General features: G+C 64.3%; 107 protein-coding genes, 1 tRNA gene and 1 pseudogene (1 of these 109 only partly in view). 60 read left to right on the top strand and 49 right to left on the bottom strand.

All coding sequences use genetic code 11. The annotated features are described in order from the left end of the window. Nucleotides 1-808, top strand: partial view of a DMT family transporter gene (locus tag C0Z18_RS15875; RefSeq protein ID WP_102646439.1) — the 3' portion only. Its footprint begins 125 nt before the window's first position; the window shows 808 of its 933 coding nt (coding positions 126-933); its start codon lies beyond the left edge, outside the window; it ends in the stop codon at nt 806-808. A gap of 56 nt (nt 809-864) precedes the next feature. On the opposite strand, the gene nth is transcribed toward C0Z18_RS15875, so the two are convergent. Further along, on the bottom strand, nt 865-1,509 hold the full coding sequence (gene nth, locus C0Z18_RS15870; protein WP_102646360.1) for an endonuclease III: 645 nt from the start codon (nt 1,507-1,509) through the stop codon (nt 865-867). A gap of 33 nt (nt 1,510-1,542) precedes the next feature. After that, nucleotides 1,543-2,418 carry an electron transport complex subunit RsxB gene (rsxB, locus tag C0Z18_RS15865; RefSeq protein WP_102646359.1) on the bottom strand — a complete coding sequence of 292 codons (876 nt, stop codon included), beginning with the start codon at nt 2,416-2,418 and terminating at the stop codon, nt 1,543-1,545. Nucleotides 2,419-2,710: 292 nt separating this feature from the next. Here rsxB and C0Z18_RS15860 point away from each other — a divergent pair, with 292 nt between their 5' ends. Beyond that, nucleotides 2,711-3,343, top strand: coding sequence for a TetR/AcrR family transcriptional regulator (locus C0Z18_RS15860; protein WP_102646358.1), 633 nt, complete (start codon nt 2,711-2,713; stop codon nt 3,341-3,343). Nucleotides 3,344-3,450: 107 nt separating this feature from the next. Here the strand turns inward: C0Z18_RS15860 and C0Z18_RS15855 are convergent, their stop codons facing one another. Continuing rightward, nucleotides 3,451-4,728 carry a polyhydroxyalkanoate depolymerase gene (locus C0Z18_RS15855; protein ID WP_102646357.1) on the bottom strand — a complete coding sequence of 426 codons (1,278 nt, stop codon included), beginning with the start codon at nt 4,726-4,728 and terminating at the stop codon, nt 3,451-3,453. 258 nt (nt 4,729-4,986) lie between these two features. Beyond that, nucleotides 4,987-6,852 carry a glycoside hydrolase family 15 protein gene (locus C0Z18_RS15850; protein ID WP_102646356.1) on the bottom strand — a complete coding sequence of 622 codons (1,866 nt, stop codon included), beginning with the start codon at nt 6,850-6,852 and terminating at the stop codon, nt 4,987-4,989. Nucleotides 6,853-7,137: 285 nt separating this feature from the next. On the opposite strand from C0Z18_RS15850, the gene C0Z18_RS15840 reads away from it, so the two are divergent. Further along, entirely contained in the window at nt 7,138-7,383 is a 246-nt protein-coding gene (locus C0Z18_RS15840; protein WP_102646354.1) for a hypothetical protein, read from the top strand. 26 nt (nt 7,384-7,409) lie between these two features. Here C0Z18_RS15840 and C0Z18_RS15835 read toward each other — a convergent pair whose 3' ends face one another. Beyond that, the gene (locus tag C0Z18_RS15835) at nt 7,410-7,568 is read right to left on the bottom strand and encodes a DUF3096 domain-containing protein (protein ID WP_102646353.1); all 159 of its coding nucleotides are present in this window, start codon (nt 7,566-7,568) and stop codon (nt 7,410-7,412) included. 204 nt (nt 7,569-7,772) lie between these two features. Here C0Z18_RS15835 and C0Z18_RS15830 point away from each other — a divergent pair, with 204 nt between their 5' ends. Together C0Z18_RS15830 and C0Z18_RS15825 are read left to right on the top strand one after the other, a co-directional pair. Then, nucleotides 7,773-9,008 carry a lactonase family protein gene (locus tag C0Z18_RS15830; RefSeq protein ID WP_408647009.1) on the top strand — a complete coding sequence of 412 codons (1,236 nt, stop codon included), beginning with the start codon at nt 7,773-7,775 and terminating at the stop codon, nt 9,006-9,008. Nucleotides 9,009-9,387: 379 nt separating this feature from the next. Further along, nucleotides 9,388-10,041, top strand: a complete 654-nt coding sequence (locus C0Z18_RS15825) for an antimicrobial peptide resistance and lipid A acylation PagP (RefSeq protein WP_102646438.1) — start codon at nt 9,388-9,390, stop codon at nt 10,039-10,041. 21 nt (nt 10,042-10,062) lie between these two features. Here C0Z18_RS15825 and C0Z18_RS15820 read toward each other — a convergent pair. Together C0Z18_RS15820 and C0Z18_RS15815 are read right to left on the bottom strand one after the other, a co-directional pair. Further along, nucleotides 10,063-11,682 (bottom strand): annotated as a pseudogene (locus tag C0Z18_RS15820) (DNA translocase FtsK); the annotation flags it as partial. 1,639 nt (nt 11,683-13,321) lie between these two features. Further along, nucleotides 13,322-13,861 (bottom strand): META domain-containing protein, encoded by a 540-nt coding sequence (locus C0Z18_RS15815; protein ID WP_102646350.1) that lies wholly within the window; start codon nt 13,859-13,861, stop codon nt 13,322-13,324. A 195-nt stretch (nt 13,862-14,056) separates the two neighbouring features. Between C0Z18_RS15815 and purT the strand changes: the two genes are divergently transcribed. Both purT and C0Z18_RS15805 read left to right on the top strand, forming a co-directional pair. Then, on the top strand, nt 14,057-15,271 hold the full coding sequence (gene purT / locus C0Z18_RS15810) for a formate-dependent phosphoribosylglycinamide formyltransferase (RefSeq protein WP_102646349.1): 1,215 nt from the start codon (nt 14,057-14,059) through the stop codon (nt 15,269-15,271). A gap of 283 nt (nt 15,272-15,554) precedes the next feature. After that, the gene (locus tag C0Z18_RS15805) at nt 15,555-16,994 is read left to right on the top strand and encodes a DEAD/DEAH box helicase (RefSeq protein WP_102646348.1); all 1,440 of its coding nucleotides are present in this window, start codon (nt 15,555-15,557) and stop codon (nt 16,992-16,994) included. Between the two features lie 70 nt (nt 16,995-17,064). Here the strand turns inward: C0Z18_RS15805 and C0Z18_RS15800 are convergent, their stop codons facing one another. Beyond that, nucleotides 17,065-17,595, bottom strand: a complete 531-nt coding sequence (locus C0Z18_RS15800) for an Lrp/AsnC family transcriptional regulator (protein ID WP_233217325.1) — start codon at nt 17,593-17,595, stop codon at nt 17,065-17,067. A 223-nt stretch (nt 17,596-17,818) separates the two neighbouring features. Here C0Z18_RS15800 and C0Z18_RS15795 point away from each other — a divergent pair, with 223 nt between their 5' ends. Continuing rightward, nucleotides 17,819-18,835: a 1-aminocyclopropane-1-carboxylate deaminase gene (locus C0Z18_RS15795; RefSeq protein WP_102646347.1), complete on the top strand. Its 1,017-nt coding sequence runs from the start codon at nt 17,819-17,821 to the stop codon at nt 18,833-18,835. A 28-nt stretch (nt 18,836-18,863) separates the two neighbouring features. On the opposite strand, the gene gluQRS is transcribed toward C0Z18_RS15795, so the two are convergent. Both gluQRS and C0Z18_RS15785 read right to left on the bottom strand, forming a co-directional pair. Further along, a complete protein-coding gene (gluQRS, locus tag C0Z18_RS15790; RefSeq protein ID WP_102646436.1) occupies nt 18,864-19,766 on the bottom strand; it encodes a tRNA glutamyl-Q(34) synthetase GluQRS in 903 nt (300 codons plus the stop codon). A gap of 23 nt (nt 19,767-19,789) precedes the next feature. Next, nucleotides 19,790-20,653: a sulfurtransferase gene (locus C0Z18_RS15785; protein WP_102646346.1), complete on the bottom strand. Its 864-nt coding sequence runs from the start codon at nt 20,651-20,653 to the stop codon at nt 19,790-19,792. A 178-nt stretch (nt 20,654-20,831) separates the two neighbouring features. Between C0Z18_RS15785 and dnaE the strand changes: the two genes are divergently transcribed. The 5 genes from dnaE to C0Z18_RS15760 all read left to right on the top strand — a co-directional run bounded on the left by dnaE (nt 20,832) and on the right by C0Z18_RS15760 (nt 28,555). Continuing rightward, nucleotides 20,832-24,398 (top strand): DNA polymerase III subunit alpha, encoded by a 3,567-nt coding sequence (dnaE, locus tag C0Z18_RS15780; RefSeq protein ID WP_102646435.1) that lies wholly within the window; start codon nt 20,832-20,834, stop codon nt 24,396-24,398. A gap of 10 nt (nt 24,399-24,408) precedes the next feature. Then, nucleotides 24,409-25,419 (top strand): glycosyltransferase family 2 protein, encoded by a 1,011-nt coding sequence (locus C0Z18_RS15775; RefSeq protein ID WP_102646345.1) that lies wholly within the window; start codon nt 24,409-24,411, stop codon nt 25,417-25,419. Then, nucleotides 25,416-25,814, top strand: coding sequence for a GtrA family protein (locus C0Z18_RS32960; protein WP_269845315.1), 399 nt, complete (start codon nt 25,416-25,418; stop codon nt 25,812-25,814). The genes C0Z18_RS15775 and C0Z18_RS32960 overlap by 4 nt, the downstream gene beginning before the upstream one ends. Nucleotides 25,815-25,883: 69 nt before the next feature. Beyond that, complete coding sequence (locus tag C0Z18_RS15765; protein WP_102646343.1) at nt 25,884-27,305, top strand: ArnT family glycosyltransferase; 1,422 nt, start codon at nt 25,884-25,886, stop codon at nt 27,303-27,305. 44 nt (nt 27,306-27,349) lie between these two features. Beyond that, nucleotides 27,350-28,555: a glycosyltransferase family 9 protein gene (locus C0Z18_RS15760; RefSeq protein WP_102646434.1), complete on the top strand. Its 1,206-nt coding sequence runs from the start codon at nt 27,350-27,352 to the stop codon at nt 28,553-28,555. 21 nt (nt 28,556-28,576) lie between these two features. On the opposite strand, the gene C0Z18_RS15755 is transcribed toward C0Z18_RS15760, so the two are convergent. From C0Z18_RS15755 to C0Z18_RS15745, 3 genes are all read right to left on the bottom strand, one after another. Continuing rightward, complete coding sequence (locus tag C0Z18_RS15755) at nt 28,577-29,875, bottom strand: O-antigen ligase family protein (protein ID WP_233217324.1); 1,299 nt, start codon at nt 29,873-29,875, stop codon at nt 28,577-28,579. 101 nt (nt 29,876-29,976) lie between these two features. Further along, nucleotides 29,977-30,810, bottom strand: a complete 834-nt coding sequence (locus C0Z18_RS15750; protein ID WP_102646342.1) for a glycosyltransferase family 2 protein — start codon at nt 30,808-30,810, stop codon at nt 29,977-29,979. Between the two features lie 13 nt (nt 30,811-30,823). Beyond that, a complete protein-coding gene (locus C0Z18_RS15745) occupies nt 30,824-31,633 on the bottom strand; it encodes a glycosyltransferase family 2 protein (RefSeq protein WP_102646341.1) in 810 nt (269 codons plus the stop codon). Nucleotides 31,634-31,955: 322 nt separating this feature from the next. Here C0Z18_RS15745 and msbA point away from each other — a divergent pair, with 322 nt between their 5' ends. Both msbA and C0Z18_RS15735 read left to right on the top strand, forming a co-directional pair. Continuing rightward, entirely contained in the window at nt 31,956-33,737 is a 1,782-nt protein-coding gene (msbA, locus tag C0Z18_RS15740; protein WP_102646340.1) for a lipid A export permease/ATP-binding protein MsbA, read from the top strand. Between the two features lie 55 nt (nt 33,738-33,792). Further along, nucleotides 33,793-35,181 (top strand): pyridoxal phosphate-dependent decarboxylase family protein, encoded by a 1,389-nt coding sequence (locus C0Z18_RS15735; RefSeq protein ID WP_102646339.1) that lies wholly within the window; start codon nt 33,793-33,795, stop codon nt 35,179-35,181. Nucleotides 35,182-35,201: 20 nt separating this feature from the next. Here C0Z18_RS15735 and C0Z18_RS15730 read toward each other — a convergent pair whose 3' ends face one another. Beyond that, entirely contained in the window at nt 35,202-35,519 is a 318-nt protein-coding gene (locus C0Z18_RS15730) for a hypothetical protein (protein WP_102646338.1), read from the bottom strand. 77 nt (nt 35,520-35,596) lie between these two features. Continuing rightward, nucleotides 35,597-35,755, bottom strand: a complete 159-nt coding sequence (locus tag C0Z18_RS33195; RefSeq protein WP_199189459.1) for a hypothetical protein — start codon at nt 35,753-35,755, stop codon at nt 35,597-35,599. 216 nt (nt 35,756-35,971) lie between these two features. Here C0Z18_RS33195 and C0Z18_RS15725 point away from each other — a divergent pair, with 216 nt between their 5' ends. After that, the gene (locus C0Z18_RS15725; RefSeq protein WP_233217323.1) at nt 35,972-36,244 is read left to right on the top strand and encodes a hypothetical protein; all 273 of its coding nucleotides are present in this window, start codon (nt 35,972-35,974) and stop codon (nt 36,242-36,244) included. 79 nt (nt 36,245-36,323) lie between these two features. Here C0Z18_RS15725 and rng read toward each other — a convergent pair whose 3' ends face one another. The 10 genes from rng to upp all read right to left on the bottom strand — a co-directional run bounded on the left by rng (nt 36,324) and on the right by upp (nt 46,616). Then, the gene (gene rng / locus C0Z18_RS15720; RefSeq protein WP_102646336.1) at nt 36,324-37,787 is read right to left on the bottom strand and encodes a ribonuclease G; all 1,464 of its coding nucleotides are present in this window, start codon (nt 37,785-37,787) and stop codon (nt 36,324-36,326) included. Nucleotides 37,788-37,797: 10 nt separating this feature from the next. Then, nucleotides 37,798-38,433 (bottom strand): Maf family protein, encoded by a 636-nt coding sequence (locus tag C0Z18_RS15715; RefSeq protein WP_102646335.1) that lies wholly within the window; start codon nt 38,431-38,433, stop codon nt 37,798-37,800. A gap of 52 nt (nt 38,434-38,485) precedes the next feature. Beyond that, nucleotides 38,486-38,956 carry a 23S rRNA (pseudouridine(1915)-N(3))-methyltransferase RlmH gene (gene rlmH / locus C0Z18_RS15710; RefSeq protein ID WP_102646432.1) on the bottom strand — a complete coding sequence of 157 codons (471 nt, stop codon included), beginning with the start codon at nt 38,954-38,956 and terminating at the stop codon, nt 38,486-38,488. Nucleotides 38,957-39,010: 54 nt separating this feature from the next. After that, on the bottom strand, nt 39,011-39,514 hold the full coding sequence (gene rsfS, locus C0Z18_RS15705) for a ribosome silencing factor (RefSeq protein WP_102646334.1): 504 nt from the start codon (nt 39,512-39,514) through the stop codon (nt 39,011-39,013). Between the two features lie 2 nt (nt 39,515-39,516). Beyond that, nucleotides 39,517-40,197, bottom strand: a complete 681-nt coding sequence (locus C0Z18_RS15700) for a nicotinate-nucleotide adenylyltransferase (protein WP_102646333.1) — start codon at nt 40,195-40,197, stop codon at nt 39,517-39,519. Nucleotides 40,198-40,276: 79 nt separating this feature from the next. Next, nucleotides 40,277-41,203: an oxygen-dependent coproporphyrinogen oxidase gene (hemF, locus tag C0Z18_RS15695; protein WP_102646332.1), complete on the bottom strand. Its 927-nt coding sequence runs from the start codon at nt 41,201-41,203 to the stop codon at nt 40,277-40,279. Between the two features lie 74 nt (nt 41,204-41,277). Beyond that, nucleotides 41,278-42,552: a phosphoribosylamine--glycine ligase gene (gene purD / locus C0Z18_RS15690; protein WP_102646431.1), complete on the bottom strand. Its 1,275-nt coding sequence runs from the start codon at nt 42,550-42,552 to the stop codon at nt 41,278-41,280. A gap of 125 nt (nt 42,553-42,677) precedes the next feature. Next, nucleotides 42,678-43,406, bottom strand: coding sequence for a YebC/PmpR family DNA-binding transcriptional regulator (locus tag C0Z18_RS15685; RefSeq protein WP_102646430.1), 729 nt, complete (start codon nt 43,404-43,406; stop codon nt 42,678-42,680). Nucleotides 43,407-43,672: 266 nt separating this feature from the next. Further along, nucleotides 43,673-45,766, bottom strand: a complete 2,094-nt coding sequence (locus C0Z18_RS15680) for a putative bifunctional diguanylate cyclase/phosphodiesterase (protein WP_102646331.1) — start codon at nt 45,764-45,766, stop codon at nt 43,673-43,675. A gap of 199 nt (nt 45,767-45,965) precedes the next feature. Further along, the gene (upp, locus tag C0Z18_RS15675; RefSeq protein ID WP_102646330.1) at nt 45,966-46,616 is read right to left on the bottom strand and encodes a uracil phosphoribosyltransferase; all 651 of its coding nucleotides are present in this window, start codon (nt 46,614-46,616) and stop codon (nt 45,966-45,968) included. Between the two features lie 206 nt (nt 46,617-46,822). On the opposite strand from upp, the gene C0Z18_RS15670 reads away from it, so the two are divergent. The 8 genes from C0Z18_RS15670 (at nt 46,823) to C0Z18_RS15635 (ending at nt 54,533) form a co-directional block, all read left to right on the top strand. Further along, entirely contained in the window at nt 46,823-47,602 is a 780-nt protein-coding gene (locus C0Z18_RS15670) for an SDR family oxidoreductase (RefSeq protein WP_102646329.1), read from the top strand. A 75-nt stretch (nt 47,603-47,677) separates the two neighbouring features. After that, complete coding sequence (locus C0Z18_RS15665; RefSeq protein ID WP_102646328.1) at nt 47,678-48,064, top strand: methylglyoxal synthase; 387 nt, start codon at nt 47,678-47,680, stop codon at nt 48,062-48,064. A 115-nt stretch (nt 48,065-48,179) separates the two neighbouring features. After that, nucleotides 48,180-49,154, top strand: a complete 975-nt coding sequence (locus tag C0Z18_RS15660) for a quinone oxidoreductase family protein (protein WP_102646429.1) — start codon at nt 48,180-48,182, stop codon at nt 49,152-49,154. A gap of 34 nt (nt 49,155-49,188) precedes the next feature. After that, entirely contained in the window at nt 49,189-49,887 is a 699-nt protein-coding gene (gene kdpE / locus C0Z18_RS15655) for a two-component system response regulator KdpE (RefSeq protein ID WP_102646327.1), read from the top strand. 115 nt (nt 49,888-50,002) lie between these two features. Then, nucleotides 50,003-50,620 carry a DUF4126 domain-containing protein gene (locus C0Z18_RS15650; protein WP_102646326.1) on the top strand — a complete coding sequence of 206 codons (618 nt, stop codon included), beginning with the start codon at nt 50,003-50,005 and terminating at the stop codon, nt 50,618-50,620. Between the two features lie 71 nt (nt 50,621-50,691). Beyond that, on the top strand, nt 50,692-53,232 hold the full coding sequence (locus C0Z18_RS15645; RefSeq protein WP_102646428.1) for an ABC transporter permease: 2,541 nt from the start codon (nt 50,692-50,694) through the stop codon (nt 53,230-53,232). 90 nt (nt 53,233-53,322) lie between these two features. Further along, the gene (locus C0Z18_RS15640) at nt 53,323-53,742 is read left to right on the top strand and encodes a group II truncated hemoglobin (RefSeq protein WP_102646325.1); all 420 of its coding nucleotides are present in this window, start codon (nt 53,323-53,325) and stop codon (nt 53,740-53,742) included. Between the two features lie 164 nt (nt 53,743-53,906). After that, on the top strand, nt 53,907-54,533 hold the full coding sequence (locus tag C0Z18_RS15635) for a DUF924 family protein (RefSeq protein ID WP_102646427.1): 627 nt from the start codon (nt 53,907-53,909) through the stop codon (nt 54,531-54,533). Between the two features lie 9 nt (nt 54,534-54,542). On the opposite strand, the gene C0Z18_RS15630 is transcribed toward C0Z18_RS15635, so the two are convergent. The 11 genes from C0Z18_RS15630 to C0Z18_RS15580 form a co-directional block, all read right to left on the bottom strand. Next, nucleotides 54,543-56,492, bottom strand: a complete 1,950-nt coding sequence (locus tag C0Z18_RS15630; RefSeq protein WP_233217322.1) for an ArnT family glycosyltransferase — start codon at nt 56,490-56,492, stop codon at nt 54,543-54,545. A 280-nt stretch (nt 56,493-56,772) separates the two neighbouring features. Then, entirely contained in the window at nt 56,773-57,528 is a 756-nt protein-coding gene (locus C0Z18_RS15625) for an SDR family oxidoreductase (RefSeq protein WP_102646324.1), read from the bottom strand. 60 nt (nt 57,529-57,588) lie between these two features. After that, nucleotides 57,589-58,173, bottom strand: coding sequence for an LOG family protein (locus C0Z18_RS15620; RefSeq protein ID WP_102646323.1), 585 nt, complete (start codon nt 58,171-58,173; stop codon nt 57,589-57,591). Then, a complete protein-coding gene (locus C0Z18_RS15615; RefSeq protein ID WP_102646322.1) occupies nt 58,170-58,892 on the bottom strand; it encodes a TetR/AcrR family transcriptional regulator in 723 nt (240 codons plus the stop codon). The genes C0Z18_RS15620 and C0Z18_RS15615 overlap by 4 nt, the downstream gene beginning before the upstream one ends. A gap of 155 nt (nt 58,893-59,047) precedes the next feature. Beyond that, nucleotides 59,048-59,557 (bottom strand): diacylglycerol kinase, encoded by a 510-nt coding sequence (locus tag C0Z18_RS15610; RefSeq protein WP_408647007.1) that lies wholly within the window; start codon nt 59,555-59,557, stop codon nt 59,048-59,050. Then, nucleotides 59,554-60,585 carry a glycosyltransferase family 4 protein gene (locus tag C0Z18_RS15605; RefSeq protein ID WP_102646321.1) on the bottom strand — a complete coding sequence of 344 codons (1,032 nt, stop codon included), beginning with the start codon at nt 60,583-60,585 and terminating at the stop codon, nt 59,554-59,556. Before C0Z18_RS15605 ends, C0Z18_RS15610 begins: the two co-directional genes overlap by 4 nt. A gap of 26 nt (nt 60,586-60,611) precedes the next feature. Next, complete coding sequence (locus tag C0Z18_RS15600) at nt 60,612-61,550, bottom strand: UDP-2,3-diacylglucosamine diphosphatase (protein ID WP_102646425.1); 939 nt, start codon at nt 61,548-61,550, stop codon at nt 60,612-60,614. A gap of 114 nt (nt 61,551-61,664) precedes the next feature. Then, nucleotides 61,665-62,189, bottom strand: coding sequence for an RDD family protein (locus C0Z18_RS15595; protein WP_102646320.1), 525 nt, complete (start codon nt 62,187-62,189; stop codon nt 61,665-61,667). A 5-nt stretch (nt 62,190-62,194) separates the two neighbouring features. Next, complete coding sequence (locus C0Z18_RS15590) at nt 62,195-62,944, bottom strand: DUF3106 domain-containing protein (RefSeq protein WP_102646424.1); 750 nt, start codon at nt 62,942-62,944, stop codon at nt 62,195-62,197. A 20-nt stretch (nt 62,945-62,964) separates the two neighbouring features. Then, nucleotides 62,965-63,402, bottom strand: a complete 438-nt coding sequence (locus tag C0Z18_RS15585; protein ID WP_102646319.1) for a DUF3619 family protein — start codon at nt 63,400-63,402, stop codon at nt 62,965-62,967. Continuing rightward, nucleotides 63,399-63,962, bottom strand: coding sequence for an RNA polymerase sigma factor (locus tag C0Z18_RS15580; RefSeq protein ID WP_102646318.1), 564 nt, complete (start codon nt 63,960-63,962; stop codon nt 63,399-63,401). Before C0Z18_RS15580 ends, C0Z18_RS15585 begins: the two co-directional genes overlap by 4 nt. Before the next feature lie 376 nt (nt 63,963-64,338). Here C0Z18_RS15580 and C0Z18_RS15575 point away from each other — a divergent pair, with 376 nt between their 5' ends. The 6 genes from C0Z18_RS15575 (at nt 64,339) to C0Z18_RS15550 (ending at nt 71,384) form a co-directional block, all read left to right on the top strand. Beyond that, a complete protein-coding gene (locus C0Z18_RS15575; RefSeq protein ID WP_102646317.1) occupies nt 64,339-66,102 on the top strand; it encodes an acetolactate synthase 3 catalytic subunit in 1,764 nt (587 codons plus the stop codon). Between the two features lie 125 nt (nt 66,103-66,227). Beyond that, entirely contained in the window at nt 66,228-66,719 is a 492-nt protein-coding gene (ilvN, locus tag C0Z18_RS15570; RefSeq protein WP_102646316.1) for an acetolactate synthase small subunit, read from the top strand. Between the two features lie 79 nt (nt 66,720-66,798). Next, entirely contained in the window at nt 66,799-67,815 is a 1,017-nt protein-coding gene (gene ilvC, locus C0Z18_RS15565; protein ID WP_102646315.1) for a ketol-acid reductoisomerase, read from the top strand. A gap of 131 nt (nt 67,816-67,946) precedes the next feature. Further along, nucleotides 67,947-68,585, top strand: a complete 639-nt coding sequence (locus C0Z18_RS15560; protein WP_102646314.1) for a phosphatidylserine decarboxylase — start codon at nt 67,947-67,949, stop codon at nt 68,583-68,585. Between the two features lie 20 nt (nt 68,586-68,605). After that, nucleotides 68,606-69,493 carry a CDP-diacylglycerol--serine O-phosphatidyltransferase gene (gene pssA / locus C0Z18_RS15555; protein WP_102646313.1) on the top strand — a complete coding sequence of 296 codons (888 nt, stop codon included), beginning with the start codon at nt 68,606-68,608 and terminating at the stop codon, nt 69,491-69,493. 346 nt (nt 69,494-69,839) lie between these two features. Next, entirely contained in the window at nt 69,840-71,384 is a 1,545-nt protein-coding gene (locus C0Z18_RS15550) for a 2-isopropylmalate synthase (protein WP_102646312.1), read from the top strand. Nucleotides 71,385-71,563: 179 nt separating this feature from the next. On the opposite strand, the gene C0Z18_RS15545 is transcribed toward C0Z18_RS15550, so the two are convergent. Then, a complete protein-coding gene (locus C0Z18_RS15545; RefSeq protein WP_102646311.1) occupies nt 71,564-72,067 on the bottom strand; it encodes a hypothetical protein in 504 nt (167 codons plus the stop codon). 159 nt (nt 72,068-72,226) lie between these two features. Between C0Z18_RS15545 and C0Z18_RS15540 the strand changes: the two genes are divergently transcribed. The 27 genes from C0Z18_RS15540 to C0Z18_RS15410 all read left to right on the top strand — a co-directional run bounded on the left by C0Z18_RS15540 (nt 72,227) and on the right by C0Z18_RS15410 (nt 97,979). Next, nucleotides 72,227-73,537, top strand: a complete 1,311-nt coding sequence (locus C0Z18_RS15540; RefSeq protein WP_102646423.1) for a branched-chain amino acid ABC transporter substrate-binding protein — start codon at nt 72,227-72,229, stop codon at nt 73,535-73,537. 116 nt (nt 73,538-73,653) lie between these two features. Further along, entirely contained in the window at nt 73,654-73,923 is a 270-nt protein-coding gene (rpsO, locus tag C0Z18_RS15535) for a 30S ribosomal protein S15 (protein WP_102646310.1), read from the top strand. 389 nt (nt 73,924-74,312) lie between these two features. Then, nucleotides 74,313-76,463 carry a polyribonucleotide nucleotidyltransferase gene (gene pnp / locus C0Z18_RS15530; RefSeq protein WP_102646309.1) on the top strand — a complete coding sequence of 717 codons (2,151 nt, stop codon included), beginning with the start codon at nt 74,313-74,315 and terminating at the stop codon, nt 76,461-76,463. 119 nt (nt 76,464-76,582) lie between these two features. Further along, nucleotides 76,583-77,602: an NAD(P)H-quinone oxidoreductase gene (locus tag C0Z18_RS15525; protein WP_102646308.1), complete on the top strand. Its 1,020-nt coding sequence runs from the start codon at nt 76,583-76,585 to the stop codon at nt 77,600-77,602. A gap of 173 nt (nt 77,603-77,775) precedes the next feature. Continuing rightward, nucleotides 77,776-78,555 (top strand): triose-phosphate isomerase, encoded by a 780-nt coding sequence (gene tpiA, locus C0Z18_RS15520; RefSeq protein ID WP_102646307.1) that lies wholly within the window; start codon nt 77,776-77,778, stop codon nt 78,553-78,555. A gap of 79 nt (nt 78,556-78,634) precedes the next feature. Further along, a complete protein-coding gene (gene secG, locus C0Z18_RS15515) occupies nt 78,635-79,003 on the top strand; it encodes a preprotein translocase subunit SecG (protein WP_102646306.1) in 369 nt (122 codons plus the stop codon). A gap of 115 nt (nt 79,004-79,118) precedes the next feature. Next, nucleotides 79,119-79,203 (top strand) — tRNA-Leu (locus C0Z18_RS15510). Nucleotides 79,204-79,375: 172 nt separating this feature from the next. After that, the gene (locus C0Z18_RS15505; RefSeq protein WP_102646305.1) at nt 79,376-79,735 is read left to right on the top strand and encodes an NADH-quinone oxidoreductase subunit A; all 360 of its coding nucleotides are present in this window, start codon (nt 79,376-79,378) and stop codon (nt 79,733-79,735) included. Nucleotides 79,736-79,802: 67 nt separating this feature from the next. Continuing rightward, nucleotides 79,803-80,282, top strand: a complete 480-nt coding sequence (locus tag C0Z18_RS15500; protein ID WP_006052903.1) for a NuoB/complex I 20 kDa subunit family protein — start codon at nt 79,803-79,805, stop codon at nt 80,280-80,282. 19 nt (nt 80,283-80,301) lie between these two features. Further along, on the top strand, nt 80,302-80,904 hold the full coding sequence (locus C0Z18_RS15495) for an NADH-quinone oxidoreductase subunit C (protein ID WP_102646304.1): 603 nt from the start codon (nt 80,302-80,304) through the stop codon (nt 80,902-80,904). 9 nt (nt 80,905-80,913) lie between these two features. Then, a complete protein-coding gene (locus C0Z18_RS15490; RefSeq protein ID WP_102646303.1) occupies nt 80,914-82,167 on the top strand; it encodes an NADH-quinone oxidoreductase subunit D in 1,254 nt (417 codons plus the stop codon). A gap of 122 nt (nt 82,168-82,289) precedes the next feature. Continuing rightward, nucleotides 82,290-82,775 carry an NADH-quinone oxidoreductase subunit NuoE gene (gene nuoE, locus C0Z18_RS15485; RefSeq protein ID WP_102646302.1) on the top strand — a complete coding sequence of 162 codons (486 nt, stop codon included), beginning with the start codon at nt 82,290-82,292 and terminating at the stop codon, nt 82,773-82,775. Further along, complete coding sequence (gene nuoF, locus C0Z18_RS15480) at nt 82,772-84,100, top strand: NADH-quinone oxidoreductase subunit NuoF (protein WP_102646301.1); 1,329 nt, start codon at nt 82,772-82,774, stop codon at nt 84,098-84,100. Before nuoE ends, nuoF begins: the two co-directional genes overlap by 4 nt. A gap of 139 nt (nt 84,101-84,239) precedes the next feature. Further along, complete coding sequence (nuoG, locus tag C0Z18_RS15475; protein WP_102646300.1) at nt 84,240-86,570, top strand: NADH-quinone oxidoreductase subunit NuoG; 2,331 nt, start codon at nt 84,240-84,242, stop codon at nt 86,568-86,570. Then, a complete protein-coding gene (nuoH, locus tag C0Z18_RS15470; protein ID WP_102646299.1) occupies nt 86,571-87,635 on the top strand; it encodes an NADH-quinone oxidoreductase subunit NuoH in 1,065 nt (354 codons plus the stop codon). It begins immediately after the preceding gene. A gap of 11 nt (nt 87,636-87,646) precedes the next feature. After that, nucleotides 87,647-88,135 (top strand): NADH-quinone oxidoreductase subunit NuoI, encoded by a 489-nt coding sequence (nuoI, locus tag C0Z18_RS15465; protein ID WP_102646298.1) that lies wholly within the window; start codon nt 87,647-87,649, stop codon nt 88,133-88,135. A 125-nt stretch (nt 88,136-88,260) separates the two neighbouring features. Beyond that, nucleotides 88,261-88,947 carry an NADH-quinone oxidoreductase subunit J gene (locus tag C0Z18_RS15460; protein ID WP_102646297.1) on the top strand — a complete coding sequence of 229 codons (687 nt, stop codon included), beginning with the start codon at nt 88,261-88,263 and terminating at the stop codon, nt 88,945-88,947. Between the two features lie 17 nt (nt 88,948-88,964). Then, on the top strand, nt 88,965-89,270 hold the full coding sequence (nuoK, locus tag C0Z18_RS15455) for an NADH-quinone oxidoreductase subunit NuoK (protein WP_102646422.1): 306 nt from the start codon (nt 88,965-88,967) through the stop codon (nt 89,268-89,270). Between the two features lie 17 nt (nt 89,271-89,287). After that, nucleotides 89,288-91,366 (top strand): NADH-quinone oxidoreductase subunit L, encoded by a 2,079-nt coding sequence (gene nuoL, locus C0Z18_RS15450; RefSeq protein ID WP_102646296.1) that lies wholly within the window; start codon nt 89,288-89,290, stop codon nt 91,364-91,366. A 15-nt stretch (nt 91,367-91,381) separates the two neighbouring features. Continuing rightward, complete coding sequence (locus tag C0Z18_RS15445) at nt 91,382-92,872, top strand: NADH-quinone oxidoreductase subunit M (protein WP_102646295.1); 1,491 nt, start codon at nt 91,382-91,384, stop codon at nt 92,870-92,872. Nucleotides 92,873-92,897: 25 nt separating this feature from the next. After that, nucleotides 92,898-94,376, top strand: coding sequence for an NADH-quinone oxidoreductase subunit NuoN (gene nuoN / locus C0Z18_RS15440; RefSeq protein WP_102646294.1), 1,479 nt, complete (start codon nt 92,898-92,900; stop codon nt 94,374-94,376). Nucleotides 94,377-94,378: 2 nt separating this feature from the next. Then, nucleotides 94,379-94,675, top strand: coding sequence for a DUF2818 family protein (locus C0Z18_RS15435; protein WP_102646293.1), 297 nt, complete (start codon nt 94,379-94,381; stop codon nt 94,673-94,675). Between the two features lie 42 nt (nt 94,676-94,717). Next, nucleotides 94,718-95,362 (top strand): NUDIX domain-containing protein, encoded by a 645-nt coding sequence (locus C0Z18_RS15430; RefSeq protein ID WP_102646292.1) that lies wholly within the window; start codon nt 94,718-94,720, stop codon nt 95,360-95,362. Nucleotides 95,363-95,480: 118 nt separating this feature from the next. Beyond that, nucleotides 95,481-95,957, top strand: coding sequence for a DUF1178 family protein (locus tag C0Z18_RS15425; RefSeq protein WP_102646291.1), 477 nt, complete (start codon nt 95,481-95,483; stop codon nt 95,955-95,957). A gap of 12 nt (nt 95,958-95,969) precedes the next feature. After that, the gene (locus tag C0Z18_RS15420) at nt 95,970-96,440 is read left to right on the top strand and encodes a MaoC family dehydratase (protein ID WP_102646290.1); all 471 of its coding nucleotides are present in this window, start codon (nt 95,970-95,972) and stop codon (nt 96,438-96,440) included. 14 nt (nt 96,441-96,454) lie between these two features. Beyond that, nucleotides 96,455-96,928, top strand: a complete 474-nt coding sequence (locus C0Z18_RS15415; protein ID WP_408647019.1) for a MaoC family dehydratase — start codon at nt 96,455-96,457, stop codon at nt 96,926-96,928. 220 nt (nt 96,929-97,148) lie between these two features. Further along, nucleotides 97,149-97,979, top strand: a complete 831-nt coding sequence (locus C0Z18_RS15410; protein WP_199189458.1) for an RHS repeat-associated core domain-containing protein — start codon at nt 97,149-97,151, stop codon at nt 97,977-97,979. A gap of 37 nt (nt 97,980-98,016) precedes the next feature. Here C0Z18_RS15410 and C0Z18_RS15405 read toward each other — a convergent pair whose 3' ends face one another. The 6 genes from C0Z18_RS15405 to C0Z18_RS15380 form a co-directional block, all read right to left on the bottom strand. Beyond that, nucleotides 98,017-98,709, bottom strand: a complete 693-nt coding sequence (locus C0Z18_RS15405) for a glutathione binding-like protein (protein ID WP_102646421.1) — start codon at nt 98,707-98,709, stop codon at nt 98,017-98,019. Nucleotides 98,710-98,837: 128 nt separating this feature from the next. After that, the gene (locus tag C0Z18_RS15400; RefSeq protein ID WP_146014018.1) at nt 98,838-99,389 is read right to left on the bottom strand and encodes a hypothetical protein; all 552 of its coding nucleotides are present in this window, start codon (nt 99,387-99,389) and stop codon (nt 98,838-98,840) included. 152 nt (nt 99,390-99,541) lie between these two features. Then, a complete protein-coding gene (locus tag C0Z18_RS15395; protein ID WP_102646420.1) occupies nt 99,542-100,780 on the bottom strand; it encodes an acyl-CoA dehydrogenase family protein in 1,239 nt (412 codons plus the stop codon). Nucleotides 100,781-100,877: 97 nt separating this feature from the next. Beyond that, nucleotides 100,878-101,987, bottom strand: coding sequence for a phosphotransferase (locus C0Z18_RS15390; protein WP_102646286.1), 1,110 nt, complete (start codon nt 101,985-101,987; stop codon nt 100,878-100,880). Nucleotides 101,988-102,065: 78 nt separating this feature from the next. Continuing rightward, nucleotides 102,066-102,782 carry a histidine phosphatase family protein gene (locus C0Z18_RS15385; protein WP_102646285.1) on the bottom strand — a complete coding sequence of 239 codons (717 nt, stop codon included), beginning with the start codon at nt 102,780-102,782 and terminating at the stop codon, nt 102,066-102,068. A gap of 9 nt (nt 102,783-102,791) precedes the next feature. Next, entirely contained in the window at nt 102,792-103,580 is a 789-nt protein-coding gene (locus C0Z18_RS15380) for an oxepin-CoA hydrolase, alternative type (RefSeq protein ID WP_102646284.1), read from the bottom strand. 204 nt (nt 103,581-103,784) lie between these two features. On the opposite strand from C0Z18_RS15380, the gene C0Z18_RS15375 reads away from it, so the two are divergent. After that, nucleotides 103,785-104,450, top strand: coding sequence for a glutathione S-transferase family protein (locus C0Z18_RS15375; protein WP_102646283.1), 666 nt, complete (start codon nt 103,785-103,787; stop codon nt 104,448-104,450). Between the two features lie 63 nt (nt 104,451-104,513). Here the strand turns inward: C0Z18_RS15375 and C0Z18_RS15370 are convergent, their stop codons facing one another. Both C0Z18_RS15370 and C0Z18_RS15365 read right to left on the bottom strand, forming a co-directional pair. Next, on the bottom strand, nt 104,514-105,689 hold the full coding sequence (locus C0Z18_RS15370; protein ID WP_102646282.1) for a pyridoxal phosphate-dependent aminotransferase: 1,176 nt from the start codon (nt 105,687-105,689) through the stop codon (nt 104,514-104,516). Between the two features lie 54 nt (nt 105,690-105,743). Further along, entirely contained in the window at nt 105,744-106,235 is a 492-nt protein-coding gene (locus tag C0Z18_RS15365; protein WP_102646281.1) for a putative toxin-antitoxin system toxin component, PIN family, read from the bottom strand. Between the two features lie 68 nt (nt 106,236-106,303). Here C0Z18_RS15365 and yaaA point away from each other — a divergent pair, with 68 nt between their 5' ends. Together yaaA and C0Z18_RS15355 are read left to right on the top strand one after the other, a co-directional pair. Further along, nucleotides 106,304-107,086: a peroxide stress protein YaaA gene (yaaA, locus tag C0Z18_RS15360; RefSeq protein ID WP_102646280.1), complete on the top strand. Its 783-nt coding sequence runs from the start codon at nt 106,304-106,306 to the stop codon at nt 107,084-107,086. Nucleotides 107,087-107,126: 40 nt separating this feature from the next. Further along, the gene (locus C0Z18_RS15355) at nt 107,127-108,314 is read left to right on the top strand and encodes a M14 family metallopeptidase (protein ID WP_102646279.1); all 1,188 of its coding nucleotides are present in this window, start codon (nt 107,127-107,129) and stop codon (nt 108,312-108,314) included. 164 nt (nt 108,315-108,478) lie between these two features. Here C0Z18_RS15355 and C0Z18_RS15350 read toward each other — a convergent pair whose 3' ends face one another. The 4 genes from C0Z18_RS15350 to C0Z18_RS15335 form a co-directional block, all read right to left on the bottom strand. Further along, on the bottom strand, nt 108,479-109,078 hold the full coding sequence (locus tag C0Z18_RS15350) for a BspC domain-containing protein (RefSeq protein WP_102646278.1): 600 nt from the start codon (nt 109,076-109,078) through the stop codon (nt 108,479-108,481). Nucleotides 109,079-109,276: 198 nt separating this feature from the next. After that, the gene (locus C0Z18_RS15345; RefSeq protein WP_102646419.1) at nt 109,277-109,951 is read right to left on the bottom strand and encodes an energy-coupling factor ABC transporter permease; all 675 of its coding nucleotides are present in this window, start codon (nt 109,949-109,951) and stop codon (nt 109,277-109,279) included. Between the two features lie 113 nt (nt 109,952-110,064). After that, on the bottom strand, nt 110,065-110,922 hold the full coding sequence (locus C0Z18_RS15340; RefSeq protein WP_102646277.1) for a helix-turn-helix transcriptional regulator: 858 nt from the start codon (nt 110,920-110,922) through the stop codon (nt 110,065-110,067). A gap of 192 nt (nt 110,923-111,114) precedes the next feature. After that, nucleotides 111,115-112,320, bottom strand: a complete 1,206-nt coding sequence (locus C0Z18_RS15335; RefSeq protein WP_102646276.1) for a DUF2863 family protein — start codon at nt 112,318-112,320, stop codon at nt 111,115-111,117. Nucleotides 112,321-112,569 lie beyond the last annotated feature (249 nt).

Here is a 112,569-nt window from a genome sequence, read left to right as displayed (position 1 = left end):
TGTGCTCGGGTTGCTGACGCTTCGTTTCGTGATCGGCGGCACGCTGCTCGCCGCGATCGCATACCGCCGAGGCGTGCGGTGGCCGCGCGGGCGTGCATTGGCCGGCATCGCCGCCATGGGTGCGCTCGGTTACGTCGGGCAATCGCTCTGCTATTTCATCGCCTTGCAGCATGCGCAGGCGAGCCTCGTCGCGCTGTTGCTCTATCTGTACCCGGCCTTCGTCACCGTCTTGGCCGCGCTTTGGCTCGGCGAGCGCCTCACGCGCGTGAAGACCGCCGCGCTCGTGCTGTGTCTCGCGGGCTCCGCGTTGATGGTCGGTGGCGGGCATGGCGAGCCGCTGGGCATAGGGCTCGCGCTCGCTGCTGCGACCGTTTATTCGCTGTATATCGTGGCCGGCGCGCGTCTCACACGCGGTGTCGACCCCTTGGCGACGACCGCGGTGGTGTGCCTATCGGCGGCCGCGGTATTTTGCGGCGTCTCGATCGTGCGCACGCTCTCGGGTGCGCCGCCTCATTTGCCCACGACAGCGCTCGCATGGGCGGCGCTCGTGGCGATCGCGCTCGTCTCGACGGTCACGGCGATGCTCGCGTTTTTCGCGGGCCTTGCGCGGCTCGGCGCGGCACGTACCTCCATGCTTTCGACGCTCGAGCCCGTGGTCACGGTCTTGCTGGCGGCGATCTTGCTGGGCGAGCGGCTCACGCTTGTGCAGGGGTGCGGCGGCGCAGCCGTTCTGGCAGCCGTCTTATGGCTCGTGCGGGCGGGAGGCGGTCCCCGCGACGAAGCCGTGGCGCTCGAAGGTAACTTGTAGAAAGACAAAGGCCCGTGCGCGCCGCGACCGACGGCTCGCGACGGGCGAGCACCGCGTCAAAGCTCGGGCGGCGGCGTTTTCGGCCTGAACTCGCACAGCGGTTCGATCGCGCAGTGCCAGCATTCGGGGCGGCGCGCCTTGCATACATAACGTCCGTGCAGGATCAGCCAGTGATGCGCGTCATGGAGAAACTCGGGGGGCGTGAATTTTTCCAACGCGGCTTCGACCGCTCGCACGTCCTTGCCCGGTGCCAGTCCCGTGCGGTTGGCGACGCGAAAGATATGGGTGTCCACGGCGATGGTCGGTTGCCCGAATGCGATATTGAGCACGACGTTGGCCGTCTTGCGACCGACGCCGGGCAGGCTTTCCAATGCTTCGCGCTGCGCGGGCACCTCGCCGCGGTACTGATCGAGCAAGAGCCGGCACGTGGCGATGACGTTCTTCGCCTTGGTGCGGTATAGCCCGATCGTCTTAATGTACTCGACGACCCCCTCTTCACCGAGTTCGAGCACGGCCTTTGGCGTGTTGGCCACGGGGAACATCTTGCGCATGGCCTTGTTGACGGAGACATCCGTCGCTTGCGCCGACAGCATCACGGCGATCAGCAGTTCGAACGGCGTCGTGTATTCCAATTCGGTCGCCGGATGCGGATTCAGGCTTTGCAGCGTCTCGTAGATGGCGCGTCGTTTTTGTGCGTTCATGCTGCGCTTGGGCGGGTGGTGAGGGGCAAACGGTCAGCGATTGCCGGATGATGCCGGATCGTCGCGGTCGTCCTTGCTGTTCCCGGGCGGCGAGCCGGAATCGGCGGATGGCTGGCCGGCGGGCTTGCCAGCGGTGAGCGCCGCCGCGCCCAAGCGTTGCCGGCGCGCTTCGGCCACATCGATCTGAGCTTGAACCTCGGCGCTGACGTTCTCGATGTTTTTCGGTGCGACGCCCTGAGCGGCCAGAGCCTCTTTCTTTTGGCGCGCGCGCTCTAGCGCGGCCTGGATGATGGCGCGTTTTTTCGCGGCTTCGTCCTGCGCCGGCGCTTGTGCCGCAAGCGTACCCGCGCTCGCGGCCGCTTCGGCCCGGCGCGCCGCGGCGCGCGCCTCGGCGGCTTCGCGTTCGCGCGCGAGACGCTCGGCGCGCCGGTCGTGGCGCAGCCGTGCCGCATCGGCCTGCTCCGCGCTCCATGCCTCCCATCCCGTGCGCTCGCCCGTGACGGGCACCATCTCGATGCAATCCACGGGGCACGGCGGGACGCACAAGTCGCAGCCCGTGCAAAGCTCGTCGATGACCGTATGCATGAGTTTCGGAGCGCCGACGATGGCGTCGACGGGGCACGCCTGCATGCATAACGTGCAGCCGATGCACAGCGTCTCGTCGATGACGGCGAGCGGCCGCGCGCGTTCCTCGCCGTTGGCGGGGTTCAGGGCGAGGACGGGCTGGTCGAGTAGCGCGGCAAGACGCGCGATGCCTTGCGCGCCGCCGGGCGGGCATTGGTTGTAGTTGGCCTCGCCGCGGGCGACGGCCTCGGCATAGGGCCGGCAGCCGTCATAGCCGCACTTCGTGCATTGCGTTTGCGGAAGCAGATCCTCGATGCGGTCTGCGAGAGTGTCACGATCGATCACGTTGGAAACGTCAAGAAGCAAGCGGGCGGCGTATCGAGGCGGCCCGCGCAGGCGTTGCCTCGCGTCGGCCTCTCGCCGGGCGCGGGTGCGCTACGCGTGCGGGAAAAGAGCGCATTATCGCCGATTTCCCGGATTGCCATTGGTCACCCTTGTGCCATAATCGAAGCGCTTTTTCGCACGAGGCGCATGCAGTTTCCCAGAAAAATGGCGCGCTCGTTCACGCTGCCGGCGTAGGTCAAGGAGGGCCGGCCGCGTGACGGGGCAACGCGGCTCACGAAGCAAAAAGGCCACCATGAATCAATCGAAAATCAAAAGAGATCCAGAAGGGACGCGGCGCCGGATTCTACTTGCGGCGGCCGAGGAATTCGCGAATGGTGGTTTGTTCGGCGCTCGCGTCGACCAGATTGCCCGGCGGGCGGAGACGAACGAACGCATGCTCTATTACTACTTCGGTAGCAAAGAGCAGCTTTTCACGGCCGTACTCGAACACGCTTTCGGCGCATTGACCGAAGCGGAAAAGACGCTCGATCTAAACGGCATTGCGCCTGTCGAGGCCATCACGCGGCTTGCGCATTTCGTTTGGGACTACTATCGCGACCATCCGGATTTGCTGCGCCTCATCAACAACGAAAATTTGCACGAAGCGCGCTATATCCAGAAATCGTCGCGTATTCGCGAGATGATTTCGCCGATGGTGGCGACGCTTTCTTCGATTTTGGAGCGGGGGCAGCGTGCGGGGCTTTTCCGCGCCAACGTCGATCCGCTGCGGTTTTACGTCGCGCTCTCCGGGCTCGGCTACTACATCGTATCGAATCGCTTCACGCTCGAAGCTTCGCTGGGCCGCGATTTCAACGCGCCGTCCGAGCGGGCCGAGATGGTGCGCATGAATACCGAGCTATTGCTCGCTTATCTGATGCGCAAATAACCCGCAAATAAATCGCCGATACGAACGAGACGGGCCGCATCGTTTGGCGATGCGGCCCGTCCGGTTGTTTTGGCTTGGCGGCTCGGCTCGTTACGCCGGCGCGGCGGTTAGGCTTCGATCGGCTCGCGCGAGCGTTTGGTTTCGCGATTGTGCTCGAGGATGAAATCGCGCAATTGCGGATAGATGATCGTGCGCCAGCGGCGGCCGGAGAAGATGCCGTAGTGGCCGCATTTCTCGGCGGTGAAGTGGTGTTTGTTTTTCTCGGGAATGCCTGAGCACAGGTCGTGCGCGGCACGCGTTTGGCCGCAGCCCGAGATATCGTCCAATTCGCCCTCGATCGTAAAGAGCGCCGTGTTCTTGATGTCTTGCGGACGGACGAGTTCGCCGTCGATCTCCCACGTGCCCTCTGCCAGCCTGAACTCTTGGAAGACGATGCGGATCGTATCGAGGTAATACTCGGCGGCCATATCGAGCACCGCGTTGTACTCGTCGTAGAAGCGGCGGTGCGCTTCGGCGTCGTCTTCGTCGCCGCGCAAAAGACTCTGATAGAAGTCCCAATGCGAGGCAGCGTGGCGTTCCGGATTCATCGCGACGAAGCCCGCGTGCTGCAAGAAGCCCGGGTACACGTGACGCCCGACGCCCGGATAATTCGGCGGCACCGTATGGATCACGTTGTTCTCGAACCACTGATACGAACGCTGCATCGCGAGCGAGTTGACCGAGGTGGGGCTGCGCCGCGCATCGATCGGACCGCCCATCATCGTCATCGTCCGCGGCGTGTCCTCGCCGCGGCTCGCCATGAGCGAGATGGCGGCCAGCACCGGCACCGTCGGTTGGCACACCGAGAGCACATGCAGGTTCTTCGCGCCGATATGGCGGATGAATTCTTGGATATAGGCGACGTAGTCGTCCAAATGGAAGGGCCCGTCCTCGAGCGGGACCATGCGCGCGTCCACCCAATCGGTGATGTAGACCTTATGGTCTTGCAGCAGCGTGCGCACCGTGTCGCGCAACAAGGTGGAGTGGTGTCCCGACAGCGGGGCGCATACCAATACGATGGGTTCGTCCTTCAATTGAGCGACGGCGTCGGGATCGTCGGCGAAGCGCTTGAAACGCAGCAGCCGGCAAAACGGCTTTTCGATGATCGTTTGTTCGATGATCGGGATGTTATGGCCGTCTTTGACGATTTGATGAATGTCGAATTCGGGTTTTTCGTAATCCTTGCCGAGCCGATACAGCAATTCATAGCCCGCCGAGAGACGGGTCGCGCCGGGCACGTAAGCGAAAGGGCTCGCCGGATTGGCGAACGATTTCGAGGCGGCTTGCGCCCAGGCGGTCAGCGGATTCAAGAGCGCGCGCTGAAATTCGTAAAACTGGTAAAGCATGTTTGGGGCTCCCGCGGGGTAGGAACGGGGCAATAGAAATGCGGCGCTCGGCGTCGCGGCTGGGGTACCGCACGGTTGCTCGTGGCGATGATACGCAATTGATGATAAAGGAGAAACGGTGTTGGTGCAATGCAGCATTTTGGTGCATGGGCCGGGGACTTTCCCGGATACTGCTGCGCAGCAACCGTGCCGATATCGGCGCCCCCCGCGTGCGGCCGTACCTGGCGCATGCGGCGGCGTCCAAAGCGCCGGCAGCGCTCAAAGCGCCTCGCCATCCAAGGTAAGGTCCTGATCCCTTCCGGCGCCGGCCGGATGGCCGGTGGCGTGCGCCATCGATTCCTCGTGGCGCATCAAATTGAGCCCCGTATGCACGAGCGCCACATGGGAGAACGCTTGCGGGAAGTTGCCGGTGAAGCGCTGCGTTTGCGGATCATACTCTTCGGACAGCAGCCCCACGTCGTTCACGAGCCTCGCCAAACGTTCGTACATCGCATGCGCTTCGTCCATGCGTCCCTGCAGTGCGAGGTTATCGACCATCCAAAAGCTGCATGCGAGGAAGGTGCCTTCGCCGGGCGGCAGCCCATCGTCCACTTTATGCGTGCGGTAGCGGCTCACGAAGCCGTCGTGCATGAGATCGTTCTCGATCGCGGCCATGGTCGAGGCGATGCGCGGATCATCCGGCGGCAAGAAGCCCACGAGCGGAAGCAGCAGCAAACTCGCATCGAGTTCGTCGCCGCCGTACACCTGCGTGAAGGTACGCCGCTCGTCGTTCCAGCCTTTGGTGCAGACGTCGGCGTGGATGCGTTCGCGTACGGTGCGCCATCGATCGATCGGCGCGGACAATTCGAACTTCTCGGCCGAGCGGATGGCCCGGTCGAAGGCCACCCAGGCCATGACTTTCGAGAACGTGAACTGGCGCGGCCCGCTGCGCACTTCCCACAGCCCTTCGTCGGGTTCGATCCAGATCGCCTCGAGGTGTTCGAGCATCACGCATTGCAGGGCCCAGACGGCTTCGTCGGCATGCAGCCCGCCGACGCGCGCAAGATGCAGCGCGTTCATGACTTCGCCATAGACATCGAGTTGCAATTGGCCGACCGCTTTGTTGCCGATCCGAACGGGGCTCGCGCCTTCGTAACCGGGGAGCCAGTCGATTTGCATCTCGGGCAAGCGGCGCTCGCCGGCCACGCCATACATGATTTGCGCCTGCGCGGGAGAGCCGGCGAGCGCGCGCTCGAGCCAAACGCGCCAAGCGCGGGCTTCGTCGTAAAAGCCGCAGCGCATGAGCGCGAGCAGCGTGATGGTCGCGTCGCGCAGCCAGCAGTAGCGGTAGTCCCAGTTGCGCGAGCCGCCGAGTCTTTCGGGCAGCGACGTGGTGGGCGCGGCGACGATGCCGCCCGTCGGCTTGTACGCCAGGGCTTTGAGCGTGATCAGAGAGCGGCGGATCGGCTGCGCGTACCGGCCTTGCACGCCGCACTGGGCGATCCAGTCTTGCCAATACCGTTCGGTTTCCCCGAGCAACTCGAGCGGATTCTTCGCCTGGGGCAGACGTACATGAGAAGCCGAATACGCGAGCACGAAGGGGATTTGTTCGCCCTCGGCCACGGTGAAGTCCGCCACCGTATGCATGTTCTCGCCGCGCAACTCGACGGGCGTGCGCAGCACCACCGTGTCCGGCCCGACCACCGCCTTGATCCCGCCCATGCGGTGCTCCCCGCCGTGTGCAAGCCGCGTGACCCACGGTACCGATAGGCCATAGTCGAAGCGCAAAGTCAGCGACATGCGCATGGGTACCCGGCCTCGCTCGCCCACGACGATGCGCACGAGCTCCGAGCGGCCATTGCCGGGCGGCATGAAATCGATGACCGTGACCGCGCCGTCGGCGGTCTCGTGACGCGTTTCGAGGATCAGGGTTTCGCCGCGATAACGTCTCGATCGCGTCACCGGCGAACCCGGCGTCGGCGCAAGGCGCCAAGCGCCGTGCTGCTCGGTGCCGAGCAGCGCCGCGAGGCACGCCCCGGAATCGAAGCGGGGCCAGCATAGCCAATCGACCGAACCTTCACTCGAAATGAGCGCGGCCGTATGGCCGTCGCCGACGAGAGCATAGTCTTCGATATGCGCGGGCATGATGTCGGTGTTTCTCCTGCTATCGGGGCGAATGCCGATACGAAAACGACGGCAAATGCGTGTCAATGTACACGCCGGCCCGAAGCGCGCGTGCAAAGCTTGCGCGTCGCGTCGGGCGGATCGCGCCGGAAACGATTTCGCTTTGCCACGGCGCGAAATGGCTGGCTACAATCGGGCTTCGGGGATTCCGGCCGTGCGCTTCCGATATAACGAGCCACGCATAGTGCGACGCGTACCCGGCCACCATTGCGCTAGTCATCAACACTCAAAGTGAGAATTGACGCCATGCTGAATCCGTCGAAGGTCGACTGCATCACGATCCTCTCCGCAGCACGCGAGCTCGGCGACGACGCCTTGCTCCAACTCGATCCCCGCATCCTCGGTCTCACGCGCAACGCCATGGAATCGGCTGCCGTATTTTTGATCGAGCGCGGCTGCTTCAAGCGTCACCGCGACGGTGACGGTCATTATGCTGTCGGCGGCTTGTCCTTGCAGGGCAAGCTGCGGCTCGACCAGTTCGTCAACGGCTGAGCCGGATAGGCGTCCCGGGCGCTCGCTCAAAGGTGCAGCGAGTGCGCGCCCGGGCCCAGCAGCCCAATCAACCCGATGATGATGAGATAGAGCGCGACGATGTAGTTCAACAGTCGCGGCACGATCAGAATCAGAACGCCCGCGATTAGCGCGGCAATCGGTCCCAAGCTGACGAAGATATTCATAACGACTCCTTTGATTTCCTTGTTGGAATGGAGGAACTGGGTCGACGCGCGCTCGTCCGCTCGGGCCCTATCCATGCTCATCACCCGGAACGTCGCGAGCGTCCACTCGGACCCCTATGCAAAGTGCCGGCCTGGCCCGCAAAGCGTCGCCTTTCGACGGCGGAACCGGGTATTGGGGTCCGTCACCCATGGAGAGTTTGTCTTATGTTTCGAATGGTTCGCATCATGCCCCGGCGCGCAACGTGCACCGTCTTCGGCGTACGACTCGCAGGCCTCGCCCTCGCATGCGCGGCGGGCACCTCGGCGGCCTCGGCGCAAGACGCCATGCCCGGCCCGGCCAACGCAAGCACGTACGACTTGCTCGTCGGCACCTACACGGCCGGCAAAAGCCACGGTATCTACGTCTATCGCTTCGATGCGTCCAATGGACAGGTGACGCCGCTGTCATCGGTAGAGACGGTCAATCCCTCGTATCTCGTCGTGGCGCGCGATCATCGGCATGTATACGCCGTCAACGAATTGCCAGGCGACAACGGTCCGGCAACGGAGCGCGGCGGGATCAGCGCTTTTGGCTTCGATCCGCAAGCGGGGCAGCTCGCGTTCATCGATCGCGTCTCGTCGGAGGGCAACGACCCTTGCTACTTGTCGTTTTCGCCCGACGGCCGCTACCTGTTGACCGCGAACTATTCGGTTGCCTCGGATCCCGGGGGGAGCTTCGCCGTCTTCCCGCTTCAAGCGGACGGCGGCGTCGGGCCTGCGGTGCTCGTGGTTCATCACGAGGGCGGAGGGCCGGTGAAGGGCAGGCAGGACGATGCCCACGTGCATTCGACGGTGTTCGCGCCCGATGGACGCTATCTATTCGCGCAGGATCTCGGCAACGACAAGCTCTACGAATATCGTTTCACGAACGACGGCAGCCGCGGCCTGATCAGCCCGGTCCCCGAAGGCTACGTGCAGATGCCGGCCGGCTCGGGTCCGCGTCATCTGATCTTCGACGCCGGCGGCCACTATGCCTACCTCACGAGCGAGTTGGCGGGCACCGTGACGACGCTGCAATACGCCAACGGCAAGCTCAATACGCTTCAGGTCTTGCCGCTGACAGCGCCAGGATTCAAGGGCAAGATCGGCGCAGGGGCGATCCATCTTTCGCCCGATGGACGATTTCTTTACGCGACGAATCGCGGCGATGCGAACGAGATCGTCGTCTTCTCGGTCGATCCTTACGACGGTTTGCTCAAGCTCGTCGGACGGCACTCGACGCTCGGCCGCACCCCGCGTGAGTTCGCAATCGATCCGACGGGACGATGGCTCATCGTCGGCAATCGGGACAGCGACACCGCGTTCGTTTTTCGGCGCGACCCGAAGACGGGTTTATTGACCGATCCCACGCAGCTTTCCATCGGCTCGCCTGTCGATTTCCAGTTCACGCCCGCCTCGTAACCTCGTCATCGAGCCCGGGCGGCCGCCGTTGCGCGTTTCATGCGATAAAAACAAAGAGAGCCTACGCGTCAGAGCTAGCGCGTAGGCTCGAATCTACCGCCTCACGGGGGGCGGGGCGGCAGGGGATGACCGGGTCGAACTTTCGACCGAACGCCGTTGCTGCCGGCTTGTCCATAACATGATGGACGGCGGGTGGCGGCTTCGTCGGTTTATGCAACACTCGTGCCAGCGGTAACGTAAGCGAATCGCATAGCGCCCAGGTAGGACTTGCCGCCCGATGTGCGGCACGCGCGATGCGGCGCCGAAACTGCCCTCCAACGAATAGTTCTTGCAATCGTTGCGCAAGTTTTACGCGCTTACGCGATGGGAGAGCGCATTCATGACCGCTGCTTTGGCCGAGCCGTTCCGAAGGCGGTGCGCCGGACGGGCGATCGCCGGCGCCCGCGGCGTATGCTGCGCCGGTCTGGTCGCCGCCGCGATCGCTGCGCAATGGGGGCCGCGAGTGCTCGGAGCGCTCGTTCCAAGCGCCGAGGCGGCGCAATGCGGCAGCGGCGATGGGTTGTACGCCGAGTACTGCCGGCGCATCGGCCGGGTCGGCGGCCAGGGCTCGTGGGACTTGTACTTGACGGGCTACGGCTGGCACATCGACGGCTACTCGTCCAGCTACCGCGCCTCGCTCAACGCGCGCTCGTGGGGCGGCGGAGCGGGCAAGCATTGGAGCGGCGCCGACGGCCGGGAGGACATCGTGTTCGCGTTCGTCTTTCTGGACTCGCACGACCATCCCGAACCGATCGGCGGCTATGCGCGCCAGTGGTATACGCGGCCTGTGCTCGGCGGTCTCGCGCTGGGCGGCGGCTATTTCATCGGCGTCACTGCCCGCGACGATGTTTTTCACTACGTGCCCCTGCCGCTGGCATTGCCCATCGCGTCGCTGCGCTATCGCAAGCTGTCCGCCATGGGCACGTTGATCCCGCGCTTGGGCGGGTTGAACAAGGGCGACGTCGCCTTCTTCTGGATGCGTTACGAGTTCTGACCCGCCGGGCGCCGCGACGGATCAGGGCTCCGAGCTAGGCGGTGCGATGACCTCGCGGCTGCCGTTGACGCCCATCGCCGAGACGAGCCCCGCTGCCTCCATTTGTTCGACGAGTCGCGCAGCGCGGTTGTAGCCGATGCGCAACTGCCGTTGCACCGCCGAAATCGATGCGCGGCGCGTGCGTACGACGAAGGCGACGGCTTCGTCGTAGAGCGGATCGGCTTCGGCATCGGGCGCGTCGCCGAAGAGGTCCTGTGACGCTCCTTCCGTCGCCGGACCGTCGAGGATGCCTTCGATGTACTCGGGCTCGCCGAATTGCTTCAGATGCTCGACGACGCGATGCACTTCCTCGTCGGCGACGAACGCGCCGTGTACGCGTTGCGGGTAACCGGTGCCGGGCGGCAGGAACAGCATGTCGCCTTGACCGAGCAGCGACTCCGCGCCCATCTGATCGAGAATCGTGCGCGAGTCGATCTTCGAGGACACTTGGAAGGCGACCCGTGTCGGGATGTTCGCTTTGATGAGCCCGGTGATGACGTCCACCGACGGACGCTGAGTCGCCAAGATCAGATGAATGCCCGCCGCACGCGCCTTTTGCGCGAGCCGCGCGATCAACTCCTCGATCTTCTTGCCGGCCACCATCATCAGGTCGGCGAGCTCGTCGATGACGACGACGATCAGCGGTAAGGGCGAGAGCGGCTCCGGCGCGTCGGGCGTGAGCGAGAACGGGTTGCCGATCTTTTTACCCGCGGCCTGCGCATCGCGCAGCTTCTGATTGAACCCGGCGAGATTGCGCACGCCCACCGCCGACATTAGCCGATAGCGCTTTTCCATCTCGCCGACGCACCAGTTCAACGCGTTGGCCGCGAGCTTCATGTCGGTGACGACAGGGGCCAGCAGATGCGGAATGCCTTCGTAGACGGAGAGTTCCAGCATCTTCGGGTCGATCATGATCAGCCGCACTTCCTCGGGCGTGGCTTTGTAGAGCAGCGAGACGATCATCGCATTGATCGCGACCGATTTCCCGGAGCCCGTCGTGCCGGCGACGAGCATATGCGGCGCCTTCGCGAGATCGGTGACGATCGGGTGCCCCGTGATGTCCTTGCCCATCGCGAGCGTGAGCTTCGAGGCCGAGTTCCGGTACGGGGTGGCCTCGAGGATTTCCGATAGGCGGATCGTTTGCCGCTTCGCGTTCGGCAACTCGAGCCCCATGCACGTTTTGCCGGGGATCGTTTCGACGACGCGGATCGACGTAAGACCGAGCCCGCGCGACAAGTCCTTCATCAAGCCGACGATTTGGCTGCCACGTACGCCGAGCGCGGGCTCGATTTCGAAGCGCGTGATCACCGGGCCCGCCGAGGCGCCGACGACAGCTACGGGTACCTTGAACTCCTGCAAGCGCTGCTCGATCAGCTGTCCGGTTTGCGCGAGGCGCTCGGCCGGGATTTCCTCGGTTTCGTTCGATGCCGGCTCGAGCAGATCGAGGGACGGCAATTCGACGGCCGAGGCGGCCGGCGCTTGGAACATGAACTCGGTCGGGGCATGCCCTCGCAACGGCGTGCGCGTGCCGGATTCGACGCTCGCCGGCGCCGGCACGGGCGCCGGTATGGCTGGCAGCGGCTCAGGCAGCGGGGAGGACGCCAGTTCCAAAAGAACCGGCGGCACCCGCGCGGCCGGTACTACGGTGTCCGGCGTGCCAGCGGCGGGGGCCGCGTGCCACGGCGGTTCGATGGCGGCGTCCGTGTGCGCCTCGGAAGGTTCGTCCGCCTCGCTCCATGGCGCGGCCGCCGTCGAATGTTCCGGCTCGTCGTCCGGCGCGCGTTCCGTCGACGGCGCGTGCATTTCAGGGCTCGGCGCAAAGGCTCCTTCGGCCGCGCTTTGCGCCGATGGCGTAGGCTCGTCGGATGCCGCATCGGACGGTTCAGTCGTCGCTTCAATTGCGATCGACGGCGCGGTATCCGCGGGCGAGTGCACCTCGACCGGGGCGTGCGCGGGAGATTCGTCATCGCCGAGCTGCCTCGAGCCTTGCGGCGCGGCGTCCGCCGGCGTATCGCTCGCCGGTTCCTGCTCGGGCACGCTCGGCCGCGGTGTGGCGGCCACTCCGCGACGCGCTAGGCTCGAACTCGCCAGCGCCGTCCATTGCGCGGCGTTCGCTTCGATCGCCTTCAGCGTTTCGAGTACGCCCGGCGAGGGCTCTGCTTGCGACGGCGCAGGCGCAGCCCCGTCCACCCCCGGCGCGTAAGTTTGCGCGGCGGGCGGCGCCGCCGGGTTGCGAGCGGCTGCAGCGGCTTGGACTGCACGGCTGTCTCGAACGGCCGCGACCGGGACCGCCGGCGGCGCTGATGCTCCGGCGGTGGACGCGGCTGAGACACCTGCGGCCGCCTGCGACGCGCGGGCCGCGGCATACCCCGCGGCGGCCGCGAACGCGCCATTGCCTGCTCGAGGCCCGACGCCGGGCGCGGCGGCATGGCGATTCACCCCCGCGGAAGCCGCAGCGGCCGGCGCGCGATTGCCCGCGGCGGGCGTAGGAAGAGCGGTGTTGCTGACGGGCGGGCGCGTAGTGCGCGTCGTACGCGATGCGTCGCCGCCAGTCCAAGGTATCGGCGATGCCGGCCGGGCGGCAGCCGACGGCTCGAACGGTTTGACGTCGATCGCACGAGCGTCGCGCGCAAGGGCGCGTGGCGCGACGGGCGTGCCCGTGGCGGGGCGCGTTTTGATGCCGGCGCTGGCGGGAGGCTGCCATACCGTGGGACGCGCATAGCGGCCGGTTTGCTTGGGCGCCATCGGGTTTGCCGTGGACGCACGTATGACCGACCCTTTGACCGCGCCACGGCTCGCGCGCGGCTCGTCTTCCCGCGTGCCGGCCGCCCCGGGCCCGATGTTCAGGCCGAGACCGAACGCGCGGTCGGCCCAGCGCAGCGCATCGCGCCAGGAAAAGCCGATGAGCCACGGCAATCCGGCCAGCAGCAGCAAGGGCGCTGCGAAGAAAGCGCCGCGCCCGAGCGCGCGCATGCCGAAGCCGAGGAGCGCATGCCCAAGCGCATTGCCCGTATGGGGCGCGAGTGCCGCTTCGAGCGCGCCGCTGCCGGCAAAGACGCCGGCAAAGCCGAGCCAAAGCCGGATCGTGCCGCGCCGACCGGCGTCACGCATGATGGCTCCGATCGCGAGCCGCAATGCCAGCGGGATGACCCACAAGGCCGAGACGCCGAACCAGCTGAAAACTACCGTGTGCATGCTAAAGGGTGAGACATTCTGGGAAGGCGAGCGAGCGCCGGTCCGTTCATTGGCCTTCGCGCGCGAAGGTCAGCGTGACGCCGTTCGATGCGACGATGCGCATCTGCTGCGGCGGACGCATCTGTACGAGCGTGGTATCGATATGTGACAGCGCGGCGAGATAGGCCTGCTCCAAGCGGCCCGCATCGGCGCCGCAGGCCCGGCGCGTCGTGGCGAGCGGCCCGAACGTCAACCCGCCCGCGCGCAACGCATAGGTCCCCGAAAAGCGATTGCAGCCCGAAAAACCGCTCGCGAGGCGCTGGCCCGACGTAGCGTCGAGCGCAAGCGTCGGCACGGCTGTCTTGTCGGCCGGTACCTCGAATGCGGACCGCCCGTCGCTCGTTTGAGCGCTCTGTAGAACCCAGTGGGTGTCGTCGAGCAATTGGACGGCGGCAGGATTGAGCGGATTGCTCGGTCCGGCTGCGGAATCCGGATGAGTCGGCATCGCACAGCCGGCGACGGCGAACGCGGCCGCAAGCGCGAGCGCGCACGGCGGCAAGCGCCGGCGCGAGCGTGCGCGCGCCGGTGCAACGAATGGATTCGACATGGCCCCGAACCTTCATTTAAATCTGGCGAAGGCGTAAGGGTAACGCACTCCTGGCGTCGCTAGCGAGCAAGGTACGCAACACGGGTATCACGCGAGCGGCGAGCGCGAGGGCAGCGCCGCATCCGCGGTACGAAATGGGGCCCTCGCGCGTGTTAACATCGCCCTCTTTCCTTCTATCGCACAACGGGATTCGCCATGCAGATCGGTCAACGGATCGGGACGCCGCTCTCGCCTTGCGCCACGCGCGTCATGCTGCTGGGTGCGGGCGAGCTCGGTAAGGAAGTCATCATCGCGTTGCAGCGGCTCGGGGTGGAGGTCATCGCCGTCGACCGCTATCCGAATGCGCCGGGCCATCAAGTCGCGCATCGAGCGCATACGATCGACATGACCGATGCCGAGGCCGTCAAGGCGCTCGTGCGAGCCGAACGGCCGCATCTGATCGTGCCCGAGATCGAGGCGATCGCCACCGACGCGCTTGCCGATATCGAGGCGCAGGGGCTCGCCGAAGTCATCCCCACGGCGCGCGCGACGCAACTGACGATGAACCGGGAGGGCATCCGCCGTCTGGCGGCCGAGACGCTCGGATTGCCGACCTCGCCTTACGAGTTCGCCGATTCGCCGGCGTCGTTCAAGGCGGCCGTCGAGCGGATCGGTTACCCCTGCGTGGTCAAGCCCGTGATGTCGTCCTCGGGCAAGGGCCAGTCCGTCGTGCGCTCCGAAGCCGATGTCGAGCACGCTTGGCAATACGCGACGGCCGGCGCGCGCGTGAACGTCGGGCGCGTCATCGTCGAGGGTTTCATCACGTTCGACTATGAGATCACTCTGCTGACGGTGCGCGCCGTCGACCCCGCGAGCGGGGAAGTGCGCACGTCGTTTTGCGAGCCGATCGGCCACCTGCAGGTGGACGGCGACTATGTGCAGTCGTGGCAGCCTCAGCCGATGCCGGGCGCGGCGCTCGAGCGTGCCAAGCACATTGCCGAGCGCGTCACCGGCGCGTTGGGCGGGCGCGGCGTGTTCGGCGTCGAGCTGTTCGTGCGCGGCGACGATGTGTGGTTCTCGGAAGTGAGCCCGCGCCCGCACGATACGGGGCTCGTGACGTTGCGCTCGCAGCGCCTCTCGGAGTTCGAACTGCACGCGCGCGCGATTCTGGGTTTGCCGGTCGATACGTCCTTGCTGTCGCCGGGCGCGTCGGCCGTCATTTACGGCGGGCTCGACGAAGCCGGGATCGCGTTCGAGGGCGTGCGCGAGGCGCTGGCCGTCCCGGATACGGATCTTCGTTTGTTCGGCAAGCCCGAAAGCTTCAAGAAGCGGCGCATGGGCGTGGCCGTGGCGACGGCGTCGGGTATCGACGAGGCCCGCGAACGTGCGTTGGCGGCCGCTGCGGCAGTGCGGCCCGTGTCGGCAAGCTGACCGTTCGAACCCCGCGCGCGGGTGCCGATCCCGGTCGTGTGTGCGGCCGGCCACGAGCAGGCACGGCCCGTGCAAGCTTGCGGTGCTACAATACTGGCCTTTCCGGTGGCATATCCGCCGGCTGGAGCCGGCCGCGCACGAAGCGCGGTCCTCGGCAGATGTCCTGCAGCGCGAGACTCGCCGTGGCTCCGCCTTCATGTCGACCTCATCGAGCGGCTGTGTTGCCGCCGCCGCGCGCTCGAACGACGCAGCGCCTAGCGGCGCACTTTTAGCGAACGCCACAATGTCCGATCCCGCTGTCACGCCTACTACTCCGACTTTCGACCAGTTCGGCCTCGCCCCCGAGATTCTCCGGGCCGTCACCGAGCAAGGCTACACCACGCCCACGCCGATCCAGGCCGAGGCTATCCCGGTCGTGCTGGCGGGACGCGACGTGATGGGTGCCGCGCAAACCGGAACGGGTAAGACGGCGAGCTTCTCCCTGCCGATCATTCAGCGGCTGCTGCCGGCCGCGAGCACGAGTGCCTCGCCCGCGCGCCATCCCGTGAGAGCGCTGATTCTCACGCCCACGCGCGAGTTGGCCGACCAAGTCGCCGCGAACGTGCAGTCGTACGCGAAACACACGCCGCTGCGCAGCGCCGTGGTGTTCGGCGGAGTCGACATGAACCCGCAATCGGCCGAGCTTCGGCGCGGCGTGGAGATTTTGATCGCAACGCCGGGACGCCTGCTCGATCACGTGCAACAAAAGACGGCCAATCTCGGGCAGGTGCAGATTCTCGTGCTCGACGAGGCGGACCGCATGCTCGACATGGGCTTTTTGCCCGACTTGCAGCGCATCCTGAACCTGTTGCCGAAGGAGCGTCAGACGCTGCTTTTCTCGGCAACGTTCTCGGGCGAAATCAAGAAGCTCGCTTCCACCTATCTGCGCAACCCGCAGACGATCGAGGTGGCGCGCAGCAACTCGACGGCCACGAACGTGACGCAAATCGTCTACGAAGTGGCCGAGGGCGACAAGCAAGGCGCTGTCGTGCAACTGATTCGCGAGCGTGGGCTCAAGCAGGTCATCGTGTTTTGCAACAGCAAGATCGGCGCGAGCCGGCTTGCGCGGCTGCTCGAGCGCGACGGCGTGGTGGCCTCCGCGATCCACGGCGACAAGACGCAGAACGAGCGGATGCAGGCCCTCGACGCATTCAAGCGCGGCGAGATCGAGGCGCTCGTCGCCACCGACGTGGCCGCGCGCGGGCTCGACATCGCGGAATTGCCGGCCGTCATCAACTTCGATTTGCCGTTCAATGCGGAAGACTACGTGCACCGCATCGGGCGTACGGGGCGAGCGGGCGCGTCGGGCGATGCGCTTTCGCTTTGCAGCCCCAACGAACGCAAGCAGCTCGGCGAAATCGAAAAACTGATCAAAAAGCCGCTGCAAGTGCAGACGCTGACCGTGCAGACCCCCGTGCGTCACGGCCGCGAAGAGCACGGTCGACGCGAGCGTGACGAGCGTGCGGGGCGCCGTCGCACCGGCTCGCACGAGCGTACGACGTATCGCGCGAATCACGCACCGGTCGACGACTTCTTCCTGAAGCCGTACGAGCCGTCCCCGTCGGCGCGCAAGGAAGAAGAGGCGAAAAAGCAAGAAGCGCCGCAAAGCAAATCGCCGAAGCAGCCGCTGGCCGCACTGCTGGGCGGGTTCGGCATGCCGCGGCGAAATAGTTCGTCGTCCTGATCCTCGTCCTGATTTCGGCTGGTCGGACGCGGGCCGTTTTCATTGCCGGGCGCGCCCTTGCGCTGCCTTGTCAAATCGGAAACTGCGTCGTCGACAAAATCTCCTTGAGTACCATGAACGAGCGAACCTGCCGCACGCCCGGCAGGTAAAGCAATTGCTCGGCGTGCAGCCGATTGAAGCTCTCGCTGTCGCGGGTGCGTACGAGCATGAAGTAATCGAATTCGCCCGTCACCACGTGGCACTCCATACACCCGGAAACGTTGCGAGCCGCTTGCTCGAAAGCGGCGAATGCCTCCGGCGTCGATCGATCCAGCACGATGCCGATGATGACGAGCATGCCGGCCCCGAGGGCCTTCGGCTCCAGTAGCGCAACGACGCCGCGGATCAACCCCATCGACTTCAGCCGCTCCACGCGCCGCAGGCATGCGGGTGCGCTGAGCTTGACCTTATCGGCGAGCGCGACGTTCGAGATCGACGCGTCGCGCTGCAATTGTTTGAGAATCGCCCGGTCGATGCGGTCGAGTTGCGCGGGGGCAAGCGAATCGATCGTAGTCGGCTCGCTGGGCGCCTTGGCGGTGGCCCGTGGACGGGGGGGCGGCATCTCGCGACGCTGATCGGGACGCAATTTCGTTGCGCACATGGTCGATATGAGACTAGGTTCGTTAATCGAAACACGCTGACGGCCGATCAAAAGTAAGGGAGTCAATAAAACTTCGCAAGCTCATTTCGCGCGCGCTTGCCTATCATTTCCCGGTGTTCAACCCGCACGCTGCCTGGCCGCGACGGCCTCGCCGCCCATGCGACTCGACTCGACCGGAGCCACCATGAATCTGAAGCGATTTTCCCGTTATCCGCTGACATTCGGCCCCACGCCGATCCAGCCGCTCAAGCGCTTGAGCGCGCATCTGGGCGGCGGCGTGGAGCTCTACGCGAAGCGCGAAGACTGCAACAGCGGTCTTGCGTTCGGCGGCAACAAAACGCGCAAGCTCGAATACCTCGTGCCCGAAGCGATCGCGCAGGGCTGCGACACGCTCGTCTCGATCGGCGGGATTCAATCGAACCAGACACGGCAAGTGGCGGCGGTCGCGGCGCACCTAGGCATGAAGTGCGTGCTCGTGCAGGAAAACTGGGTCAACTACTATGACGCGGTCTATGATCGCGTCGGCAACATCGAACTGTCGCGCATTCTCGGCGCCGACGTGCGCCTCGTGCCCGACGGGTTCGATATCGGCATACGCAAGAGTTGGGAAGACGCGCTCGAAAGCGTGCGAGCAGCCGGCGGCAAACCGTATGCGATTCCCGCCGGCTGCTCGGAGCATCCGCTCGGCGGGCTCGGCTTCGTCGGATTCGCCGAGGAAGTGCGCGAGCAAGAAGCCGCGCTCGGATTCAAATTCGATTACATCGTCGTGTGTTCGGTCACCGGCAGCACCCAAGCGGGAATGGTCGTCGGCTTCGCGGCCGACGGGCGCAGCGATCGCGTGATCGGTATCGATGCATCCGCCAAGCCCGAGGCGACGCGTGCGCAGATCACGCGCATCGCCGAACATACGGCCGAACTCGTCGGTCTCGGGCGTCCGATCTCCGCTGACGATGTCGTGCTCGACACGCGCTACGGCGGTCCCGAATACGGACTGCCGAACGAGGGCACGCTCGAGGCGATCCGCCTATGCGCCCGTTACGAGGGCATGCTGACCGATCCGGTCTATGAGGGCAAGTCGATGCACGGCATGATCGACAAAGTGCGCCGCGGTGAATTCCCACCGGGCTCGCGCGTGCTGTATGCGCATCTGGGCGGCGCGCCCGCGTTGAGTGCCTACAGTTTTATTTTCCGCGACGGCTGAGCGCGGGCCGGCGCTCGCGCGGCGAGCGCTAGGCCGCGCTTGGAACGAATCGCTCGGCCCAAGCGGCGATCGCGTCGGTATAGAACGCGTCCAGCGATCGATACGCGTGCGCTTCGCGCAATTGAAGCCCAAGGTGCCGGGCCGCCGCGACGAGTGCCGGCAACGGTTCGTCCGCGTCCAGTTCGCGCGCGCCCGTTTGCTTACTGAGCTTTTCTCCCTGCGCGTTGGCCACGACCGGAACATGCAGATAGGAGGGCGTCGGCACGCCTAGGCAGCGCTGCAAATAGATTTGACGAGCCGTCGAATCGAGCAGGTCCGCGCCGCGCACGACGTGCGTGATGCCTTGCTGCGCATCGTCTACGACGACGGCAAGCTGATAGGCCCATTGCCCATCGGCGCGCTTGAGGACGAAGTCGCCCACCTCGAGCGCGAGATCTTGGGTTTGCCGGCCCTGCCAGCGATCCTCGAACGTGATCACGGCTCGCGGCCCGTCCGGTACGCGCAGACGCCACGCGCGCGCCGGCTTGCCGTGCAGCCCGAGCCGGCAGGTGCCGGGATACGCGAGCGTCGTGTGGCGCGCATGGGCATTGGCCAAAGAATCGGCAATTTCCTTGCGGGTGCAGCCGCATGGATAGACGAGCCCGGCCTGCTCGAGTTGCGCCAACGCTTGCGCATAGCGCGCCGTGCGCGTGCTTTGCCAGACGGGGGGCTCGTCGCTTCGCATGCCGAAGCGCGCCAACGTTCGGATGATCGCCTGATCGGCGCCGGGCACGGTCCGCGGACCGTCGATATCCTCGATTCTGACGAGCCAGGTGCCGCCGTGCGCACGGGCATCGAGATAGCTCGCGAGTGCGCCGACGAGCGAGCCCGCGTGCAACCGGCCCGTGGGCGAGGGCGCGAATCGGCCGCGATAGGGTGCCCGCGGCGGCATCTGCCCCGCGAGAGGCGCGTCGATCACGCCGCGCGTGCTGCGTCCCGGTTCGGATGGCATGCGGGGCACGTCTTGCCGGGCGAATAAAGCGGCGAGCGCTGTGCCTCGGGCGGCACGACGGCGCGGCAGCCGAAGCATTGGACCGTTTCGGTCGGCTCGAGCCGGGGATTGAGCGCCGTGCGATAGTCGAACACGAAGCATTCGCCGCGATAATGCGCGCCGCCCACTTCCTCGAAGTACTTGAGGATGCCGCCCTCGAGTTGGTAGACGTGCTCGATGCCGGCCTCTTTCATATGGATCGCCGCTTTTTCGCAGCGAATCCCGCCGGTGCAGAAGGAGACGACGGTCTTGCCGTCGAATTCGCCGCGGTGCGACTCGACCAGCGCCGGAAACTCGCTGAATTTCGCGATTCGATAATCGACCGCGTCCTCGAACGTGCCGACGTCCACTTCGAATGCGTTGCGCGTATCGAGCATCACGACGGGGCGACCCTCGTCGTCGCGGCCTTCGTCGAGCCAGCGCTTGAGCGTGGGCGCGTCGACCGAGGGCGCGCGGCCCAGTTCGGGCTGGATCGCGGGCTTTTTCATCGTGATGATTTCCCGCTTGCGCTTGACGAGCATGCGGCGGAACGGCTGCGTCTCAGAAAAGCTTTCCTTGAATTGCAAGTCGGCGAATTTGCCCTCGAAGAGCGGGTCGCCGCGCAGATAGTCGACGAATTCGCGCGCGGCCTCGGGCGTGCCGGCGATGAACAGGTTGATGCCTTCGGGCGCCAGCAAGATGGTGCCGCGCAGCCCGAGCGCCTCGCACCGCTCGGTGAGCAGCGGGCGCCAAGTGTCGATGGCGTCGATCGTGACGAAGCGGTAGGCGGCGAGATTGACGATACGCATGATGATATTGCGATGATAAGAGCCGGCGCGCACGGGCGCCCGTGGCACGGCGCCCCGGCGTGGGGCGGCCGCGTTCGTGGGGCGGCGCGGAGCGGCGAAACCGCTATTATCCCGCAAACTGCGGACGACTCGTCCTTGGCCACCTGCGCGACCGGTGCGAGCGAAGGCCGGATGTACAATATCGCCCATGTCAGATCCCCGCTTCGTCCATCTCCGCGTCCACTCCGAATTCTCGATCGCCGACGGCATCGTGCGCATTGACGACATCGTCAAGGCCGCGGCCGACGACGGCCAGGGCGCGCTCGCCATGACCGATCTCGCCAACGCGTTCGGTCTCGTCCGGTTTTACAAGGAAGCCCGCGGCAAAGGCGTGAAGCCGATCGCGGGCTGCGACGTCTGGGTCATGAATCCCGACGATCGCGATAAGCCCTCGCGCTTGCTCTTGCTCGTCAAGGATCGGCGCGGCTATCTCAATCTGTGCGAATTGCTGACGAAGGCGTGGCTCACGAATCAGTATCGCGGCCGCGCGGAAATCGATGCCGCCTGGCTCGATACGCCGCTCAGCGAGGGGCTGATCGCGCTGTCCGGTGCTCAGCAGGGCGATATCGGTCTCGCTCTCGCGGCGGGTAACGAGCAGGCGGCCATGCGGCACGCGCAGCGCTGGGCCGCGTATTTCCCGAATGCGTTCTACATCGAATTGCAACGGTACGGCCAGCCGGGCGGCGAAGCCTACGTGCAGCAGGCGGTCACGCTCGCGTCGAGCCTGAAGTTGCCCGTGGTGGCCACGCATCCGATCCAATTCATGTCGGTGGACGATTACACGGCGCACGAGGCGCGCGTGTGCATCTCCGAGGGCGATATTCTCGCGAATCCGCGGCGTCCGAAGCGTTTCACGACGGAGCAGCGGTTTTGCACGCAAGACGAAATGGCCGAGCGCTTCGCCGATATCCCGTCGGCGCTCGCCAATACGGTGGAAATCGCCAAGCGCTGTAATTTGACGCTCGAACTCGGCAAGCCGAAGCTGCCGCTGTTTCCGACGCCCGACGGCATGTCGCTCGACGATTACCTGGTTCAGTTGTCGAAGGAAGGGCTCGAGAAACGCCTGGCCGAACTGTTTCCCGACGAAGCCGAACGTTCGCGCGAGCGCGAGAAGTATTATCAGCGGCTCGATTTCGAGTGCGGCACGATCATCAAGATGGGCTTCCCGGGCTACTTCCTGATCGTGGCCGACTTCATCAACTGGGCCAAGAACAACGGCGTGCCGGTAGGTCCGGGCCGGGGCTCCGGTGCGGGTTCGCTCGTCGCGTATGCGCTCGGTATTACCGATCTCGACCCTTTGCGCTACAACTTGCTGTTCGAGCGCTTCTTGAATCCGGAGCGGGTATCGATGCCCGACTTCGATATCGACTTCTGTCAGGAAGGGCGCGACCGCGTCATTCAGTACGTGAAGGGCAAGTACGGGGCCGATGCGGTGTCGCAGATCGCGACGTTCGGCACGATGGCCGCGAAGGCGGCCGTGCGCGACATCGGCCGCGTGCTCGATCTCGGATACAACTTCACCGATGGCGTCGCCAAGCTGATCCCGTTCAAGCCGGGTAAGCACGTGACGATCGCCGACGCGATGAAGGAAGAGCCGCTCCTGCAAGAGCGCAACGACAGCGAAGACGAAGTGCGGCAGTTGCTCGAACTGGCGCAGCGCGTCGAGGGCTTGACGCGTAACGTCGGCATGCACGCCGGCGGCGTGCTGATCGCGCCGGGCAAGCTGACCGATTTTTGTCCGCTGTACACGCAAGGCGATGACGGCGGCGTCGTGAGCCAGTACGACAAGGACGACGTGGAAGCGGTCGGCCTGGTCAAGTTCGACTTCTTGGGTCTGACCACGCTCACGATCCTCGATTGGGCCGAGCGCTACATCCGCCGGCTCGATCCGGCCAAGGCCGACTGGTCGCTCGCGCAGGTGCCGCTCGACGATCCCGCTTCGTTCTCGATCCTGAAGAAAGCGAATACGGTCGCGGTGTTCCAGTTGGAAAGCCGCGGCATGCAAGGCATGCTCAAGGACGCGCAGCCCGACCGGTTCGAGGACATCATCGCGCTCGTGGCGTTGTATCGCCCGGGTCCGATGGATCTGATCCCGAGCTTTTGCGCGCGCAAGCATGGGCGCGAGGTGGTGGAGTATCCCGACCCGCGCGTCGAACCTGTTCTGAAAGAGACCTACGGCATCATGGTCTATCAGGAGCAGGTGATGCAGATGGCGCAGATCATCGGCGGCTATTCGCTCGGCGGCGCCGACCTGCTGCGCCGCGCGATGGGTAAGAAAAAGCCCGAGGAGATGGCCAAGCACCGCGAGATCTTCGCCGAGGGTGCGGCCAAGAACGGCTTGACGCGCGAGAAGTCCGACGAGATCTTCGACTTGATGGAGAAGTTCGCGGGCTACGGCTTCAACAAGTCGCACGCGGCCGCCTATGCCCTGCTCGCGTACTTCACGGCGTGGCTCAAGGCGCATCATCCGGCGGAATTCATGGCGGCCAACATGAGCTTGGCCATGGACGACACGGACAAGGTCAAGATCCTCTACGAAGACTGCAAGACGAACGGCATGGCCGTGTTGCCGCCCGACATCAACCGCTCGGCGTATCGTTTCGAGCCGGTGGCCGAGGCGGACGGCAAGCGTTCGCGCACGATCCGTTACGGCCTGGGCGCGGTGAAGGGCAGCGGTCAGAACGCCATCGAGGAAATCCTGCGGGCGCGGGAGGAAGGGCCGTTTACCGACCTGTTCGATTTCTGCGCGCGCATCGATCGGCGCGTCGTCAATCGCCGCACGATCGAAGCGTTGATCCGCGCGGGCGCGTTCGATTCGATCCACGAGAATCGCGCGCAACTGATCGCGTCGGTGCCGCTGGCGATCGAGGCGGCCGAGCAAGCGAGCGCGAATGCGATGCAAGCGGGCTTGTTCGACATGGGCGATGCGCCGTCGCAGGGCCATGAACTCGTCGACGAACCGGCTTGGCACGACAAGCGCAAGCTGCAGGAAGAAAAGACCGCGCTCGGCTTTTATCTCTCGGGGCACTTGTTCGATGCTTACAAGGACGAGGTGCGGCGCTTCGCTCGCATGAAGCTCGCCGATCTGAAGGAAGGCCGCGACAAGCTCGTCGCCGGCATCATCGCCTCGCTGCGCACGCAGATGACCCAGCGCGGCAAGATGCTGATCGCGCTCGTCGATGACGGCACGGGGCAGTGCGAAGTCACCGTCTTCAACGAGCAGTACGAGGCGAACAAGGCGTTGTTCAAAGAGGACGAACTGCTCGTCGTGCAGGGGCAGGCGCGCAACGACGCCTTCACGGGCGGGATACGTTTTACCGTCGATTCCGTGATGGATCTCGAGCGCGCGCGTAGCCGCTATGCGCAGGCCGTCAAGGTGCGTATGAACGGCAATGCCGATGCGGCCGCGCTCAAGCGCGTGCTCGAGGCGCATTGCGCGCCGCGGCAAGAAGAGCAAGTACCCGCGGCGGTCGCGGCAGGCCCGGCCGGTGGCCGCGGCGGGCGCGGGGGGCAAGGTGGCTTCGGAGACGGCGGCCGGCAGCGCGCTCCTGTGCCGACGGGACTGGCCGTTCGGATCGCCTACAGCACCGAGCGCGCACAAGGTGAAATCACGCTCGGCGAATCGTGGCGCGTGCGGCCCTCCGACGATTTGCTCGTGGCGCTGCGCAAAGAGTTCGACGGCACCTCCGTCGACATCGTGTATTAGCGGGGGCGTCATGTCGGAGTATTTCGGTGGGGTAGGCGTCGATGCGACGGTGGGCACGGATGGAGGGCGTTCTTCGGGCGCGCACGATCTCGTGTCGCTCGTCGTGCCGTTTTATAACGAAGCGGACGGTATCGAGACGTTCTTCCGCGAAGTGACGCCCGTCCTCGAGCGCATTCCCGGCATCGACTACGAGATCGTCTGCGTCAACGACGGCAGTGCCGATTCGACGCTCGAACGCTTGCTGGCCGTGTGCGCGGACAACCCGCGCGTGCGTGTGGTCGATCTATCGCGCAACTTCGGCAAGGAAGCCGCGTTGACCGCGGGTATCGATGAAGCGCAGGGCGCCGCGGTAATTCCGTTCGACGCCGATCTGCAAGATCCGCCCGAAGCGATTGCGCGCCTCGTCCAGCGCTGGCGCGAGGGGTTCGACGTCGTGCTGGCCAAGCGCGCCGAGCGCAATACGGATACCTACATGAAACGCGGCACCGCCGCGCTTTTTTATCGCGTGCACAACGCCATCAGCGAAACGACGATTCCGGAAAATGCCGGCGATTTTCGATTGATGTCGCGCCAAGTCGTCGATGCGCTCAAGCAATTGCCCGAGAATCGCCGGTTCATGAAGGGGCTCTTCTCGTGGGTGGGGTTTCGAACGGCGCAGATCGAATACGAGCGGCTGCCGCGCACAGCCGGTGAAACGAAATTCTCGGCGTGGAAGCTCTGGAATTTCGCGCTCGAAGGGCTCACGAGCTTCGGCACGTGGCCGCTGCGCGTATGGACCTATATCGGCGGCGGCACGGCCCTTTTCGCGATTGCCTACGCGATCTATCTCGCCTTGCGCACGATGATTCGCGGTGTGGACGTGCCCGGCTACGCTTCCATCATTACGGCTGTATTGTTTCTCGGCGGCACGCAATTGATCGGTATCGGCGTCATCGGCGAGTACATCGGACGTATCTATATGGAATCGAAGCGCCGGCCGGTCTATATCGTGCGGCGCGTTTATCGGCAGGGCGCTTCGTGAGAGGCGGACGATTGACGCGTTTTGTCGCTTACGCTTGCGTCGGCGCCGCTGGAACGGCAGTGCAATACGTTGTGCTGGCCGCGCTCGTATCGACCCACGTACTCGACGCCGTGGCGGCATCCGCTATCGGTGCCGCAGCCGGCGCGGTGGTCAACTACTGGCTCAACCACCGCTTCACGTTTCGAAGCGATAAAGCGCATCGCGTTGCGGCGCCGCGTTTTTTTGTCGTGGCGGCTGCCGGCATAGCATTGACGGGCGTATTGATGGCCATCTTCACGCACGGCTTTCGGATGCCGTGGCTGGCTGCGCAATGCGTGACCACGGCCTGCCTATTGGCACTGACCTACACGATCAATTCCGCCTGGGCATTCCGGTCCGTCGAGCGTGACGTTTGACGGACCGAGGGCGCCAGCGCATCGATACGAGAACAAGCCGGATCGGCGCGATCGACTTGGATAACAAAGATGAATAGAGAAATTCCCGCTCTTTGGCGCTGGCTCGTGGTGGCCGCTGCGCTCACGTTCATACCTAGCCTCTTTTTGCCTTATGTCGGCGAAGAGGCGGTCTACACGATTACCACGCTGGAAATGTGGCACGGTCATGTCTGGTCGAACCCGATGCTTTACGGGACGTTCTATGCGAGGCCTCCGTTCCTGAACTGGGTGATGATGCCGTTCGCGTGGGCGTTCGGTGCGGCGCATATCCTCGTCGCGAGCCGGCTCGTCACTGCCCTGGCGACGCTCGGCACGGCGCTGGTACTGCATTGGGCCGCGCGCGGTGTCGGCGTGGGGGCACGGCAAGCATGGCTCGCGGTGCTCGTGTTCTTGAGTTCCGATGCGCTGCTGTATCACGGATGGCTCGCCTACGCGGACCCGGTGTTTTCGCTGCTGGCGTTCGCCGCGGTCGCTTGCGTGGTCGTGGCGGCGAAACAAGAGCGCGTCGCCCTCTTGTGGGTAGCGGCCGCATGCGTATTCGCGGCCTTTCTCACCAAGGCCCTGACCGCCTACGTGTTTATCGGCGTGGCATGGCTTGCCGTCTTCGTGCGTCATCCGAGCGCGCGTGCGACGTTGCTCAAACCCGCCGCGCTGCTGAGCTACGCCGCGGCGCTGGCCGCGCCGCTCGCCTGGTTCCATTTCAACCATAGCGCCGGATTGGGGGGGCATGAGGGCGGCGCCATGGTGGGAGACATCGCGCAAAAGCTGTTGCCGCCGAGCGTCGGCGCTTGGCTCAAGCAACTGGTCGCGTTTCCATTCGAATCGTTTTGCCGATTTTTGCCGCTCTCCGCGCTTGCGGCGTATGCGCTGGTGCGTGGGCGCGCGTCTGCGCAATCGGCTGGTGGACGTTCTTGGGAAGCGACGCTAGGGTGGATCGCACTCGTCAACTTTTTGCCGTACTGGCTCGCCCCTCAGAGCAGCATTCGGTACGTGCTCCCCCTTTATCCGCTGATCGCCTTTTATATCGCGGCGATCTTGGCCCGCGGCACAGCGCGCATGGAGCGCGTCGCCACCTATGCCGTCGCGGCCACCATCGCACTCAAATGTATCGGTTTGGTCGTCTTTCCGCTTTATCAAGCCAAGCACCGGGGCGATGCTCACGCGGCGGCGAAGGAACTCGTCGCATTGGCGGGTGAAAGTCCGATCTATGCCGACGATTTCACGTCGGCCACTTTATGCGTCGTCGGCAATATCGACAGCGTGAGATGGCCCGCCGCGCCGGTCACGGTGCCACCCGCCGGAGCCGCGCAGGGATGGCTCTTGTCGCGCGACGCGAACAAACCGCACACGCGCGTCGTGAAAACCGTCGAACTCGGCAAAGAGCGCCTCGTGTTCCTTTGCCTGGGCCGGACTTGCGAGCAGACCGGTGCGTCCGGGGCGGTCAAGGATTGAAGTAAACTGTCGGCCTATCGTCCAGCCCCTTGCCCGTTCGACTCGTGACCGCCCGCTTTTTCTCCTCCCGCGCGCCTCGTAGCATTCTCGTCGTTTGCACCCGGCGTATCGGCGATGTGTTGCTGACGACGCCGCTCGTGCGCTCGCTCAAGGCGCGCTGGCCGGATACGCCGGTCGACATGCTGGTATTTCGCGGCACGCAAGGGGTGCTCGAGCACAATCCCGACGTACGCCGTGTCATCGTCGTCGCACAACGCGCGAGCCTGCGTGAGCGGCTGGCCGATGCGGCACGGATCTGGCGCCGATACGATCTGGCTTGCGCGGCGACGAGCAGCGACCGGCCGCGCTTCTACAGTTGGTTCGCAGGCAAGCGGCGCGTGGGCCTCGTCGATCCGGACCGGGTGACGCTGCTCAATCGCTTCATGCTGGACGGTATCGCGTTGAGCCATCACGAGACCGTCCATACGGTCGAAAGCAGCCTCGAAGTCGCGCGAGTGCTCGGCATCGAGCCGATCGGCGAGGTCGTCCCGCCCGGCATCGGGGACGATCCTGTGCGTCGCGCCGCCTTCGATGCGCGTTTCGACGCCGCGCCCGCCGTGCTACCGGGGCAGCCGCTCGCGGTCGTTCATCCGGCGCCGATGTTCGAGTACAAGCGTTGGCGCATCGATGGTTGGGCCGAACTCATTCGCTGGTTGCGCTCGCAAGGCTTCGCCGTCGCCTTGACAGGCGGACCGGCGGCGGCGGAGCGCGAGTATGCGCAGAAAATCGTCGCCGCAAGCTGCGAACCGGTGCTCAACCTGGTTGGCGAACTGACGCTCGGAGAAAGCGCTGAAGTATTTCGACGCGCGAAGATTTACATTGGTCCCGACACGAGCGCGACGCATATCGCGGCCGCCACCGGCACGCCGACCGTCGCGCTGTTCGGGCCGACTCATACCATCCGCTGGGCGCCTTGGCCGAAAGGCTGGAAGGCCGGCGCGGCGCTTTGGCCGCTCGTCGGATCGGGGCGCCGCGGCAACGTCTACCTCGTGCAAGGCGAGGCGCCTTGCGTGCCGTGTCATAAGGAAGGGTGCGAGCGGCACCTGGAAAGCCGAAGCGAGTGCCTCGTCACGCTCCCCGCCAGCCGTGTCATCGCTGCGGCCGCGCACATGCTGGGATTGGAGCCGCCGCTCGCCGCTGCAAGCGCGATGGCGGGGGAGGGCGTGGCGATCGTCGACACGTCCGCGCTCGAACGCCGGCCCCGCGCGTAGTCCGCACCTTGCGGCGAGCGGCTAGGTTCGGAGGTTTGCGGGCGCCGCGCGTTCCGCTTCGCCTTCGCGGACGCTCCGATATCCGCAGCCGAGCAAGATACCGCTTAGCAGAGCGAACATATGCCCTTCGGTGAAGTCGAGCAGCAGCGAATTGGCCAGGCTCCCGATGGCGAACGTTGCCAGCCATGCGAGAAGCAGGTGGCGAGAGCGCGGTTCGAGGCGTACACCGTAACGGCCCACTTGCACGATCAGATTGATGAGCAGCAGCACGCCGGGTAGGCCCAACTGCACCGCCATCAACAGATATTCGTTGTGGGGGTTCAACGTCATGGCACCTTCGGCGCCGGTCTCGCCTTTGACCAATTGAGCAAACTCTGCGCCGAGGCCGCCCACGCCGTAGCCCGTCAACGGGCGCGCGCGGACCAACTCCAAGCTCTTGCGATACCACTCTAGCCGCAGGCCGGCCGACGTTACCGCGTCGCTTTGGCGATAGGCCTGTACTTCGCCGGCGACCTCCCCGATACGGCTGCCGCGCGCCGTGAACGCCACCGCGACGACCACGGCAAGTGCCGCCAGTAACGCGGCGCTGTACACGATGAGGCGTACCGGCGAGGCGCGGCGCATTTGCCAAGCGAAGCGCGCCACGATGACGAGGGCGAACATCATGGCGATGGCCTGCCCGGTGCGCCCTTGCAGCATGATCAGCACGTTGGCCAGCGAGAGTAGCGCGACGGCGCCAAACGCCAGGCGCGAGCGCCACGTACGAGCGACGAGAGCGAAATCGGCGGCCTGGTAGAACAAGAGGGCGCCGATCAGCCCCGCGGCGATGCGGTTTTTGAATACCCATGCGCGAGTACTCGGATCGGCCGCCACGTGCGCGGGACCGATCGACGTGATACCCAGGTAGTTGGTGGTGGACAGCACGAGCACGACGCAAAGCGTGACGAACAGGCTCCATCGGGTAATCACGTCCCAATCGGGACGCGAATCGGCAAAGGCGATGACCGCGAACGGCAACAGAAGCAACTTGTAGTACTTGCCGAACCAGGACCACGCTTCATGCGTTCCCGCGCTGCTGTAACTGACGCTCACGGCCAAGGCTGCCAGCACGAGCAGGGCGGACCAGACCGCGCCGTGTCGCAGCATGGCGGGCAGTTTTCGCCAGAACTCCGGGGCGCTCAAAAGAGCCAGTGCGAACAACCCGCAGGTGATGTTGGTCAGTGCCGTGGAAATCGGCACGCAACAGAGCGCGGCGACCGCAAACGCTCTGGCGGCCGTCAGGCGATACGAAGGATTGGTCGCGATCGAAACGTGTTGCAAGGCTGAGCTCCGGTAATGAGTGACGTCGCGATGGCGATGTCGTTGCAGCTACGCCGCGTGGCGCTTACGACGAAGGGCTAGGGACGAGGACGATGAACGCTTTAGGTCACGTCCGTTCGCTCTTCGAGCCCCTTTTCCGCACGCGTCGTACCGTCGGCGAGTCGCGCCAGTACCCGGTCGTGATTCGGACCTTCGCGATCGCGCGCGGCTTCCGGATGCCAGAGATGAAGCACCTCGGTTGCCAAATAGCCGTTCTTTCGGCCGATGCCGGCGTTGTGGAGTCGGGCCACGAGGTCGGCGTCTTCATGTCCCCACCCGACGAACGTCTCGTCGAAACCGTTCACCGCGGCGACGTCGGCGCGCCAAGCGCCAAGGTTGCAAGTCTTGATGCCGCGCCAGACGAAACCGTCGACGCGTCGTTTGGCGAAATCGGGCAGCTTCAGCAGCAGCGGCAAGATTTTGTTGACTTGGCCGGCCAGGCGCTGACGGATCCAGAACACGGCGGGCTGCTCGGCAAGCGCGAGCCGTTTTTCCAGCGCGAGCGCTGTCAGCCGCTGCCGCAACAAGATGCGACTGCCCGTAACGAGCATCCGCGGCTGCGCGAGCGCGCGATGCCGTGCCACGAAATCGCGCTGAGGGACGCAGTCCCCGTCGAGGAAAATCAAGTATTCGCCACGCGCCAACGCGATCGCCCCGTTCCGGCTCGCCGCCGCGCGAAAGCCTTCGTCCGGTTGCCAGGCGTGCACGATCGGTATCGGCGACGCGTGGGCGGTGCGCTCGACGAGTTCGCGCGTCGGCGTGCCGGAGCCATCGTCGGCGACAACGATCTCGAAATGCCGGTCGCTCTGCGCGAGACAGCCGGCCAGAACCAGTTCGAGCGCGTCGGGCCGATTGTAGGTCGTGACGATGACGGTGATCAGCGTGTCGGGTTTCATAAGACTGCCGCGTTTAGCTCGCGTGCCGATCGTTCAGCAACGCGAGCTTTGCATACCGGTAGTAGGTGCCTTCGGCGTTCGCGACAGCGAGCATGAATCCCATCCTCCCGTCCAAGAAACCGCGCCGCAAGACGTAGGTGCGCAAGAACGCCCAGATTCCCTTGCCGATCGCTTTGCCGAGCGAAGAACGCTTGCCGCCCTCGGCCATCGTCAGCGCCCCGGACGTCGAGTACGAATTGGCTTTGTCGAGCGCTTCGTGCAGATCGCCGATCGCGATGTGCACGATGGGGCCGTTGAACGTCCCCGTCGTGCCGTCGATGACCGGGTGGGTGTGGGTGCGCACGTCGGTAAAGCGGGCGCTGCCGCGCCGAAACAGGCGCACGATGCGATCGGGCCACCATCCCGAGTGCTTCATGAACTGGCCGCAGAAGCTCGAGCGGCGCGGCGTCGAAAACGCCGCATGCGTGGCGCCCTGATCGAGCAAGCGTTCGATTTCGCGCCGCAGCTCGTCGCCGACGCGTTCATCCGCATCGAGGCACAATACCCAGTCGCCCGTCGCTTGGGCGAGCGCCCGGTTCTTTTGCGGCCCGTCGCCGGGCCAATCGGTTTCGAATACGCGCGCGCCCAGTTCCCGGCAAAGAGCCGGCGTGCCGTCCGTGCTGCCGGAATCGAAGACGATCGTCTCCATGGCGAGGCCGCGCACCGATTCGAGACAATCTCGAATATCGTGAGCCTCGTTCATCGCGACGATGATCACCGACAGCGTGGCGCGATTCGGACGGGATACGCCGCTATCGTTGGGTTCCGGATGTTGATTGGACATGAGGAGCTAACCTTTCTAACGGGGGCGGCGGCTGGCAACCGGCCGCCGCGTCTCGCGACGCGGCGCGAATCGCTCATTCCGGGCGCTGAGCCCGGCCGGCGCAACCCGCTATTGTAGTCGAATGTCGTGTTACGCCGGTTTTGCGGGGCCGCCGATGACGAGCGGCAAGGCGTCGCCGCCAGGCTATTCCGATGGACGACCGCCGTGGCTGCTCGCGCTGGCCGGCTTATAATGCGTCGGTTTCGCCCCACGCGCGAACAAAGCGACCGAACGCGCGAAGTTAGCGCATGTATTGCAGTCTTTGCTGCTAATAAGGAACGTCTTGGAATCCCAGGCAACATCGAAAAAAACCATCGGCGGCGAACAGTCGTCGACGCCGGCCGTCATGCGGCGTTTGTGGCCCTATTTGAAACCGGTCGTCTGGGTGCTCGTCCTCGCCGTTGTGTCGATGGGCCTGTCCGCTGCCACCGACGCGGGTATCCCGGCCTTGCTCAAGCCGTTGCTCGATCACGGCTTCGGCCAAAACGCGAACGACCGCGCGAAGTGGTACGTTCCGGCCGCGGTGATCGGGCTCGCGATCGTACGCGGTCTGTCCCAATACGCGTCGCAGTACCTGCTCTCGTACGTGTCGAATCGCATCTTGCTGCAACTGCGGCTCGACATGTTCCAGCGCATGATCCACACGAGCGCGACGTTTTTTCAGCGCGAGACGGCAAGCACGGTGATCAATGCGATCGTGTTCGAGGTCAATCAAATCCTCGGCGTGCTGACGAGCGTGATGGTCACGCTCGTGCGCGACTCGCTGTCGGTCTTCTTTCTGCTCGGGTACTTGTTCTATCTGAATTGGCGGCTGACGTTGATCGTCGCGCTGATCCTGCCCGGCATCGGCTGGCTCGTGAGCAAGATCAACCGGCGGTTGCGCCGTCTCGGCCGCGAGCAGCAGTCGCTGACGAACGAGCTGTCGTACATCGTCGAAGAGACGGTGGCCGGCTACAAAGTCGTCAAGATCCACAACGGCGAAGCCTATGAGATGAGCCGGTTCGCGGCGATGAGTCAGCGCTTGCGCGGTTATGCGATGCGCATGACCGTGGCGGGCGGGCTGGCCCAGCCGCTTACGCAGATTCTCGCCTCGGTCGCGCTTGCGATCGTGATCACGATCGCGGTCGTGCAGTCGGCGCACAACCAAACGACGGTCGGCGGTTTCGTTGCGTTCGTGACGTCGATGCTGCTGGTGATCTCGCCGCTGAAGCATTTGATCGACGTGAATCAGCCGCTGCAACGCGGCGTGACGGCCGCCGAATTCATCCTCGCTCTGATCGACGAGCCGCTCGAACCGGCCGGCGGCAGCCGCTCTTTGAGCGCGGCCCGCGGCGAGATCGAGTTCAACGATGTCACGTTTGCCTACGGCGAAGCCGATCGGCTGACGCTCGATCACGTGTCGTTCGTGGCCAGGCCCGGCGAGATGATCGCGTTGGCCGGCCCCTCGGGCAGCGGCAAGACGACACTCGTGAACCTGCTGCCGCGCTTTTTCGCGCCGAAGAGCGGGCGGATTCTCGTCGACGGCGTGCCGATCCACGAGTACGACACGCACGATCTGCGTAGTCAGATCGCGATGGTGAGCCAGGACGTCGTGCTGTTCAACGATACGGTTGCCGCGAACGTCGCTTATGGCGGGGCGCCCGATCGCGCGCGCGTGCAGGCGGCGCTCGAGGCGGCGAACCTGTGGGATACGGTACAGGCGATGCCGGAAGGGATGGATACGCATATCGGGGGCAACGGCATGCGGCTCTCGGGCGGTCAGCGCCAGCGTCTGGCGATCGCTCGCGCGCTCTACAAGAACGCACCGATTTTGATTCTCGATGAAGCCACGTCGGCGCTCGATTCGGAATCCGAGCGGCACGTGCAGGCGGCGCTCGAAACGCTGATGAAGGGCCGCACGACGCTCGTCATCGCGCACCGACTCTCCACGATCGAGCGCGCCGACCGCATCCTCGTGATGGAAGGGGGGCGCATCGTCGAGCAAGGCAGTCACGGGGCCCTATTGCAACAAGGCGGCCTCTACGCGCATTTGCATCGAATCCAATACCAACAGCAAGCGGCGTAAGGGCGCTCGCTCGAGCCAGCCCGGCGCGCGCCGGTTGTGATTTGCGGGGCCTCGCATGTACGAAAAACTGTCGCACGATTCGCAAGAACTCGAAGCATTGCTCACACGTACGTTGCGTCATGCCACGCAAACGCTCGCCGGCCTCGATCGGCGAGCGGTCGCGTTGGCACCGGGCGCGACGCAGCCGCAGCCGTTGCCCGAGCATGGCGCCGGGTTTGCCGGCGCACTCGACGAATTCACCGCCCGCTGGGCGCCGGGCTTTTCGGGCAGCGCCGGCCCGCGCTATCTGGGCTTCGTAACGGGCGGCGCGACCCCCGCCTCGATCGGCGGCGATTGGCTCACCAGCGTCTACGATCAGAATCCCACGGCGGGCATCGACAGTACGGCGCCCGATCTCGAGCGCGAGACGGTGGAACGGCTACGGCAGTTGTTCGGGCTGTCGCAGGCGCATCGCGGTACGTTCGTGAGCGGCGCGACGATGTCGAACTTCGTCGGGCTCGCGATCGGCCGCGAGTGGCTGGGCGAGCAGCGTGGCGTGAGCGTGGCGGAGGAAGGCGTTGCCGCGCTCGGGCCCGTTCACGTATTGTCCGCTACGCCGCATTCGAGCATCTACAAGGCATTGTCGATGCTCGGCATCGGGCGCAAGTCGGTACAGAAAATCACGCCGCTCGCGGGCCGCGAGGCGATCGATCTCGCGGCGCTGGAGGCGGCGCTCGATCGGCTCCAAGGCAGCAACGTGATCGTCGTGGCGAACGCGGGTACGGTCAATACGGTCGACTTCGACGATTTGGCGGCGATTGCGGCACTGAAGGCGCGTTATTCGTTTTGGCTTCATGTGGACGGCGCGTTCGGCGCCTTTGCGGCCTTATCGAAGGAGCACGACGGGCTCGTAGCCGGCATCGATGCGGCCGATTCGGTTTGCATCGATTTGCATAAGTGGCTCAACGTGCCGTACGACTCGGCGGTCCAATTCTCGCGCCGGCGCGATCTGCAAGTGCGTGTCTTCCAAAATGCCGCGGCCTATCTGGGCCTGCCGGGAGACAATCCGGATTTCGTCCATCTGACGCCGGAAAACTCACGGCGATTGCGGGCCATGTCGGCCTGGTTCTCGTTGGCCGCATACGGCCGCGCGGGCCACGCGGAGATCGTCGAGCGCAACGTGCGCATGGCGCGCGCGCTGGGCGATCGCATCGCTGCGGATTCCCGCTTCAAGCTGCTCGCGCCCACTCGCTTGAACGTGGTGTGCTTCACGCTGGCCGAGGCGCCGAGCGAGGCACGCGTGCAAGCTTATATGCTCGCGGTGCGCGACCGCGGCGAGGTGTTCATCTCGCCGACCGTCTACGGCGGGACCTGGGCGCTGCGCGCGGCGTTCTCGAATTGGCGCACGGACGAAGGCGACGTCGAGCGCGTGTATGCGTCGCTGGCCGCCGCGCTCGGCGAATAGCGCGCTGCCGACGAGGCTGCTTACACGCCGCCCGTGACGAGCGGCAAGACAGTCAAGTCGGGGTGGGTGCCGTCCACGATCGTGCGACCGACGTGCATGCCTTCGTCGAGCGCATCGGCGGGGCTCGCAAAGCCGACGTCGCCGTCGGCGTGAAAGGGCACGGCATGACCGGGCAGCTTCGGATCGGCGCCCGGGTGGCAGACGTAACCGATATAGGTAAAGGTTTGTCCCGCCGGTAGGGGCGTATTCTCGCCGGGCTCACGCGTGAGCGGGGCCACGTGGACTTCGAACCCCTCGTATTGGGTCATTTGCCACAGGGCGTCTTCTTCTTCCGACATATCTTTTCTCCTGGCGTCCCAGAGATTGCGCGCGTACGCGGATCGCGCCGCTAACGAGGGGCTCCCCGGCGCGCGCGTCAGTGCCGGTGTCTGAGCCGGTCCCAAAGCCGGTTGTTGTGCATGCGATGCAGCCAGCGCGCCCGTTGATGCTCGCGATGGTAGTGCGTCGCCACGATGACGACGACAGCAATCAGCAAGATGATGCCAACGACGACGTCCCCGATCGATTCGGCCATGATGGTCTCCTTGCAAGCCAGCCGCTAGGAAAATTCTAGGAGATTTCATGGGGAGCGCGCAGGCGGCGCGCCATCGATTCGATGTGGCCCGAATTCGTACCGCGGCTCACCGCTTTCCGTATTACAGCGGCCATTACACCTTTTACTCCGTGACACAAGTCGTTGGCGAACGCGGGGACGGTCGCCGCCGTCTAATCGAGCGACAGGAGGAGCATCATGAAAAGGTCGTTCGTTGTCCTAATGGTTTCCGCCGCGGCTTTGGCGGCAATGGGTTCGCTCTCGGGCTGTGTCGTCGCCCCTGCCGCGCCGGCGTATGGGTATGGCTACGATTATTACCAGCCCGCTTATGGATACTACCCGGGATATGCGGAGCCCTCGGTCGGCATCGGCATCGGCTTCGGCGACGGCTGGGGCGGACATGGCTGGGGGGACCACGATCGGGGGGATCACGATTGGCATGGCCACGGGGGCTGGCACGGTCGCCACTGAACGAAGGGCGGCGCGGCCGCCCTTTTCGATGCGCGTTTTGGTCTGAACGATACGAGGCCCGCGCGAACGCGCGCAGGCGTTACATCAAGACGATGTCGTATTGTTCCTGGCTCAGATTCGACTCCACTTGCAGCGACACGGGTTTGCCGATGAAATCGATGAGCATCGCCAGGTGCTGCGATTCCTCGTCCAAAAACAAATCGATGACTTGCTGGGACGCCACGACGCGAAACTCGCGCGGATTGAACTGCCGCGACTCGCGCAGGATCTCTCGCAGCACGTCGTAGCAGACCGTGCGCGGCGTTTTGACCTGACCTTTGCCCTGGCACACGGGGCACGGCTCGCACAGCACGTGGGCGAGCGATTCGCGCGTGCGTTTGCGCGTCATCTCGACGAGCCCCAATTGCGAGAATCCGTTCACCGTCGAGCGCGTGCGGTCGCGCGCGAGCGCTTTCTTCAGCTCGCCGAGCACGGCGTCGCGGTGCTCGGCATTCTCCATATCGATGAAGTCGATGATGATGATGCCGCCGAGATTGCGTAGCCGCAGTTGCCGCGCGATCGTATGCGCGGCTTCGAGGTTCGTCTTGAAGATCGTGTCGTCGAAATTGCGCGCGCCGACATAGCCGCCCGTGTTGACGTCGATCGTCGTCATGGCTTCGGTCTGATCGATCATCAAGTAACCGCCCGATTTCAGATCGACCCGGCGCGAAAGCGCGCGCTGGATCTCGGTCTCGATGTTGTACAGATCGAACAGCGGCCGCTCGCCCGTGTAATGGTGCAGCTTCGAACTGACGGCCGGGGTGAACTCGGCGGCGAAGTCGGCCAGCATTTGATGCGTTTCGCGCGAGTCCACTTGAATACGCGACGTTTCGTCCGTCACGAAATCGCGCAGCACGCGCTGCGCCAAGTTCAAATCTTGATAAAGCAGGCTCGTGGGCGGCAGACGCTGCGACTGCGCGACCACGGTCGCCCATGTCTTGCGCAAATAGGCGACGTCGCTGGCCAATTCCTCGCTCGTGGCGTCTTCGGCCATCGTGCGCACGATATAGCCGCCTTTCTCTTCGGCCGGCAGCACGGCGGTCAGCCGCGCTCGGATCGCTTCGCGCTCGGCTTCGCTTTCGATCTTTTGCGAAATGCCGATGTGCGGCTCCTGCGGCAGATACACGAGCATGCGGCCCGCGATGCTGATCTGCGTGGACAGGCGAGCGCCTTTCGTCCCGATCGGGTCCTTGATGACTTGCACCGTCAGCGTTTGGCCCTCGAAGACGATCTTCTCGATCGGCTGCTGGGGGCTCGCGTGTTCGCCGGCCAAGCGCGGATGCCAAATGTCGGCCACGTGCAAAAAGGCGGCTCGCTCGAGCCCGATATCGATGAACGCCGATTGCATGCCCGGCAGCACGCGTACGACCTTGCCCAGATAAACGTTGCCCACGCGCCCGCGCGAGAGCGTGCGCTCGACATGCAGCTCCTGCACGGCGCCTTGTTGGATCAGTGCGACTCGCGTTTCCTGCGGCGTGACATTGATTAGGATTTCTTCGTTCATGTCGGCGGCTTTAGAAGTCGACGCGCGCTTGACGCAGCAGCGCAGCCGTCTCAAATAGGGGCAGACCCATGATACCCGAATAGGATCCGTCGATCCGTTCGATGAATTCGGCTGCTCGCCCCTGAATCCCGTAAGCCCCGGCCTTGCCGAGCGGTTCCCCCGTCATGGCGTAGCGGGTGAGCCTAGGCAGCGGCACGTTCGCGAAGGACACCGTCGAGCGCGACAACGCCGGGGGCAGAACCGTGCCGTCGGCATCGACGACCGCCAGCGCAGTCAGCACTTCGTGTTCGCGCCCCACGAGGCGCGCGAGCATTTGCACGGCGTGCTCGACGTCGTTCGGCTTGCCGAGGATCGCATCGTCGATCGTCACCGTCGTATCGGCCACCAAGATCGGTGCGCGCGCGTGACCGCTTGCCTCGAGCCTGGCACGGGCGGCCTCGGCTTTTGCCGCGCAGACACGCACGACGTAGGCGTGAGCCGGCTCGCCCGCGCGCTCGGCTTCGAGCGCCTCGGCGTCCTCGTCGGCGCGCGGTAGCAGCAATTCGAAGCGAACGCCGAGTTGCGCCAGGAGTTCTTGCCGGCGCGGGCTCTGCGAAGCCAGGTAGATGAAAGGGTAGGAAGATGCGCGGGTGTTCGGCTGCGGCATGTGTCGTTCTCGTTGGGCGTAGGCGCCCGGTCTCACGAGAACGGACGCCGCATCAGACGCGATGATAGGGGTGATTCTGCGTGATGCTCCACGCGCGGTAAAGCTGTTCCGCTAACAGCACGCGGACCATGCCGTGCGGCAGCGTCAAGCTCGAGACGCGTAGCAGCAATTCGGCGCGCGCCTTGATCTGCGGATCGAGCCCGTCGGCGCCGCCGATGACGAAGGCGACGTCGCGGCCTTCCCGTTGCCAGCTGGGCAGGGCGGCGGCCAGTTGCATCGTCGTCCAGTCGCGACCGCGCTCGTCGAGCGCGACCACGAGCGCGCCTTTCGGCAAGGCGGCCTCGATGCGCTGCCCCTCCGCCGCCATGACGCTTTGCGCGGAGCGGCCGCCCGTTCTTGCATCGGGCTTGATTTCGCGTAGCTCGATTCGCAATTCGGGCGGCATCCGCTTCGCGTATTCGTCGAAGCCGGCCGAAATCCAATCGGGCATCTTATGGCCGACGGCCAAAATATGGAGTTTCATCGCGTCGGGCAAGGCGACGAACGCCCCGCGCATGCGCGGGCACGTCCACCCTCGTTACTTGGCGCTCGTCTTGCGCGCGGGGCTCTTCCGGGCGGGGCTGTTGCGCGCGGGGCTCTTGCGTGCCGGCTTGGCGGCGGGCGCCGCGGCTTCCTCTTCTTCGTCCTCGTCCTCGTCTTCGGGCTCGCTCGCCCGCGCGCCGCCGAACGGGCTCGTAGTCGTGAGCTTCACGCGCACGGGCTTATCGCCCCAGATTTCCTCGAGGTTGTAGTACTGGCGCAGGGCCGGTTGCAGGATGTGCACGACGGCATCGCCGCAATCGACGAGCACCCATTCGCCGATATCCTCGCCCTCGGTGCTGATGATTTCGCCGCCGGCTTCCTTCACCTTCTCGCGCACGCTGGATGCGAGCGCCTTCGTCTGCCGGTTCGAATTGCCGCTCGCGACGACGACGCGGTCGAAGAGTTCGGTCAGATGGCTCGTGTTGAAGACCCGGATGTCTTGCGCCTTGACGTCTTCGAGACCGTCTACGATCGCGCGCTGCAGTTTGCGAATGTCCATGATTACGGATGATACAAATGATGTTGAAGGATATAGTCCCAGACGGCCTCGGGGATCGGTTCGGCGGCCGCGCCCGAGCGCGTCGCCGTTTCGTGCGCCAGTCGCGCTTTCACGTGAGCGCGAATGTCGGTGGCCGAGACATCCAGCGCGAGGGTATCGTCGACGAGCAGGTGCCCGGCGCTCGTCGCGCGCAGCGTGGCGGCATCGGCCCGGCGCCGGCCGAGCTCGTCGGAGAGCGCCGGCGAGAGGCTCGACAAGTCGAACCCGGGGCGCGTCGCCGCGCAGATGTGCGTGAATTCGAACAATCGGCGCCAGTCGCGCCACGTGTCGAGGCGCAGCAGTTGATCGGCTCCGATCAGCAGCGAGAGGGAGACGTCGCGGCCCTCGCGCGCGCGCCAGCGCGCCACCGTCTCGACCGTGTAGGTAGGGCCCGCGTGTTCGATTTCGTCGGTCGCCACCGTCACGGCCACGCCGGGCAGCACGAGCGAGGCGGCCGCCGCGCGCGTCATCGCCAAGCGGTGCTCGGGCTTTGATACACCCGATTTTTGATACGGCTGACCGGCCGGCAGCAGCACGAGTTCGGTGAGCTGCAAGAGGTCGGCGAAGCGCCGCGCGAGCGCGAGGTGTCCGTTGTGGATCGGATCGAACGTGCCGCCGAGCAGGCCGACGCGGCGCGGCAGCATCGCGCGGGCATCGGATGCGCGGCTAGACGTGGCGGGGGCGGTCGAGATCAGATGTCGGTCCTCGTTGAGCGATCGCGTTTTAAACGAGCCAGTCGCGCGGCTTCAGGAAATCGCCGTAAAGACGCGCCTCGGGTGACCCGGGCTCCGGCTGCCAATCGTAACGCCAGTTCGCCACGGGCGGCATCGACATCAAAATCGACTCGGTGCGCCCACCGCTTTGCAGCCCGAATAGTGTGCCACGGTCGTACACGAGGTTGAATTCGACGTAGCGGCCGCGCCGGTAGCCCTGGAAATCACGTTCGCGCTGGCCGTACGGGGTCGCTCGCCGCTTCTCGAGCAGCGGCAGGTAAGCGTTCACGAACGCATCGCCCACGCTCCGTACCATCGCGAACGAGCGCTCGAAACCGAGCTCGTCGAAATCGTCGAAGAAAATGCCGCCGACGCCACGCGTTTCGTTGCGGTGCTTCAGAAAGAAGTAATCGTCGCACCAGCGCTTGAAGCGCGGGTAGAGCTCGGCGCCGAACGGTGCCAGCGCGTCGCGGCACACCCCGTGAAAATGCACGGCGTCTTCCTCGAAGCCGTAATAGGGTGTCAGATCCATACCGCCGCCGAACCAGAACACCGGGGCCTCGCCTTCCTTGGTGGCGGCGAGCATGCGCACGTTCATATGCGCGGTCGGGCAATACGGATTGCGCGGGTGCATGACGAGGGAAACGCCCATCGCCTCGAAACCGCGCCCGGCCAGGTGCGGGCGCAAGGCGGTAGCCGACGGCGGGAGCTGCTCGCCCGCCACGTCGGAGAAGCCCACGCCGCCGCGCTCCAAGAGTGCGCCGTTTTCGAGAATGCGCGTAATGCCGCCCCCGCGCAGGCGCTCGCCAGCGGGCCGTTGCCACGCGTCGACGCCGAACGGCGTGCCGTCCAGCGCGCCGAGCGCGTCGGCAATGCGCGTTTGCAGCCCTTGCAGGTAGCTGCGCACTTGAGAGACGTCGTAGGTCTTGTCGGACATGATAGGACGGACGCGAAAGTAACGGAAACCGGGCCCGATGAGGGCCCGGGGCGGCACACCCTGGCTTGGTGCGGTCAGTGCTTGCGGTTCAGCGCGCGATAGCCGATGTCGCGGCGATACTGCATTCCGTCGAACGAGATTTGGTTGATCGTTTCATACGCGGCCGATTGGGCTCCACGCACCGAGTCGGACAAGCCGACTACACATAGTACGCGCCCGCCCGAGGTCACGAGCTTGCCGTCGACGAGCGAGGTGCCGGCATGGAACGTGACCGCGTTCTCGGTCTCGGCCGGGATGCCGTTGATGCGGTCGCCCTTGCGCGGTGTGTCGGGGTAATTGTGCGCCGCGAGCACGACGCCGAGCGCGGTGCGCCGGTCCCACGTGAGCTCGACGGTATCGAGGGTCCCGGCGATCGCCGCCTCGAGCACCTTCGAGAAATCGCCCTTCAAGCGTGCCATGATCGGCTGCGTTTCGGGGTCGCCCATGCGGCAGTTGAACTCGAGCGTCTTCGGGTTGCCCTCGCTGTCGATCATGAGGCCCGCGTAGAGGAAGCCCGTATAGCGGATGCCTTCCTTTTCCATGCCGCGCACGGTGGGCAAAATGATTTCGCGCATCACGCGAGCGTGCAATTGCGGCGTGACGATCGGCGCGGGCGAATAGGCGCCCATGCCGCCCGTGTTGGGGCCGCGATCCTCGTCGAGCAGCCGCTTGTGGTCTTGGCTCGAGGCGAGCGCCAGCACGTGCTTGCCATCCACCATGACGATGAAGCTCGCTTCCTCGCCGGCGAGAAACTCTTCGACGACGACGCGCGCACCGGCATCGCCGAGCTTGTTGTCGGCGAGCATCATGTCGATGGCGCCATGCGCTTCGTCGAGCGTTTGCGCGACGACGACACCTTTACCCGCGGCCAGGCCGTCGGCTTTGATGACGATCGGCGCACCCTTGCGATCGACGTACGCATGGGCGAGGGCGGCGTCGGAGAACGTTTCGTACTCGGCCGTCGGAATGCCGTGGCGCTTCATGAACGCTTTGGCGAAGTCCTTCGAGCTTTCGAGTTGGGCTGCTTCCTTCGAGGGCCCGAATACCTTCAGGCCGCGCTGGCGGAAGACATTGACGATGCCGGCCGCGAGCGGCGCTTCGGGGCCGACCACGGTCAGCGCGATCTGCTCTTGTTCGACGAAATCGGCCAGTGCGTTCAGATCGGTGATATCGACGTTGCGCAGGCGCTCGTCGCTCGCCGTGCCGCCGTTGCCGGGCGCGACGTAGACGAGTTGCACGCGCGGAGACTGCGCGAGCTTCCAAGCGAGGGCGTGTTCGCGACCGCCGCCACCGACGACGAGTAGTTTCATATGATGGTTCCCCGAAGACATAAAAGAGGGGCGGCCGGCGCATTGAGCCCGGCCGCGATGTCGTTGCCTTGCGCGCCAGGCGCCCCCGGTTCACTTCACGGCGGACGCGGCGCGCGATGCATCCCTTACTCGTCCGCGATCGACGCGTTCGTGTAGACCTCTTGCACGTCGTCGAGATTCTCGAGCGCGTCGAGGAGCTTTTGCATCTTCACGGCTTCGTCGCCGGCGAATTCGACTTCCGTCTGGGGCTTCATCGTCACTTCGGCGAGTTCGGCCTTGAAGCCGGCGGCCTCGAGCGCTTGCTTGACCTTGGAGAAGTCGTTCGGGCCGCACAGCACTTCGATGCTGCCGTCCTCGTTCGTGACGACGTCATTCGCGCCGGCTTCGAGCGCCGCGTCCATGAGCTTGTCCTCGGACGTGCCGGGCGCGAACAGGAATTGGCCGACGTGATCGAACAGGAACGACACCGAGCCGTCCGTGCCCATGTTGCCGCCGAATTTCGAGAACGCATGACGCACCTCGGCGACGGTACGCGTACGGTTGTCGGTCATCGTATCGACGATGACGGCCGCGCCGCCGATGCCGTAGCCTTCGTAGCGGATTTCTTCGTAGTTCGCGCCATCGACCCCGCCCACGCCGCGCTGAATCGCGCGGTTGATGTTGTCCTTGGGCATGTTGGCGTCATAGGCCTTTTCGACCGCGAGCCGCAAGCGCGGATTCGAATCGATCTCGCCCCCGCCCATGCGGGCCGCGACTTGGATTTCCTTGATCAGGCGCGTCCAAACCTTGCCGCGCTTGGCGTCGGCCGCGGCCTTCTTATGTTTGATGTTGGCCCATTTCGAGTGACCAGCCATACCTTTCTCCGTGGCGCGCGCCCATCCGGCACACGCATGATGCGTTTTTGTCGATTGCGAATCGTTCGAACCGTGCGAGTCCTGCCGTGGTTCAGTTCGGGTATCGGGCGGCGTGCGCGCGCGTTGGCGGCCAATGTGGGCCGAGATGCGCGATGCAAACAGAGCGGGCCGTCCCAAAGAGCAGACCGTGATTTTACCATGCCCGGACACGCGCACGAGGCCGGGCCGGCCTCGCGCATTCGGCGCGAGGCGGCGGCGCGGCCCGTTCAGGCGGAAACCGGCGCGGCGTGCCGGGCGCCTTCGCCCGGTTTGCCGAGCAACGCGGCGAACGCATCGGGTTCGAGCGGCACGCCGAGCAAGTAGCCTTGTAGCTGGTCGCAGCGCAGCGCCTCGAGCTTCTCGCGTTGCGACACCGTTTCCACGCCTTCCGCGACGACGTTCATCCCCAGCGAATGAGCCAGATCGATGATCGCCGAGACGATCGCCGCCCCTTCGTTGTCGTGCGTGTCCAAGCCGTCCACGAAAAAGCGGTCGATCTTCAGTTGCCGCACGCGAAAGCGCTGCAAATAGGCGAGGCTCGAATAGCCGGTGCCGAAGTCGTCGATGGCCACTTCGAACCCGCTTTTTTGGAATGCATGCACCATCTCGGCCATGCGGCGTACGTCGTGCATTGCGGCCGTTTCGGTGATCTCGAACATGATCCGCTCGGGACCCATGCGCTCCGCGCGCACGATGTCCTGGATCGTCGCGAGCAGATCGGGTTGGGCGAGTTGGCGCGGCGAGAGGTTGATCGCCACCTTCGTCGTCGTGAGTCCCGCCGCCTCCCAGCGGCGAATCTGGCGGCACGCTTCGCCCACGACCCAATAGCCGATCGGGACGATTTGCCCGTTGCGCTCGGCGATCGAAATGAACTCGACGGGGGACAGTTGCCCAAGCGTCGGATGATTGAGCCGCAGCAGCGCCTCGGCGCCGGACAATGCGCCGTCGCGGCCGTAAAACTTCGGCTGAAAGCGCAGCGAAAAGTAACCCTTGTCCAGTGCCTCGTGCAGCGCTTGCTGGATCAACAGCGTTCGATTGGCCGCCTCGTTCATGTCCGATTCGAAGAAGCGGGACGTGCCCCGGCCGGCGCGCTTGGCGGCATACATCGCCGCGTCGGCATTTTTCAGCAACGCCTCGACGGTGTCGCCGTCGCGCGGGAACAGCGCGATACCGATGCTCGGCGCGACCTGCAACGGCCGCTCGTCCACCCAAATCGTCTCGCGCATCCGCTCGAGCACGGATTCGGCCACGCGCTGCGCGTCTTCGGGTAATCCGATATGCCGCATCAATATGACGAATTCGTCGCCGCCCAGGCGCGCCACGGTGTCGCCGGCCTCCACGCAGTCGACGAGGCGCCGCGCGAACGTACTGAGTACTTGGTCGCCGACGGTATGGCCGAGCGAATCGTTGATCGTCTTGAACCCGTCGAGATCCATGAATAGGATCGCGAACAGGTTCTTGCCGTGCTTGCCGAGTTCGATCGCGCGCTCGATATGCTCGGTGAGCGTGCGCCGGTTCGGCAAATCGGTGAGCGAGTCGAACGCGGCCATGTACACGATTCGGCTGTTCAGTTGCGAGACCGATTGCACGAGCGAGGCCGTGCGCGCATCGAACCGCGAGAGCATCAGCGTGACGATCAGGATCGCGAACGTGAAAATCGAAATCGTCGTGCCGAGCCAGCGCAGATCCACGCCGCCGGCGGCCCCGCAAATCGCGCCCGGCAGAAAATTGGCCGCCGCATTCGCCGTGTAGTGCATGCCGGTAATGGCGAGCCCCATGACGAGCGACGCGGCCATGCGCTTGGGCACCACGTGACGTTGATCTTCGGTCCGCAGTGTGTGCGCCATGAACAGCGCGGCCCCCGAGGCAACGATCGCAATGACGATAGAGGCGGCGACGAGCGCCGGATCGTAGACGATGCCGGGTTGCATCCGCATCGCGGCGTCGCCGGTGTAATGCATGCCGGCGATACCGAGTCCCATGAGCACCGAGGCGCACGCGAGGCGAGGCATGCCGAGCGTCGTGCGCGTGATGACGCGCAGCGCGAAATACGACACGGCGATGGCGATCAGCAGCGAGCAGGCCGTGATCCCAAAATCGTAGCCGAGCGGAATCGGCAGCGAAAAAGCGAGCACGCCGATGAAATGCATCGACCAGATGCCGACGCCCATCGCCATGGCGCCGCCGGCAAGCCAGGCTTGACGCTGCCTGCTGCCGAGCAATTGAGCGATGCGCCCGGAAAGATCCAGGGCGGTATACGAGGCGAGCGTCGCGACGACGAGCGAAAGCGCGACGAGCCAAAAATTGTAAGTGCCGTGCATGGCGAACTGGCGATGACGGGAGTGGGTCCACGTCGTTTAACGGCACGCCGGGCGTTTTTCTGATGCGAGACAAACCCGTGGGGCTCGCGATTTTAATCGGCCGGTGTGTTGGACGCGGCGCCGACGGCCGCGAGCGAGGCGCGCCGCTACGGTTAGCGGGCGCGCGCTAATAGGTCGATTCGATACTTCCCCGTTATTGTCAGTTCTTCGTGCCGAACAGGCGGTCGCCGGCATCGCCGAGACCCGGCACGATATACGCGTGCTCGTTCAGGTGCGAATCGAGCGAGGCGACGTACAGCTTCACGTCGGGATGCGCGTCTTGGAACACTTGCACGCCCTCGGGCGCCGCCACGAGGGCGACGAACGAAATTTCCTCGCCCGCCACGCCGCGCCGTTTGAGCACATCCACCGCGTGCACGGCCGAATAGCCGGTCGCAACCATCGGATCGCACAGGATGAAGGTGCGGTCTTCGAGGTCGGGCAAGCGCACGAGATATTCGACGGGACGATGCTCCGCGTCCCGATACACGCCGATGTGTCCCACGCGTGCCGACGGAATGAGCTCGAGCAAACCGTCGGACATGCCCACACCCGCGCGCAGCACCGGCACGATCGCGAGCTTCTTGCCCGCGATCACGGGGGCGTCGATCTCGACGAGCGGCGTTTCCACCCGACGCGTCGTGATCGGCAAGTTGCGCGTGATTTCGTAGCCCATGAGCAGCGTGATCTCGCGCAACAGCTCGCGAAACGTCCTCGTGGACGTGTCCTTGTCGCGCATGTGGGTGAGCTTATGCTGGATCAGCGGATGGTTGAGGATGAACAGATTCGGGAAGCGGCTGTCTTGTTTCATGGCGGGGGCGCGAGGCGGCGCGACAAAATTATTCAGACAAGTTTACCTAAAGAAGACGCGCGCTCGCCGAATTTTCGTCGCGGCCCGAGCGTATCGCATCCGGTGAGGCGGCAGCGCGCGCACCGCCGGCCGGCGGGCCGGGCTTCGGCGCGGTTGCGGCGATTCTTCTACAATCGCCCCCATTGCCATCCTCATCCGGAACTAGTATGGACCTTGGAATCGCAGGACGCACCGCTTTGGTTTGCGCCGCCAGCAAGGGGTTGGGCCGAGGCTGCGCCGAGGCGCTGGCGGCCGAAGGCGTGAACCTCGTCATCGTCGCCCGCACGAGCGAAACGCTCGAGGCCACCGCCGCGGACATTCGTGCGAAGACGGGCGTCACGGTGCGCACCGTCGCTTGCGATATCACGACGCCGCAGGGGCGCGACGCCGCGCTCGCGGCTTGTCCGGCCCCGGATATCCTCGTGAACAACGCCGGCGGCCCGCCCCCGGGCGACTTCCGCAAGTTCACGCACGACGATTGGATGCGCGCATTGGAGGCGAACATGCTGACGCCGATCGCCCTCCTGCAAGCGACGATCGACGGCATGATCGAGCGCGGCTTCGGCCGCATCGTCAACATCACGAGTTCGGCGGTGAAGGCGCCGATCGACGTGCTGGGGCTGTCCAACGGTGCGCGCTCGGGGCTGACGGGCTTCGTGGCGGGCGTAGCGCGCAAGGTCGCCCAGCACAACGTGACGATCAACAATCTGCTGCCGGGCTTGTTCGATACCGATCGCATCGCCACCACGTTGAATGCGCAGGCGCAAGCGAAGGGCGTGTCGCTCGATGAGGCGCGGCGCGAGCGCGCGGCCTCGATTCCGGCGCAACGGCTCGGGCAGCCGGAGGAGTTCGGCAAAGCCTGCGCGTTCTTGTGCAGCGTGCATGCGGGCTATATCACGGGCCAAAATTGGCTGCTCGACGGCGGCGCCTTCCCCGGAACATTTTGAAAATTCGCGCGACGAGCGCGCTCACCGATCGCTACGATCGATTTTTTGCTGGTTAGACCAAGAAGGAGCGGTGCCATGACTGCCTGCGTCGCGCTGATCGCGCACGATCATAAGAAAGACGACATCGTCGCCCTCGCAGGCGAATATGCCCCGACGCTACGCCAATGCAGGCTCATCGCGACGGGCACGACGGGCGGGCGCATCGGCGATACGCACGGACTGACCGTCGAGCGCATGCTCTCGGGCCCATACGGCGGCGATCTGCAAATCGGAGCGATGTTGGCCGAGGGAAAAGTCGATCTCGTCATTTTCCTGCGCGATCCGATGACGCCTCAGCCGCACGAACCCGATATCAACGCGCTCGTGCGCGCCTGCGACGTGCACGACGTGCCCTGCGCGACGAACGTCGCCACGGCGCGCATGCTGCTCGATACGCTCGCGGCGCGTACCGCCGCCGCCTGAGCGGGCGCGCGCGTTGTCGTTGTATATCGATATCACGCAATCCTCGACGCGGCGGTCTTAGGCTTTGCCGCATCGACCGAACAACTCGAGCGTTACGCTCGACAAGGAGAACGGCATGGCGAAGGCGATTCGAATCGAACGAACGGGCGGCCCGGAAGTGATGCAGTGGGTCGATGTCGAGGTGGGCGCGCCGGGCGCCGGAGAAGTGCGGATCAAGCAGCACGCGGTCGGGCTCAATTACATCGACGTCTACTTTCGCACCGGCCACTATCCGATGCCGTTGCCGGGCGGGCTCGGCATGGAAGCGGCGGGCGTCGTCACCGAGGTCGGCGCGGGCGTCACGCGGTTCAAGGCCGGCGATCGCATCGCCTACGTGGCGCGTCCCGTCGGCGCGTATGCCGAGGAGCGCGTGCTGCCGGCCGATGCGCTCGTCAAGCTCCCCGACGCGATCGGCTTCGACGATGCGGCCTCCGCCATGTTGCAAGGATTGACCGCGCAGTACTTGTTGCGGCGCACGTTCCGCGTCGAACCGGGGCAGACGATCCTGATTCACGCGGCCGCAGGCGGCGTGGGGTTGTTCGTCTGCCAGTGGGCCAAGGCGCTCGGGGCGACGGTAATCGGCACGGTCGGTTCGGACGAAAAGGCCGAACTCGCGAAGGCGCACGGCTGCGACTACCCGATCGTGTATACGCGCGAGAACTTCACCGAGCGCGTGAAGGAAATCACGAACGGGGCGGGCGTGCCGGTCGTCTACGATTCGATCGGCAAGGACACCTACAAAGGATCGCTCGACTGCCTGGCGCCGCTCGGCTATTTCGTCAGCTTCGGCAGCGCGTCGGGCCCGTTGCCGCCGATCGAGGCGTCCGAGTTCGCGAATCGCGGCTCGCTGTTCTTCACGCGCCCCACGCTGTTCAGCTACATCGCCAAGCGCGAATGGCTCGATGCGATGGCCACGGAGCTGTTCGACGTCATCGCCTCGGGTAAGGTCAAGACCAACGTACGCCAGCGTTACGCGCTCGCCGACGTGGCGCAGGCGCATCGCGCGCTCGAGGGGCGCAAGACGACGGGCTCGACCGTTTTGATCCCGTGATGCGCACAAAGCGGGGCGCATCGACGCGCGGCGAATGACGGCCCCGGCCATCAACATCGTCCTGATCGAGGACGAGCGGCAGATTCGGCGCTTCGTACGGGCGTCGCTCGAGGCCGAGGGAATGCGCGTGCATGAGGCCGAGACGGGCAAGGCGGGGCTGACCGAGGCGGCGACGCGCAAGCCCGATCTCGTCATCGTCGATCTCGGATTACCCGACGCGGACGGTATCGACGTGATCCGAGAGTTGCGCACATGGGCCGACATCCCCGTTATCGTCCTGTCCGCGCGCACGCAAGAAACCCAGAAAGTCGCCGCGCTCGACGCCGGGGCGGACGATTACCTGACCAAGCCGTTCGGCGTGCCGGAGCTGCTGGCGCGCATTCGAGCGCATTTGCGCCGGCGCCAGCGCGGGGCAACCGTCGACACGGCCGTCGTGCGCTTCGGGCAGATCAACGTCGATCTCACCTCGCGCAGCGTCACGCGCGACGGCGAGGCCGTCCACCTGACGCCGATCGAGTACCGGCTGCTGTGTGCGTTGATTCGCCATGCCGGGCGCGTGCTCACGCACCGGCAGTTGCTCGGCGAAGTGTGGGGGCCTTCCCACGTCGAAAGCCAGCACTATTTGAGAATCTACATGGCCCACCTGCGGCGCAAGCTGGAGCGCGACGCGGCGCAGCCCGAACACATCATGACGGAGACGGGAATCGGCTACCGGCTCGTCGGCGTGCTCTGAGCGCCGGCCGGGCTGTCTATAATGGGATTTCACAGCGCACCGCGAGCGTGACGTGTGTCCGTCCAACGGGTACCGTGCGGGCACTTGACGTCACCATGGGAGCGGGGAGGGGGCAATGATCGACGCACTTTCGCTCGGCGCGGGTCTGTCGTGGGCCAGCGGCTTGCGTCTGTATCTGACCGTGTTTCTGGTCGGCTTGTTCGACCGTCTGGGCATCGTCCATTTGCCCGATTCGCTTTCCGTGCTCGCCTCCGGCTGGGTCATCGGCGCGGCGGCCGTCCTGGCCGTGATCGAATTTTTGGCCGACCGCATCCCCGCGTTCGATTCGCTGTGGGACGCCATCCATACGTTCATCCGCATTCCCGCGGGGGCGCTTTTGGCCGCGGGCTCGCTCGGTCATGCCGATCCGGCCCTGCTCACGGTCGCGGCACTCGCGGGCGGGGCGCTCGCCGGTTCCGCGCATCTCACGAAAGCGGGCACGCGCGCACTCATCAATCTTTCGCCCGAGCCGTTCTCCAACTGGGTGGCTTCGTCCACCGAGGACGTGCTCGTGTGCGTCGGCCTCGCGCTCGCGCTGTTCGTGCCGCTCGTGTTTCTGTTGCTGATGGCCGGCTTCGTGGCGTTCGCGATTTGGGCGCTGCCGAGGCTTTGGCGCGGCGTGCAAGGCGGCTTTCGGGGAATGGCGGCGCATATGGTGTCGCGTCTGGGTTCGCTTGGAGGCAAGCGCGATTGACTAAAGGGCCGCCCGCCGTCCGCCCGAGTTCGCCGCTTCGCTGGTCCGAGCTCGTGGCGCAAGCCGCGCGCATGACGATGCGCGATTGGCGCGCCGGCGAGTTGACGATGCTCGTGATCGCGCTCGTGCTCGCGGTCGCCGCGCTCGCCAGCGTCGGATTTCTCGCCGACCGCTTGCAGCAAGGGCTCGAGCGCGACGCACGGCGCATGATCGCGGCCGACTTCGTCGTGCGTTCCGATCATCCCGTGGATGCCGCATTTTTCGACGAAGCGCGCGCGTTGGGCTTGCATACGGCGACGACCGCCATCTTCCCGAGCATGGTCGCGCGTATGAGTACGAGCACGGGTTCGGGCTCGGGCTCCGACGAAGGCGATCAGGCACTCGCGAGCGCGCGTCTGGCGGCCGTCAAGGCGGTATCGGCCGCGTATCCGCTGCGCGGCGCGCTGCGCATCGCGCCGGCGCCCGATGCCCCCGATCGTCCCGCGCAGGGCATTCCGGCGAAGGGCACGGTCTGGGTCGATCGGCAATTGTTGGAGACCTTGCACGCGAACGTGGGCGACGCCGTGCAGCTTGGCGAGCGCCGCTTCACGATCGGGGCGGTGATCACGCGCGAGCTCGATCGCGGCTTCGCGTTCGTGAACTTTTCTCCGCGCGTCATGGTGCGCGCCGACGAGTTGCCCTCGACGGGGCTCATCGGCTACGGCAGCCGCGTCACTTACCGGTTGCTCGTTGCCGGAGACGACGCAGCCGTCGCGCGTTTCGCCGGCTTCGCGCACGCGCGCGTCGACGGCGGCAAGCTGCGCGGCGTTGCATTGGAATCGTTGCAGGACGGCCAGCCGCAAGTGCGCGAAACGCTCGATCGAGCGGGGCATTTCTTGCGGCTCGTCGCGCTGTTGACGGCGCTGCTGGCGGCCGTGGCCATCGCAATGGCCGCGCATCGTTATATGCGGCGTCATTTGGACGGTTGCGCCGTCATGCGGTGTCTCGGCCTGGGCGAGCGCGAACTGCGAGCGCTGGTCGCGCTCGAATTCGGATTCGTCGGGCTGACGGGCGGCGTGTTCGGCGCGGCCCTCGGCTATCTCGGGCATTTCGCGCTGCTCGCGTGGCTCGGCGGCTTGATCGGCGTCGCGCTGCCGCAGCCGGGCGCGCTGCCGGCGCTCGAGGGCATCGGTGCCGGGCTCGTGCTCCTGTTCGGCTTCGCGTTGCCGCCGCTCTTGCCGCTCACACGGGTGCCGCCGCTGCGCGTTTTGCGCCGCGAATGGAACGGCCAGGCAAACGCCGCGTGGTGGGCGTACGCCGTGGGCATCGCGCTGTTCGGCGGCCTGCTGGTGCTGGCCGCGGGCGAGCTCAAGCTGGGCGGCATCGTTGCGGGCGGCTTCGCGCTGGGCCTCGTCACGTTCGCCGTCCTGGCGCGCTCGGCCCTCTGGCTGTGCGCGCGGGTGGCGCGCAGCGAGAGCGGGCAGCGTCTGGCGACGGCGGTGGGCTGGCGCTACGCGCTGGCCTCGCTAGAACGGCGCGGCTGGGCCAGCGCGTTGCAAATCACGGCGCTCGCGATCGGCCTCATGTGTTTGCTGCTGATCGCCATGACGCGCAACGATCTCGTCCAGGGCTGGCGCAACTCCACGCCGCCCGATGCGCCGAACGAGTTTCTGATCGATATTCAGCAGGACGAGCGGCAGGCCGTGATCGATTATCTGAACGCGCACGGCGTGGCAAACGTCGCGCTCGAGCCGATGGTGCGCGGGCGCCTCGTCGCGATCGACGGTAAGCGCGTCGTACCCGAGGCGTTCAAGAACGACGACGCGCGGCGCCTCGTCGATCGCGAGTTCAATTTGTCTTACCGCAGCACGTTGCCCGACGACAACCGCGTATCGGCCGGCGCCTGGTACGGCAATTCGACGCGTCCGGAAATCTCGATCGAAGCGGGGCTGGCGAAGCTGATCGGCGTGAAGGTGGGCGACACGTTGCGTTTCGATGTGACGGGCATCCCGATCGAGGCGCCGATCACGAGCGTGCGCAAGCTCGATTGGGGCACGTTCAAGGTCAATTTTTTCGTGTTGATGCCGCCGGCCGTGCTGGACAAATTGCCCGCGATGTTCATCACGAGTTTTTATCTGCCTGCGACGCGTCGCCCCGTGCTCGACGGCTTGATCGCCGCGCACCCGAACGTGACGGCGATCGACATGGCGCCGATTCTCGCTCAGGTGCAGCGCGTGCTCGATCAGGTGATCGGCGCGGTGCAATTTCTCTTTGCGTTCACACTCGCGGCCGGTTTGCTCGTGCTGTATTCGGCGCTCGCCGGCACGCGTGACGAGCGCGTGCGAGAATCGGCCCTGTTGCGGGCGCTGGGCGCCTCGCACGGGCAAGTGCGCTCGGTGCACGCGGCCGAATTCGCCGTCGTCGGCGCGCTCGCGGGTGTGATGGGCGCCGTTGGCGCGCAGGCGCTCGGCATCGTTTTGGCGACGCGCGTGTTCGATTTCCATCTGGATATCGATCCATGGCTCGTTCCGGCCGGCATGGCCGCGGGCATCGCGTGCGCGGGCGTGGGCGGCTGGTTCAGCTTACGGCGCGTGTTGCGCAGGCCGGCGGCGCAATCGCTGCGCGACGCTTGACGGATAATGCGGCCGCTTGGTTTCGCGGCTTGCACACGATCTGCCGCGCGCTGTTTCTTACTCTTTGCTTTACCGTTTTCGATTGACCTTATGACTTCCGATTCGAACGACGATCAAGCGCGGGCCAACGAGCCGAGCGCGTTCGAGCTCGTCGGCGGGGAGGCGCGCGTGCGCGAGCTCGTCGACCGCTTTTACGACCTGATGGATCTCGAACCCGAGTTCGCGGGCATGCGTGCCTTGCACCCCGAGTCGCTCGACGGTTCGCGCGACAAACTCTTTTGGTTTCTCTGCGGCTGGCTGGGCGGTCCCGATCATTACATCGAGCGCTTCGGTCATCCGCGGCTGCGCGCGCGTCACTTGCCGTTCGCGATTGCCTCGCCGGAGCGCGATCAGTGGGTGCGCTGCATGGCCTGGGCGATGGAGGACATCGGCTTGCCGCAGGCATTGCGCGAACGGCTCGTCACGTCGTTTTTCGATACGGCCGATTGGATGCGCAACCGTCCCGGTTGATCGGCCGATGCGCGGGCGCGATGAGCGCGCATGCATTGCGCGGTGAGCGGATCGAAAAGGAAAACGGCGTGCGGATAGCGCCCAACAAGAGAATCGAGATGACCCAACCGAACGACATACCGGGCGCAAGTTTGGAGACCGCTCGTCATCGCCCTCACGACGAGATGAAGCCGATCTCGGCCGACGCCGATTACGCGACGCTCGATCCCACCGCGCGAGCCGTGCTCGACTTTTGGTTCGGCGAGCCGGGCTCGCCCGCCTTCGGCGTGGCGTCGCCGCGATGGTTCGGACGCGACGACGCATTCGATGCCCAGATCCTCGCCCGCTTCGGCATGACGCTGGAAGCCGCGCGGCGCGGCGAACGCGACGCGTGGATGGCCACACCGCTCGGAACGCTAGCGCTCGTCATCGTGCTCGATCAGTTCTCGCGCAATGTTTGTCGAGGCCGCGCGCAGGCATTCGCCGCGGATGCGCGTGCCCTCGACGCCGCGCGCCGGCTCGTCGCGAGCGGCGCGCATCTGTCCTTGCCCACGGCCGAGCATCGCGCATTTGCCTACTTGCCGTTCGAGCATGCCGAATGGCTCGATGCTCAGCGCGAATCGGTTCGTCTGTTCGAGGCGCTGGCGCACGAGACGGCGCAACAGGGCAAGGGGAGCTATCTCGACTACGCGCGACGGCACGCCGCCGTGATCGAACGCTTCGGACGGTTCCCGCATCGCAACGAGGCGCTTGGGCGCGCAACCACCGACGATGAACGCGCTTTCTTGCGGGAGCCCGGTTCATCGTTCTGATCGGAGGACCTACCGAGGCTCGCGAGCCTGCCACTGGGCGGGCACGCGTTTGCGCAAAAACACGCGCAACAGCTCGTCGTTGTCGCCGGGGCGCGCGCCCGACCAGACCGGCGTCCAGGCGCCTCCCGGCTCGAACGACGCGTCGCGGCCCTGCACGATGAGCCATCGGCAACGTGTGGCGTTGGCGTTCTCGTCGGTATCGGCAAGCGGCCGATGCAAGATGCCGGAGAAGTAGTAAAGCATCGGCGCTTCGGATTCGCCCAGGTGCGCGCTCGCCATGCAATCGCCGGCGTTCCAGTCGGCATCGAGGTGCAGCGCCAAATCCTCGAACACCGACCGATAGCTCTTGGCCGCGTCGATCCAAGGCAACAAGAGCGTAAAGACGAGGCCCCATACCAGCATCACGCCGCCGGCCCAGCTCAGCGCGCCGCGCCATGCGCCGGCTTCGCGCAAACGCGGCATCAGCGCGAGCCAGCCGAGGGTCAACGCAAAGGCCACGATGACGGCGGCGGGCTGGATCGGCAGCGTCCAATCGAGCGGGAGCCAGCGGCCGAGCCAAGTCAAATTGGCGTGGGTGCTCGCCGGATCGGTCATCTCCGACCAGATCAACCAAGTCAGCGCCGCGGCCGAGCCGAACAGCACGCGGCTCGCGTAGTCCCAGCCGATGTGCACGTAGCGCGGCCATCGCGAGAGTTCCTGCCCGGCGATCAGCGCAAGCGGCGCGACGAACGGCAGCAGGTACAGTTCGCGGGCCGTGGCGGACATCTGTAAAACGGCAATGCCGACCGCGGCGAAAACGACCGGGATGGCGATCGAGGGCGCCCGCCAGCGTCGCCATGCGCCGCTGCCGAGAGCGGCCAATGCCAACGGTCCCGCGGGGAACGCGGCGGTGAGCAACGCGCGGACGATGAACAGAGGCTTATCGTTTCCGGAGCCCAGCGCCGGCACGGAGAAGCCGAAGAAGCGTCCGACGTTGTTGTCCCAGAACCAAATCTTGAACAGTTCCGGCGACCGGCCGTAGAACGCGATCGGCCAAAAAAGCGCGAACGGCGCGAACACGAGCGCGGCGATGCCGATGGCGCGCGCGAACGCGCGGCCGCGGCAGGCAGGGTACAACACGGGCAACGTGCAGAGCGTCGCGCCGAAGACGAGCGGCAGGAACAGTCCCTTCGTCATGAAGGCGATGCCGACGCCCGCACCGAATGCAAGCGCCCCCCGATCGGCGGCCACGCGCGACAGATTCCCGGCGACGCCGCGGCGCGGCGCATTCAGTGCGACGACGAGTTCGTAGAGCCCCGCGAGTCCGAGCGCCGTGCCGGCCATCAACGCGACGTCGGTCATCATGTCGTGCGTGTGCTTGATGACGAGCAGCGTCGTGCCGAACAGCGCGAGCGTGCCGAGCACGCGCGGATCGAATACGTGGCGCGCGCCATGGATACGACGCGCCAGATGGGCGACGCAACCGAGCGCGAGCGCCGTGAACAGCGCGCTCGCAAGCCGCGCCGCGTCATGCAGCGGCAGCCAGCCGCGTCCGAGCCAAGCCAGGCTCGCCGCGACCCAGTCGTAAAGCGGAGGTTTTTCGACGAAGGGCTGTCCCGCATTCGTCGGCACCACGAAGTCGCCCGTCTCCAGCATGTGCTGGATGATCCCGAACGTGTACGTTTCGTCCTGCTTCCACGGATCGTGGCCCAGAGTGCCGATAAGCAGATACGCGAGCAGCACGGCGATGAGCGCGAGCAATGCCTGCAAGCCAAGACGGCTCGGCGCGTAGCCGCCGGCGTTCGCCGGTGCGATCGGCTGGACTTTGCTATGGAGCGTCGCCGGCGCGATGGCGTCGACCGCGCGGCCGGCCGAGGCGGCGCCGGGGAGGGACGAGGCGGCGGAGCGCGCCGCCGTTGGCAACGTAAGCGCGTCGCGCGCGGACGCGAGCCTGCGCGCGGGATCGGATATTTCCGGCATGATTGGACGGGTCGGAGTGGCCGCACCCTACGTGGGGTGCGGCCTGGGGGGGCTACTCTCGAGGCTGGCCGGCAGCCGTGGACTCGAGTCGAACCACGATCGGCTCGAGGGACGCGGCTTTTGCTAGCCAGTGCGCATCATCGTAGAGGGGGCGCCTGCCGGTGTCTGGCGAGAAAAGTTTTGATTTGTGAAGTTTTGTCGCGAGGAACGCGGCCGCGAGCGAGTGTGGGCCGAGTCAAAGCGAGTGCGGCGGCCCGAAGCCGAGGGCGTGCCGAGGCGGTCAGCGGCCGCCGCTCACGTCCAGCAGCGCGCCGGTGACGTAAGAGGCCGCATCGCTCAGTAGCCAGACGATCGCTTGCGCGACTTCGCCGGCGCTGCCGGCGCGTTCGAGTGGCGTTTGCGCGCCGAGTCTGGCGGCGCGTTGCGGCTGACCGCCGCTCGCATGGATATCGGTGTCGATCAGGCCGGGACGCACGGCATTGACGCGCACACCGCGCGGGCCCAGTTCCTTGGCCAAACCGATCGTCATCGTATCGACCGCGCCTTTCGAGCCGGCGTAGTCCACGTATTCGTTCGGCGAGCCGAGCCGCGAGGCCGCCGACGAGACGTTGACGATGACGCCGCCACGGCCGCCGCGATCGGTGGACATGCGCCGCGCGGCCTCGCGCGCGCAGAGATAGGCGCCGAGTACGTTGACGTCGAAGATGTGCTTGAGCCGCGCGGTGTCCATCTCCGCCAGCGGCAGCGACGGCGCGACGATGCCCGCGTTGTTCACGAGCGCATCGGCGCTGCCGAAGGCCGTTTCGAGTTCGTCGAACATGGCGACCACCGCCGTTTCGTCGGCGACGTCGCCGGGCAGCAGCACGGCCCGGCCGCCCGCGCGCTCGACCTCGTCGGCCGTTTCCTGAGCGGCGGAGAGATCGCGCACGTAATTCACGCCGACGGCCGCGCCTTGTTCGCCCAGCAGCCGGGCGGTGGCGCGGCCGATGCCGCGACTGGCTCCGGTGATGAGAACGACGCGGCGGTTGGCTGTCATCGGGAGGCCTTCGTCAAAGGGAGATGAAGACGGAGCAAGGCGGGAGGGCTGCGATTGCGTTTAGACGGCTTCGCGCTGCGTGGCCCACTTGTCGCGGCCGGGCGGCTGATAGCGGCGCAGCTTGTCGATGAGCGCGTTCGCATCGGTGTCGATCTGCAGGACGTTCAAATAGCTTTGCTGCATGAACCCTTCGCGCACCGTGTGCTGCAGCATGCCGACGAGCGGCGCGTAGTAGCCGCCGATGTCGTACAGGCCGATCGCCTTGTTGTGGTAGCCGAGTTGCGCCCACGTATAGACCTCGAACAACTCCTCGAGGGTCCCCGCGCCGCCGGGCAGCGCCACGAACGCATCGGCCAAGTCGGCCATCTTGCGTTTGCGCTGATGCATGTCTGGCACCACGTGCAATTCGGACAAGCCGGTATGGCCCACTTCCTTGTCCACGAGCAGCTCCGGGATGACGCCGATCGCGCGGCCGCCCGCCGCGAGCACTTCGTCGGCGATGACGCCCATCAGCCCGACGCGTCCGCCGCCATAGACGAGCGAACACTGCGCCTGCACGAGCGCGCGCGCGAAAGCCTGCGCCGCTTGCGCATAGATGGGCTTGGCACCGATCGACGAACCGCAATAGACGCAGATGGATTTCATGGCTGGGAATCCTTGGCCCGCCCGAGCGCATCGCGCGGCGGCAGATAGTCTTGGAATTGTCGCTTGGGCAGCTTACCCGAGACGAGGTCGTCGAACAGTTGGCGCGAGCGCCCGCGCAGGTACGGCGCCATCATCGAGATCACGTGCACGCTGACTTGATGCAGTTCGTCGCGAATCGCTTCTTGGTCGTTGTACTTGCGCGGATGCATCACGAATTGGTAGGAGAGCCAATACGTGGCGATGACGCCCATGTTCGTCGCGATGACCTGGATCTCCTCCGGCGTGGCGACCATTTCCTCATCGGCCACGAGCAGCTCGCACATCTCCTTCGCGAAGCGGACCTTGTGGCTAATGATCTGCTTGAAGTGCGTCTCGAGCGTGCGATTGCGTGCGAGCAAATCGTTCAGATCGCGATACAGGAACCGGTACGTCCACATGAAGTCGGCCATGTACTGCAGGTACGACCATGTCTCGTCGATCGTCGGGCGGTGGTCCTCCGGAAACCGGAGCCGCTTCTCGATCGCCTGCTCGAACTGCGCGAAGATGCTGTTGATGATGTCGTCTTTGTTGCGGAAATGGTAGTAGAGATTGCCTGGGCTGATCTCCATTTCCTCCGCGATGGTCGTCGTGGTGACGTTCGGCTCGCCGATCTCGTTGAATAGCTTCAACGATAACTCGAGGATCCGTTCGCGGGTGCGGCGGGGAGTTTTGGCTTCCATGTCGTCCGGCCCTGTGCTGCCGGGCACGCGCGGCGCTCGCGCGACGCTGCGTTGATGCGCCCGGCTTGGTTGGTATGTGGCACTGCGTCGGGCGATTATAAACCGGTCGTTCTGTTCCCCGGACTTTGAGATAGGTTTTTGATGAAAGCCCGGTGTCAACGGCCGAACCAGTGCGCGAATAGGGGGCCCACGATGAGGCCCCACGTCAGCACGCAGGTGGCGAGCGCCACCATGACGGCCGCGCTGCCGAGGTCCTTCGCGCGGCGCGATAGTTCGTGCCGCTCCAGTGAGATGCGGTCGATCGCGGCTTCGACGCTGGAGTTCAATAGCTCGACGATGAGCACGAGCAGCACCGAGCCGACGAGCAGCACATGCGAGACGGCATCGACGGGCACGAGCGCCCCGCACGGCACGAGGATCGCGGCGAGCGTGAGCTCTTGGCGAAACGCGCTCTCTTCCTCGATCGCGACGCGAAAGCCGGCAATCGAGTTTTTCAGCGCATGCCAAGCGCGCGTAAAGCCGCGATTGCCTTTGTACGGGTTGAACGGCAACGGGGCGAGCGGATCGTCGGGCGAGAGCGGCTCGTGCTGCGCGCTGTCGTGCGAATCCGTGATGCCGGCCGGTTCGGCGTCGCGCTCGTGCATGGGCGGGTCGTCGCGCTTCATGCGGCCGCGCTTTCCTCGTGCGCGCCGGCACGTGCGAGCGGCTTGAGGTGGGCGGCGAACTGCATCGATGCGGCCTGCCACGAGAAGCGCTCGGCCCATGCGCGGGCTTCGGCGCGATCGATCTTCAGCGCATCGAGGCACGCTTCGCGCAAATCGTCGTTCATCGCGCCGGCGTTGCCGCCGGCGAGCACGTCGATCGGGCCGGTGACGGGGTAGGCCGCCACGGGCGTGCCGCAGGCGAGCGCCTCGAGCAGCACGAGCCCGAAGGTGTCGGTGCGGCTCGGAAACACGAAGACGTCGGCGGCCGCGTAGACCTTCGCCAATTCCGCTTGGCTCAGCACGCCCAGGTAATTCGCTTCCGGGTAGCGCGATTTGAGCTCGGCGAGCGCGGGGCCTTCGCCGGCCACCCATTTGGAGCCGGGCAGATCGAGCTTGAGGAACGCCTCCACGTTCTTTTCGATGGCCACTCGGCCCACGTACAAAAAGATCGGCCGTGCCGTGTTGAGCACTTTCGAATCCATCGGATGAAAGATGTCGAGATCGACGCCGCGCGTCCAAAGCACGACGTTCTCGAAGCCGTGCTGCTCGAGATCGCTTTTCACGACGGGCGTCGGCGCCATCACCGCGAGCGAGGGGCCGTGAAACCAACGCAAGAAACGATAAGTGGCCGTGGTCGGAATCCCGAACCGCGCTTGAACGTACTCGGGAAAGCGCGTGTGGTAGGCCGTCGTGAACGGCAGACCGTGGCGCAGCGCGTAAGCTCGTGCGGCGAGCCCGAGCGGGCCTTCGGTGGCGATGTGCAGCGCATCGGGGGCGAACTCGGCGATCCGGCTGTGCACGCGCCGGCGCGGAAACAGCGAAAGGCGGATTTCGGGATACGTCGGACAAGGGATCGTGCGAAATTCGAGCGGCGTCATGAGTTCGACGCGGTGCCCGAGCGCCGTCAACTCGCGCGAGGTGTTCTTCAAGGTGCGCACGACGCCGTTGACCTGAGGTTCCCAGGCGTCGGTGACGATCATGATTTTCATGCGGTTCGATCCGGTTCGCGAAGCGGCTAGGCCGTCGCCTTGGTTTTGCGCGGTTGCGCGGCGGGCGAACGCATGACGGTCCAGTAGACCACCTTGAGTTCGCCGTCGAGCGTTTCTACGAGCGCCGATAGACTCTCGACCCAATCGCCGTCGTTGCAGTAGAGCAAGCCGTCCACGTCGCGAATCTCGGCTTTGTGGATGTGGCCGCATACCACGCCGTCGCAACCGCGCCGCCGCGCTTCCTCGACCATGACGTGCTCGAACGAAGAGATGAAGTTGACCGCGTTCTTGACCTGATGCTTCAGGTACTGCGAGAGCGACCAGTAGTGCAGGCCGAAACGGCTGCGCAGCCGGTTGAACCAACGATTCAGGACGAGAATGCCCGTGTAGGCGGTGTCGCCGAGATAGGCGAGCCACTTCGCGTGCTGGATCACGCCGTCGAACAAATCGCCGTGGACGATCCAAAGACGCTTGCCCGTGAGCGTCGTGTGGAACGCTTCGCCGCGCACGTGGATGTCGCCGAAGGCGAGGTCGCAAAACTGCCGTGCGCCTTCGTCGTGATTGCCGGGGATGTAGATGACCTGGGTGCCTTTGCGCGCCTTGCGCAGCACCTTTTGGACGACGTCGTTATGGGCCTGCGGCCAATACCAGCCCTTTTTCAACTGCCAGCCGTCGATGATGTCCCCGACGAGGTACAGGTATTCCGACTCGTTGTGCCGAAGAAAATCGAGCAGGTAGGGAGCCTGGCAACCGCTCGATCCGAGATGGATGTCGGAGAGCCAAATCGTGCGGTACCGTAGCGGATCGCCCTCGCCGTCGTCGTGCTGATGGCCCGAGGCGTCGCCGGTGTCGGGGCCAGCCGGAAGCGCAAAGCTGCCTTCGGGCAGGGCCGGTTCGAAGGGGACGGTTTCGACGCTTGCGCCGAGTTGCCTAAGGAGGGAAGTCGCGGACGTCGTGCGGTCCATGGCTTCTCGCGTCGAGTTGATCATGCCGCACATTGCGCCATGCGCCCGTGACTGCCACATGACAGTCACGAGAACTTCTTATTACGATGTTTCGAACGCGAGAGCCGGCTTGCGTCAGGCTTGTTGCACCGCGACGATGCGCGTGCCGGCCAAACGGTCGTGCAGAAATTGCCGAGCCGGATCGAGGCGGGCGGCGGCGGCCCACAGCGCGAACCAGGCGGCGGTGGCGCCGAGGGTGGCGGGCACGGACAGATGCAAGAGCGGATGCAACGCGAGCGGCGGCAGAAACCAGAGCCACGCGGCAAGATAGCGCGCGGCCGCACGCGCGACGCCGGGCGGGCGGCCGGTGCCCGCGGCCACGAGCCGCAGCCGCCAGGTCTTCATCGGCAGCGTTTGTCCGCCGCGCGTCCAGCACCAGACGAAATAGGCGCCGACGACGAGCGCGACCCACAGCGTGAGCAGATTGTGGTGCGTGAGCCCGTTGCGCTGTTGCGTCAGCGTGCCGAACAGATACCCGGCGATGAACACCACGCCGAACAGCAACACGCTTTCATAAACGAGGGCGGCAAGGCGGCGGCGAATGGAGGGCACGGCCGGGCTTGCGGCGACGGGCGGCGTGTCCGGGGCGGGCGAGGCCATCGCGCTCAAGCGCCGCGGAAAATGGAGGGTGCGTCCGACGGCGACACCGGCGTCGCCGGCACGGGCACCGTGGAGTTCGTGGGCCCGGAAGCGGGCGCACCGCCCGAGGCCGGCAGACCGGAAGCGGCGCCCGCCGCGCTGGCTGCGCCACTGGCGGCAAGCGGTGGGTTGACGAGACGATTCAGCCCGCGAATTTCGCTGCGCTCGCCCGAAGGCGGGGCGCTGACGATCGTGGGCCGGCGCTTGCGTCCGATCGCGGCGAGCTTCGCCTTCTGCTCGGGCGAGAGCTCCTGGTAGGCCTGCCACGCTTTTTTCCGCGCCTGCGGCGGCAATGCCTTCGACACTTGATAGTTTTCGCGTGCGACGCGGCGCTGATCCGGGGTCATTCGCACCCATTCGCTCATGCGCTCATGGAGCCGTTTTTGGGCTTCGGGCGACATCTTCGCGAAACGCGACGCGATCTTGATCCATTTGCGCTTTCGCTCGTCGCTGAACGTGTTCCATTCGGCGGCGAACGGCGCGAGCGCCTCGTGCTGTGCGTCGCTCAGGTGCGACCACGACAGGGGATTGGCGTCTTGGGCGAGCGGGGGGAATTCGACGGCCAGCGGCGCGGCCGACGGCGAGGGGATGCCTTGCACGCCCGTCACGGGTTGCATCGTCGTTTGTCCGAAGAATCGAGGGTAGGTGGCCGCGAACGCGACCGCCGCCGCGATCGCGCATCCGAACACAACCGCCAAGCCGCGCTTGTAGCTCACCCGGTTATTCTCCACCTGCCTTAGCGCGCTCGCGACAGGTACGCATTGAACCCGTGGTCGAGATAAGCATTGAGGGGCAAATCGTCGCTCAGCATCGCGGCGTCGATATCGGCGAGCTCCGCGGAGCGTTGCAGGTTTTCCCAATAGGCGATGACGGCGATTCCGCCGACGAGCGCCACCACGGGCCAAACGCGCAGAATGCGGGCGAGCGGCGACAGGCGCCGTTTGCCCGAGGGCGCGGCGTTGAACGGCGCGCCGGCATCGGCGCCGGCGTGCGCGAGCACCGGCACGAAGGCCGGGGCGGCAACGGGTTCAGGCTTTTTGCGTGCGAGCGCGAGACGACGCGCGCCGGCCAGGCGATCGAGCGTCGCGGCGGGCAAATCGGCTGTGCGTTCGTCGAGCGCGCGGCAGATCTTCCCCGCGAATTCGAGTTCTCTGGTTTCTGGAGCGGAGCTCATAGCGTAATTCCTTTGGCCTTGAGCGCGACCGCCAATGTGTGCGTCGCTCGCGAGCAGTGCGTTTTCACGCTTCCCTCGGAGCAGCCCATCGCGGCGGCGGTCTCGGCGACATCCATATCTTCCCAGTAACGCATGAGAAACGCCTCCCGTTGACGCGCCGGCAATTTTTGAATCTCCGCGTCGATGAGGGCGAGCACTTGGTCGCGCTCGAGCTTCTGCTCGCTGCTCAGGCCGGCGCTCACGCTGTCGTCGGCCTCGATCGTCTCGAGCGGGTCGAATTCGTCGTCCTCGCCGCTGCCGAGCGACGAAAACAGGCTGACCCATGTGTTGCGCACTTTCTGGCGGCGAAAGTGGTCGTGCATCACATTTTGCAAGATACGCTGAAATAGCAGAGGCAGCTCTGCGGGCGGACGGTCGCCGTATTTTTCGGCGAGCTTGATCATCGCGTCCTGGACGATGTCGAGGGCGGCATCGTCGTCGCGCACGGCGTAGACGGTGTGCTTAAACGCGCGCCTTTCGACGCCCGCCAGAAAATCGGCGAGTTCCTTGTCTGATGCCATCCGAGGGGGCGGCGCGAAATTTTCGCGTATGCCGTAATCGATAGAAAAATGTCGTAAAACTCGCGGATGCTAGCAAATTTTCGAGACAGTTGGGGGTTAGCCGTGTGTCTATGAGTAAAAGATGCGTTATTTTGGCGCGGACATGGGGCGATTCCAGTGCCCCGGCCGTTGCTCGTCCGGGAATTCTTGCTTGATTTTGCTTGACCTTAGCGAGCGCAACCGATAAGGTTTCCGGTTCGCAACATAAGTGATTTGTCTCTTTTTGGACGGGCCCATGAAGCTCGTCTGTCAAAGTGGACGCGCCGCTTGAACCCGAGCCACAAGCCCGGTAGAGAGCACCCGATCAATTTTTTGCCGAAAATTCGAAAGGTTAACGATGAACATGCCCAGCGCGGAATTCTCCACGTCGGATACCACTCCTTCCCACGAGGCCGGCTCGATCGGTGCCACCGTGCTCATGCGCGCATTGGCCGACGAGGGCGTCGAGGTGCTCTGGGGCTATCCCGGCGGCGCGGTACTGTATATCTACGACGAACTCTACAAGCAGGACAAAGTCCAGCACGTGCTCGTGCGCCATGAGCAGGCAGCCGTTCATGCGGCCGATGCCTACTCGCGTTCGACGGGCAAGGTCGGCGTCTGTCTCGTGACGTCCGGCCCGGGTGTGACCAATGCCGTAACCGGCATTGCGACGGCCTATATGGACTCGATCCCGATGGTGATCATCAGCGGACAGGTGCCGACGGCCGCGATCGGCCAGGACGCCTTCCAAGAATGCGACACCGTCGGCATCACGCGTCCGTGCGTGAAGCACAACTTCCTCGTGAAGGATGTGCGCGAGCTGGCCGCGACGGTCAAGAAAGCCTTCTTCATCGCGCGCACGGGGCGTCCCGGCCCGGTGCTGATCGATATTCCGAAAGACATTTCGAAAACGCCGTGCCAATACGAGCCCGTGAAGACGGTGTCGCTGCGCTCGTACAACCCGGTCACGAAAGGCCATTCGGGCCAGATCCGCAAAGCGGTTTCGTTGCTGCTCTCGGCCAAGCGCCCCTACATCTATACGGGCGGCGGGATCATCCTGGCCGATGCCTCGCGCGAACTGAACCAGTTCGCCGATTTGCTCGGCTATCCGGTGACGAACACGCTGATGGGACTCGGAGGCTATCGCGCGAGCGATAAGAAATTCCTCGGTATGCTCGGCATGCACGGCACGTACGAAGCCAACATGGCGATGCAAAACTGCGACGTGCTGATCGCGATCGGCGCGCGGTTCGACGACCGCGTGATCGGCGATCCGCAGCATTTCTCGTCGCGTCCGCGCAAGATCATTCACATCGACATCGATCCGTCCTCGATCAGCAAGCGCGTGAAGGTCGACATCCCGATCGTCGGCGACGTCAAGGAAGTGCTCAAGGAAATGATCGAGCAGCTTCAGCACGCCGAACACGGTCCCGATACCGCCGCATTGGCCGATTGGTGGAAGGACATCGAAAGCTGGCGCGGCAAGGATTGCCTCAAGTACGACCGCAAGAGCGAGATCATCAAGCCGCAGTACGTCGTGGAAAAGCTGTGGGAGTTGACCGACGGCAACGCCTTCGTCTGCTCCGACGTGGGCCAGCACCAGATGTGGGCCGCGCAGTTCTACCGCTTCGATAAGCCGCGCCGCTGGATCAACTCGGGCGGGCTCGGCACGATGGGTTTCGGCTTGCCGGCGGCGATGGGCGTCAAGATGGCGCATCCGGATTCGGAAGTCGTCTGTATCACGGGCGAAGGCTCCATCCAGATGTGTATCCAGGAACTGTCCACCTGCAAGCAATACGACACGCCCGTCAAAATCATCTCGCTGAACAACCGCTACCTGGGCATGGTGCGCCAGTGGCAGCAGATCGAATACAGCAAGCGCTACTCCCATTCGTATATGGACGCGCTGCCCGACTTCGTGAAGCTGGCCGAAGCGTACGGCCACGTCGGCATCCGAGTTGAAAAGACGTCCGATGTCGAGCCGGCGCTGAAGGAAGCGCTGCGCTTGAAGGATCGCACCGTATTTCTCGATTTCCAGACCGATCCGACCGAAAACGTCTGGCCGATGGTTCAAGCCGGCAAGGGCATCACCGAGATGCTGCTCGGCTCGGAAGACCTCTAAAGACGAAGAGCGGGCCTTTCGCGACCGCTCGCGCGTGCCGCCGTCCCCACGAAGGGCGCATCGGAGCACGGCGAGCCGGCCTGAAGGCCGCTGACAATCGACATCTGGATAAACGGGAAAGCAACATGAGACATATCATCTCCGTCTTGCTGGAGAACGAACCGGGCGCGCTCTCGCGCGTGGTGGGGCTGTTTTCCGCACGCGGTTACAACATCGAAACCTTGACGGTGGCGCCGACGGAAGACCGTTCGCTGTCGCGCCTGACCATCGTCTCCATTGGCTCGGACGACGTGATCGAACAGATCACGAAGCACTTGAACCGCCTGATCGAGGTGGTGAAGGTGGTCGACTTGACCGAAGGCGCCCACATCGAGCGCGAGCTGATGCTGATCAAGGTACGGGCGGTCGGCAAGGAACGCGAAGAAATGAAGCGGATGGCGGATATCTTCCGTGGCCGTATCATCGACGTCACCGAAAAGACCTATACGATCGAGCTGACGGGGGCGAGCGACAAGCTCGACGCCTTCATCGAAGCGCTCGACGCCGCCGTGATCCTCGAGACGGTCCGCACGGGCAGCTCGGGCATCGGGCGCGGCGAACGCATCTTGAAGGTATAACGCTAATACGATTCGCGCTCGCCGGCAGGTGGGCGCGCTCAATGAATTTCACGAATACGATTAACGCGAAGGAATCGACATGAAAGTTTTCTACGATAAAGACGCCGACCTGTCCCTCATCAAAGGCAAGGACGTGACGATCATCGGCTACGGCTCACAAGGCCATGCCCACGCACTGAACCTGAAGGACAGCGGCGTGCGTGTGACGGTTGGCCTGCGCAAAGGCGGCGCGTCGTGGAAGAAGGCCGAAGGCGCGGGCCTGACGGTGAAGGAAGTGGCGGAAGCCGTGAAGGGTGCCGACGTCGTCATGATGCTGCTGCCCGACGAGCAAATCGCCGACGTGTACAAGAACGAAGTGCACGCGAACATCAAGGAAGGCGCCGCACTCGCGTTCGCGCACGGTTTCAACGTCCACTACGGCCAAGTCATCCCGCGCGCCGACCTCGACGTGATCATGATCGCGCCGAAGGCACCGGGTCACACCGTGCGCGGCACGTACTCGCAAGGCGGCGGCGTGCCGCACTTGATCGCCGTGGCGCAAGACAAGTCGGGCGCGGCGCGTGACGTCGCTCTCTCGTACGCGGCGGCCAACGGCGGCGGCCGTGCCGGCATCATCGAAACGAACTTCCGCGAAGAGACGGAAACCGACCTGTTCGGCGAACAAGCCGTGCTGTGCGGCGGTACGGTCGAGCTCATCAAGGCCGGTTTCGAGACGCTCGTGGAAGCGGGCTACGCGCCGGAGATGGCTTATTTCGAGTGCCTGCACGAGCTCAAGCTCATCGTGGATCTGATCTACGAAGGCGGCATCGCCAACATGAACTACTCGATCTCGAACAACGCCGAGTACGGCGAGTACGTCACGGGCCCGCGCGTCGTGACGGAAGAGACGAAGAAGGTCATGAAGGACGTCCTGAAGGACATCCAAACGGGCGAGTACGCAAAGAGCTTCATTCTCGAGAACAAGGCCGGTGCGCCGACGCTGCAATCGCGCCGTCGTTTGATGGCCGAGCATCAGATCGAGCAAGTCGGCGGCAAGCTGCGCGCGATGATGCCCTGGATCGCGAAGAACAAGCTCGTCGATCAGTCGAAGAACTAAGCATTTCGCTTGGCTCTCGCGCGCAGCGATGGTGCGCGAGGGCGGTTCGACCCCTCAAAGCCGTCCCGTGCGTCTCCGTACGGGGCGGCTTTTGCTATCCTAGTGGTTTTACAAAAAGTTCGAAACAATCCATGAATTACCCACACCCGATCATCGCGCGCGAAGGCTGGCCGTTCATCGCGATTGCCGCCGTCGTCGCGCTGTTGATCCACGCGGTCGCGGGATTCGGCTTTGCTTGGCCGTTCTGGCTGATCCTGATCTTCGTAGTCCAGTTTTTCCGCGATCCGCCGCGCCCCATTCCGACGCAAGCGAACGCCGTTCTGTGTCCGGCCGACGGCCGTATCGTCGCCGTTGAAACCACGCGCGATCCCTATGCGGATCGCGAAGCGCTGAAGATCAGCGTGTTCATGAACGTGTTCAACGTCCACTCGCAGCGCTCGCCGGTGGATGGCGCGATCACCAAGGTCGAATACTTCCCCGGCGCGTACTTGAATGCGGCGATCGACAAGGCATCGACCGAAAACGAGCGTAACGCCGTCGTGATTCAGACGGCGAACGGTCAGACGGTGACCTCCGTCCAGATCGCGGGCCTGATCGCTCGACGGATCTTGTGCTACGTGCGCACCGGCGAGCCGCTCACGCGCGGTCAGCGTTACGGGTTCATCCGCTTCGGTTCGCGCGTCGATGTGTACCTGCCGCTCGGCAGCCGCGCGAAGGTGTCGATCGGCGAGAAGGTGTTCGCCTCGTCGACGATCCTCGCCGAACTGTAACGCGGCGGCAGGAGAGTCAGATGGCCGCTTTCAAACCGCGTCGTCCGCGCTCCGGTACGACACCGATGCCGCGCCCGTTCCGGCGCAATCCGTTTAGGCGCAATAAAACGCTCGGGTCCGAAATGGCGCCCGCGGAAAGCCGCCGCGCCGCGCGCCAGCAGTTTTTGCGTACCCGCGGTATTTACCTGCTGCCGAACGCGTTCACCACGGCCGCGCTCTTTTGCGGATTTTTCGCGGTCGTGCAGGCCATGAACGTGCGCTTCGAAATCGCGGCCATCGCGATCTTCGTGGCCATGGTGCTGGACGGCATGGATGGGCGCGTGGCGCGCATGACGCACACGCAAAGTGCGTTCGGTGAGCAGTTCGACAGTTTGTCGGACATGGTCTCGTTCGGCGTGGCGCCCGCGCTCGTCATGTACGAGTGGGTGCTGAAGGATCTCGGGCGTTGGGGTTGGCTCGCGGCGTTCATCTATTGTTCGGGCGCCGCGCTGCGGCTGGCGCGCTTCAATACGAACATCGGCGTCGTCGATAAACGCTTCTTCCAAGGATTGCCGAGCCCGGCCGCGGCGGCGCTGATCGCCGGCTTCGTGTGGCTCGCCACCGACAACCGCGTGCCGCTGAAGCTCGTTTGGCTGCCCTGGGTCGCTTTCGTACTGACCGTCTATGCCGGTATGACGATGGTGTCGAATGCGCCGTTTTATAGCGGCAAAGCGTTGGATGTCCGGCATCGCGTGCCGTTCGCCGCGATTTTGCTCGTGGTCGTCGCGTTCGTGCTGGTTTCGTCGGATCCGCCCCTGATGCTGTTCGGTCTGTTCGTGCTGTATGGCTTGTCGGGCTATGTGTTCTGGGCCTATATGGCCGTGCGCGGGCGCGACAATCCGGCCCGGTCGGTGCCGCACGATCACTGAGAAAAATGTCGGCCAAGGTGTCGGCTATGGCCCACGCGCCGCCGGTTTCTGGAAGGCTCAGCCCCCGGGACCGGCGTGTTCGGGCCGGCGCGGCCCGACCGATTGCGCGATTTCGCGAATGCCGCTATAGTCGGCGACATGTCGATTTTGACCTTCCCCCGCCTATCCCTTCTCGCCGGTGCGCCTCTATGCGCGCTAGCGCTAGCGCGCCTACCGCGCTAATCGTTTTCGCCCCCGTCTGCCTCGTTCGTTGTTCGGCGTCGCCAGCGGTGGCGCGAGCGCCCGAATTGTCGTTTTCCGTATCCACCCCCGTATTCCGAAAGCAAACGTCCCCTGGAGACATGAGATGGCAGACAAGCTGATTATTTTCGACACGACGTTGCGCGACGGCGAACAGTCGCCCGGCGCATCGATGACGAAGGAAGAGAAGATCCGCATCGCGAAACAACTCGAGCGGATGAAGGTCGACGTGATCGAGGCCGGTTTCGCTGCCAGCTCGAACGGCGACTTCGACGCGATCAACACGATCGCCTCGCTGATCAAGGACAGCACGGTTTGCTCTCTCGCCCGCGCGAATGACAAGGATATTCAGCGTGCCGCCGACGCGCTGGCGCCCGCCGACCACTTCCGCATCCACACGTTCATCGCGACCTCTCCGCTGCACATGGAGAAGAAGCTGCGGATGACGCCCGAGCAAGTGTACGAGCAGGCTCGCCTGGCGGTGCGCTTCGCGCGCAAATTCACGAACGACGTCGAATTCTCGCCCGAGGACGGCAGCCGTTCGGACATGGATTTCTTGTGCCGCATCCTGGAAGCGGTGATCGACGAAGGCGCGACGACGATCAACATCGCCGATACGGTCGGCTACGGTGTGCCCGAACTCTACGGCAACTTGGTCAAGACGCTGCGCGAGCGCATTCCGAACTCGGATAAGGCGATCTTCTCCGTGCACTGCCACAACGATCTCGGCATGGCGGTGGCGAACTCGCTGGCCGGGGTGAAGATCGGCGGGGCGCGCCAGGTGGAATGCACGATCAACGGTCTCGGCGAACGCGCGGGCAATACGGCGCTCGAGGAAATCGTGATGGCCGTGAAGACGCGCAAGGACTATTTCGGCCTGGACGTCGGTATCGATACGACGCAGATCGTGCCGGCGTCCAAGCTCGTTTCGCAAATCACGGGTTTCGTCGTGCAGCCGAACAAGGCGGTGGTCGGTGCCAACGCGTTCGCGCATGCGTCGGGTATCCACCAAGACGGCGTGCTCAAGGCCCGCGATACGTACGAAATCATGCGTGCGGAAGACGTGGGCTGGAGCGCGAACAAGATCGTGCTCGGCAAGCTCTCGGGCCGCAATGCGTTCAAGCAACGGCTGCAAGAACTCGGCGTGTCGCTCGATAGCGAGAACGAATTGAATCAGGCGTTCGCGCGGTTCAAGGAGCTGGCCGATCGCAAGGCGGAGATTTACGACGAAGACATCATCGCGATCGTCTCCGAGGAGTCGGCCGCCGCGGCCCAGCGCGAGCATTACAAGTTCGTCTCGCTGGCCCAGCATTCGGAAACGGGCGAGCGTCCGCACGCGCGCGTCGTGTTCTCGGTGGACGGCAAGGAGACGGTGGGCGAGGCCCGCGGCAATGGTCCCGTCGATGCCACGCTCAACGCGATCGAAGGCGAAGTGGGCAGCGGTTCCGAGTTGTTGCTGTACTCCGTGAACGCGATCACCACGGGTACCCAGGCGCAGGGCGAAGTGACGGTGCGTTTGTCCAAGAGCGGGCGGATCGTGAACGGCGTCGGCACCGACCCGGATATCGTCGCGGCGTCCGCCAAGGCTTATATTTCGGCGTTGAACAAGCTGTATGCGAATGTCGAGAAGGTCAACCCGCAGGGCGTTTGAGGGGCGGGAGCGTCTCTTAGCGAAAATCCTCGGATGATCGCGAGGCCGGCTCCTCCTTGACCGATTCCCTCGGCGATTGCCGCGAAGCCCCGTGAGCTGCCGGTTCACGGGGCTTCGTTTTATCCGGATGCCCTATTGACCGTCGGGGCAAGGCCGAGGTTGCTTTCCGCGCTCCCCCCTCACCACAGCCGGTCGCGCTCGGGTTCGTGCAGCGGATCGGGCGTCTTTTGCGTTAGCCGAAGAATGCCCTGCGGATCGAAGTAGAAGTGGTAGAGCTGGTACCACACGTTGTCTTCCTGGTATCGATACGTCCACACCTCGCGCTTCATCAACGGAAAGTAAGCCGTCTCCACCGGGCGCCCGAAGTTGACGAGCACGTCCTGCTTGGTCCACGTGCCGATCTGCGCCTTGTAGAACTCGTTCGGTTGCAGCACTTGCCGCACCGATACGATCTTGCCCGCGGCATCGACGTCGGCGGCCGTGGTCGTTTCGCCCATCGGCTGCGTGGGCCACATTAGACGCTTGCCGCCGTTCGGCAAGTCGTAGATCTCACGCGGCGGGCCTAGACGCGCGACCACCGCCGATTGATCCTGGCCGGCCGAAAACCCTTGCCAGGGCTGTGCGCAGCCCGCGAGCGCGAGGGCCAGGGCGCAGCCGAACGCGACGGAAAGACGCTTCACCATAATTCCTCCGATGACTTTCACGACCGCGGTTTTATCACGGCCGCCGGTTTTTTGGACAGCACGCGTACGTAAAGATTTGCGCGCGGCCGCGCACCCGCTTGCGAATCGGTGCCTTCGCGGCCTATGATCCGCGCTTTCGAATGGTGCGAGACGCGGACGATGACGACAAAATGGACCAAGTGGGTAGCGATCGCCGGCGCGATGTTCGCGCTCGCGGCGCCCGGCACGAACAGCGAGGCAGCGAGCGCCCCGATCCGGCTTGCGTTGATCGAAGGCATGTCGGGCCCGTTCGCCGACGCCGGCGCAGCGGTGGAGCGCAACGTGCGTTTCGCGATCGAGCGCGTCAACGCGCGCGGCGGTGTGACGCTGTCCGACGGCGCGCATCCGCTCGAACTCGTCGTGCTGGATAGTCAAGGCAGCGTGGAGCAAGCGCTCGTGCAACTGCGCGCCGCGGCCGACCGGCACATTCCGTTCGTGTTGCAGGGCAACGGCTCGGCTGTCGCGGCGGCGCTCGTTGCGGCCATCGACAAGCAAAATGCGCGTGAGCCCGATAATCGCGAGCTTTTCTTGAACTACTCCGCCGACGATCCCGCGCTCACGGGTGCCGGATGCAGCTTCTGGCATTTCCGCTTCGACGCCCACGCCGGCATGCGGATGAATGCGCTGGCCGACGTGATCGCACGCGACAAATCGGTCAAGCACGTCTACCTGCTCAACCAGGACTACAGCTTCGGCCACGACGTCAGCACGCTCGCCCGGGCCGCGCTCGCGGCGCGGCGGCCCGACATCGCTATCGTCGGCGACGAGTTCCATCCGATCGGCCGCGTCAAGGATTTCACGCCGTACATCGCCAAGCTGCGCGCGAGCGGCGCCGATGCCGTCGTCACGGGCAATTGGGGGAACGATTTGGCGCTGCTCGTGAAAGCGGCGCGCGAGCAGGGCTTCGCCGGGAAGTTCTACACGTTTTACGGAAACAGTCTCGACGCGCCTGCCGCGATCGGCGAGGCAGGCGTGAAGCGCGTGGTGGCGGTGGCCGACTGGCACCCGAACGCCGGCACCGCGGCGCCGGCGGCCGAGCGCTTGCCGCATGCGAACGCGGCGTCCTCGGACGCTTACTACGCGGCGTTTCGCGCCCGCTTTCCGGCGGCGCACGACGACTACGCGCTGGCCCGCATCGACGTCATGATCGAGATGCTCGCCGAGGCGATCGGGCGCGCGCACGATGCCGATCCGCTCGCCGTTGCGAAGGCGCTCGAAGGGGCGAAGTTCGAAAACGGCTTCGTCCGCGCATGGATGCGTGCCGAAGATCACCAGTTGATCCAGCCCCTTTATGTGATCGAGATGGATAAGGCGGGGACGCCGGGCGTGCGGTTCGACAACGAGGGATCGGGCTACGGATTCCGCACGGTGCTGGCGCTGCCGCCGGGGCAGACCGAGAGCCCGAGCGAGTGCCGCATGAAGCGGCCGTAGCGGGGGTGCCCGGCAGGGCTCGCCCCGGCTTTCGGTTGTGCTACAATGCGCGCTTCGTCGTAACCCACGGCACGGCCTTTCTTCCGTGACCGCCTGTTTGTTTTAAAGGAAATCAAATGTCTGTAGCTGATATCAAGAAGTCCGACATCGTCGCGCAATTCGCTCGCGGCACGAACGACACGGGTTCGCCCGAAGTGCAAGTTGCACTGCTCACGTCGCGTATCAATGAGTTGACGACGCACTTCAAGTCGCATTCGAAGGATCACCACAGCCGCCGCGGTCTGCTGCGCATGGTGAGCCGCCGTCGCAAGCTGCTCGACTACCTGAAGGGCAAGGATGCCGACCGTTACCGTTCGCTGATCGAAAAGCTCGGTCTGCGCAAGTAATCGGCGCCGCCGCGTTATGCAAGATGCCTGTGTCAGTGCGCTGATACAGGCATTTGTTTTTTGCAGCGCCTCAACGTGGCGTGAGCCGGATACCTCGACGGTATCCGGTGGGCACAAACGGCACGCACCGTGCGTGTACGTGGCGTAGGACGTAACAAACCCGAGCGCGCATCGATCGCGCGCGGCGGGGTGCTTCATAGCAGTCGGCAAAGGCGGGCAGAGCTTTGTGTCATTCCAGCGCGGCGAGATGGCCGCCATCGCTGAGCGCGGCGCTGGAATGGCATAACACTCCTCTTCCCGCAGGTGCGCCGGCTGCCGGCGCCGCCCGGCGATGCCTCGCGCATCGCGGCGGCGATCCCAAATAGATTAGAAGACAGAAGGAGTGATCTATGTCCATGTTCAATAAAGTCGTTAAAGAATTCAAATGGGGACAACATAACGTTCGCCTCGAAACCGGCGAGGTCGCGCGCCAAGCATCGGGCGCCGTCATCGTCGACGTGGAAGATACCGTCGTGCTCGCCACCGTCGTCGGTGCCAAGTCGGCCAAGCCTGGTCAGGACTTTTTCCCGCTGACCGTCGACTACATCGAAAAGACCTACTCGGCCGGTAAGATCCCGGGCGGGTTCTTCCGCCGCGAGGGCCGTCCCTCGGAGCATGAAACGCTCACGTCGCGCCTGATCGACCGGCCGCTGCGTCCGCTGTTCCCGGAAGGCTTCTACAACGAAGTTCAGGTCGTCATCCATGTGCTGTCGATCAATCCGGACGTGCCGGCCGATATCCCCGCGCTGATCGGCGCGTCGGCCGCGCTGGCCGTCTCGGGCCTGCCGTTCAACGGCCCCGTCGGCGCCGCGCGCGTTGGTTACATCAACAACGAATTCGTGCTGAACCCGACGCGCAGCCAGCAAAAGGAGTCGCGCCTGGACCTCGTCGTCGCCGGTACGGAACGTGCCGTGTTGATGGTCGAATCCGAAGCCCAGCAATTGCCCGAAGACGTGATGCTCGGCGCGGTAGTGTTCGGCCATGAGCAAATGCAAACGGCTATCGACGCGATTCACGAACTCGTGCGCGAAGGCGGTAAGCCCGAATGGGATTGGCAGCCGGCGCCGAAGGACGAAGCGCTGATCGCACGCGTCACCGAAATCGCACATGGCGAGCTCGTTGCCGCTTATCAACTGCGCAACAAGCAACAGCGCTCGACGAAGCTGAAGGAAGTCTACGCCGCGACGAGCGCCAAGCTCGAGGAAGCGGCTACGGCCGCGGGCGAAGCGCCGGCCGACAAGACCGCTGTCGGCAACATCTTGTTCGACATCGAAGCGAAGATCGTTCGCAGCCAAATCCTGAACGGCGAGCCGCGTATCGACGGCCGCGACACGCGCACGGTGCGCCCGATCGAGATTCGCACGGGCGTGTTGCCCCGTACGCACGGCTCGGCGCTGTTCACGCGCGGCGAAACGCAAGCGCTCGTGGTGGCGACGCTCGGCACGAAGGGCGACGAACAAATCATCGACGCGCTCGAAGGCGAATATCGCGAGCGCTTCATGCTCCACTACAACATGCCCCCGTTCGCCACGGGCGAAACGGGTCGCGTGGGTACGCCCAAGCGCCGCGAAATCGGCCACGGCCGTCTGGCCAAGCGCGCGCTGGCCGCGTGCCTGCCGAGCGCCGAAGAGTTCGGCTACTCGATCCGCGTCGTTTCGGAAATCACCGAGTCGAACGGTTCGTCGTCGATGGCATCGGTGTGCGGCGGCTGCCTCGCATTGATGGATGCCGGCGTGCCGATGAAGGCGCACGTCGCCGGCATCGCCATGGGCCTGATCCTCGACGGCAACAAGTTCGCGGTGCTGACCGACATCCTCGGTGACGAGGATCATCTCGGCGACATGGACTTCAAGGTGGCCGGTACGGCCGACGGCGTGACCGCGCTGCAAATGGATATCAAGATCCAAGGGATCACGAAGGAAATCATGCAAGTCGCGCTCGCACAGGCGAAGGAAGGCCGCATGCATATCCTCGGTAAGATGACGGATGCCGTGTCGGGCGCCAACACCGAGTTGTCGGCGTTCGCGCCGCGCATGATCACGATCAAGATCAACCCCGAGAAGATCCGCGACGTGATCGGCAAGGGCGGTTCGGTGATCCGCGCGCTGACCGAAGAAACGGGCACGACGATCGACATCTCCGACGACGGCGTCGTGACGATCGCGAGCACGAGCAGCGAAGGGATGGCCGAGGCCAAGCGCCGCATCGAAAACATCACGGCCGAAGTGGAAGTGGGCCAGATCTACGAAGGCACCGTGCTCAAGCTGCTCGAGTTCGGCGCGATCGTGAACATCTTGCCGGGCAAGGACGGTCTGCTGCACATCTCCGAAATCGCCAACGAGCGCATCAAGGACATCAAGGATTACCTCACCGAAGGTCAGCAAGTGAAGGTCAAGGTTATCCAAACGGACGAGAAGGGCCGCGTGCGCTTGTCGGCCAAAGCGCTGCTGAACGAAGGCGGCGCGGGTTCGGCACCCTCGGAGCCGGCGCCGCAGCAGTAACGCGTCGCCAGTTCGGGGCAATGAACCGCTCCTAGTAACGGCCGGCCGCTTTCCAAGCGCGCCGGCCGTTTTTTCATCAGAATAGTGCCGGTTCTCTGTGCGACTGCCTCGGAGGTGATGTGAAAGCGATCGAAATTACGGAGTTCGGCGGGCCGGAAGTGTTGGTGCTCGCCGAGCGGCCCCAGCCGGTGCCGGCGGCAGGCGAGGTGCTCGTCAAGGTGGCGGCGTCGGGCGTGAATCGCCCCGATGTGTTTCAGCGCAAGGGGGCGTATGCGCCGCCGCCCGGCGCGTCCGATCTGCCGGGTCTCGAGATCGCCGGCGAAATCGTCGGCGGTAACATCGACGAAAAGCACAATCCATTCGGGCTGAAGATCGGCGATCGCGTCTGTGCGCTGCTCGCGGGCGGCGGCTATGCGCAGTATGCGAGCGTGCCGCTCGCTCAATGCTTGCCTGTGCCGAAGGGATTGACCGATATCGAGGCCGCGTCGCTGCCGGAGACGTTCTTCACGGTCTGGAGCAATGTGTGCGACCGGGCGCGGCTCGGCGCGGGCGAAGGCGGCGAGAACGAGACGCTGCTCGTGCAGGGTGGCACGAGTGGGATCGGCGTCACGGCGATTCAGATCGCTCACGCGCTCGGCTTCCGTGTCTTCGCAACGGCCGGAACGGCCGAGAAGTGCAAGGCGTGCGAGGCGCTCGGCGCCGAGCGCGCGATCAACTACAAATCGGAAGACTTCGTCGAAGTCGTCAAGTCGCTGACGAACGATCGCGGCGTGGACGTGATCCTCGATATGGTCGCCGGCGGATACGTGCCGCGCGAGCTTTCCGCGCTGGCGGACGGCGGCCGCCTCGTCATCATCGCTTTGCTCGGCGGCGCGAAGGCCGAGGTCAACCTCGCGGAAGTGCTTCGCCGGCGATTGACGATAACGGGTTCGACGTTGCGTCCGCGCTCGATCGAATTCAAAGCGAAAATCGCCGCGCAACTGAAGAAGCGCGTTTGGCCGCTCATCGACGCCGGGCGCATCAAGCCGGTCGTCTATCGCGTTTTGCCGGCCAACGAGGCGAGCCAGGCGCATGCGTTGATGGAAAGCGGGGAGCACATCGGGAAGATCGTTCTGGATTGGAGCACGGTCTCGGTTTGACGGGCCCGGCGGATCGAGTGCCCGCGGGCGAGGGCGCGCCTGGGCGGGGGCCGCGGCCGCCGGTTTGACCGGGTCCCGCCTAGCACAGTAAAATTGCGTGTTTTGCGTGCGGCTTCGCGTGGCACGAGCGCTGCAGGGATTGTCGCGGCGAATACAACACACGGGCGAGACAGATGTCGGAACAGCGAGTGAAGTGGGTAATCGGCAATTGGAAGATGCACGGACGCCTCGCGGAAAACGCGGCGCTTTTGCAGGCCGTCGCCGATGGCGCAAGCGCGATCGGCAATTCGATCCGGATGGCCGTGTGCGTGCCGACCCCATATCTTGCGCAAGCGCAGGCGCTGCTGTCGGGCAAGCCGCTCGCGTGGGGCGTGCAGGATATTTCCCCCTACACGCACGGCGCCTATACCGGTGAGGTGGCGGCCGAGATGGCGGGCGAATTCGGTGCAACGCTCGCGATCGTCGGTCACTCGGAGCGCCGCGCCTATCACGCGGAAAGCTCCGAATTGGTGGCGGCCAAGGCGCGCCGCGCGCTCGAGGCCGATCTCACGCCGATCGTCTGTATCGGCGAAACGCTGGACGAGCGCGAGGCGGGTACCACCGAGTCGGTTGTCGGCGCGCAGTTGGACGCGGTGCTGAAGCTCCTGTCGGTCGAAGAAGCCGGGCGTATCGTCGTTGCGTACGAACCCGTCTGGGCCATCGGCACCGGGCGTAGCGCCACGGCTGAACAGGCGCAAGAAGTGCACGCGTTCTTGCGTGCGCGCCTCGCGCAAAAGGATGCGTCGCTCACGCGCGTGCCCTTGTTGTACGGCGGCAGCGTGAAGCCCGAGAATGCGCTGGCGCTGTTCGGCCAAGCGGATATCGACGGCGGCCTGATCGGCGGCGCGTCGTTGAAGAGTGAAGATTTCCTCGCGATTTGCGAGCAAGCGAAGGCGGCCGGTCGCGCCGGCTGACGCCCACGCGCAAACGCGAAAGGGCAATCCGGCGCTATCTAACGAGCCGGATGCTCAAACCTCTAATTAGGTGAGTCAGATGCTGTTTTTGAAAACGTTGATCATCGTCGTGCAGCTGCTGTCGGCACTGGGCATCATCGGCCTTGTGCTACTGCAGCATGGCAAGGGTGCCGACATGGGTGCGGCATTCGGTAGCGGTGCCTCCGGCAGCCTGTTCGGCGCCACGGGTTCCGCGAATTTCTTGTCCCGCACGACAGCGATTCTCGCGACCGTCTTCTTCATCACGACGCTCGCGCTGACCTATATCGGCTCGTACAAGTCCCGTCCCTCGGCGGGTCTGCTGGGTTCGGTGACGGCTCCCGCGGCAACGAGCGCACCGGCTTCGGCCGCGATCGCATCGGCCCCGGTGGCCGCCCCCGCGCCCGCAAGCAACGCAGTTCCGAAATAATAAATTTCGCATAAAGTTGCATTTGTGCGTTGAACAATTCTAGGAAGCACGTTAGAATTTAAGTCTTGAAGCGATTCGCGGGTTCCAACAAGTTGTGTCCCGGATTGCAGACAGTGCCGACGTGGTGAAATTGGTAGACACGCTATCTTGAGGGGGTAGTGGCGAAAGCTGTGCGAGTTCGAGTCTCGCCGTCGGCACCAAAGTTATCCAATGCCAGCCGCATGCTTCGCTTCGGCTGGCATTGTCACTTCTAGAGTCATGCTTACGTCTTCCATGCGGTGTAGTGTGAAAGGCTAGTTGTAATCGAAGTGATTTTCTGTAGGGATGGGACCGATCCCTACGGTACTCAGAACCAACCGAAAGAGGATAGTCTTGAACCTCGCAGCCTACTTCCCCGTATTGCTCTTCCTCCTCGTGGGCGCCGGTTTAGGCATTGCACTTGTCAGTATCGGCAAGATCCTCGCGCCCAGCCGCCCCGACAATCAAAAGAATTCGCCGTACGAGTGCGGCTTCGAAGCCTTCGAAGACGCGCGCATGAAGTTCGATGTGCGCTACTACCTCGTCGCCATCCTGTTCATCATTTTCGATCTCGAGACCGCGTTTCTGTTTCCGTGGGGTGTTGCCCTGCGCGATATCGGCTGGACGGGCTTCATGGCGATGATGATTTTCCTCGTCGAACTCCTGCTCGGTTTCGCCTACATCTGGCGTAAGGGCGGGCTCGATTGGGAGTGATGGGTTAATCGCCGGTTTCTTGCGGGCGGTGTATAAAGCCAACCGTCCCGTCTGGAGTGCAAAGCAAATGAGTATCGAAGGGGTCTTGAAGGAAGGGTTTGTCACCACCACGGCTGACAAACTGATCAACTGGACGCGCACGGGTTCGCTCTGGCCGATGACCTTTGGTCTCGCCTGCTGCGCCGTCGAGATGATGCATGCGGGCGCGGCCCGTTACGACCTCGACCGGTTCGGGGTCGTGTTCCGTCCCAGCCCGCGTCAGTCCGACGTGATGATCGTGGCCGGTACGCTGTGCAACAAGATGGCACCCGCGCTGCGCAAGGTCTACGACCAAATGGCCGAACCGCGTTGGGTGATCTCCATGGGTTCGTGCGCCAATGGCGGCGGCTACTACCACTACTCTTATTCGGTTGTGCGCGGCTGCGATCGCATCGTGCCGGTCGACGTCTATGTGCCGGGCTGCCCGCCGACGGCGGAAGCGCTGGTCTACGGCGTGATCCAGCTCCAGGCGAAGATCCGCCGCACCAACACCATCGCCCGTCAATAAGCGCAAGCTTCCCCACTTTATGGCAAGCAAACTCGAGACCCTCAAAGCGAACCTCGAGGCGGCCTTTGGCGGCCGTCTGACGAGTATCACCGAGTCGATCGGCGAGCTGACGATCGTCGTCAAGGCGGACGACTACCTCGATGTCGCCAAGCGTTTGCGCGACGATCGCTCGCTCGGCTTCGAGCAGTTGATCGACCTCGCCGGCGTCGACTATCAATCGTACGGCGACGGCGCTTATGACGGCCCGCGCTTCGCGGCCGTTTCGCATCTTCTGTCCGTGTCGAACAACTGGCGCCTGCGTCTGCGCGTGTTCGCCCCCGACGACGATATGCCGATCGTGCCGTCCGTCGTCGAAATCTGGAATTCGGCCAACTGGTACGAGCGCGAAGCGTTCGACCTGTACGGCATCGTCTTCGAAGGCCACCCGGATCTGCGCCGCATTTTGACCGATTACGGTTTCATCGGGCACCCGTTCCGCAAGGACTTCCCGGTGTCGGGCTATGTCGAAATGCGTTACGACCCGGAAGAAAAGCGCGTCGTCTACCAGCCGGTGACGATCGAGCCGCGCGAAATCACGCCGCGCGTGATTCGCGAGGATCGCTACGGCGGTCTGAAACACTAAGAGGGCGCCATGGCAGAGATCAAAAACTACACGCTCAACTTCGGCCCGCAGCACCCGGCAGCGCACGGCGTGTTGCGCCTCGTGCTCGAACTCGACGGTGAAGTGATCCAGCGCGCCGATCCGCACATCGGCTTGCTGCATCGTGCGACCGAAAAGCTCGCCGAGAGCAAGACCTACATTCAGTCCGTGCCTTACATGGACCGTCTCGATTACGTGTCGATGATGGTCAACGAGCACGGCTATGTGCTCGCGATCGAAAAGCTGCTCGGCATCGACGTGCCGATTCGCGCGAAGTACATCCGCGTGCTGTTCGACGAAATCACGCGCGTCTTGAACCACTTGATGTGGATCGGCGCGCACGCGCTGGACGTCGGTGCGATGGCCGTGTTCCTCTATGCGTTCCGCGAGCGCGAGGATCTGATGGACGTCTACGAGGCGGTGTCCGGTGCGCGTATGCACGCGGCCTACTACCGTCCGGGCGGCGTTTATCGCGATCTGCCCGATGCCATGCCCCAATACAAGGCATCGAAGATCCGTAACGCGAAGGCGCTGGAACGGATGAACGAAGCGCGGCAAGGCTCGCTGCTCGATTTCATCGACGATTTCTTCACGCGTTTTCCCGGTTGCGTCGACGAGTACGAAACGCTGCTCACCGACAACCGCATCTGGAAGCAGCGCTTGGTCGGCATCGGCGTCGTGAGCCCGGAACGCGCGTTCCAGCTCGGTTTGACGGGTCCGATGCTGCGTGGCTCGGGCGTGGAGTGGGACTTGCGCAAGAAGCAGCCGTACGAGGTGTACGATCAGCTCGACTTCGACATCCCCGTCGGCGTCAACGGCGATTGCTACGACCGTTACCTCGTGCGCGTGGAAGAAATGCGCCAGTCGGTTCGCATCGCCAAGCAGTGTATCGAGTGGCTGCGCAAGAATCCGGGGCCGGTGATGACCGATAACCACAAGGTCGCGCCGCCCTCGCGCGTGGGCATGAAGTCGAACATGGAAGAGCTGATTCACCACTTCAAGCTCTTCACGGAAGGGTTTCACGTGCCGGAAGGCGAGGCGTACGCGGCGGTCGAGCATCCGAAGGGCGAATTCGGCATTTATCTGGTGTCCGATGGCGCCAACAAGCCGTATCGCCTCAAGATTCGCGCGCCCGGTTACGCGCACTTGGCCGCGCTCGACGAAATGGCGCGCGGCCACATGATCGCGGACGCCGTGACCATCATCGGTACGCAGGACATCGTGTTCGGCGAAATCGACCGGTAAGCGCCGCACGGCGCGCTGCATGCGAGTCGCCGATACGCGTCTCGCCGCGCGCCGGGTCTGCCGCGACGAGCAAGGCGGCAGGTTTTCGTTCGGTAGGAATTGAAAGAGTTCGTGTTCTCAAAATGATCTCAGCTGAAGGCCTGAAAGAAATCGATCGCGCGGTGGCGAAATATCCCGCCGATCAGAAACAGTCCGCCGTGATGTCGGCGTTGGCCACCGCTCAGGAAGAGCACGGCTGGCTGTCGCCCGAACTGATGCAGTTCGTGGCGGACTATCTCGGCATGCCGGCCGTCGCCGTGCAGGAAGTGGCGACGTTCTACACCATGTACGAGACGTCGCCCGTCGGTAAGCACAAGATCACGCTGTGCACGAATTTGCCGTGCCAGCTCGGCCCGCATGGCGGCGCCGAGGCTACGGCCGAATATCTGAAGAAGAAGCTCGGCATCGACTTCGGCGAAACGACGCCCGATGGCAAGTTCACGCTCAAGGAAGGCGAGTGCTTTGGTTCGTGCGGCGACGCTCCGGTGCTGCTCGTGAACAACCATCGCATGTGCAGCTTCATGAGCCCCGAGAAGATCGACGCTTTGCTCGAGGAGCTTTCGAAATGACGTCTTTGCACGACCGTCACATCAAACCCCTGATTCTCGCGGGCCTGACCGGCGAGAACTGGCATCTCGAAGATTACGTGGCGCGCGGCGGCTATAAGCAGCTGCGCCGTATCCTCGAAGAGAAGATCGCGCCCGAGCAAGTCATCGCCGACGTCAAGGCCTCGGGCCTGCGCGGCCGCGGCGGTGCGGGCTTTCCGACGGGCCTGAAGTGGAGCTTCATGCCGCGTCAGTTCCCGGGGCAGAAATACCTCGTCTGTAATTCGGACGAAGGCGAACCGGGTACGTTCAAGGATCGCGACATCCTGCGCTGGAACCCGCATGCCCTGATCGAAGGCATGGCGATCGGCGCCTATGCGATGGGTATCACGGTCGGCTACAACTACATTCACGGCGAGATCTGGGAAGTCTACAAGCGCTTCGAGGAAGCGCTCGAAGAGGCCCGCCGCGCCGGTTTCCTCGGCGATAAGATTCTCGGCACGGATTTCTCGTTCGAGTTGTACGCGCACCATGGTTACGGCGCCTACATCTGCGGCGAAGAAACCGCGCTGCTCGAGTCGCTCGAAGGCAAGAAGGGTCAGCCGCGCTTCAAGCCGCCGTTCCCGGCGAGCTTCGGCGTGTACGGCAAGCCCACGACGATCAACAACACCGAGACGTTCGCGGCCGTGCCGTTCCTGCTGGAAATCGGCCCGCAGCAATATCTCGAGCTCGGCAAGCCGAACAACGGCGGCACGAAGATTTTCTCGGTGTCGGGCGACGTCGAGCGTCCGGGCAATTACGAAGTGCCGCTCGGCACGCCGTTCGCGACGTTGATGGAACTGGCCGGCGGCGTGCGCGGCGGCAAGAAGCTGAAGGCAGTCATTCCGGGCGGTTCGTCGGCACCGGTCGTGCCCGGCGATCTCATGATGCAAACGGATCTGGACTACGATTCGATCGCGAAGGCGGGATCGATGCTCGGTTCGGGCGCCGTCATCGTGATGGACGAAACGCGCTGCATGGTGCGCTCGCTGCTGCGTCTGTCGTACTTCTACTATGAAGAGTCGTGCGGCCAATGCACGCCGTGCCGTGAAGGCACGGGCTGGCTGTATCGCGTCGTGAATCGCATCGAGCACGGTCAGGGCCGCAAGGAAGATCTCGATCTGCTCAATTCGGTGGCCGAGAACATCATGGGCCGCACGATCTGCGCGCTCGGCGATGCGGCGGCGATGCCGGTGCGCGGCATGCTCAAGCATTACTGGGACGAATTCGAATATCACGTGGAGCACAAGCGTTGCCTCGTCGGTGGCCACGCGAGCGCTTCGACCGCTGCGGACGCGGTACTCGCTTAGGCGGCGTTACTTACGCAGCGTCGCTTAGGTAGCGTCACGCGACTCCATCGCTTCACTCGGGCCGCCCGCCGAAACTGTTTCGGTGGGCGGTTCAGCGAGCAAAAGTTGAGCGGTAATAGGTTAAGGACCATTCACCATCATGGTTGAACTTGAAATAGACGGGAAGAAGGTCGAGGTGCCTGAAGGCAGCATGGTGATCCAGGCTGCGCACAAGGTCGACACGTACATTCCTCACTTCTGCTATCACAAGAAGCTTTCGATCGCGGCGAACTGCCGCATGTGTCTCGTCGAAGTCGAGAAGATGCCGAAGGCCGTGCCCGCCTGCGCGACGCCCGTGTCGGCCGGCATGGTCGTGCGCACGACGTCCGACAAGGCCGTCAAGGCGCAGCAATCGGTGATGGAATTCCTGCTCATCAATCACCCGCTCGACTGCCCGATCTGCGATCAGGGCGGCGAATGCCAGTTGCAGGACTTGGCCGTGGGCTACGGCAAGTCGGAGTCGCGCTATTCGGAAGAAAAGCGCGTCGTGTTCCATAAGAACGTCGGTCCGCTGATCTCGATGGAAGAGATGACGCGTTGCATTCACTGCACGCGCTGCGTCCGGTTCGGTCAGGAAGTGGCCGGCGTCATGGAACTCGGCATGCTCGGCCGTGGCGAACACTCGGAAATCACGACGTTCGTCGGCAAGACGGTGGATTCGGAACTGTCGGGCAACATGATCGATCTGTGCCCGGTCGGCGCGCTCACGAGCAAGCCGTTCCGCTACAGCGCCCGCACGTGGGAGCTCTCGCGCCGCAAGTCGGTGAGCCCGCACGATTCCGTCGGCGCCAACCTCGTCGTTCAAAGCAAGAACAACCGCGTCATGCGCGCGTTGCCGCTCGAGAACGAAGCGATCAACGAGTGCTGGATTTCGGATAAAGACCGCTTCTCGTACGAAGGCCTGAACAGCGACGAGCGTTTGACGCAGCCGATGATCAAGCAAGGCGGCAACTGGATCGAAACCGATTGGCAAACGGCGCTCGAATACGTCGCGAAGAGCCTGAAGGGCGTGGCCGCCGATCACGGCGCGAACGCGATCGCGATGCTCGGCAGCGCGCATAGCACGGTCGAAGAGCTGTTCTTGCTCAAGCAACTCGCGCAAGCGGTGGGGACGCCCAACGTCGATTTCCGTCTGCGCCAATCCGATTTCTCGGCGACGGCGGAAGGCGCGCCGTGGCTCGGCATGCCGCTCGCCGATCTCTCGACGATCGATGCCGCGTTCGTCATCGGCTCGTTCCTGCGCCGCGATCATCCGCTGATGGCTTCGCGTCTGCGCCAAGCCGCGCGCAGCGGCGCCAAGCTGCACCTGCTGCACGCGTCGGGCGACAACTCGCTGATTCCGACCGCGAAGACGATCGTCGCCGCGCCGTCGGCATGGCTCGATGCGCTGGCCGGCGTCGCCGCCGCCGTCGCTCAAGCTCGCGGCGTCGCATTGCCGGAAGGCGTGGCCGGCGCGCAAGCCACGGCGGCCGCGCAAGAAGTCGCCGCCGCGCTCGCGAACGGCGAACGCCGTGCCGTGTTGATCGGCAACAGCGCCGTTCAGCATCCCGAGTTCTCGCGTATCCACGCACTCGCGCAGTGGATCGCCGAGCAAACGGGCGCGACGCTCGGCTTCCTCACGGAAGCGGCGAATACGGTCGGTGCTCACCTCGTCGGCGCGCTGCCCGGCGCGCAAGGTCTCGATGCGCGTGCCGCATTCGAGCAGCCGCGCAAGGCCTACGTGCTGCTGAACCTCGAACCCGAGTTCGATACGGCCAACCCGGGTGAGGCATTGGCCGCGCTCAAAGCAGCCGAAACGGTGGTGGTGCTCTCGCCGTTCAAGACGGGCCTCGAGTATGCCGACGTCTTGCTCCCGATCGCGCCGTTCACGGAAACGGCCGGTGCGTTCGTCAACGCCGAAGGCACGCTGCAAGCGTTCAACGGTGTCGTGCGTCCGCTCGGCGAAACGCGCCCGGGCTGGAAGGTGCTGCGCGTGCTCGGCAATGTGCTCGGCTTGCAAGGCTTCGATTTCGATACGGTGGAAGACGTGCGCCGCGCGGCGCTGCCCGCCGGCGTCGAAGCTGCGCGCTTGAACAATCGCACGAACGCGGCGGTTGCACGCGGCGCGCAAGTGGCCGCTAACGGCGGGCTCGAGCGCGTGGCGGATGTGGCGATCTATCACGCCGACGCACTCGTGCGCCGCGCCCCGTCGCTGCATCTGACGATGGCCGCCCGCACGGCGAACGCGATCGGCCTGCCGGCCGCGCTGTTCGACAAGCTCGGATTGAAGGAAGGCGACACGGTGCGTGTGCGTCAGGGCGAGCGCTCGGTGCAAGCCGGCGCGACGCGCGACGCGGCGTTGGCGGACACGGCGGTGCGCGTATCGGCGGGCACGCAGCTCGGCGCGGCGCTCGGCGGCTTGTTCGGTGAACTCGTGGTGGAGAAGGCGTAAATGAGCTTGTTCGATACGATCAACGCAGGCGGCGCTCAGGCGCTCGGCGCAGCGTGGCCCACGGTGTGGGCGCTCGTGCGCATCGTCGTCGTCTCCGTCGCCATCTTGCTGTGCGTGGCGTACCTGATTCTGTGGGAGCGCAAGCTCATCGGCTGGATGCACGTGCGTCTGGGGCCGAACCGCGTCGGTCCCGCCGGCTTGCTGCAGCCGATCGCCGACGTGCTGAAGCTGCTGCTCAAGGAAGTGATTCAGCCGACGGCCGCGAACCGCTGGCTCTACTTGATCGCGCCGGTCATGACGGTCGTGCCCGCGTTCGCGGTTTGGGCCGTGATTCCGTTCCAAGCCAAGGCGGTGCTCGGCGACATCAACGCCGGTCTGCTGTACGTGATCGCGATTTCGTCGATCGGCGTCTACGGCGTGATTCTCGCCGGCTGGGCCTCGAACTCGAAGTACGCGTTCCTCGGCGCGATGCGCGCCGCGGCGCAAATGGTGTCGTACGAAGTGTCGATGGGTTTTGCGCTCGTCGTCGTGCTGATGACCTCGGGCAGCTTGAATCTGTCGGCGATCGTCGGTTCGCAAATGCGCGGCTTCTTTGCCGATCACGGCGTCACGTTCCTCTCGTGGAACTGGCTGCCGCTGCTGCCGGTGTTCGTCGTCTACTTCATCTCGGGCATCGCGGAGACGAATCGTCACCCGTTCGACGTGGTGGAAGGCGAGTCGGAAATCGTGGCGGGCCACATGATCGATTACTCGGGGATGGCGTTCGCGCTGTTCTTCCTCGCCGAGTACATCAACATGATCGTGATCTCGGCGCTGGCCGCGACGCTGTTCCTCGGTGGCTGGAGCGCACCGTTCGGCTTCCTGTCGTTCATCCCGGGCATCCTCTGGCTCATGCTGAAGGTGTTCCTGCTGTTGTCGGTGTTCATCTGGGCTCGCGCGACGTTCCCGCGTTATCGCTATGACCAGATCATGCGTTTGGGTTGGAAGGTGTTCCTGCCCGTGTGCATTCTCTGGGTGGTCGTGGTCGGCTTCTGGATCATGTCGCCGCTGAACATCTGGAAATAAAGGCGCGCAAGATGAATGCAATTCAAAATTTCTTCAAGACGTTTTTCCTGACCGAGCTGCTCAAGGGGCTCGCGCTGACGGGTAAGTACACGTTCCGGCGCAAGTTCACGGTGCAGTTCCCCGAGGAAAAGACACCGCTTTCCCCGCGTTTCCGAGGCCTGCACGCGCTGCGCCGTTACGAAAACGGCGAAGAGCGTTGCATCGCCTGCAAGCTGTGCGAAGCGGTGTGCCCGGCACTGGCCATTACGATCGAATCGGAAGTGCGCGAGGACAACACGCGCCGCACGACGCGCTACGACATCGATTTGACCAAGTGCATCTTCTGCGGATTCTGCGAGGAAAGCTGCCCCGTCGATTCGATCGTCGAAACGAGCATCCTCGAGTACCACGGGGAAAAGCGCGGCGACTTGTACTTCACGAAGGACATGCTGCTTGCGGTGGGCGATCGCTACGAAACGCAGATCGCCGCGTCGAAGGCGGCCGATGCGCCGTACCGTTAATAGCATTGACGCATTTGCTCTACGCGTAGTTGGGGTGACGCGGCGGTTCTCTCCGCCGCGGCATGGCGCGGCGTGCGCCGACTGCCACCACGCCTGAATGATGAGCTAACGATGAGCCGGTAATCATGGAATTCACGACCGTACTGTTTTACATCTTCGCGCTGCTCCTGACGGTGTCGGCCCTGAAGGTGATCACGTCGCGCAACCCGGTGGGGTCGGCGCTGTTTCTCGTGCTCGCGTTCTTCAACGCGGCCGCGATCTGGATGCTGCTCGAGGCCGAATTCCTCGCGATCTTGCTCGTGCTGCTCTACGTCGGCGCGGTCATGGTGCTGTTCCTGTTCGTCGTGATGATGCTCGACATCAATCTCGACGTGCTGCGCCGCGACTTCAAGAAGTTCGTGCCGATGGCGACCATCGTCGGCGCGATCATCGTCGTCGAAACGGCCCTGATCCTCTGGCACGGCTACGGCGCGACCACGACGCCGGTGGCGGGCGCGGCCGTTGCCGGTGCATCGTCGATGTCGAACACGTACCTGATCGGCAAGATCATCTACACCGATTACGTGTTCGCGTTCGAAGTGGCGGGCCTCGTGCTGCTGGTGGCGATCATCGCCGCCATCGCGCTGACGGCGCGCAAGGGCAAGGACAGCAAGCGCCAGCGCGTGTCCGAACAAGTGAAGGTGCGTGCGCAAGATCGCGTGCGCTTGGTGAAGATGCCGGCCGAACGTTCGACGCTGCCGGCGACCGCGGAAGGCGCGCCCGGCGAGCCGAACGCGAACGCCGGCGCGGGCGCGGTCGGCAGCAACCGTTGAGCGTCGAGGAGAAAAACATGTTGACCCTGGCTCATTACCTCGTGCTCGGCGCGATCTTGTTTGCGATCGGCGTCGTCGGCATTTTCCTGAATCGTCGCAACGTCATCATCATCTTGATGGCGATCGAGTTGATCTTGCTCGCGGTGAACACGAACTTCGTCGCGTTCTCGCACTACCTGGGCGACGTGCACGGGCAGATCTTCGTGTTCTTCGTGCTGACGGTGGCCGCGGCTGAAGCGGCGATCGGCCTTGCGATTCTCGTGACTCTGTTCCGTACCCTCGACACGATCAATGTCGAGGATCTCGATCAGCTCAAAGGTTAAATTCAGGCACTGCGGTTATGTCAACGACACTCAATGAAAACCTGCTGCTGGCGGTTCCGCTCGCACCGCTCGCCGGCTCGCTGATTGCAGGTCTGGGCGGGAAGGTGGTGGGCCGCAAGGGCAGCCACCGGGTCACGATTCTCGGCGTGTTGATTTCGTTCATCCTCTCGGCGATGGTGTTCGCCGACGTCATGCACGGCGGCAGCTACAACGCCACCGTCTACGAATGGATGAAGGTCGGCTCGCTCAAGTTCGAAATCGGCTTCCTCGTCGATTCGCTCACGGCGATGATGATGTGCGTCGTCACGTTCGTGTCGCTGATGGTGCACATCTACACGATCGGCTATATGGCCGAGGACGACGGCTACGAGCGCTTCTTCTCGTACATCTCGCTGTTCACGTTCTCGATGCTGATGCTCGTCATGAGCAACAACTTCCTGCAGCTGTTCTTCGGCTGGGAAGCGGTGGGCCTCGTGTCGTATCTGCTGATCGGCTTTTACTTCACGCGTGAGAGCGCCATCTACGCGAACATGAAGGCGTTCCTCGTGAACCGCGTCGGCGACTTCGGCTTCTTGCTCGGCATCGGCCTGATTCTCGCCTATGCCGGTTCGATGAACTACGGCGAAGTGTTCGCCAAGCGCGAAGCGCTTGCCGCGTTGACGTTCCCGGGCACGCAATGGGGCCTGCTGACGGTGGCCTGTATTTGCCTGTTCATCGGCGCGATGGGTAAGTCGGCACAGTTCCCACTGCACGTTTGGCTGCCCGATTCGATGGAAGGCCCGACCCCGATCTCGGCGCTGATTCACGCGGCGACGATGGTGACGGCCGGTATCTTCATGGTCTCGCGCATGTCGCCGCTGTTCGAGCTGTCCGACACCGCGCTGTCGTTCATCATGGTGATCGGCGCGATTACGGCGCTGTTCATGGGTTTCCTCGGCATCGTCCAAAACGACATCAAGCGCGTCGTCGCTTACTCGACGCTGTCGCAGCTCGGTTACATGACGGTCGCGCTGGGCGCCTCGGCGTACTCGATCTCGGTGTTCCACCTGATGACGCACGCGTTCTTCAAGGCGCTGCTGTTCCTCGGCGCCGGCTCCGTCATCATCGGCATGCACCACGACCAAGACATGCGAAACATGGGCGGCCTGCGCAAGTACATGCCGATCACGTGGATCACGTCGCTCGTCGGTTCGCTCGCGCTGATCGGTACGCCGTTCTTCGCCGGCTTCTATTCGAAGGATTCGATCATCGACGCCGTGGGCTTGTCGCATCTGCCGGGCTCGGGTTTCGCGTACTTCTCGGTCGTCGCCAGCGTGTTCGTCACCGCGCTCTATTCGTTCCGTATGTACTTCATGGTGTTCCACGGCGAAGAGCGCTTCCGTCATCCGAAGGATTACGGCAACGGCAACGGCCACGGCGCGGAATCCGCGGCACACGGCGGCAACGGTCACGACGATCACGGCCATGGCCATGGTCACGACGATCACGGTCACGCGCATGAGCCGCACGAAACGCCATGGGTCGTGTGGGTGCCGCTCGTCTTGCTGGCGATCCCGTCGGTCATCATCGGTGCGATCGCGATCGGCCCGATGATCTACGGCGACTTCTTCTCGCACGGCGTGGCGTTCGACAAGGTCATCTTCATCGGCGAGAACCATGGCGCCGTCGAAGAGATGAGCAAGGAATTCCACGGCTGGCTCGCCATGGCGCTGCATTCGGTCGCGTCGCTGCCGCTGTGGCTCGCGATTGCCGGTGTCGTGACGGCTTGGTTCTTGTACCTGAAGCGTCCTGATCTGCCGCCGGTGATCCGCCGCGCGTTCGGCCCGATCTACACGCTGCTCGAGAACAAGTACTACATGGACAAGATCAACGAAGTCGTCTTCGCACGCGGTGCGGTGGCCATCGGCCGCGGCCTGTGGAAGGAGGGCGATGTCGTGGTCATCGACGGTGTCGTCAACGGCAGCGCACGTTTCGTCGGCTGGTTCGCGAGCGTGATCCGCTTCCTGCAATCCGGTTACATCTACCACTACGCGTTCGCCATGATTATCGGCATGCTGGGGCTCCTTACCCTGTTTGTAACGCTCGGCGGCAAATAAGGCGGGGGACACTTAATGCACTCATTTCCGATTCTAAGTACCGCGATCTGGCTGCCGATCGTTTTCGGCTTGGCCGTTCTCGCCATCGGTTCCGACAAGAACCCCGGGCCCGCGCGCTGGCTGGCGCTGATCGGCTCGGTTCTCGGGCTCATCGTCACGCTGCCGCTCATTAGCGGTTTCGACACGGGCAGCGCCGCGCTGCAATTCGTCGAACAGGCGAACTGGATCGAACGCTTCCACGTCACCTATCACTTGGGCGTGGACGGCATCTCGATGTGGTTCGTCGTGCTGACCGCGCTCATCACGGTGATCGTCGTGATCGCCGGGTGGGAAGTGATCACCGAGAACGTGTCGCAGTACATGGCCGCGTTCCTGATCCTTTCGGGGATCATGGTCGGCGTGTTCAGCGCCGCGGACGGCATGCTGTTCTATGTCTTCTTCGAAGCCACGCTGATCCCGATGTACCTGATCATCGGCGTATGGGGCGGCCCGAACCGGATCTACGCCGCGTTCAAGTTCTTCCTCTACACGCTGGCCGGCTCGCTCCTGATGCTGGTCGCGCTGATCTATCTGTACGTCCAAACGGGTACGTTCGATTTGGCGACGTGGCAGAACGCGCGGATCGCGATGACGCCGCAGGTGCTGCTGTTCATCGCCTTCTTCCTGGCGTTCGCCGTGAAGGTGCCGATGTGGCCGGTGCATACGTGGTTGCCCGACGCCCACGTGGAAGCGCCGACGGGCGGTTCGGTCGTACTGGCCGCCATCATGCTGAAGCTCGGCGCGTACGGTTTTCTGCGCTTCTCGCTGCCGATCGCACCGGACGCGAGCCATACGCTCGCACCCGTAGTCATCACGCTCTCGTTGATCGCGGTGATCTACATCGGCCTCGTGGCGATGGTGCAAGCCGATATGAAGAAGCTCGTCGCGTATTCGTCGATCGCGCACATGGGCTTCGTGACGCTGGGCTTTTTCATCTTCAATCAGCTCGGCGTTGAAGGCGCGATCGTGCAGATGATCTCGCACGGCTTCGTCTCGGGCGCGATGTTCCTGTGCATCGGCGTGCTCTACGACCGCATGCACTCGCGTCAGATCGCCGATTACGGCGGTGTCGTGAACGTGATGCCGAAGTTCGCCGCGCTGGCGATGCTGTTCTCGATGGCCAATTGCGGCCTACCGGGTACCTCGGGTTTCGTCGGCGAGTTCATGGTGATTCTCGCGGCGGTCCAATTCAACTTCTGGATCGCGTTCGGCGCGGCGTTCACGCTGATTCTCGGCGCCGCCTATACGTTGTGGATGTACAAGCGCGTGTACTTCGGTGCGATCGCGAACGACCACGTGAAGGAACTCAAGGACATCAACTGTCGCGAGTACCTCATTCTCGGCGTGCTGGCCTTCTTCACATTGTTCATGGGCGTGTATCCGAAGCCCTTCACCGATGTGATGCACGTCTCCGTGGAAAACCTCCTCTCCCACGTCGCGCAGTCGAAGCTGCCGGTGTCACAGTAACGCCGAGCGGAGGAACGAAAAGATCATGCAAAACGCCCCTATGTCTCTCTTGTTGCCCGATGGGCTGCTGATGGCGGCCGCCGTCCTCGCGTGGCTGAACGAAACGTTCGCCGGCGATTCCGGCAAACGCCTGACGTACCTGATCGCGGTGCTCGCTTCGCTCGTCTCGGGTATCTGGTTCGCCACGCTCGTGTTCGATCCGCAGCCGCACTATTTCTTCTCGCACATGTACGTCGTGGATGGTTTCGCGAGTGCGATGAAGGCCGTGGTGTCGATCGGCTACGCGGTGACGATGATCTATTCGCGTAAGTACCTCGAAGACCGCAATCTGTTCCGCGGGGATTTCTTCCTGCTCGGCATGTTCGCGCTGCTCGGTCAGCTCGTCATGATTTCGGGCAGCAACTTCCTCACGCTGTATCTCGGTCTCGAGTTGATGTCGCTCTCGCTGTATGCGGCTATCGCGCTGCGCCGCGATGCCTCGCAGTCGAACGAAGCGGCCATGAAGTACTACGTGCTGGGTGCGCTCGCCTCGGGCTTCCTGCTGTACGGCATGTCGATGCTCTACGGCGCGACGGGCTCGCTCGATCTGACGGAAGTGCTCAAGGTCATCGCCTCGGGGCACGTCAACAAGTTCGTGCTGCTGTTCGGCGTGATCTTCATCGTGGCGGGTATTGCGTTCAAGATGGGCGCCGTGCCGTTCCATATGTGGGTGCCCGACGTCTATCACGGCGCGCCGACGGCGATGACGCTGCTCGTGGGCGGTGGCCCGAAGGTGGCGGCGTTCGCATGGGGATTGCGTCTGCTCGTGATGGGCGTGCTGCCGCTGGCCGGCGACTGGCAACAGATGCTGACGATTCTGGCGGCGCTGTCGCTGATCGTGGGCAACATCACCGGTATCGTCCAGCGCAACGTCAAGCGGATGCTCGCGTATTCGGCGATCTCGAACATGGGTTTCGTGCTGCTCGGCCTGCTCTCGGGCGTGGTCGACGGCAAGGCCGACGGCATGGCCGGGGCCTACAGCTCGGCGATGTTCTATAGCATCGTCTATCTGCTGACGACGCTCGGCTCTTTCGGCATCGTGATGCTGCTCGCGCGCCGCGATTTCGAGGCCGATACGCTCGACGACTTCAAGGGTTTGAACAAGCGCAGCCCGGTGTTCGCGTTCGTCATGATGGCGATGATGTTCTCGCTCGCCGGTATTCCGCCGACGGTCGGCTTCTATGCGAAGCTCGCCGTGCTGCAATCGACGGTCAACGCCGGTTTGACTTGGCTTGCCGTGTTGGCCGTGATCACGTCGCTATTCGGCGCGTTCTACTACCTGCGTATCGTCAAGCTCATGTACTTCGACGCGCCGCAAGATGCGTCGCCGCTGGAAAGCGATGCGTCGGGCCGTTGGCTGCTCGTGCTGAACGGCGTCGCCGTGCTGGTGCTCGGTATCGTCCCGGGCCCGCTGATGACGCTGTGCCTGAACGCCGTCACGCACACGCTGCCGGTCGCCCTCTGATAATGTCGGCGGCAGGCTGGTTCATCGTGTTGTTGGCGCTCGTGGGCGCCAACGTACCGTTCTTCAATCAGCGGTTGTTCGCCGTCGTGCCGCTGCGCGCGGCGCACAAGAGCGCGTGGCTTCGCATCGCTGAAATGATCGTGCTGTACTTTGCGATCGGCTTGGTGGGTTTCGCTCTCGAAGCCCGTGCCGGCAACCGCTTCGATCAAGGCTGGCAGTTCTACGCGATTACGTTCAGCATGTTCGTCGTGTTCGCGTTTCCCGGCTTTACGTTTCAATACCTCATCAAACGTCGCTGACGGCCCGGCGGCCGTCGGCGGCTCCTTGCAGGAGTGTTGCCGATGGCCCATCCGTCCGATTCGAACGATCCGCATCCCGACGCGTCGCTAGTTGAGACGCGCATCGACGGCAACACCGTCTACGGCGGTAATTTCCTCACAGTCAAACGCGACATCGTGCGCTTGCCCGACGGCAAGGAGACGACGCGCGAATACGTCGTCCATTCGGGCGCCGTGATGGTCATTGCGCTGTTCGACGATGGCCGCGTGCTGCTCGAGCGCCAGTACCGCTATCCGATCGGCCGGGTGATGATCGAGTTTCCCGCCGGCAAACTGGACCCGGACGAGGGTGCGCTGGCGTGCGCGCAGCGGGAGCTGCGCGAAGAAACGGGCTACTCGGCGCGCGAATACACGTTCCTCACGCGCATCCATCCGATCATTTCGTATTCGACCGAATTCATCGACATCTTTCTGGCGCGCGGCTTGACGCAGGGCGAGCAACAGTTGGACGAAGGCGAGTTTCTCGAAGTGTTCACGGCCGATCCGGCGCGGGTGGGCGAGTGGATTCGCAGCGGCGAGATCACCGACGTCAAGACGATCATCGGCCACTTTTGGCTCGAAAAAGTGCTCTCGGGCGCATGGCAGCCCGATCGCCGGGAGCCGCCGTTCCCCGCCATGCCCGGCTCCGTCGCCGCGCAAAGCGCGTAGACTCGGCAAACGGGGCGAACGACCGTTCACCCCGTTTGCGCTACACTAGGGCCCGTTCATCCCGACGCTTCGGCCCTTGGTGCGAGCGGCCCTAGGCGTACTTCGTTTTTCGTTCAGCATGAAGGTTCTCGATCTCCAATGTCCGCATGGCCATCGTTTCGAGGGGTGGTTTGCCTCCGACGGTGACTTCGAATCTCAGTTGTCGCGCAAATTGATCGAATGTCCGATTTGCGCCGCGACCGAGGTGAGCCGTATGCCGTCGGCGCCGCGCTTGAATCTCTCGGGTGCGACGCGCGCGCGGCAAGACGACGCGCCGGCGGCGCGCGAGGGCAAGGGCTCGGCGGCGCCCGCGGCGCCCGAGCATGCGCGCGAATTCGAGGCCATGGCGCTGCGGATGTTGCGCGAGGTGGTAGGGAAGGCTGAAAACGTCGGCGACCGCTTCGCCGAGGAAGCGCGCCGTATTCATTACAACGAAGCGCCCGCGCGCAGCATCCGGGGTGTGACGACGCCCGAGGACGCGCGTGCGCTTGTCGACGAAGGCATCGACGTCATGGCGCTTCCCAGCGCTTGCGTGCCGAAAGAGTCGCTTCAATAGGGAAAGCGCCGCATGGGCATCAGCTACGAGGATTTGGAAGTCGGATCGCGTGAGGAAGTGGGTACTCACATCTTTACCGTCGAGGAAATCCTCGAATTTGCGGAGCGCTTCGATCCCCAGCCTTTTCATGTCGACGATGCAGCCGCCCAAGCCTCGCCGTTCGGCGGCTTGATCGCGAGCGGCTGGCATACGTGCTCGGTCATGATGGGCATGCTCGTGCGCAACGTGCTCAACGGATCGACCTCGCTCGGCTCGCCCGGCGTCGAGGAAATCCGATGGCTGAAGCCCGTGCGGCCCGGTGATGCCCTGCGCATGTTCAACTCGGTGCTCGCGAAGCGCGTGTCGAAGAGCCTGCCCGACCGCGGGATCGTCACGACCCTGTGGGAAGGGATAGACCAAGCCGGCGATACGGTCATCACCGTGCGTGCGAACGTGCTGTTTGGGCTGCGGCATCCGCAAGGAACGGAAGGGGCGTCTGCGTGACCGGCGCGTCGGCTTTGAAGACGAGCGCGACGCCGGTTCGAGTGGCCGATGCGGCGACGCTGCGCGCGCGCATCGGGGCCGAACCGCTCGTCAGCGATTGGGTGCAAGTCGATCAGAGCCGTGTCGATCGATTCGCCGACGCGACCGGCGATCACCAATGGATTCACGTCGACCCGGAGCGCGCCCTGCGCGAGTCGCCGTTCGGCGGCGCCGTTGCACACGGCTTCTTGACGCTCTCTCTCGTGCCCGCGCTTCTCGCGCGGACTGTTCACCTCGAGCAACGAATGGGCGTGAATTACGGCCTCAATCGCGTTCGGTTTCCGGCGCCGGTGCCCGTCGGCGCGCGCCTGCGGGCATCGTTCGCGGTGGCCGAGGTGGCCGATGTGGCCGACGACGCGATACAAGTGACATGGGACATCACGGTCGAAGCCGAGGGTGGAAGCAAGCCCGCATGCGTCGCGCAATTCGTTACGCGGCATTATTTTTGAGTGATTTCCGGCCCGCGCGAACGGGCTAGTCACGCCAGGCTGCATCCGTCGGCCTTCTCGCGATGGTCTCCAGCGGATTCGTCGGTTATGCAACATGTGGGACGACGTTGCGATCGAACCGGCGATCGGCTCTTCTGGCAGTCGTTCCTCTTAGTCTTATCAGCGCGCGCGGTCATGCTCGGCTGTACGCTGAATGCGACTTCCTGCGACTAGACGAAAGATGAGCGATCCACTTTTCATCGGTTTCACGGGCGCGTTCGAGGACCCGCTCACGCGCGGCTATCCCCTGGGCAACGGCTATCGGTGGTACCTGCCGACTCTGATGCGGTTCAATGCCGCGGATGAGCTCAGTCCGTTCGATGGCGGTGGACCCAATTCGTACGTCTATTGCAGCGATGACCCGGTCAATCACCGCGATCCAACGGGGCATATCCGGCAGGGCGTGCTGACACGCCCTCTTAGTAGAGGCGCGGGCGAGCTCGACGCGACGGCCCGGGAGCCGGCGCAGGATGCGCCCATCGCCGTCGTACACACGAGCAGGCGCGGGCTGCCGGCGTACGAGATGGGACCTCCGCCTCCGTACGGGGAAGCGGAGAGCCGTTCAGAGCCGCCCCCTCCCTATATGCCCACCGATCCGCATTCGTTGTTCGCGCCCGAACTGCCGCAGAGGCGACCGCTTCCTAGTGCTCGACCCGTTCGCGTCCCTCCGGTCTACCATCTGATCGATAGGGGCCTGTCCGAGTTGCGCGAAGATATGGGCGAGGAAATGCTGCGCATTCATGGGGGGCCGCGGCCGGGGGAACCCAGGCTGCCAGGCGTCGGCAGCTTGATTACGGCATTTTTCTCGAGCGGTAGCGACTGGCGCCAATTGCGGGCACGGCGCGCCGCGGAACTCGAGCGCCGTGCGGAGAATGTGCGCGGCTACCGGAGTCGTTTGAGGTATTTGAAACAACGAATCAACGAGGACCCCGGGCTCGCATTGCAACCGGCGCTCAAGGCCGAGCTGCGGGCGCGGCTGAAACGGAATAAGAGACTCCTTAAGTTGTTCTAACCTAGGGCTCCCGCGCCGTCGTCCGGTGCCGATCCGCTCAGTGCTTGGCGTACTGCGTCGCGCCGAAAAGGATGTCTCTTGCCTTGTCGTCGGTGAGCGCGCGTCGTGCCGATGCCAATACTTCCACACCGCGCTGTACCGCCGGCCGGGCCGCGATCGCCTCGTGCCAACGCTTCACGTTGGGGTAATCGGCCAGATCGATGCCTTGGTTTTGCCACGAGCGGGTCCACGGAAATGCCGCGATATCGGCGATCGTGTATTCGTCGCCGGCAAGGTAGGCCGAGTGCGAGAGCTGTTTATCCATGACGCCGTACAAGCGCTTCGCCTCGTTCGTATAGCGATTGACCGCGTATTCGATTTGTTGCGGTGCGTAGACGCGGAAATGATGTGTCTGGCCGAGCATCGGTCCGAGTCCACCCATTTGGAACATCAGCCATTGCAGCGTGGCATACCGCGCCGCGGGTTCGGTCGGCAAGAACTTGCCGGTCTTCTCGGCCAAATAAACGAGAATGGCGCCCGATTCAAACAACGAAAGCGATTGACCGCCGGGGCCGTCGCTATCGACGATCGCAGGAATCTTGTTGTTCGGGCTGATCGCGAGAAACTCCGGCTTGAATTGATCGCCCGCACCGATATCGATCGGATGGACGCGATATTCGAGGCCCGTTTCCTCGAGCATGATATGAATCTTGTGACCGTTCGGCGTGGCCCAGCTATAGACGTCGATCATGGCAGCTCCTTGTGCTTGCCGGCGCCGCGACAAGCAGCGCCGGCCCACGTGGAAGCTAGCATAGATGGCTGCGTTCTGCCGATGCGCGCGCAAAGCCGTGACGGCCGTGTGGGCATCGATCCATGCAATCAGCGCATCGGGCAAGCGCGGTTTTCCAACCGCGTATCGCATACCTGGATCTTCTTCATGTATTTCGAGAGCTCGACGGACTCCTCCTTGGTGGGCTGGAAATGAAACGCCTTTTGCACGACGTAGACGGCGTCATTGCCCCGGATCATTTTGAACCACGTGAATTCCGGCTTGCGCGTGTCGTCCTTGAATTGGCACGTCTGCAACCACCATTCATAGTCATATCCGTTTTCCGTGCCGCTCGACAGCGAGTATGACTGCGCGTCGTCGCACGCGTCTTGCCAGCGGTTGACCATGTCGGTGCGGTACTGGTCGAACGTCATGTGACTGCCGGAGTAGATCTGAGTCGTGATCATCTCGGTCCAGTTTTCCACGGTTTGGCCCTCGGGCACCATTTCGGTCAAAGCGAAGTTGTCGTGGTGGGCCTGATAGCCGACCTTGTAGTATTTCGGCACGGGGAGCAGGAGATTCTCGTCTTTCAATGCTCCGGCGGCATGCGTTGCCACGAGGGCTGACAATGCGGCGGCCACGGCTGGGCGCAGGTATTTCATAAACTTGGAGGTCTCTCGGTGTGTGGTTTTAAGGTGACGCGTGATGTATTTGCTTTGCCTTGAAGGCAGCGCAATTATCCGATTTGTCTGGGGAAAGGGGAAGCATTGCGGCGCCCGTGCCGTCATCCCTCATCCCGGCGCGCGCCTTCCCGTTACCCCGCGCGCTGTGTCCCGGCCAATGCGTGGCGGGCCAACTCCAATTTGGCGATCGCGTTGCGATGTACTTCGTCGGGGCCGTCCGCGAAGCGCAGCGTGCGGGCGCAGGTGTATGCGTAGGCGAGCGGAAAGTCGTCGCACATGCCCCCGCCGCCGTGTGCCTGAATCGCCCAGTCGATCACCTCGCAGGCCATGTTCGGTGCGACGACCTTGATCATCGCGATCTCGCCGCGCGCGCCCTTGTTGCCGACCGTATCCATCATGTAGGCCGTCTTCAGCGTCAGTAGCCGTGCCTGTTCGATCCGGCAGCGCGCCTCGGCGATACGTTCCTGCGTGACGCTCTGCGCTGCGATCGGCTTACCGAATGCGATCCGTTCGGACGTGCGTTTGCACATGAGCTCGAGCGCGCGCTCGGCTAGGCCGATCAACCGCATGCAGTGGTGAATCCGGCCCGGTCCCAAACGGCCTTGCGCGATCTCGAAGCCGCGCCCCTCGCCGAGCAGGATATTCGAGGCGGGCACGCGCACGTTCTCGAGCGTGATTTCCATATGGCCGTGCGGGGCGTCGTCGTAACCGAACACGTGCAAAGGGCGGTGCACGGTGATGCCCGGCGCGCCGGCCGGCACGAGGATCATCGATTGTTGAGCGTGCTTCGGCGCTTGCGGGTCGGTCTTGCCCATCACGATATAGACCTTGCAGCGCGGATCGCCCGCGCCGGAGGACCACCATTTGCGGCCGTTGACGACATACGTGTCGCCGTCGCGCTCGATGCGCGTTTCGATGTTCGTCGCATCGGAGGAGGCCACCTCGGGCTCGGTCATCAAGAACGCCGAACGAATCTTTCCTTCGAGCAGGGGCTCGAGCCAAGTGCGCTTGTGCTCCTCGGAGCCGTAGCGTTCGAGCGTCTCCATGTTTCCCGTATCGGGCGCGTTGCAGTTGAACACTTCGGGCGCCCAGGGCACGCGCCCCATGATCTCGGCGAGCGGCGCGTATTCGAGATTCGTGAGCCCGGCGCCGCGTGTCGAGTCCGGGAGAAACAGATTCCACAGCCCCGCCTCTTGCGCGCGCAGCTTCAACGTCTCCACGATCTCGGTGGGTATCCATGCGTTGCCCGCCGCGCGATTGCGCGCGACTTCATCGAGGAACATGCGTTCGTTCGGATAGATGTGTGCGTCGAAGAACTCGAGCAATCGCGCGCGCAAGGCTTGAACCTTCGGTGTGTAGTCGAAATTCATGATGTTCTCGGTTGATGCGGCAACGTGCCCCATGCCGCTCGATCGGTTGATTGCCTGTGCGCGAACACCGCTCAGGCGATGGGCGCGAGCCGCTGCGCTAACGCACTTTGCACGCGTACGACCACGCAAGCTCGGCCATCGGACGCGCGCGGCGCCCCGCGTCGACCGCTTGCGCGCTCGCCGCCGTACCCACCGTGACGCGTTTCATGATGCCCTGCAAAATCGCGGCGATGCGGAACATGTTGAAGGCGAGGTAGAAATTCCAGTCGCCCGGAAGCGAAAACCCGGTACGTTCGCGATAACGCTCGACATAGCTGCGCTCGTCGGGGATGCCGAGCATGGCCCAATCGAGGCCCGCGATGCCGCGGAACCGGACCGGGTCGACGTGCCAAGCCATGCAGTGATAGGCGAAATCGACGATCGGGTCGCCGAGCGTCGAGAGTTCCCAGTCGAGCACCGCGAGGATGCGCGGCTCGCTCGGATGGAAGATGAGGTTGTCGAGCCGATAGTCTCCGTGCACGACGGCCACGTGTTCCCCGGTGTCGGACGGTAGATGCGCGGGCAACCATTCGATCAACCGCCGCATGGCTTCGATCGGTTCGGTCTCCGATGCCTCGTATTGCTTGCTCCAGCGGGCAATCTGACGGGCGAGATAGTTGCCGCTCTTGCCGTAGTCGGCGAGGCCGGCCGCGTTCGGATCGACCCGATGCAGCGCGGCGATGACGCGGTTCATTTCATCGTAGATCGCGGCGCGCTCGGCCGGCGTCATGCCTGGAAGGGAAGGGTCCCAAAGCACGCGGCCCTCCACGTACTCCATGACGTAGAACGCCCGGCCGACGACCGCTTCGTCCTCGCACAGCGCCAGCATCTTCGCAACGGGTACATCGGTTTTCGACAGCGCATCCATGACCCGGTATTCGCGATCGACGGCATGAGCGGACGGCAACAACTTGGCCGCAGGCCCGGGCTTCGCGCGCATGACATAGCTGCGCGAGGGCGTGACGAGTTTATAGGTGGGGTTCGACTGGCCGCCGGCGAATTGTTCGACGCTAAGCGGCCCTGCGAAGCCTTCGACGTGTTCGCGCAGCCATCGTTCGAGCGCGGCGGTGTCGAAGCTGTGCGTTGCCGATACGGCGCGCGTGCCGACGAACGCCGAGTAATCCTGTTCGTTGCTGCTGATCGGTCCTGCCGACTCGTTCGTTCCCATCTAGCGGCTCCCGCTTGACGTTGATTTCGAAAACGGATTGCGAAGGTGCAGCGGCGAAAACTCAGGACGTTGCCGGCGTCACTCTCGCCGGCAGCGCAGGTATTGCGAGTAAAGCGATTCCATCGTCGTGTGCCGGACGTCGCGAAACAACGGCGTCGGCGGTGCGTAATTGATCGCGCGTACGACCCAATCGCGCGGCCGGGCACCGACGTCGAGCGCGTTGATGCAGCCGGTCGCTTGAGCGAGATGGCCGAAGAACGCCCGCTCGCCGGTCGTGATCGCATGGGAGAGCAACGCGCGGTTGACCCCGCCGTGCAGCACCAGCAGCGCGGTGTCCCAATTCTCGTCGGCTCGCAAGCGCGCGAGCGGCGGCAAGACGCGATCGAGCAGCTCGCCGATCGTTTCCCCGCCGAGAAAGCGCGTGCTCTCCGGTACCACCCCGTCGAACGCGCTCAAAAACGCGGCTTCGACTTGGCCGGGCGCTAGATCGGCGAGACGGCCCGCGCGGATCTCCTGCCACTCGGGCCAAGTCTCGATCTCGATATGCTGTCCGGTGGCGGCGAGGACCTGTTGCGCCGTCTGCAAGGTGCGCGGCAAGCCGCTCACGATCACGCGGTCGAAGCGCACGCCGTCGGCGGCGAACGCCTCGCCGGCCGCTCGCGCTTGCGCGAGGCCGTGTACGTTCAGCGGCACCGTTTCCGGATCGATGGCGCGGCCCGACGCGTCGAAGTACGTGACGTCGCCATGGCGCATGAGGAAGATGCGGCGGCGCTCGGGTAGCTTGAACTCGGTCATGGCGTGCGCTCAGCGATAGCGCGCCGGGCGCTTTTCGAGGAATGCCGTGATTCCTTCGAGCGCGTCGGCGTGATGCAGCGCGGCGATGAACTCGTCGCGCTCGTGCGTCAAATGATCGGCTAACGAGTGGGCCCCGGCCGAGGCGACGAGCGCTTTGACGCAGGCTTGCGCATTGGGCGAGCCGCGTCCGAGTTCGTCGGCCCACGCGATCGCCGCGTCGCGAAGCTGAACTTGTTTGACGAGGCGATTGACGACGCCGAGCGCATGGAGCCGCTCGGCCGAGACCGGCTTGGCCTCCATCAAAATTTCCGTCGCCAGTGCGCGCGGCAGGGCTTGCGCGAGGAACCACGAGCCGCCGCCGTCGGGCGTCAAACCCACGCGCGCATAGGACATGACGAACTTGGCGTCGTCGGCGGCGATGATCAGGTCGCACGCGAGCGCGAGCGAAAAACCCGCGCCGGCCGCGGCACCGGCCACGGCGGCGATGACCGGTTTGCGCGAGGTGCGCAGCGCGAGTATCCATTGGGCGAGCAAATCGATACTCTGCGCTTGCACCGACGGGTCCTTCGCGCGGTTTTCCAGCAGGCGGTTCAAATTGCCGCCCGCGCAGAAAAAGTCGTCCGCGCCGATGAGCACGATGGCTCGGATCGACGGGTCGCGTTCGGCCGTTTCGAGCGCCTGAATACCGGCCGCATACATATCGGGGTGCAAGGCGTTGCGCGCGCCCGGATTGGACAGCGTCAAAACGAGGGTCGACTCGCTTTCGGGCGGTCGCGAGGCGAGCAGCTCTGCGCTCATGATGATGTCTCCTTGGTTGTGCCGGGTGGTGCGTCGCTCCTCGCGGCGCCGCGCGACGCTCGGTTCGAGTTCAACGTCCCGCTCCGATCTTGCAAGTGCGTTTAGAATAGCACGGTCGTTTTATTTGAAGCGGCCATTATTGCGACGCCGTGCGACAGGAACACGTCGGCCGGCGCCGCCATCGACCCTCGCTTGGAGAGACGCATGATTCAACTTCACGGCATCGCGTTTTCGAATTACTACAACAAAGTCAAATTCGTCCTGCTCGAGCACGGTATCGCGTTCGAAGAGGTGCGGGTGATGCTGCCGATTACGGACGAAGCCACGCTTGCTTGTTCGCCGATCGGCAAGGTGCCGTTCATCCGCACCGAGGAAGGCGATCTCAGCGAATCGCAGGCCATCGTCGAGTATCTGGCCGCCCGCTATCCCGAGAAGGGCATTTTTCCGGCCGATCCGTTCGAAGCCGCGAAGGTTCGGCAGCTCGCGGCGGTGCTCGAATTGCATTTGGAACTCGTCGCCCGTGAACTGTACCCGCAAATGCTCATCGGCCGCATGACGAGCGAGGAGACGCGCACGCGCGTCGAACGCACGCTCGCGCGCAATTTCGAGGGCTTCAAGCGAATCGCCAAGTTCGCGCCGTACCTTCGCGGCGAGACGTTTACGCTGGCCGACATCTGCGGCTATGCGAGCCTGCCGCTGATCGCGCTGGCCACGAAAACCGTGCTCGGCCGCGATCTGGTGCAGGAGGCGGGCATCGATTGGAAGTCGTACGTCAAGCGTATCGAGGAGACGCATCCGGCCGCGCAACGCATCGCGGCCGACCGCAAGGCGGAGACCGCGGCTCTGACTTCGGCGGCCAAGCGCGCCTGAGCTAGCGCACGCCGGGACACGATGCACGCGGCGGTCATAGCGGCGCGCGCGCATCGTCGCCGATCAAAGACGCGCGAGCCGCTCGAGCGCGGTCGCGAGCGTGGCCTCGCGCTTCGCGAAGCAAAACCGGACGACGCCCGATTCGTGCGGCTCATGATAGAACGCGGACACCGGAATCGCGGCCACGCCGATTTCGGTCGTCAGCCACTTCGAGAACTCGGCTTCGGGCAAATCGCTGATCGCCGAGTAGTCGACGCATTGGAAGTACGTCCCTTCGCAGGGCAGCAGCTTGAAGCGCGTACCCGCGAGCCCCGCGCGGAAGAAGTCGCGCTTGCGCTGGTAAAACGCGGGTAATTCGAGGTACGGCGCCGGGTCGGCCAGGTAGGCGGCCAGACCCATCTGCATCGGCGTATTTACGGTGAAGACGTTGAATTGATGGACCTTGCGAAATTCGGCCATCAGTGCGGCCGGCGCGGCCACGTAGCCGATCTTCCACCCCGTCACGTGAAACGTTTTGCCGAAGCTCGATACGACGAAGCTGCGCCGAGCCAGTTCGGGGTAGCGCGCCACGCTCTCGTGCGGCGCGCCGTCATAGACCATGTGCTCATAGACCTCGTCGGACAGAATCAGCACATTCGTATTGCGCACGATCTCCTCGAGCCGCCGCATGTCGGCCGCGTGCCAGACTCTGCCCGTCGGATTGTGCGGCGTATTGATGAGCACGAGGCGGGTACGCGGCGTGATCGCGCGGGCGAGTTTGTCGAAGTCGATCGCGTAATCGGGGGCTTCGAGCGAGACGAAGACGGGCTTGCCGCCGGCCAATTCGATCGACGGCACGTAACTGTCGTACGTCGGTTCGAGCACGACGACTTCGTCGCCCGGGTGGACCGTGGCGAGGATCGTCGTCAAGAGCGCCTGCGTGGCGCCGGCCGTGACCGTAATTTCCGTTTCCGGGTCGTAGGCGCGGCCGTGAATCGCTTCGATCTTGCGCGCGATGGCCTCGCGCAGGGGCAGCACGCCGGCCATCGGGGGATATTGATTGTGGCCGTCGCGCATCGCACGCGAGACGGCTTCGACGATGCGCTCGTCACAGTCGAAATCGGGAAACCCTTGGCCGAGGTTGACGGCGCCGCGCTCCGCGGCGAGCGCGCTCATGACCGTGAAAATCGTCGTGCCGACATTGGGCAGACGCGAGGCGAGGGCAAAGGGCGGACAAGTGGATTCGTGCGGAGCGTTCATGGCGCGATATTCAGACGAGGACGATGGCAAAAACGGAAACGGTCGAGCATGAAACTAGCCGGCTTTGGCATCGCCGAGCAATGCCAAAGCCGCCGCGAACGGTGCCGGCTCGGAGATTCGAAACCCGAAATCGCGGCTCGTCCGCTTGTTCAGCTTCAATAGCGCTCGGTCTTTCGAGACGAGCCAATCGGCTTTCACCGCTTGGGCGAGTTCCAGGAATTTCTGATCGTCGCGGTCCCGGCACTTGGGCAGAGGCGCGCCGTCGCCGGGCGCGGCCCGAGACGGTTCGAGCGCGGCCAGGCGCGTGACGGCAGCGAGCGCGGCGCTTTTATCGACCGCCCGCGCGACGAACTGCGGATAGTCGAGCACGCGCGCCAACTCGTTGAGGCATCGCGAGTCGATCATCGCGGAAAGATCGCCGCGTTCGAGGGCGGCGAGAATGGGGCGTGTGGCCGGGTCGTCGAAAACGAGGATATCGATCCAGACATTGGAATCGAGCACCACGCGCGGCACGGCGTTGACGCCTTCGGCATCGGGATAGGGCATTCGCTACAATCGGGTTTTCGTTTCCACCGCTCGGCACCGCGTGCCGGCGAGCCTTTCGGCGAGCCCTTATGATAATTGTTTTGTCTCCGGCCAAGTCGCTCGACTATGAGACCCCCCCTCACGTCTCCAAACATACGATCCCCGATTTCGTCGACGACGCCGCGCAACTGATCGATGAATTGCGGCGCTATTCGCCGCAGCAGATCGCGTCGCTGATGGATATTTCCGACGCCCTGGCGCATCTGAATTTCCAGCGCTACGCCGATTGGTCGCCGCAGTTTCATACCGGCAACGCCAAGCAAGCGGTGCTCGCGTTCAATGGCGACGTCTACGAAGGCTTCGATGCGAGGACGCTGGCGGCCGCGGATTTGGACTACGCGCAGCGGCATGTGCGCGTCTTGTCCGGCCTGTACGGCTTGTTGCGCCCGCTCGATCTCTTGCAGCCCTACCGGTTGGAGATGGGTACGCGGTTGCCGAACGCGCGCGGCAAGGACCTCTACGCATTTTGGGGCGAGCGCATCACGGAGGCGCTCAATGCTCAAATGAAACGCAACAAGGGCGCGCAGCGTGTGCTCGTCAATTGCGCCTCGACCGAGTATTTCAAATCGGTGCGGCCGGCGCGACTCGATGCGCGCGTCGTGACGCCCGTGTTCGAGGACTGGAAAGGCGGCCGCTACAAGATCATCAGTTTCCACGCAAAGCGGGCGCGCGGCTTGATGGCGCGATTTGCGGTCGAAAACCGTATCGATTCGCCCGACGCGCTGAAGGACTTCGCCGCCGAAGGTTATGCGTTCGATCCCGCGGCGTCGAACGAGGCGACGTTCGTGTTTCGCCGCCGCATCGCAAGCTGATTCGGCGCTTCATCGTTCATCCACGGATAAAACAATTCCCATGAGCCTCTCGATCACGAGCAACTTCGATGCGGGCGCAATCGAGGTGGTGTCTTGCGAACGCGCCGACGATATTCGTCTGCGTATCCGCCCCGACAGCCACGCCGATTTCGCTCAATGGTTTTATTTCCGGCTCTCGGGCGCGCGCGGCGAGCGTTGCGTGATGACGTTCGAGAACGCGGCGCAATGCGCGTTCGCGCAAGGCTGGCACGGCTATCAAGCGATGGCGAGCTACGATCGCGTCAACTGGTTCCGCGTACCGACCGCCTACGACGGCCGCGTCTTGACGATCGACCACACGCCCGATTTCGATGCGATCCATTACGCGTACTTCGAGCCGTATAGCGAGGAGCGTCACGCAGAGTTTCTCGGCGCGCTTCAGCAGATGCCGCAGGCCACGCTCGTCGAACTCGGACGAACGGTGGAAGGCCGCCCGATGTCGCTGCTCGTGCTCGGCACGCCTGACGCGATGGAGAGCGAATCGAACGCGGCCCGACCGAACGCGGCCCGGCCGAAGAAGAAGGTGTGGATCATCGCGCGCCAGCACCCGGGCGAGACGATGGCGGAGTGGTTCGTCGAAGGGCTCGTCAAACGCTTGGCCGGATGGGGCGACTGGGCGGGCGACCCGGTTGCGCGCAAGTTGTACGAACGCGCTGTCTTTTACATCGTTCCCAACATGAACCCGGACGGCAGCGTGCGCGGCAATTTGCGCACGAACGCCGCCGGCGCGAACTTGAACCGCGAATGGCTCGAGCCCGATGCGCAGCGCAGCCCCGAGGTGTTCGGGGTGCGCGCGGCGATTCACGCGAACGGCTGCGACATGTTCTTCGATATCCACGGCGACGAAGCGTTGCCCTACGTGTTCGTGGCCGGTAGCGAGATGTTGCCGAGCTTCACCGAACGGCAAGCGCGCGAGCAAAAGGCGTTCATCGACGCGTTCAAGCAAGCCAGTCCCGACTTTCAAGACCAGCATGGCTACGAAGCGTCCAAGTACAAGGAAGATGCGCTGAAGCTGGCCTCGAAGTACATCGGCCACACGTTCGGATGTTTGTCGTTGACGCTCGAGATGCCGTTCAAGGACAACGCCAACTTGCCCGACGAGCGAGTGGGCTGGAACGGCGAGCGTAGCGCGGCGCTGGGCGCGGCCATGCTCGGCGCGATATTGCGTCAGATCGAAACGTTCGACTGAAGGCGGGTGTAGGCCGCCTGCTTTCGCATTGGGCCCTCGACGATCCGGCCCGCAGCGGCCGTAGGCATGTTCGCCGGTTACATCGAACGTTCGGGCAACCGACCGAAGCGCACACAGCGACGCCATGCTTCGGCGTCGCTATTCATTGCGTGTCGCGGTTCGCGTCAGTGCTTCGCGGACGATTTGGCCGACGATTTCTTTTGCTTCGCCGAATGCTTGACCGCGTTACCGCTCGTGTGGCCCGCGGCGTGGCCGCCATGGCGGCGCTTGCCTTTTTTCCGCGACGAGCCTTCGTTGTGGGCCTTGAGCGGCGGGACCGGATCGTTCCACGTGAATGCCAGCATCTGAGTGCCTACATAGCCGCAGCGAAAACTCAGCGGATAAGGCGCGCGCGATGTTTCGCGGGGAATACCTTGGCCCTCCACGGTCACGATGTTGTCCACCGTGATGCGCTGTTTGCCTTGATCGAACGGTTGGTTCCACGGTTTGATCTCCGCGTGGGCCGAATCGAACGCTTCGGGCGGGAAGTCGACGTGATCGATGACGGTCGATGTACTCGCGACGAAATTGCCATGAGCGGCGCAATCCGCAACGAGCGGATCGGCATGCATATCGTTCACGAAGTGGGCGATCAGCTCGTTACGTTGATCGATCGAGTCGGCGCGGGCGGGAGCCATGGCGATCATCGGCAGAGCGAAGATCGCCGCGCTCGTCAACAGTCGTGCGAGCTGCCGCAGGCGGCGTGAAAACTTGGAGCTATCCATCCGGTAGGCAGTATTGAGACACAGGCACGTAAGATGCCCCACTCGGTGACGGAGTTCAATGTCGAGATGAATAATTTTTGACAATTGGCGTGCGAGCGCGGCGAGATGCGGCACAACGGCGCGGTGGCCGCAGCGCGGGCGCCTCGTCTTCGGTGCCCGCGTACGTCGGCTGTCGTCGGATGTTTAACGAATCTTCAGTCAGGTACGCGGACCGCCGAGCCGATAACGACGCACGTCGTTCGTCGTGACCCAGGTAGGCCGGTAGACCGCGATGAGCGCTGTGGACATACCGGTGAACCATGCTTCGCCGGTGGCCAACAAAAACACGCTGAACGCATAGCCGATCGGGATGACCGCAGCCGACCCGTGCGCGAGCGCAATATGGGCCGCCGCGGCGGCGACGCCGGCGAACGTCACGGCGATCGCCGGCGAGACGAATCCCTGCGCGCAGATGAAAACGAACAAGTTACGCGGCAGCCAAGCCGTGCAGGCGCGTTGGAACAGCGCCGAGATGCCTACGGGCATCGCCCCGTAGATAAGGAACGTGAGCGCAACGCCTTGCCAAGCCGCGTCGAATATGACCGCCGCGATACTCGACACGGCTGCCATCGCCACGAGCGCGAGCGCCCAGTCGAACAGCGTCACGAGCAGCGTGGCGCCGAGCAGATGCATGACGGGACCGTCGTCGAGCCACGCGTTCGTCGCCCATAGAACCGAGATGGCGACGATGACGGCGAGCCAGACGTGCTGGAGCGTTCCATCTTGCAGGCGCCGGAACGGGCGTGTCGCGAGGGCGAGCGCGAGCACGACTGCGGCTGCGGCCCAGCCACCGACTGCGACCCATAGCGGAAGCGGCGTATAGAGGAAGCCCATGGCGTCCATATTACTCGTTGGGCTGCGAAACGGGGAGAGCGTATGTGACGCGATTCGCTTTCCCCCCGCTCACTGCCTAGCAAGCGGCGCACCGCGCGGTTTCAGCCGGCGCTTCAGCCGGCGCCCGGGGCGGGTCCGCCGAACGGTACGTCCGGTTCCGCGGCAAGCGGCAGGTCGAGCGGGAGATCCCGGCGCGAAAGCGGATACTTGAACGGCGCGGCCCGTCTGAGCGGCACCGGGCCGCCGCGCCCGAGTACCGGCTTCGGTGTGCCTTGCGCCTCGCTGCGTAGGACTTCGAGTTGCGGTGTGAGCCAGCCGTTGTAGATCGCGACGGCGGCGGCGCGGTTCGGTGCTCCCAATTGCTGGAAAATGCTGGCCAAATGGATCTTGACCGTTCCCTCGCTGATCCCGAGCGTGCGCGCGATCATCTTGTTGGTGCTGCCCATATGGACGCAGCGCATGATTTGTTCTTGGCGAGGCGAAAGCGTCGGCACGAAGCGCTTGCGCCGCGTTAAGTCGGTGGCGAACTCGCGCGCGGGCAGCGGGGCGGGCAAGGCACCACGCGTGGGTGCGTGCGCTTCATCGTCGGCTTCGGTAAGAAACGGCGCGTAAAGTCCTCCCGCGAGCACGAGTTCGAGCAAGCGGACAATGAGCACGGGATTCGTGGATCGAGCGATGACGCCATGCACACCGGCATCGACGAGCGCCCGTACGCGTGCGGGGGCGATGTCGTCGATGAAGGCCGCTATCCGTATCCGCGGGTAGTCCTCGCGGAGCGAGCGCACGGCACTCACGCGCATGGCGTCTTGCCAATCGACGACGAGTAATTCCGTTGGCACGCGGCGCATCGCGCGTCCCGCATGCATCCAGTCGCGTGCTTCGCAAAACCGCGCTTGCCGGTCGATTTGCCGTAACAGCGCCTTGAGCCCGTCGCGCCGTTCGGCTTCCGAACTGAGAACTGCGAACCGCATGTTTTACCTCCTTGTAGTCGGTACGGAAAGCGCAGCGGAAAGCGCCGGACGAGAGCCGGCGGCCACGATGCGCCGTCGCGCAATCATGACAAATTCCTTACGGTCTCGCGGCTATCCGAACGGCATAGGACGCCCCTTCCCCGCGAAGGCAGCCGCGGGGAAGGGGCGAGAGGAGGCTCGAGGCGGGGCGGGTCAGTGGAAGTGCGGCTGCGCGGGTTCCGCGTCTTCGGGCATTTCGGCGTGAACGATCTCGCCGAGCGGATCGGCGTAGAGCGGGACGCCGCAATCGTCGCAGTATTCGGGTTCGAAGCGACCCGCGTGGCGACGGACGTCGGTCACACCCGCTTCCTTGAGCAGAGCGATGATTTCCTCGAGGGGGCCGCCGGTATCTTCGGCCTCTTCGTCGATCGCGAGCTCTCCGTTTTCGCGGCCGTACAGCGGCCACACGACGCCGTAGATGACGTCGTTGCTGCCGCGGCGCGTGAAGCCCACCCGGTACTCGTCGATACGCCGTTCGCCGAAGCCCGCGACGACGGCGCGCAAGTCCTGCGGCGTCGCGCCGATGGTATCGAACAGGTAACGGATCGCTGTGCGGACGGTATGGGGCCGCACGCGCTCGTCGGCGTCGCGGCAGGCGGAGTAATAGGCGTCGGGCAATAGGCACTCGAATTCGCAGCCGGGCAGCACGGCGGAGAGATTGGCGCCGCCTTGCGTGGCCCATTGCTCGAGGCATTGGCCGCGCTCGATGCGCGCACCGTTCTCTTCCTCTTGCCAGCGGAACAGCGGTGCGCCGACCGGGGCGGCCACGACCGCCAGCAGAAAGCGCGGGTCGGCCAGAATCGGCGATGTCTCCGGCAGATCGCCGAAGTTCATCTTCGCCGCGGTTGCGTTCAGCGCCGCTTGAATCAATTGCTGGGCGAGGCGGTACGTTTCGACGTGATGGCGGGGCAGTTGGTCGATGCTATAGAGGAAGGGGGCGAGCGCCACGCGCGTGCCGTCCGCGAGCACGTGCGCTTGCAAATGCGTGCGCAGCGCATCCACGGCATCGCCCTTGAGCGGGCCCGAGGGGATCATATAGCGGGTCCAAGCCAATACGGGGGCCGCGACCAAGAGTGCCTCGTAGGGCGTGCCTTCGTGCTCGATGACGAAAGACTCGCTGTGCGTCTCGGCCATGTCGGCGAGCGCGCCATACGCATCGGGATGATTTTGCTGCAGGTGGTCGAGTGCCGCGTCGAGCGTGGTTTGATTGCCGTTGCGGACGATTTTCGCGAGCAGCGTGTCGAGCTTGGCTTCCCAGAAGCGGTCTTCGATTCGGCTGCCGGACGCGAATAGCGCGAGAGACAGGCCGACGAGTTTGTCGGCGTCGGGGGGGAGGCGTTTAGCGATTCGCGAGCGCATAGGGCTTATTTAGTCGGATTCGATGAGCCCTCCATTCTAGTCGCTTCCGTCACGCAGTAAGCCGAGCCGAGCGCGTGACGCGCACGGTTCGCGGAGACGTCCGCTAACGGCCGCGACGAGGCCTGCAAAATACCGCTTGCGCGGTTCGAAGAAGCCGCCTAGAATTGCGCCCTTTCGTGCAGTCAACGTGACTGAGCGAAGAGAAGCGAGGCCTTACGCGGTGCGGTTTTCCGCGAGGTTTTCGTCAAC

The organism is Trinickia dabaoshanensis, from assembly GCF_002879885.1.
GTDB classification, from domain to species: domain Bacteria; phylum Pseudomonadota; class Gammaproteobacteria; order Burkholderiales; family Burkholderiaceae; genus Trinickia; species Trinickia dabaoshanensis.
Note: the sequence above shows the minus strand (reverse complement) of the source record. Positions and strands in the feature narration are given on the sequence as shown.

Coding starts and splice junctions, on each gene's coding strand:
- nth (WP_102646360.1), bottom strand. CDS start 1,509: ATGAACGCACAAAAACGACGCGCCATCTACGAGACGCTGCAAAGCCTG.
- C0Z18_RS15860 (WP_102646358.1), top strand. CDS start 2,711: ATGAATCAATCGAAAATCAAAAGAGATCCAGAAGGGACGCGGCGCCGG.
- C0Z18_RS15855 (WP_102646357.1), bottom strand. CDS start 4,728: ATGCTTTACCAGTTTTACGAATTTCAGCGCGCGCTCTTGAATCCGCTG.
- C0Z18_RS15850 (WP_102646356.1), bottom strand. CDS start 6,852: ATGCCCGCGCATATCGAAGACTATGCTCTCGTCGGCGACGGCCATACG.
- C0Z18_RS15840 (WP_102646354.1), top strand. CDS start 7,138: ATGCTGAATCCGTCGAAGGTCGACTGCATCACGATCCTCTCCGCAGCA.
- C0Z18_RS15835 (WP_102646353.1), bottom strand. CDS start 7,568: ATGAATATCTTCGTCAGCTTGGGACCGATTGCCGCGCTAATCGCGGGC.
- C0Z18_RS15830 (WP_408647009.1), top strand. CDS start 7,773: ATGTTTCGAATGGTTCGCATCATGCCCCGGCGCGCAACGTGCACCGTC.
- C0Z18_RS15825 (WP_102646438.1), top strand. CDS start 9,388: ATGACCGCTGCTTTGGCCGAGCCGTTCCGAAGGCGGTGCGCCGGACGG.
- C0Z18_RS15815 (WP_102646350.1), bottom strand. CDS start 13,861: ATGTCGAATCCATTCGTTGCACCGGCGCGCGCACGCTCGCGCCGGCGC.
- purT (WP_102646349.1), top strand. CDS start 14,057: ATGCAGATCGGTCAACGGATCGGGACGCCGCTCTCGCCTTGCGCCACG.
- C0Z18_RS15805 (WP_102646348.1), top strand. CDS start 15,555: ATGTCCGATCCCGCTGTCACGCCTACTACTCCGACTTTCGACCAGTTC.
- C0Z18_RS15800 (WP_233217325.1), bottom strand. CDS start 17,595: ATGCCGCCCCCCCGTCCACGGGCCACCGCCAAGGCGCCCAGCGAGCCG.
- C0Z18_RS15795 (WP_102646347.1), top strand. CDS start 17,819: ATGAATCTGAAGCGATTTTCCCGTTATCCGCTGACATTCGGCCCCACG.
- gluQRS (WP_102646436.1), bottom strand. CDS start 19,766: ATGCCGCCGCGGGCACCCTATCGCGGCCGATTCGCGCCCTCGCCCACG.
- C0Z18_RS15785 (WP_102646346.1), bottom strand. CDS start 20,653: ATGCGTATCGTCAATCTCGCCGCCTACCGCTTCGTCACGATCGACGCC.
- C0Z18_RS15775 (WP_102646345.1), top strand. CDS start 24,409: ATGTCGGAGTATTTCGGTGGGGTAGGCGTCGATGCGACGGTGGGCACG.
- C0Z18_RS15765 (WP_102646343.1), top strand. CDS start 25,884: ATGAATAGAGAAATTCCCGCTCTTTGGCGCTGGCTCGTGGTGGCCGCT.
- C0Z18_RS15750 (WP_102646342.1), bottom strand. CDS start 30,810: ATGAAACCCGACACGCTGATCACCGTCATCGTCACGACCTACAATCGG.
- C0Z18_RS15745 (WP_102646341.1), bottom strand. CDS start 31,633: ATGTCCAATCAACATCCGGAACCCAACGATAGCGGCGTATCCCGTCCG.
- C0Z18_RS15735 (WP_102646339.1), top strand. CDS start 33,793: ATGTACGAAAAACTGTCGCACGATTCGCAAGAACTCGAAGCATTGCTC.
- C0Z18_RS15730 (WP_102646338.1), bottom strand. CDS start 35,519: ATGTCGGAAGAAGAAGACGCCCTGTGGCAAATGACCCAATACGAGGGG.
- C0Z18_RS33195 (WP_199189459.1), bottom strand. CDS start 35,755: ATGGCCGAATCGATCGGGGACGTCGTCGTTGGCATCATCTTGCTGATT.
- C0Z18_RS15725 (WP_233217323.1), top strand. CDS start 35,972: ATGAAAAGGTCGTTCGTTGTCCTAATGGTTTCCGCCGCGGCTTTGGCG.
- rng (WP_102646336.1), bottom strand. CDS start 37,787: ATGAACGAAGAAATCCTAATCAATGTCACGCCGCAGGAAACGCGAGTC.
- C0Z18_RS15715 (WP_102646335.1), bottom strand. CDS start 38,433: ATGCCGCAGCCGAACACCCGCGCATCTTCCTACCCTTTCATCTACCTG.
- rlmH (WP_102646432.1), bottom strand. CDS start 38,956: ATGAAACTCCATATTTTGGCCGTCGGCCATAAGATGCCCGATTGGATT.
- rsfS (WP_102646334.1), bottom strand. CDS start 39,514: ATGGACATTCGCAAACTGCAGCGCGCGATCGTAGACGGTCTCGAAGAC.
- C0Z18_RS15700 (WP_102646333.1), bottom strand. CDS start 40,197: ATGCTGCCGCGCCGCGTCGGCCTGCTCGGCGGCACGTTCGATCCGATC.
- hemF (WP_102646332.1), bottom strand. CDS start 41,203: ATGTCCGACAAGACCTACGACGTCTCTCAAGTGCGCAGCTACCTGCAA.
- purD (WP_102646431.1), bottom strand. CDS start 42,552: ATGAAACTACTCGTCGTCGGTGGCGGCGGTCGCGAACACGCCCTCGCT.
- C0Z18_RS15685 (WP_102646430.1), bottom strand. CDS start 43,406: ATGGCTGGTCACTCGAAATGGGCCAACATCAAACATAAGAAGGCCGCG.
- C0Z18_RS15680 (WP_102646331.1), bottom strand. CDS start 45,766: ATGCACGGCACTTACAATTTTTGGCTCGTCGCGCTTTCGCTCGTCGTC.
- upp (WP_102646330.1), bottom strand. CDS start 46,616: ATGAAACAAGACAGCCGCTTCCCGAATCTGTTCATCCTCAACCATCCG.
- C0Z18_RS15670 (WP_102646329.1), top strand. CDS start 46,823: ATGGACCTTGGAATCGCAGGACGCACCGCTTTGGTTTGCGCCGCCAGC.
- C0Z18_RS15665 (WP_102646328.1), top strand. CDS start 47,678: ATGACTGCCTGCGTCGCGCTGATCGCGCACGATCATAAGAAAGACGAC.
- C0Z18_RS15660 (WP_102646429.1), top strand. CDS start 48,180: ATGGCGAAGGCGATTCGAATCGAACGAACGGGCGGCCCGGAAGTGATG.
- kdpE (WP_102646327.1), top strand. CDS start 49,189: ATGACGGCCCCGGCCATCAACATCGTCCTGATCGAGGACGAGCGGCAG.
- C0Z18_RS15650 (WP_102646326.1), top strand. CDS start 50,003: ATGATCGACGCACTTTCGCTCGGCGCGGGTCTGTCGTGGGCCAGCGGC.
- C0Z18_RS15645 (WP_102646428.1), top strand. CDS start 50,692: ATGACGATGCGCGATTGGCGCGCCGGCGAGTTGACGATGCTCGTGATC.
- C0Z18_RS15640 (WP_102646325.1), top strand. CDS start 53,323: ATGACTTCCGATTCGAACGACGATCAAGCGCGGGCCAACGAGCCGAGC.
- C0Z18_RS15635 (WP_102646427.1), top strand. CDS start 53,907: ATGAAGCCGATCTCGGCCGACGCCGATTACGCGACGCTCGATCCCACC.
- C0Z18_RS15630 (WP_233217322.1), bottom strand. CDS start 56,492: ATGCCGGAAATATCCGATCCCGCGCGCAGGCTCGCGTCCGCGCGCGAC.
- C0Z18_RS15625 (WP_102646324.1), bottom strand. CDS start 57,528: ATGACAGCCAACCGCCGCGTCGTTCTCATCACCGGAGCCAGTCGCGGC.
- C0Z18_RS15620 (WP_102646323.1), bottom strand. CDS start 58,173: ATGAAATCCATCTGCGTCTATTGCGGTTCGTCGATCGGTGCCAAGCCC.
- C0Z18_RS15615 (WP_102646322.1), bottom strand. CDS start 58,892: ATGGAAGCCAAAACTCCCCGCCGCACCCGCGAACGGATCCTCGAGTTA.
- C0Z18_RS15610 (WP_408647007.1), bottom strand. CDS start 59,557: ATGAAGCGCGACGACCCGCCCATGCACGAGCGCGACGCCGAACCGGCC.
- C0Z18_RS15605 (WP_102646321.1), bottom strand. CDS start 60,585: ATGAAAATCATGATCGTCACCGACGCCTGGGAACCTCAGGTCAACGGC.
- C0Z18_RS15600 (WP_102646425.1), bottom strand. CDS start 61,550: ATGGACCGCACGACGTCCGCGACTTCCCTCCTTAGGCAACTCGGCGCA.
- C0Z18_RS15595 (WP_102646320.1), bottom strand. CDS start 62,189: ATGGCCTCGCCCGCCCCGGACACGCCGCCCGTCGCCGCAAGCCCGGCC.
- C0Z18_RS15585 (WP_102646319.1), bottom strand. CDS start 63,402: ATGAGCTCCGCTCCAGAAACCAGAGAACTCGAATTCGCGGGGAAGATC.
- C0Z18_RS15580 (WP_102646318.1), bottom strand. CDS start 63,962: ATGGCATCAGACAAGGAACTCGCCGATTTTCTGGCGGGCGTCGAAAGG.
- C0Z18_RS15575 (WP_102646317.1), top strand. CDS start 64,339: ATGAACATGCCCAGCGCGGAATTCTCCACGTCGGATACCACTCCTTCC.
- ilvN (WP_102646316.1), top strand. CDS start 66,228: ATGAGACATATCATCTCCGTCTTGCTGGAGAACGAACCGGGCGCGCTC.
- ilvC (WP_102646315.1), top strand. CDS start 66,799: ATGAAAGTTTTCTACGATAAAGACGCCGACCTGTCCCTCATCAAAGGC.
- C0Z18_RS15560 (WP_102646314.1), top strand. CDS start 67,947: ATGAATTACCCACACCCGATCATCGCGCGCGAAGGCTGGCCGTTCATC.
- pssA (WP_102646313.1), top strand. CDS start 68,606: ATGGCCGCTTTCAAACCGCGTCGTCCGCGCTCCGGTACGACACCGATG.
- C0Z18_RS15550 (WP_102646312.1), top strand. CDS start 69,840: ATGGCAGACAAGCTGATTATTTTCGACACGACGTTGCGCGACGGCGAA.
- C0Z18_RS15545 (WP_102646311.1), bottom strand. CDS start 72,067: ATGGTGAAGCGTCTTTCCGTCGCGTTCGGCTGCGCCCTGGCCCTCGCG.
- C0Z18_RS15540 (WP_102646423.1), top strand. CDS start 72,227: ATGACGACAAAATGGACCAAGTGGGTAGCGATCGCCGGCGCGATGTTC.
- rpsO (WP_102646310.1), top strand. CDS start 73,654: ATGTCTGTAGCTGATATCAAGAAGTCCGACATCGTCGCGCAATTCGCT.
- pnp (WP_102646309.1), top strand. CDS start 74,313: ATGTCCATGTTCAATAAAGTCGTTAAAGAATTCAAATGGGGACAACAT.
- tpiA (WP_102646307.1), top strand. CDS start 77,776: ATGTCGGAACAGCGAGTGAAGTGGGTAATCGGCAATTGGAAGATGCAC.
- secG (WP_102646306.1), top strand. CDS start 78,635: ATGCTGTTTTTGAAAACGTTGATCATCGTCGTGCAGCTGCTGTCGGCA.
- C0Z18_RS15500 (WP_006052903.1), top strand. CDS start 79,803: ATGAGTATCGAAGGGGTCTTGAAGGAAGGGTTTGTCACCACCACGGCT.
- C0Z18_RS15495 (WP_102646304.1), top strand. CDS start 80,302: ATGGCAAGCAAACTCGAGACCCTCAAAGCGAACCTCGAGGCGGCCTTT.
- C0Z18_RS15490 (WP_102646303.1), top strand. CDS start 80,914: ATGGCAGAGATCAAAAACTACACGCTCAACTTCGGCCCGCAGCACCCG.
- nuoE (WP_102646302.1), top strand. CDS start 82,290: ATGATCTCAGCTGAAGGCCTGAAAGAAATCGATCGCGCGGTGGCGAAA.
- nuoF (WP_102646301.1), top strand. CDS start 82,772: ATGACGTCTTTGCACGACCGTCACATCAAACCCCTGATTCTCGCGGGC.
- nuoG (WP_102646300.1), top strand. CDS start 84,240: ATGGTTGAACTTGAAATAGACGGGAAGAAGGTCGAGGTGCCTGAAGGC.
- nuoH (WP_102646299.1), top strand. CDS start 86,571: ATGAGCTTGTTCGATACGATCAACGCAGGCGGCGCTCAGGCGCTCGGC.
- nuoI (WP_102646298.1), top strand. CDS start 87,647: ATGAATGCAATTCAAAATTTCTTCAAGACGTTTTTCCTGACCGAGCTG.
- C0Z18_RS15460 (WP_102646297.1), top strand. CDS start 88,261: ATGGAATTCACGACCGTACTGTTTTACATCTTCGCGCTGCTCCTGACG.
- nuoK (WP_102646422.1), top strand. CDS start 88,965: ATGTTGACCCTGGCTCATTACCTCGTGCTCGGCGCGATCTTGTTTGCG.
- nuoL (WP_102646296.1), top strand. CDS start 89,288: ATGTCAACGACACTCAATGAAAACCTGCTGCTGGCGGTTCCGCTCGCA.
- C0Z18_RS15445 (WP_102646295.1), top strand. CDS start 91,382: ATGCACTCATTTCCGATTCTAAGTACCGCGATCTGGCTGCCGATCGTT.
- nuoN (WP_102646294.1), top strand. CDS start 92,898: ATGCAAAACGCCCCTATGTCTCTCTTGTTGCCCGATGGGCTGCTGATG.
- C0Z18_RS15435 (WP_102646293.1), top strand. CDS start 94,379: ATGTCGGCGGCAGGCTGGTTCATCGTGTTGTTGGCGCTCGTGGGCGCC.
- C0Z18_RS15430 (WP_102646292.1), top strand. CDS start 94,718: ATGGCCCATCCGTCCGATTCGAACGATCCGCATCCCGACGCGTCGCTA.
- C0Z18_RS15425 (WP_102646291.1), top strand. CDS start 95,481: ATGAAGGTTCTCGATCTCCAATGTCCGCATGGCCATCGTTTCGAGGGG.
- C0Z18_RS15420 (WP_102646290.1), top strand. CDS start 95,970: ATGGGCATCAGCTACGAGGATTTGGAAGTCGGATCGCGTGAGGAAGTG.
- C0Z18_RS15410 (WP_199189458.1), top strand. CDS start 97,149: ATGAGCGATCCACTTTTCATCGGTTTCACGGGCGCGTTCGAGGACCCG.
- C0Z18_RS15405 (WP_102646421.1), bottom strand. CDS start 98,709: ATGATCGACGTCTATAGCTGGGCCACGCCGAACGGTCACAAGATTCAT.
- C0Z18_RS15400 (WP_146014018.1), bottom strand. CDS start 99,389: ATGAAATACCTGCGCCCAGCCGTGGCCGCCGCATTGTCAGCCCTCGTG.
- C0Z18_RS15395 (WP_102646420.1), bottom strand. CDS start 100,780: ATGAATTTCGACTACACACCGAAGGTTCAAGCCTTGCGCGCGCGATTG.
- C0Z18_RS15390 (WP_102646286.1), bottom strand. CDS start 101,987: ATGGGAACGAACGAGTCGGCAGGACCGATCAGCAGCAACGAACAGGAT.
- C0Z18_RS15385 (WP_102646285.1), bottom strand. CDS start 102,782: ATGACCGAGTTCAAGCTACCCGAGCGCCGCCGCATCTTCCTCATGCGC.
- C0Z18_RS15380 (WP_102646284.1), bottom strand. CDS start 103,580: ATGAGCGCAGAGCTGCTCGCCTCGCGACCGCCCGAAAGCGAGTCGACC.
- C0Z18_RS15375 (WP_102646283.1), top strand. CDS start 103,785: ATGATTCAACTTCACGGCATCGCGTTTTCGAATTACTACAACAAAGTC.
- C0Z18_RS15370 (WP_102646282.1), bottom strand. CDS start 105,689: ATGAACGCTCCGCACGAATCCACTTGTCCGCCCTTTGCCCTCGCCTCG.
- C0Z18_RS15365 (WP_102646281.1), bottom strand. CDS start 106,235: ATGCCCTATCCCGATGCCGAAGGCGTCAACGCCGTGCCGCGCGTGGTG.
- yaaA (WP_102646280.1), top strand. CDS start 106,304: ATGATAATTGTTTTGTCTCCGGCCAAGTCGCTCGACTATGAGACCCCC.
- C0Z18_RS15355 (WP_102646279.1), top strand. CDS start 107,127: ATGAGCCTCTCGATCACGAGCAACTTCGATGCGGGCGCAATCGAGGTG.
- C0Z18_RS15350 (WP_102646278.1), bottom strand. CDS start 109,078: ATGGATAGCTCCAAGTTTTCACGCCGCCTGCGGCAGCTCGCACGACTG.
- C0Z18_RS15345 (WP_102646419.1), bottom strand. CDS start 109,951: ATGGGCTTCCTCTATACGCCGCTTCCGCTATGGGTCGCAGTCGGTGGC.
- C0Z18_RS15340 (WP_102646277.1), bottom strand. CDS start 110,922: ATGCGGTTCGCAGTTCTCAGTTCGGAAGCCGAACGGCGCGACGGGCTC.
- C0Z18_RS15335 (WP_102646276.1), bottom strand. CDS start 112,320: ATGCGCTCGCGAATCGCTAAACGCCTCCCCCCCGACGCCGACAAACTC.